Below are 113356 nucleotides of genomic sequence, written 5' to 3'. Positions count from 1 at the left end.
GCCGGCGACCGACAGCTCGGAAACCTCTGTCACGTAGTCCGCCAGCTTCTGCTCCGACGGCGAGAAGTCACCTTCGATGGACGCGAGTACCTCACTGTTCCCCGGTACGCCACGGTCAGAGCGCAGGATCGCACCCGCCTCCTCGCTGTTCACGATGAAGTCGATCAGCATCGCGGACTCGACCGGATGCTCCGACTTCGCCGAGACCGAGTAGTAGACGCCGGGCTTGACGTAGGCACCAGGGCGGTCGCCGTCGGACTCGCCCGGGAAGAGGAGCAGCTCGAGTTCGCGTCCGGAGGCTGTCTGCAGCGCTTCGACCTGGTTGGCGGAGAGGATGGACATCGCGGCGGTGTGGGTCGCGATCGGAGACTGCTCCAGTCCGAGCGATGCCTGCTCCACCGCGAGCGAGGCCGACGGCGTCGCGCCACTGTCGCGCAGCTCGAGGATGTACTCCCACCATGCGGCGGCAGTCTTCTCGGTGAAGCCGACGGTGGCGTCGTCGGGGCTCCAGAGATCTTCGCCACGCTGACGGATGAACATATTGAAGCCTTGTTCGTCGAGCGGGAGCGTGGCGCCGTAGACGTCGGGCCCTGCCTTCTCACTGATCTCCGCGGCGATGTCGAGGTAGTCGCCCCACGTCCAGGTCTCGTCGTCGGGCACCTCGATCCCCGCCTCCGAGAAGATCTGCGGATCGATGACGACGCCGAACGTGCCCACTCCTCCCGGCACCCCGTATACCCCGTCATCGATCGTCGACCCTTCGAGCGCGCCCTCATCGAACTGGTCGAGCGGGAGCACATCCGCGTGGTCCGACAGGTTCACGAGCAGACCGCTGTCGACGTACTCGTAGATGAAGGGGTCGACCTGCTGCATGACGTCGGGGGCGTCTCCTGCGGCCACGGTCGTGGAGAGTTTGTCCCAATAGTCCGTATAAGGAGCGAACTCGGGCACCACGGTGATGTTCGGGTGCTCCTTCTCGAACAGGTCGATCACCTGCTGCGTCATGGTGTGTCTGGTGTCGGATCCCCACCAGTTGAAGCGGATGGTGACCGGCTCATCGGAGGCTGTCGCCGGTGCGGATTCCGATGGCGCCGCGCATCCGGCGAGCACCATCGTCACGGCGGCACCGAGAGCTGCGAGGCGTACGAGTCGAGCCGTATGGCTCGTGCGGGGGTGTGTCATGTCATTGCTCCATTGCAGTTGTGATCGATCAGGGAAGAGGTCATTTGAGTCCGGTGGTCGCGATGCCTTTGATCAGGTAGCGCTGCCCCACGAGGAAGACGAGGAAGACAGGGATGAGGGTCACGACCGACATCGCGAACAGCGAACCCCAGGAGGATCCCCCTGTCGAGTCGACGAAGTTGCGGAGCGCGACCGGGACCGTGAGAACGTCCGGACGCGTGAGGTAGATGAGCTGACTGTAGAAGTCGTTCCAGGTCCAGATGAAGGTGAAGATGGCGGTGGTGGCGAGCGCCGGCACGGAGAGCGGCAGCAGCACCTGGAAGTAGGTGCGCCAGTACCCCGCGCCGTCGATGCGAGCAGCCTCGTCGAGTTCCTTGGGGAGTCCGCGGAAGAACTGCACCATGAGGAAGATGAAGAATGCGTCGGTGGCAAGGAACTTCGGGACGATGAGCGGCAGGAACGTGTTGACCCAGCCGAGGTTCGAGAAGAGGACGTACTGCGGAACGATGAGCACGTGGATCGGCAGCATCAGAGTCATCAGCATGAGTGCGAAAAAGATCTTCTTGCCCCGGAACTCCAGCTTGGCGAACGCGTAGGCGGCCATCGAGCAGGTGATGAGGTTGCCCAGCAGACTGCCGAGGACGATCGCACCCGAGTTGAGCAGATAGAGACCGAAGGGACTCGACAGCGCGTTCCAGCCATCGGTGTAATTGCTGAAGTCGATCGTCTCGGGAAGCAGCGACGGATCGCGGAAGATCAGCTCCTCCGGCTTGAGGGAACTCGCGACCATCCACAGCAGCGGATAGATCAGCAGCACGCCCACGGCGATCAGGATGATGTGCCTCACGACCTTCGAGAGCGTGATGCGGCGGGCAGACGGCGCGCTCGAGCGGCGCTTCAGGAGATCAGTCGCGGTCACTGTAGAACACCCAATGCTTGGAGGCGATGAAGTTCACCGCGGTGAAGACGGCGATGATGAGCAGCAGGAACCAGGCCATCGCGGAGGCATAGCCCATGTCGCGCTTGCCGAAGCCCTCCTGATAGAGGTAGAGCGTGTAGAAGAGAGTCGAGTCGGCCGGACCCCCTGAACCACCTGAGACGATGAACGCCTGCGTGAACGTCTGGAACGAGCCGATGATCTGCAGGATCAGATTGAAGAAGATGATCGGCGAGAGTAGCGGCAATGTGATGCTTCGGAACTGTCGCCACCGACCCGCGCCGTCGATGGACGCCGCTTCGTAGTACATCTCCGGGATCTGTCGCAGCCCTGCGAGGAAGATGACCATCGCGGACCCGAAGGTCCACACGTGCAGCGCGACAAGGGTGCCGAGCGCCGTGTCGGGGTCCGAGATCCAGCCGGGGCCATCGATGCCGAACAGCGCGAGAAACTGGTTGACGAGCCCCTCCGTACCGAAGAGCTGACGCCACAGGATGCCCACCGCTACCGAACCGCCGAGAAGTGACGGCAGGTAGTAGACCGAGCGATAGATCGCCAGGCCGCGGATGCCGCGGTTCAGCATGATCGCCAGGCCGAGCGCGGCAGCCATGAGCAACGGCACCCCCAGGAACACGTACGTGAACGTGACGCCCAAGGACTTCGCGAGTCGGGGATCGTTCAGCATGTCCGCATAGTTCTCGAGACCGATGAACTCAGGCGGCTTGAGGAGGTTGTAGTCGGTGAAGGACAGATAGAGCGAGGCGACCATCGGGAAGGCCGTGATCGCCAGCATCCCGACGAACCACGGAGCAAGGAAGCTCCACGCTGCACGTTCCTGGTGGCGGGCGGCCAGGCTGAGCTTGCGCTTCTGCTGGGGTGGGGCGGCGGCCATCAATGCCCTCTTCATCGTCGTCATTGAGCGGGGAAGCGCTTCCTTGGGAAGCGCTTCCCCGAGTATAGGACGAGTCCTGAGACATGTAAAGTCACGCTCTCGGACGACGGACCACCCGACGCCGAAGCACGAACCGCGGTCGCGTCTACAGGCTGACGGTGTGAACGCTGCTGCCCGGGTCGAGCACTCGCTCAGTGCCACCCACGCGAAGAACCGCGGCAACCCCGTGCGGGATGTCAACCTCCACGACAACATCCTCTGCGTCGCGCTGCCACTCGACCCGTAGACGGCCGAATGGTGTGCCGACGTGACCGCTCGCGCGGTCGAGTCCCATGTCCGTCCCTGGTTCGATCGCTGCAGTCTGGTATCCCGGAGACAAGGGGCGGATGCCGACGATACGCCGATAGAGCCAGTCATCGACGGCACCGGAAGCATAGTGGTTGAGCGACGTAGCGCGGACCTCGCCGTCGGGCGCGATCGCATCCCAAGACTCCCAGATCGTCGTCGCACCGTGATCGACTTCATACAGCCACGAGGGCATCCCGGACTGCCAGAGCAGACGACGCGCGACTTCGCGGTGCCCGTTATCGCACAGCACATCGAGCAGATATGGCGTAGAGAGGAACCCCGTGTCGAGCCGGTACCCACGCTCTGTGATGAGTTGAACCAGTCGCGCCGCGGTCAGCGGACGAGCCACCTCCGGAACCATTTCGAACGCGAGCGCCAAGACGTAGAGCCCTTGAAGGCGGACCGGAAGGTCGCCGAGCGCATCGACGTACTCGGCGGCGAAGGCCGCTCTGACCGCGGATGCCCGCTCGGCGAAATCCTTCGCATCCGCATCCCTGCCCAGGACTCTCGCGGCTCGGGCTGCGATCGTGAGCGTGTTCGCCTGAAACATCGGAGCCACGAACTCGCTTGTCAGCGCTGGGGCCATGCCGACGGCCTCATGCATGGGGCGATTCTCCAGCGTGCTGGGAGTGAGCCAGTCACCGAAATGAAGCCCCGCGTTGTAGAGCAAGGCCTGTACATCTCGGCGATCCTCCGATAACGACTCTTTCTCAAGCGCATCAGGAAGCGAGCGCACCGCTTCCCGCCGCTGATACTCGACCCATCGCGTCAAGCTCTCATAATTCACCTCGAGCACATGCGGGTCACCGTATCGCTCGTATAGCGTCCATGGCACGATGGCGATCGCGTCGCTCCACCCTGCGGAGGCAACTATCGAGCCGACCCCTTGCGCGTTCGATGCAGCCTCGGCATCGAAGGGAGAACGCGGAGAGAAGATCGGGATGCGGCCGTCTGGGAGTTGGTCAGCGCAAAGATTTTCCAGCCACCGCGATAGAAAAGGCAGAACCAGTGCATTGTTCGATGCGGCGCCCACGAAGGCCTGGATGTCACCGGCCCACCCGGCCCTTTCCCGCTGCGGACAATCCATCGGCACCGACAGGAAATTACCGCGCTGGCTCCACGCCACATTCTCATGAAGCCGGTTCAGACGTGGGTCCGAAGTCTCGAAGAATCCGGTCTGTTCGAGATCGCTGGCGATGACGATTCCAGTGATGTCCCCAGGCACGAGGGGCAACGAGAGACCACGTACCCTCGCGAAGCGGAATCCGTGGAACGTGAACTCGGGCTCCCACTCGTCTGCCCCGCCAGCGGCGACGAAGATGTCGGTCTGATCTTTATTGATCCCCACGATGTTGTCGAACCATGAGCCGTCAGCGGCGAGAGTCTCGGTGTGCTCGATCACCACGCGCTGCCCGGGGGTCGTGTCGCGGAGCAGCAGCCGCACCCGGCCCGCGATCACTTGCCCGAAGTCGACGATCGAGCCGGCTGGAGTCTCGACGATCGACTGGGCACGAACTTCGAGCACTCGCCTGATCGGCTCGCCGGAGAACGGACGGAGAGCGTCGTAGTCTCGCCCGACCTCGATGACGGGCTCCCACCCCGAGTCATCGAAACCGCCGCGATCCCAACCGTGGGGAACGGCCCGTCTGTCAAAACACTCCCCGACGAAGAGATCCGAGTACACCCATGGCCCCACCGTGCTGCACGCCTCGCCGCCGGAGGCCGCGATGTCGGTGGTGCCGTCCTCGTAGGTCAGATGTAGCTGCCAGATCGCCGATGTTCGGGTTCCGAACTGCGCACTGGATCCGGTCAGCCCTAGCCGGCCCGCCCACCAACCATCGGCGAGCGCCATCCCGAAGATGTTCTCCCCCTCCTCGATCGCATCCGTCACGTCGTAGGTCTGCACGGAGATCCGCTGTTCGTACGCATCCGATCCCGGCGCGAGCGTCTGGTCTCCCGCCCGCACGCCGTTGATGAACGCCGAGTAGACGCCTCGCGCCGTCGCATGAAGACGAGCACGCTCAAGGCCTGCTCGTGCGACGAACGACTGTCGCAGAAGTTGAGGCGGCCGCAGTCGCTGCTCTGGTGGAGAATCCGGGCCTCCCCCGGATATCCAATCGCGAATGCTCCAGCGTTCGATCGAAGCATCCTGCTGCTGCGGCTCCACCCAGCTGGCGACCCAATCCCCCGAGTCGAGCAGCCCGGTTTCGAAACTCGCCTCCGCCCATGGGGTCCAGCCCCCCGCGTGCATCCGGCTTCGGACTCGCCAGCGGTAGATGGTGGATGAGGCGATCGTCTGCCCGGCGTACTCGACGAGCGTCGCGGATTCCTCTACAACGCCACTCGCCCACACGCGGCGATCACCCGCGTGAACCTCCACCTGATAGGCGCTCTGTCGATGAGCGACCTTCCACATGAAGCGAGGTCGACGCGCGCCGATCCCGACGGGCTGCCGCAGATACTCCACGCGCAGATCCTTGAGCACGCCTGGAGTCACCAACGACCTCGCCTCCTCAGCTGTTGTCGAAGTGCGTTGTCAGCGTTCCGATGCCTTCGATCCTGCTGACCAGGACGTCGTCCGCACGGATGAAGCGCTGCGGACTACGGCGGTTGCCGATCCCCGATGGCGTCCCGGAGAAGATCATGTCTCCCGGCAACAGGGGGCAGACAGCGGACAGCCTGACGAGAAGCTCAGGCACGTCGTAAAGCATCATCGAGGTGCGCGAGGACTGCATGCCCTCGCCCGACAGGCTGCACTCGATCGCGAGGTCATCGCGATCGGCGAACTCGTCGGGAGTCACGAGCCAGGGGCCCGTCGGCCCGAACCCGGGGAATGACTTGCCGAGGCTGAACTGCGGCAGCGTGCCCTGAAGCTGAGTCACCCGTTCCGACAGGTCCTGCCCGATCGTGAGGCCGGCGACGTGTTCCCACGCATTCTCGCGATCGACTCGGAAGGTCTTCTTGGCGATGACGACGACAAGCTCCACTTCCCAATCGACGTGGCCTTCCGGCAGCTCGACAACCGCATTCGGCCCGACGATCGACGAAGGGAACTTCGTGAAGGTCACCGGCATCTCATCTGGCGGGTACCCGGCCTCGGCAGCATGCTCGGCATAATTCAGCCCGATCGCGAACACCTGACGCGGGCTCGGCACCGGAGCCCCGAGCCCGCCGGCATCGATCTCGATCGATTCAGCGCTCGGAATCGCGGCCCCCCAGGCGACGAAGTCCGACCACTCCTCGAACAGACTCTGCAGATCAGGTCCGAATCGACCGTCCGAAGCCTTCTCGACATCGATGGCACGTTCGGTGTTGCCGTCCTGTTCGATGATGACGGCTCGACCGTCGAGATTAGCGAGCTTCACGCCGCGCCCTCACCAGTCCACGCGCTGCGGAGCAGGCACACCGTAGCGGTCCTCCCACGAGACGACCGTGTTGCGAAGCGTGCCGATGCCCGTGATCTCGGCCTCGATCTTGTCTCCGGGCTTGAGGTAGAAGTCGAACGGGTTCGGCTGCACCGCTGCCACACCCGAGATCGTGCCCGTGGAGATGATGTCGCCGGCGCTGTAGATCTGCGGCGAGTGGTACGCGACCAGGTGCGGGAACTTGATTCGCGTCTGGTTCGTGTTGCCCTGCTGGCGAACCTCGCCGTTCACTCGCAGCTGCATCGGCAGCTCGTGCATGTCGGGGACCTCATCGCGCGTGACGATCCACGGCCCGATGGGGTTGAACGTGTCGATGCCCTTCGAGAACGAGAAGACGCCCGATTCCATCTCCTTGCGCTGGATATCGCGCGCCGAGATGTCGTTGAACACCGTGAAGCCTGCGATGTAGTCGTCTGCTTCATCGGGGCCGAAGAACTTGCCGGACTTGCCGATGATGATTCCCAGCTCGAGCTCGTAGTCGAGTTCCTTCGTCAGCCCCTCCGGGTACACGATCTCGGCGTCGGGCCCGATGATCGCGTCGACGTTCTGGAAGAACACGATGCCCTTGTGTACGGGGTGCGACCAGTCGACGGCGGTGAGCTCGTCGTGGTGGTCTGCGAAGTTGCCCGCCGTGTGGAAGAACTTCTTGGGGCGGATGGGCGCTTCCAGCTTCACATCGGCGTATGCAATGCGCTCGCCGGTCTCGCGGACGTCGCCGCCGCGCTCGAAGTATTCGCGGGTCGACGGAACATCGAGTTCGAGGACGACGCCCTCTTCCAGTTCCAGACGACCCACGCGGCCGCCGTCGAAGGTGATGAGCTTCATTGGTCTGCTTCTCCTCTGTCGTGTCTGAAGTCGACGCTTATGCGCCGACCATGTTGAATCCACCGTCGGCGAGCATGTAGCCGCCGGTGAGGTGGGCCGCTTCGTCAGTGGCGAGCCAGAGGCACGCCCCTGCGACGAACTCGGGCGGCGGGATGACTCCCATGGGCGTCTGCGAGAGCAGCACCTCGCGGCGTCCGTTCTTCCAGTCCTCACGTTCGAGAAGCCGTTCGGTCTCCATGAACCCGGGTGCGAAGGTGTTCACTCGCACCGACGGCGCGAAGGCCTTCGCGTAGGACTTGGTGATGCCGAGGATCGCGTACTTGGCCGCCGCGTACTGCGGGGCGCGCGCCGAACCGCGGACGACGACTGTCGATCCGACCTGCACGATGTTCCCGTGCCCCTGAGCCAGCATGCGCTCGCCGAACTCGTGCGTCATGAGCAACGTGCCCTTGACGTCGATGTCGATGACAGCGTCGAGTGCTTCCTGCGTGAGCTGGTCCCAGTTCATCTGATCGCTCGAGACGTCACCGACGTTGTTGACCAGCACGTCAAGAGTGCCGAAGGCGGCGAACACCTCGTCGGCCATGCGCCTGATCTGCTCCCAGGACCCGATGTCCGCCTGCACCAGGATGCCGTCGCTGCCGGCCTCGCGGATGCGGGCCAGAGTCGCTTCAGCTCCGGCTTTCGACGATCGATAGTGCACGGCGACCTTGGCGCCCTCCTGGGCGGCACGCACGGCGATCTCGGCGCCGAAACCGGTGCCGGCTCCCGTGACGAGTACGGTCTTGCCCGCGAAGCGGGGGAAGATCTGCGACATGTTGTTCTCCTTCGTGGATTCAGACAAGAGTGCGACCACCGTCGATGTACATCACGTGGCCGGTGATGAACCCGGCGTGGCGGGATGACAGGAACAGCGCGGGGCCGGTGAGCTCATCGGGTGTGCCGAGGCGGCCTGCGGGGACGAGGCTCTCGAGATCCTCACGCTTGCCCGGTTTGGCGAGTTCTCCTGCGGTCAGCGGCGTCTCGATATAGCCGGGTGCGAGTGCGTTGACGGTCACCCCGGAAACAGCCCACTCGCGCGCCATCACACGCAGCAGCTGATTGATGCCGCCTTTCGAGGCCGCGTAGGGCCCGTGTGAATGATGAGCGAGCAGTCCGGAGACGCTGGAGAGCGCGAGGATGCGCCCGAACCTCTGGGCGACCATGTGACGACCCGCCGCCTGCGCGAGCCCGAAGACCGACGACAGGTTGACCTGCAGGATGCGGTCCCATTCATCCTCGGTGAACTCGAGAATGGGGCGACGATCGTTGATTCCCACCGCGTGCAACAGCACGTCGAGGCCGCCGAGAACGGCGATCGCTTCCGTCACGACGCGCGCACCCTCGCCGTGCACGGTGAGGTCTGCCTGCAGCAGCTGGTGCCTCACGCCCAGAGCGGTGAGTTCGACGCCGATCATGTCGAGCGCGCGCTGGTCGCGGTCGACGATGGCGATGGACGCCCCGGCTTCGGCATATGCGACAGCGCAGGCGCCGCCGATTCCGCCCGCACCGGCGATCAGCACTCGGGCTCCGTTCAACCCCAGCCAATCCGTCTGCACGGATGCATCATTCGTCGTCTCGATCGGCATCAGAGCCTCCTTGCGATTCGTGAGCAAAGTTCATTGGGCGAAAGCTGCTTTCGTTCTGTGAACGTAACGCATTCGTGCATGCGAGTCAATCGGCCATCGTCCGGATCATGAGGCCGATGGTGTGAGCCGCGGTGGGGTCCGCGATCTCGTTCAGGTAGCCGTGCTGTGCCGCGGGCTCCTTCAGGAGCGTCACATCCACGCCACCGAGAGCGAGGTCGGCAGCGAAGGCCTCACCCGACGGGCGCAGACTGTCATGCTCGGCGGTCACGATCAACGTTCGGGGCATCCCACGCATGTCGTGCCCACCAGGGTGTGCGTACACCTCCGTGGGTGATACAGCACCGAAGTAGATCTCATTGATCGCCCGACCCGCCTCCGCCGGGAGCCCACCCCCGCCGGGAAGCGACTCCAAGAAGCCAGCAAGCTCAGCATCCATCGGCGGCACCGTCTCATGCAGCACCGGGTAGATCAGCAGGAGCGAATCCGGCAGCCCATCACCGGCATCACGAAGTCGCACGGCGGCTCCGGCCGACAGGTTGGCGCCGGCGCTCGCCCCACCGAGCGAGACCCGCTTCGGGTCGCCTCCCCAGCGGGAGGCGTTCTCGCGCGCCCAACGATGCGCCTCGACCGTCTGCAGCGATGCCGTCGGATAGGGCGAACGCGGCCCTGCCGCGGCGATCTCCGCGGCGACCTGCTCGGGGTCCGGCCCCGTCTCGCCGTCTTCTCGCGGGGGGAGCGGCGGCAGCCCCTCGACCGGGCCGAGGGTGTAGTCGACTGCGACCACAGTGGTCCCGGCCGCTCTCACCTGCTTCGCCACCTCATCAGACTCCGGCATGTCGATCGTCCCCCACAGGAAAGCACCACCGTGCAGCCAGACGAGAACCGAGCCATCGGGATCGTTGGCGGGGTACACCCGAACTCCGAAATCGAAGCCGTGGGCGTGGAGGGTGTGATTCGTTACTTCAGGCATGGGCTCTTCCTTGAGTTAACACTTTTACTTGTCGAAAGCATATTTCGCTGATTGAATACTGATGTCGAACTTAGCACTCCGCAACCCCTCAGAAGGGGCATCTCATGACGCATCGCATCCCTCCGCTTCTCCCCGAGCACCTCACCCCGGAGCAGCGCACGCTGTACGACGAGATCACGGGCGGCGCGCGTGCTCGAGGACCTCAGCACTTCGCGCTCACCGCCGGGGACGGATCCCTGCGCGGCCCGTTCGATCTGATGCTGCGTTCTCCCGCCATCGGAACCGCGCAGCAAGCGCTCGGTGCTGCGATCCGCTATCGCTCGGCGTTCTCCGATCGCGCTCGCGAACTGGCGATCCTCCTCGTGGCGGCACGACGGGACAGCGCATTCGAGCGAGAATCCCACGAAGCCGTCGCCCGGGCGATCGGCTTCAGCGAGAGCGAGCTCGCCTCGCTCCGGATGGCGGACATCTCTTCCTTCACGCAGGAGGAGGCAATCGTGGCTCGCGTCGTCATCGCCCTCCTTGATGGAGACCTCTCCGACGAGCAGTGGACCGAAGCATCCCGCGTGCTCGGCACTGACGGAATCTTCGAAGCGATCGCCCTTGTCGGCTATTACTCCACCCTGGCCTTGCAACTGCGAGTGTTCCGCGTCGGATGAGTGGTACGGTTTCACACGATGAAAGCTGAAATCACTCCGGCGACAGACGTCGCGCCCAAGACTGGCAGTCGCTATCGCATCGAGGCCCTCGCGAAAGGACTCGACGTCCTCCGCCTCTTCGATGAGTCGACGACTTCTCTGAAACTTCGCGAGATCTGCGACCGCACCGGGATCCCTATGCCGACGGCGTTTCGGGTCGTCGCGACCCTCGAGGAGGGCGGCTACCTCGAGCGCTCCTCGGACGGAAGCATCCGCCCCGGTATCGCAGTGCTCCAGCTCGGGTCCGCTGCATTGCGCGGCTCGAGCATCGTGCAACTCAGCGAGCAGCCGCTGCGTCATCTGGCCGAAGAATCCGGCGAGACCGTGAATCTGGGCGTCCTCGTCGGGGATCGAGTGCTCTACCTTGCTCGGTTGAGGAACTCGGACCTCGTGACCGCGAACATCCAGGTGGGGTCTACATTGCCGGCCGCGTATACCTCGATGGGCAAGCTCCTGCTCGCGTATCTGAGTGAAGCGGAGCTGACGTCGGCTCTCCAGGGTCACGACTTCGCTTCGCACGCGGGCCCCAACGCCGCCACGTCGCTCGATGACCTTCGCGAGAGACTCTCGACGATCCGCGACCAGGGGTACTCGCTGCAGGATCAAGAAGTCGCTGCCGGTTTGCGTTCGGTGTCGGTCCCCGTTTTCGGACCGGACGCGGCGCGACCGGCCGCCGCGATCAACATCGCCGTCGCGTCGACGCGTCATGACCTGGACTCGCTTCGGGGTCCGCTCCTCGAGAAGATTCGGAAGACTGCGGATCTCATCTCCCGCCTCCTTCGTTCGACCTGAGCACGTCGGCTCGCCGCGTGTGGGTGCCGGCTCCAACCGATTCATCCTCAAGCCCAGGAATCCGCAGAACGGCATCGGTTCCATCGGGCACTGAGATCTCGACCCGCAACTCGGAACCTTCGATGTCCCAGCGCACCGAGGCCCTGCCGTGTCGAGTGTCGAGGCTCGCTTCGGCCCAGGTAAGTCCGCCACCGGGCTGCGGCGCGAACAGTATCCGCCGATAGCCCGGTTCGAGGGGTGCGATCCCGGCGACCGACCGATGCATCCAGTCGGCGACCGCTCCGAACGCGTAGTGATTGAAGCTCGTCATATCACCCGGATTGATCGAACCGTCGGGCAGCATCGAATCCCAGCGTTCCCAAATCGTGGTCGCGCCCATCGTGACCGCGTAGAGCCATGACGGCGCCTTGCGCTGCAGCAGAAGAGCGTACGCGTCCTCCAGGTGTCCCGTGGCTGCGAGCGCGTCACACACGAACGGCGTCCCCGCGAAGCCCGTGCTGATGCGGTGGCCCGCGTCGCGCACGAGTTCCGCGAGCCGGTCTCCGGCGCGCCTCCGATCGGCCCCATCGAGGATGCCGAATCCCAGCGCAAGGGCGTAGGCGGTCACGCTGTCACTGCGCACCCGCCCATCCTCGACGTAGTGTGCACGGAACGCCTCGCCGATTCGATCGCTGAGAGCGGCGAACTCCTCGGCATCCTGCTGCTCACCCAAGAGTGCGGACGCTTCGGCCATGAGCGTGGCCGTGCGATAGGCGCTCGCGGTCGCGACGACGCCGGACGGCGCCTTCGCGAGTCCGGGGTTGTCCGCCGGAGCGTCCGGATCCAGCCAGTCGCCGAACTGGAAGCCCGAGTCCCAGAGCCCTGCAGGCGAGAGCGATGCCGCAACAGAACGTGTGTGCGCGGACATGAGCGGGTAGGCGTCTCGAAGCGTCTGCTCATTGCCGTACGCGGTCCACAGCGCCCACGGCACCCAGACAGCAGCGTCTCCCCACACAGCCGTCGCTCCCGGAGGCGGGAATCCCGTATCGAGGTACTTCAGCGCGTCGGGGACAACGACCGGCACAGTACCCAAGGGGGCAGCGCGGCGCTCGAGTTCGGTGTCGACGAGCCAGTCGGCCAGAAACCCCTCGACGTCGCCGAGGAACGCTGCGGTGGGTGCGAAGACTGCAAGATCGCCGGTCCATCCGAGTCGCTCATCACGTTGCGGGCAGTCGGTGGGCACGCTGAGGAAGTTGCCGCGCATGCCCCACCGCACGTTGCTGTGCAGCTGGCTCAGATCCGGATCAGAGCACGCGAACGTACCGATCTGGCGGATCTCGGTCGACACGACCACTGCAGTGAGTGCCGTGGGATCGAGTTCGCCCGGCCATCCCGTCACCTCGGCATAGCGGAACCCGTGAAAAGTGAGCGTCGGCTCGAAGACATCGTCGCCGCCGCTCAGGATGAAACGATCCGTCGCCTCTGCTCGGCGCAGCGGACGCGTGCCGAGCTCGTCGTGCTCGATGACCTCGGCATGCCGGATCGTCACAGCGGTTCCGGCGGGCCCAGATACTCGCACCCGGAGAAATCCGACCAGGTTCTGACCGAAATCGACCAGCGTCTTACCTGTCGGTGACTTCCATACACGGTCTACTGCACACTCGCCCTGGCGCACCACCGGTGGCGATTTGCGTTCGACAAGAAGGTCTTCGTCGACGTCGACGATCCGCACAGCGCCCCAATCGCTGTCGTCGAACCCGGGGTGCAACCACGAATCATTCGACAGCCGAGCATCGATCGTCTCTCCGTTGTATAGATCGTCCGCCAGGACCTCGCCCGTCGACGATCGCCAGGATTCGTCTGTGACCACGGCCTGCACGTGCCCGTCCTCGAACAGGATCGTCAGCTCTGCATACCCGGCACGCTCCTCTCCGTAAAGCGCGCGATCACCGGTGAAGCCCAGATACCCGCGGTACCAGCCGTTGCCGAGGCGCAGGCCGAGTACGGTGCGCGCCGACACAGCCGTCGTCACATCGTGCTCGACCACCCGCACACGCCATTCGTAGCTGGTCCACCCCGGCACCAGTAGTTCATCAGACGACGGCCTGCCCCCCACCCAGGCTTCGATCACGCCGAGTGCGCTCACACGAAGGGTCGCGCGGACGACCGCGCCGTGGCCCACGTCGAGCGAGAACTCGTGACGCAAGAGCGGCGCTGGCTCGACGGAGTACAGCGGGGCGATCATGTGCGCAGAGATCATGAGAGATCCTTTCGAACGGTTCAGCGCATGACGCGGTGCACGAACTGCAGAGCCGCGTCGAAGAGGGGACGAGTGTCGGACACGTTGCGCCAGAAGTGGCCGCCGCCCTCGACCGGCACGAGTTCGACGTCAACGTCGGCGGCGCGGAGAGCTTCGGCGAACACCTCGCTCTGCGCAAAGGGCACCAGCGCGTCGGCGGTTCCGTGCGAGATGTGGAACGGAGGGGCTTTCCTGTGCACCTGCGACAGTGGGCTGGCCGCGCGAGCTGCCTCGGGTCGCTCAGCGGCGCGGCCACCGATCCACTGTGCTTCGCGCGTATGGTCCGGGACCTCACGCGTCTCGTGATCCGCCATGGCCGCGATATCCGCCGGGCCGAACCAGTCGACGACACCCCGGACATCGGATCGTCGAAGACCGACGAGGGAGGCGAGCGTCGCGCCGGCGGAGACGCCCCACAGGACGACTCTTGTCGGGTCAACGCCGTACTCTGCGCCATGGGTGTGGAGCCAGTCGATTGCCGCGTCGACGTCATCGAGTTGGGCGGGAAAGCGCGCCTCACCGCTCAGCCGATACTCGCAGGACGCCACAGCGTAGCCCGCCGCCACGATGAGTTCGAACGACTCGGCATCCGACATGCCCGGCGTGAACACCTTGCGACTCCCGCGGCACCATCCGCCACCGTGAAGAAACACGATGACGGGCGCGCCACCGACGTCCGGCGTTCTCAGGTCGATCGACAGAGGACGAAATCCGTCCGGCTGCGCGACATCGACCTCGGCGAAGGAGAGCACCGCTCAGTCGCGGAACTCGAACTCGGGCATGAACTGCGTCGAGTACTTCTCGCCCGCCGCGCGCATCACCGAGAAGTCGGGCACGTAGACGCCGTTCGGTTCTGTGGCATCAGTCTGCTGCCCCATGGCGTGGAAGAAGCGCTCGAAGCCGGCGGTTCCGACGCCGAACACCTTCGTAGTGTTGTGGATCTGAAAGGCATGCACGATCCCGGCGGGCACGTATGCGAAGTCACCCGTCACCAGCGTGGTCTTCGAGTGATAGTCAGCTTCGTCGTCCATCCACACGGTGATCTCGCCATCGACCACATAGAAGATCTCATGGGTCTTGAAGTGACGGTGCGCCGGAATCCGCCGTCCTGCGTTGCCGACCATCGTGAACGCGCCGTACTGATCCTCTGTCTCATCAGCCGAGAGCAGGATCGTGAAGAGCTGGTCGAAGACGAGCGACTTCTCTCCCTCGCCGTTGCCGAGCACGAACGGCGTGGGTCCTGCCGGCAGAATTCCGGCGTAGGCGACCTTGTCGGGATCGTCGTTCGGGAAAGTGGTCATGCTTACCTCCTTGTGAGCAATTGGTCTCGCGGCGGTGCGTGCCGTTAGGCAGAGGGAACCCTCGAACAGTTTCGAGTCCTGGTTCCAGACCACTCCAGTCTCAAGAGATTGCGGAGAAGAAGGAAGTTCGAGCTTCCTACTCGGCGTTAGCCTGTGGCTAAGATGGCGACATGGACGTATCCATCCAGGTGATCCGGTATTTCTGCACGCTCGCTGAAGAGCTGCACTTCGGTCGCGCGGCTGATCGACTCAACATCACGCCTCCGTCCTTGAGCCAGCAGATCAGCCGACTCGAGCAGCAGTTGGGCATCAAGCTCTTCGATCGCACTCCTCGCCGGGTCGAGCTCACGGTTCACGGAGATGCCCTGTTGCCCTTCGCTCGGAGGGTTCAGGACGATCATGATCAACTGCTCAGCTGGGGCCGCTCGGTCCAGCGTCAAGCGGTGTCGCCCGTGCTCCGGGTGGGCGTCGTCGCCGCTGGCGCAGGCACGTTGACTGCTGCCGTGATCTCGGAGACACTGCAGCGCCTGCCGAGCGCCCGAATCGAGATGCGCCGGATGGGGTTCTTCGAGGTGTTCGATGAGCTGGATGCCGGCCGCGTCGACGTCGCCTTCGCGCCCCCCGTTCCCGCTCCGCCGCGCGTGCGCTCAGAGCCGATGTGGGAAGAACCTCGAGTACTCGTGGTCCGTACGGATCACCCTCTCGCGCATCGAGGATCGATCTCGATCGAGGAAACGAACGATGAGCTTTTCGTCACCGTGGGCTCAGGCCCGACCGATGTCGTGAACTGGTGGGTCGTGGACCCTCGAGCGGACGGCTCCCATCCCCGACGAGGTCCTACGGCGGACAGTATCGAGGGGCTTCTCGAACTCGTGGCGGCGGGCGCTGGAGTCAACATCGCGGGCGAATCAGCCTCGCATCACTACCGACGCGAGGAGCTGTCGTTCGTCCGAATCCACGACATCCCCTCGGCACGCGTGCACCTCCTGAGCCTCAAAGACTCAAGAGACCCCGCCGTCGAGACCTTCCGCACCGTTGCGCGAGAGCTGTCACCGCTCAGGGTGAACTGATCACACTCCGTTCGTGACACGCGGAACAGCCGCGGCCGCAGCGGCCTTCATCTCGGCGCGCAACCGCTGCCATGCCTCCCGCCGCCGAGCCTGCTCATCCGGATCGGGTACAGGGGAGGCGGCGATGAGAACCCGCGTATAGCTGTCCTGCGGGTTGCCCAGGACTTCGGCTGTCGTCCCCTGCTCCACCACGCGCCCTCTGTTGAGCACCAGGATGCGCTGGGCGAGGAACTCGACGACAGCCATATCGTGCGCGATGAACAGGTACCCGAGGTCTGCGCCCCTGCGCAGTTCAGCGAGCAGGTTGAGGATCTGCGCTTGCGTCGAGAGGTCAAGGGCGCTGACGGCTTCGTCACAGACCACGAGTCGCGGATCGGTGACGAGCGCACGAGCGATGGCGACACGTTGCCGCTGCCCACCCGAGAACTGACGCGGGTAACGTTCGGCCGAACCGTCTGGTAGCCCGACGGAGGCAAGCGCCTCGTCGACACGCACACTTCGCTCCGGACCCGGCACGCCCGATACTTTCAGGGGCTCGGCCAGCGAGTCGCCGATATGGCGGCGCGGGTTGAGCGAGGAGAACGGATCCTGGAACACCGCGCGCAGGTCACCTTGCAAAGCACGGCGCTCCGCGACACTCGCCCGCGTGATGTCCTTTCCGTCGAACCAGATCTCGCCGCTCGTCACAGGCTGAAGGCCGAGAATGGCCCGCCCGATCGTCGTCTTCCCCGAGCCTGACTCCCCGACGAGCCCGAGAGTCTCGCCGCGCGCGATAGTGAACGACACGTCATCTACCGCCGCGGGTCCGGTCCTTCCATACCTCACGACGAGATTGCGCACCTCCAGCAGCGGGGGGACTCCCGTCGTGGCGCGATCGGATGATGATTCTGAGGTGGTCATCGCTGTTCTCCCATCGTGATCGGCAGTCGCCACTCGTCTTGCCGACCACGTACTTCGTCACGGCGCGCACAGCGCACTCCGCCGTCGCCAGCCGCGCGCGGATCCAGTTGTACGGTCGTGAGACAGATGTCCGTCGCGAATCGGCAGCGCGGAGCGAAACGGCAACCAGTCGTCCATGATCCGGGCAGGGGAACCTGTCCTGGAATCGAGGCCAGACTCGTCATGTTGTCGAGGTCGGCGGCTGTGTGCGGGTCAGCCGCGAGCAGAGCCATCGTGTACGGATGCTCGGGGCGCATGAGAACGTCGCGCACCGAACCGGTCTCGACGATCTCCCCCGCATACATCACCGAGACGTCATCGCAGATATCAGCGACCACGCCGAGGTCATGCGTCACGAGGATGATCGACATCCCCCGCTCGGCGACGAGCCCGCGCAACAGGTCTAGGATCTCTGCCTGGATCGTCACATCGAGGGCGGTGGTGGGCTCGTCCGCGATGAGAAGGCTCGGTGTGCCCGACAACGCGAGCGCAATGGCTACGCGCTGCGCCATACCGCCTGAGAGCTGATGCGGATAGCTCTTGAGCACTCGCGGAACGTCGATGATCCCCACATCCTCGAGGAGTCCAGCAGCAATGCGCTGTGCCTCGGCTCCACCCACCCGACGCAATCGTTTGATCGCGGTAGTCAGTTGCGACCGAACAGTGAACATCGGATCGAGTGCCCGAGTGGGCTCCTGCGAGATGAATGCGATCTCGTGACCGCGCACGCGCTGCAGCGTCTTCTCGGTGGCCTGTGTGAGATCAGCGCCGTTCCAGCCGATGCTCCCCGAGCGAACAGAAAGACCGGGAGAAAGGAGGCCCAGAAGGGCATAGGAGGTGACGCTCTTGCCACAGCCCGACTCACCGACAAGGCCCATGACCGAACCTTTGCGAACATGCAAGGAGACACCTGTGACGAGCGCGGGTCCATCCTTATCAACTCCGATGACAAGGTCCTGAACGACCAGGCCACCCTGCTCCGCCTCAGCCGTATGACTCCTGGGAGCGTTCTCGACCGACGTGGCAGTCGTCTTGCTCTTCTTGCGACGCAGGGCGACCAACGGCGGCGGTACAGCGGTACCGCCAGCGAGCACATCAGCAAGGGAGTTCGCGGCGATGATCGTCAGCGACAGCATCACCCCGGTGGGCACCATCATCCACGGCTGCTGGAAGATGAAGCGCGAAGCGGTCTGGATCATCCCACCCCAGGTCGGCTCGGGCGGCTGAGGGCCGAATCCGATGAAAGCCAGGCCCGCCTGCACCCCGATACCGACACCGAACAGCAGAACGAACTGCACGATGACCGTCGTGGACATGTTGGGCAGGACGTGTCGAAGGCTCGCGATCATCGGACGCACGCCGTCGACGGCCGCGGCCTCGACGAAGAGCTGCCTGTGGAGCGACTTGGACTGCCCGAAAAGCACCTTGTAGATCGCGCCGGTGATGAGCAGACCGAAAATCACCATGAGAATCGGCATGTTCGCGCCGAACGCCGCGATGAACGCGAGGATGATCACGGTACCCGGCAGGGAGAGGACGATCTCGGTGATCCTGTCCATCGCTGCTTCCGCCCGTCTGCTCCGCGACGCCCACAGCGTGAGGGGAACGGTCACGCCGATGGCGACGATGGGCACGATCAGAGCGATGAAGATCGTCGGGGCCGCCGCGCTGATGAGACGAGCCAGAAGATCACGGCCGAGTTCGTCGGTTCCGAGCAGGTGCGAAGAGGATGGCCCCTGCAGGACGACGGACAGATCCTGTTCGAGCGGGCCATACCTCAACCAGAGTGGCGCGGTCACTGACGCGATCACGAGACCGACCAACCAGATGAGCGAGATCACCGCGGTGGGCGAGCGGAAGATCCGATTGCCCAGTCGGCGTTCCGTGCGACGCGGGCGCACGATGGAAGTAGTGGAGACGGTCATGATGCACGCAGCTTCGGGTCGAGGGTCCGGTTGAGAATCTCCAGGCCCAGATTGACGATGACGACGACGAGAGTCGCTACCAGGACGAGCGCCTGCACGAAGGGCAGATCGGCTGATCCTGTCGCTGACTGCAGCGCCTGACCGATACCAGGCAGCGCGAAGAGCACCTCGATGATGACCGACCCTCCGAAAAGCACGATGAACTGGATGGCTACGCTCGCGATGATGGGGAGACTCGCTCCTCGTAGAGCATGGACGTAGATGATCCGCGTCGTCGGGGTTCCGATGGCACGAAGCGTGCGCATGTGCTCCTGCGTGAGTGTCTCCGACATCGACGCTCGCGTCTGCCGCGCGATGCCCGCTGCGGAGGTGATCGCGATCGTCAGCACCGGAAGTATGAGCGATCTGACCCAGGCCTCAGGGTTCGTCTCAAGTGGAACGAACCCGGTGGCGGGGAGCAGCCGCAGCTGGGCTGCGAAGACATAGACCAGGAGAACACCGATCCAGAACGCGGGAACAGAGAGGAGCACGCCTGAGAGTGCCGTGATTCCGCGATCGACCGCACCCCCGCGTACGGCTGCGGTGACGCCGAGGACGATACCGATACCAGAGCTCAAGAGGGTGCCGAAGAAAGCGAGAGCCGCGGTGACGGGCAGCCGCTTCGCGATGTCATCGCCGATGGAACGGCCGTCGATCAACGATACGCCGAGGTCGCCACGGAGTACCTGGCCGACCCAGGCACCGAACTGCTGGACCCACGGATCGTTCCATCCGATCCGCTCGTTGTAGGCCGCGACCTGTTCTGGCGTACCCCCCTGCCCCAGTGCCACACCACCGGGCGTGGACCCGGAGAGATGAACAAGCAGGAACGCGATCCACGAGGCGATCAGCAGCGTCAGGATCGCCCAGGCGACGCGCTTCAGTATGAAGACGAGCATCATCACTCCTTGCGATACCGATGCCGACGGTTCCCCGTCGGCATCGGTATCTGGGGGTTGGTCAGGAAGCAGGCTGGAGGGAGGCGAGGATCGGATAGACCTCGGCGCCCGGGAACGTCGGCGCATCGACCTTCGACGTCTTGTATCCCCACGGCGCGATCTGCTCATACAGCGGGATGAGCCATCCTGTGTCGACGATCGCTCGGTTGAGATCCTGGAGGGCGGTCTTCTGAGCCGCTCCGTCATCTCCAGCGGCGCCGTAGGCGCCGGCTGCCGCCTGAATGTCAGCGTTCTCGGCACCGTGGAAGTTCGCGAATCCGAAGAGCGCGCCGAAGACCGGGCCCACAGGGTTCGTCCACTGGAAGGGGATGGGACCACCGATGCCCTCGGTCTGCACGGCGCCGAAGATCTCTTCGGTCGAGGAAGCATTCTTGAGGTTGACAGTCACGCCGATCTCCGCCCAGTACACCTGGATCGCTTCCATGTCGCGCTGGCTCTCCGGGCCGATCGTGAAGTCGAACGTGAACCCATCCGGGTACCCGGCCTCCTCCAGCAGCTCCTTCGCTGCCTCCGGGTCGTAGGCGTATTCCTCATTGAGCTCGGGGAGGAACCCCGGGCTTTCCTCAGGCAACGCGTTAGCGGTCGCTACTTCGCCGGGGTGCACCGAGGCGACGAACTGCTCGCGATCAATCGCCATCGACAGCGCCTGGAACACCCTCGGATCGCTCCACTGGGGTGCGGTGGCGCCGACCTTGTCCCAGGGGATGAGGTTCTGAATGGTGCCGCCGTTCGTCGAGAGTCCGACCCCGGCGGACTCGACCTGGGCCTGAGTGTCCGCGGCAATCAATGCGAGGTCGACCTCACCCGAGATCACCGCATTGGCGCGGGCCTGGGGATCGACGATCGGTCGGAACTCGTAGGAGTCGAACGCGTAGTCGTCCAGCTGAGGATTCTCGTCCTTCTTGACGAGCAGGTAGCTGTTGCCCTTGATCGTCGCAGAGCCGTCGATCGTGAGCGGGCCAGAGCCGTCGGGCGTGGAATCCAAGCTGCTCCGGTCTGCGACTCCCGCAGGTCCGACGATCATTCCCGCCGGCGAGCTGAGGTTGGCCTCGAACCCGGGCTTGGGCGCGGGAAAGGTGAGCGTGACGGTATCTTCGTCCACAACTGTGACATCGGTGATCTCGTTCTGCCCGCCTACGGCGAACGCGGAGTAGCCAGACAGGTCGGAGTTTCCGCGGGCATCGAGATTCTGCTTTACCAGCTCGGCGCTCAGAGCGATGCCATCACTGAAGGTCGCGCTCGTGTCGAGATCCAGTGTCAACTGGGTGCTGTCCTCGTTGTACTCGAACGAGGTGACGAGCTGCGGCACGACCTTGCCCTCCTGATCGAGAACGAACAGGGAGTCGTAGATGCCCTCGAAGAACATGCGCTGGCCCGTACCGTAGCGAATGGGGTCGTAGCCGAATGCCGCGAGGTCGGAGTTGGTCGAGATCGTGAGCTTCGCGGTGTCGGGCGCGCCGTCGGCGTTTCCCCCGCCGCCGGCGCCTGTGCAGGCTGTCAGCGCGAGAGCTGACACAGCGATAGCTGCGATCGCGGCGCTCCCGCGAGCTGTGGTGAATCGAGACATCTGGATCTCCTGTGATCGATGCGTGCGTGGACTTCGGTGTCGTCGGATCGCCGCAAGGTGCGATCTCTAACACCCAGAGTGGGTGTACGAGACCCTCTTGGCAATTCGGATTCGCACCCGCTTCTGTTAGGGAGAGCCTAATGATGAGCTTGCTACCCAGCTTTCCTAGGTGAAACCTGCTTTTATTAAGTGAGATTCGATGAAGAGGTGGGAACATATGAATGACCACGACCGCTCGAGCGGGCCGACGGACGAGGAACAGACACGCGTCGGGCCGCCGGCCTTCCTCGCGCCGGGCACGGCGGAACGCCAGCATCCGCATGGCGCCCGCTTCCATCCATCACTCACGTACTCGATTCCCGACGGCTATCGCCCGCTCCACCTCGATGTCTACGTTCCCGAGCGCGGGCTGGCCCCGAGTCCGTGCGTGATCTGGATCCATGGTGGAGCGTGGCTGTTCGGCAGCCGACAGACTCCGCCTGATCACTGGCCCGAAGGCCTCGTCTTCCAGAGCGCCATCGATGCAGGGCTGGCCGTCGTCTCGATCGATTACCGGCACTCCCGCGAAGCCCCTTTCCCCGCACAACTGCACGATGCCAAGGCAGCAGTGCGGTACGTGCGTCGGTTCGCCGAGGACCTCGGCATCGACCCCGACCGCATCGGTGCCTGGGGCGAGTCCGCTGGCGGCCATCTCGCCGCGCTTCTCGGGTTGGTCGACGATCCGGCTCTCGAGGGAACTGAGGGGGTCACCGGAACGAGCAGCGCAGTGACCGCTGTGGTCGACTTCTATGGAGTGTCCGACGTCGACACCATGCCGTCCATCCTCGATTCGCTCCCCGCGGAGGTGCTAGAGGTCCTGGTCGGCGCCGGCGGGATCGAACACGCCGATCCGACCACGGTGATCCTGGCGAACTCACCCTTGCCCTCAGCAGATGCGAGGCGCCTGCTCTCGCCCGTCAACCACGCCCACCCCACGCCTCCCCCGTTCCTGCTGGTGCACGGCGATGAGGACACGCTCGTGCCACTCTCTCAAAGCGAGCAGCTGCTCACCGCGCTGCTCTCCGCAGGCGGTGAGGCCGATCTGATTCCCGTGGCCGGCGCAGCTCATGTCTTCGAGGGCACGGACCCCGCTCCGTCGATCCGGCACGCCGTCGACTTTCTCCGAAGTCGCCTGACCTCCGGCACGACGCCTACCGCCTCCTAGCGAGCACCTCGTGGAGTGCCCGACTCGATGTCGTCGAGACGGGCACTCCCGCTCACTCCGAGCGAGACGAGTGGATGATGGGGTCCAGCACCTCTGGCCGCAGGGCCTCGCCGGCTATCCGTGCGAATCTCACCAACGGGAAGTCGCCCATGATCGACGCGATCTTATCTGCGTCCCCCATCGCGAGGAATCCAGATGGGGTTTCCTCGTCCAGAATCGCCCGAAGTGCCGGCCCGACTGTGGGATGCACGATCGCTTCGGCGAGTGTCGACTGGTGCGAGATCGTCGGCACGTAGGCGTCACCCTCGACATGCAGTGACACAGTCGAGCGGATGTCGCGGCTGGATGCCGCCACATCGAAGATGTACTCGCCGGCCTCGACGACCCATCGCTGCGCAGCCGAGTTCCAGTACGCGAGGTCATCGCGGCGGACGCTCAGCACCACCTCTCGGCTCTCACCCGCAGAGATCTCCGCGATCGCGAATGCCTTCAGTTCGCGCGGCGGTCGCTGCACCGACGAGCCCGGAAGCGATGTGTACACCTGAACGATCTCCCTCCCATCGCGGTCTCCGGCATTGGTGATCGTCACGCGGACCTTGATATCGCGCGATGCGCTCGCGGACGCCACCGTCGCCTGGCCGTAGTCGAACGACGTGTAGGAGAGGCCATGCCCAAACGGGTACGCGACCTCCAGTCCGCGGGCGTCGTACCACCGATACCCCACGAAGAGCCCCTCGCTGTAGCGGACGACTCCGTCGTCGACGTCGAAGTCGAGATAGGCAGGAGAATCCTGCAGACGGATCGGAATCGTCTCCGCGAGCTTGGCCGAGGGATTCACCGCGCCATAGAGGACGTCGGCGATCGCAGAGCCACCAGCCTGACCCAGTAGCCACGCCTCGACGATGGCCGGAACGCGTTCCTTGAACGGCAAGGCCACGACACTGCCATTGGACAGCACCACCACCGTGCGCGGATTGACCTCCAGAACGGCGTCGAGGAGCTCGAGTTGCTTGCTCGCCAGATCGAGGTGCACGCGGTCATAGCCTTCGGATTCCGCCTCATCGGTAAGACCGATGAAGACCACTGCAACGTGCGCCGAGGCGGCCGCGGCGACGGCCTCATGACGGAGGTCGGCATCCTTCTCTGGATCGTTGCCTTCGACCAGGAATCCTGCAGAGAAAGTCACCCCCGCCCCGCCTGCGTGGCCCCGGATGGCATCGATCGCGTTATCCATGCGTGTGGGGTTCGTCTTGGACGAGCCACCCCCTTGAAAGCGCGGAGTCTCTGCGAACGCCCCGATTACGGCGACCGAGACATCCGGGGAGAGAGGCAGCAGGCGGTCGTCATTCTTCAGGAGCACGATGGACCTCGAGGCGGCGTCGCGCGCGACATCGTGGTGCGCCTCCACATCCAGCGGGCCCTCCACGGCTCCCGTTCCGTCCTGCACTTTGCGGACAAGACCCAGAAGACGATCCGTCGCCTGATCCAGTGATGCTTCGTCGAGCGAACCGTCCTGCACGGCGGCAAGGATCTGAGCGTCGGTGACACCTCCTGTCTCGGGCATCTCGAGGTCCATACCGGCAACCAGCCCGGCCACGCGGTCGTTGACGGCGCCCCAGTCCGAGACCACCAGCCCCTCGAAGCCCCATTCATCGCGCAGCACCTTCGTGAGCAGCCACGGATTCTCGGAGGAATACACCCCGTTGATGCGGTTGTAGGAGCACATGACTGTCCATGGTGCGGCGTCGGTGACCACGCGGTGGAACGGTCGAAGGTAGATCTCGCGCAGCGGACGCTCGGCGACCTCGCTCGAGGAACGCAGCCGATCATCCTCCTTGTTGTTCGCGGCGAAGTGCTTCAGCGATGCGCCCACTCCGCGGGATTGAATGCCGCGGACGGACGCGGTACCGAGGATCCCCGACACGATCGGGTCTTCGGAGAAGTACTCGAAGTTGCGACCGCACAGAGCGGAGCGCTTGATGTTGATTCCCGGCCCGAGCACCACACCGACACCGGCGATGGATGCTTCCGCGCCGAGTGCAGCACCGATAGCCTCGACGAGGCCTGCGTCCCACGACGAACCCAGCCCCGCAGCAGGCGGATAGCACGTCGCAGGGATGCTCTCCGCAAGACCGAGGTTGTCTTCAGCTCCCGCCTGCAGCCGCAGGCCGTGGGGGCCGTCAGCCATCAGCACCTCGGGGATGTGCGCTCGCTCGACCGACTTCGTCGCCCAGAAAGACCCTCCGCTCGTCAGGGAGGCTTTCTCTTCGAGCGTGAGGTCATCGACACTGAATGCCGAGGTAGCGCCGGTCGAATCGTGCGTCATTGCGGCTTCCGATCTCTTGAACCGGACCAAACGCCCGGCTATGGTTGACTCACTGATTGAAACATACTTTCATTCAATGAATTCCGAAGGCAAGACGAACGGTTGGAAGGATCAACGATGACCACCACAGATTTCCCGAAGGACTTCCTCTGGGGCGTCGCGACCGCCGGCCACCAGAACGAGGGCGACAACGTCCATAGTGACACCTGGTTCCTTGAGAACGTGACGCCGACGATCTTCCAGGACCGCTCCGGCAAGGCCGCCAACGGCTGGGAACGCTGGGAGTCGGATCTCGACATCGTCGCGGCGATGAACCTGAACGCCTACCGCTTCTCCGTGGAGTGGGCCCGCATCGAACCCACGGAGGGCGAGTTCTCCGAAGAGGCGCTCGCGCATTACGAGGCGGTCGTCGACGGATGCATCGCGCGCGGCCTGGCGCCGATCGTGACGTTCAACCACTTCACCTCACCGCACTGGTTCGCCGCCCGCGGCGCCTGGCTCGACGAAGGCGCCTCCGAGCTCTTCGCGCGGTACTGCGGCGTCGTGATGGAGCGTTTCGGCGACAGGATCGCCCTGGCCGTTACCTTCAACGAACCCGACCTGCCGGAGATGCTCACGTGGGCGGGACTTCCGGACTTCATTGTGGATCTTGAACGAAAGACCCTGGAAGCCGCGGCAATCTCAGCGGGTGTCGAGCGTTATCGCGCAGGCAACGTCATGCTGCACGAGGACTTCCCCGGGATGCGCGCAGGAATGACCGCAGCTCATGTCGCGGGAAAGGCAGCTATCAAGGCACACCGCCCCGATCTCCGCGTCGGACTCTCGCTGGCGATGTGCGATGACGTGGCGGCACCGGGCGGGGAAGCGATGCGCGACCGCAAGCGTGCCGAAGTCTACGACTACTGGCTCGAGCTGGCACGAGGTGATGACTTCATCGGCGTGCAGAACTACGAGCGCCTTCATTACGGTCCCGACGGAGTGCTTCCTCCCGACGAGGGTGCGGTGGTGAACGGGATGGGCACCGCCGTCGACGCGGATTCTCTGCGAGGCGCCGTCGAGTACGCCTACGAGGTGAGCGGCGTGCCCGTGCTCGTGAGCGAGCACGGCGTCAGCACGCCCGATGACAGCATCCGTGCCGACTTCATCGCGCCGTCGCTCGAGGGGCTTGCGAAGGCGATCTCGAACGGCGTGCCGGTACTCGGGTATTGCCACTGGACCCTCATGGACAACTTCGAGTGGATCTTCGGATACGGCCCGAAGCTCGGACTGCATGAAGTCGATCCCGACACCTTCGAGCGCACGGCCAAGCCCAGTGCAGACGTGTACGCCGCGCTCGTGGCCGCGGCGCGCGGCGTGTGAGACGGCGCACAATCGACTGATCCCCGTCAAGACGGCGGATGCCTCGGCGCGGCAGTGCCGAGGCATCCGTCTGTCGACCAGAAGCGGTCGCCGCGAGACTATCGGCATCGGCCCTCTGAAGCTGCTGGCTTGTGACCGCCGCCTACCGCTCCAGGACGAGCGCGAGGCCCTGTCCCACTCCGATGCAGAGCGCGACGACCGCCACTCCGCCACCTCGCCGGCGCAGTTCGTGAGCGGCTCTGGCAATGACCCGTCCACCTGATGCGCCGAGCGGATGCCCGATGGCGATCGCCCCGCCGTGCGCATTCAGGCGTTCAGGATCGAGGTCGGGCCACCCAGCGAGACACGCCAGAGACTGAGATGCGAACGCTTCGTTCAGCTCGACGAAGTCGACGTCAGCCCAGGAACGACCGGCGCGGGCAAGAGCGCGGTTCGCTGCCTGCACAGGGGCGACGCCGAACACATCCGGATCGTTGCCGAAGACCCCTCGTCCGGCGATGCGCGCGAGTGGCTCAGCGTCGATCGCACCCTCCGCTCCGAGCAACACGGCTGATGCGCCGTCGCTGATCGGCGACGAGTTGCCCGCGGTGACTGTTCCGTCCGCGGCGAACAGTGTGCGCAGTCCACCGAGCTTCTCGAGAGTCGTGTCGTCGCGGATCCCCTCATCCCGGGCGAGATCGACGCCGGCAACGGAGACGATCTCTTCGCCGAACACACCCGCGGCCCATGCCTGCGATGCCAGCCGATGGCTGCGCAGTGCGAAGGCATCCTGTTGCTGCCTCGTGATCCCGTAGATCGTCGCCAGCTTCTCGGCCGACTCGCCGTTGGAGATCGTCCATTTCTTCGGCAGCGCCGGATTCGTCATCCGCCACCCGATCGCGGTGTTCCACATCGTCTGGTTGCCGACGGCGGGCCACGGCTTGGCAGACTTCTCGACGACGAAAGGCGCCCTGCTCATCGACTCGACGCCGCCCGCGAGGATGATCTCGGCATCACCCACCTCGATCGCCCGAGAGCCCTGGATCACGGCCTCGAGACTCGACCCGCAGAGGCGGTTCACCGTGGCTCCGGGCACGGAGGTCGGGAAACCGGCGAGCAACGCCGCGAACCGTGCGACGTCACGGTTGTCCTCGCCCGCCTGGTTCGCATCGCCCAACAGCACATCATCGATGCTCCCCGGGTCGACTCCCGTGCGCTCGACGACAGCCCTGAGCGTTATAGCCGCGAGATCGTCGGGTCGGGTGCCCGCCAGCGCACCGCCCGCACGCCCGAACGGAGTGCGCACCGCGTCATAGATGAACGAGGCGGTCATGAGAGCTCCAGTCCGGTCAGCGAGCGAAGTGAACCGAGGGTGTTGTCGCCGAAGGCCTCCTGCACGACGAAGCGACCGTCGACGACGTCGAAGACCGCGTGGTCGGTGTAGACACGGGTCACGCATCCCACACCCGTGAGCGGGTATGAACAGTCGGCGACGAGCTTCGATGAGCCGTCCTTCGCGAACAGGTCGGTCATGACGAACACCTGCTTCGCCCCGATCGCGAGGTCCATGGCACCTCCGACCGCCGGGATCGCGCCTGGCGCCCCGGTCGACCAGTTCGCGAGGTCGCCGTTCTGAGCGACCTGGAAGGCGCCGAGCACGCAGACGTCGAGGTGGCCGCCGCGCATCATCGCGAACGAATCGGCGTGATGGAAGTACGCGGCCCCGGGCAGCGCCGTGACCGGCTGCTTGCCCGCGTTGATGAGATCGGGGTCGATCCGGTCCGGCTCGGGCGCGGGCCCCATCCCGAGCAGACCGTTCTCGGTGTGCAGGATGATCTCGAGTTCGACGGGCAGGAAGTTCGCGACGAGGGTCGGTGCGCCGATGCCGAGGTTGACCACGGCGCCCTCGGGGATGTCGGACGCGATGCGTGCGGCGAGCGCGTCGCGAGTGATGCGAGTGGTCATCGCGCGACCTCCTCGACAGCATCCAGCAGCCGTCCCTCGATGTCGACTCCGCCGATGAACCCGTCATCGTCGAGCCAGGCACGCCGGCCGACCGCGACCACGCGGTCGACGAACAGCCCAGGAGTGACGACGGTCTCCGGATCGATCGATCCGAGGGGCACGATCTCGTCGACCTGCACGATGGTGGTCGACGCCGCCGTGGCCATGATCGGGCCGAAGTTGCGGGCGGTCTCACGGTAGACGAGGTTGCCCCAGCGGTCGGCCGTGCGAGCGCTGATCAGCGCCACATCCGCCGCGACCGGGTACTCGAGCACGTATCGCCGCCCGTCGATCGTGCGCTCCTCCTTGCCCGCGGCGAGCTCGGTGCCGACCCCGGTAGGTGAGAAGAATGCGCCGATGCCGGCACCCGCAGCCCTGATCCGCTCGGCGAGATTGCCCTGCGGCACGATCTCAAGCTCGATCTGTCCGGACCGGTAGAGACCATCGAACACCCAGGAGTCGTGCTGACGGGGAAATGAGCACATGATCTTGCGCACTCGCCGCTTCGCGAGCAGAGCCGCGAGCCCTGTGTCACCATTTCCCGCGTTGTTGGCGACGATCGTGAGGTCGCCCGCCCCCTGGGCGATGAGAGCGTCGATCAACTCGACCGGCTGCCCCGCACGACCGAAGCCCCCGATCATGACGGTCGCACCGTCGGCGATGCCGGCAACGGCCGCTTCGGCATCCTGCACCGTCTTGTCGATCACGATGCCTCCTCCGTCACGAAGACCTCGCCGGCGATGCGGAACGCCGTGTTGGCCGCGGGCACCCCCGAGTAGACGGCCGACTGCAGGATCACCTCGCGGATCTCGTCGCTGGTCAGCCCATTGCGAAGGGCAGCCCGAAGGTGCATCGCGAGTTCCTCCTGGTGACCGTGGGCGATCAGTGATGAGAGCACCGCGATCGATCGTGAACGCCGGTCGAGTCCGGGGCGCGACCAGACGTCACCCCAGGCGACGCGGGTGATGAAGTCCTGGAAGTCGGCGTTGAAGTCTGTGGTCGCGGCGATCGCGCGGTCGACGTGCTCGTCGGACAGCACCTCCCGACGCACCTCGAATCCCTGCGCTCGACGCTCGCCATCGGTGAGACCGGTCATCACGGACTCCTCTCGTTCAGAAATCGACTCAACACCTCGGCGACTGCTGCGGGGGCATCGACGGGTGCGAGGTGCGAAGCATCGAGGACCGCTGTCGCTCGTCCATCACGCACGCCCGCTGCGATCTCGCGTGCGGAGCTCTCCGGGGTCACCTGATCGTGCTCGCCCCACACTGCGAGCACAGGAGCGTCGATCTCTCCGAGCCGGTGGCGCACGTCGTACGCGGCGAGCGCCTCGCAGCACAGCGCATAGCTCTCATCGTCGGTGTTCTGCAGCTCGTGCAGCAGACGCCCGGTGAGGTCGGGATGCTCTGCGATGGAGCCGGGTGCGAACCAGCGCCCGGCCGAGCCGATGATCAGCGCGGACGTCGACTCAGCGCGTACCTTCGCGGCCCGCTCTTGCCAGGCCTCGGGTTCGCCGATCACTGCTCCCGAGCAGAGGATGGCCGCTCGCTCGACGAGAGACGGATGCCGCAGCAGGAGTTCGAGACCGACGGCGCCTCCGAGCGAGACTCCGGCATAGCTGATGCGGTCGACACCGAGATCCGCGATGCGCTCAGCGAGGGCGTCGGCGAGATCAGCCACCGAGAACGACTCGTTATCCGGGGTGGAGGCTCCGTGCCCCGGAAGGTCCCATGCGACGACGCGGTGTGTCAGTGCGAGTTCGGGCGCAACGGATTCCCAGAGGATCGTCGAAGTACCGAGAGATGGACCGAGGATGACGAGCGGGGCTCCACCCGGGCCGATGGGCTCGGTGAACGCGAGAGAGATCATCGTTCGCCCACTCCGGATTCGACGCCCGTATAGCCCGCCGGGTCGAGAAGGGCGTCGACAACGAGATCGGTGACCTCAGGAAGCTCGCGCACGAGTGCGTCGAGTTCGGCTCCGCCCGCGGCAGCAGCGATGAGGGCGTCGAAACGCTCGTGACCGATCAGCGGAACGAGCGTGATCGCGAGCCGTTCACTGACGATCAGGCCGCCGGTGATCGCGAGGTTGCGGATTGCCGCGGCCGGATGGACGCGCAGGTTCGCGGTGAGGGATGCGGCGTGCGCAGAGGCGCCGAGGGCGAGGCGGAGCAGCTCGCGCAGGGTCGGCCACTCGGCGTGCCATGCTCCGTCCGGACGCTCGTCGACCGCCAGAGCTGCCGCAAGGTGCAGGGTCGCGCCGAGCTGCGGCGCACGAAGAGCGGCCGATCGGATGAGCGTCGACTCCACGGGGTTCTGTTTCTGCGGCATCGCCGATGACGCTCCGCCTGTCCCCTCGCTGAGTTCGCCGATCTCCGTGCGAGTGAGCGTCGTGACGTCGGTTGCGAGCTTGCCGAGCGCGTCGATCGTCTGCACGAGCGCGTCGCCGAGCTCGGTGATCGGCCAGCGGGTGACTTGCCACGAACCGTCCGGGCCGTCCAGCCCCGCCTGGCCAGAGAACCCCTGCACCAACGCGCGCGCACGGTCGGCAGATCCGGTGATCGTGGCGAAAGATGCGCTCGTTCCCACGGCCCCGGCGAGTTGCGCCGGGAACTCGAGCGTCGCCAGTCGTGTGACCGCGCGATCCACGCCACGACGCCATGCTTCGATCCGTGTCCTCAGCGTCATGGGCAGCGCGTGCTGGGTCAACGTTCGCGCCACGACAAGGTCGCTCCCGTGCTGCGTAGCGAGAATGGCGAGCCCAGCGAGCACACCGGCGAGCGAGTCGCGAACGCGCCGGACTGCGGAGAGCGCGACGATCATCAGCGCAGTGTCGACGATGTCCTGGCTGGTTGCCCCGCGGTGAACCCACGAACGAAGAGGCTCGGGCACACGGGCTTTGAGCTCGGCGACGAGTGGAATCACCGGGTTGCCACCCGCGACCGCTGCCGCGGCAAGGGCAGTGAGGTCGATCATCGACAATGTTTCTACGTTCGCGACAGCATCGCCCCGGGCACCGCCAGCGAAAGCGAGCATGATCTCCGCATGATCCGCTTTGGAGAGGATGCCGATCTCGAAGTAGGCGGTGACGAGCGCCTGCTCGGCGTGAACGAGCGCATCGGCGACCGCGGCGTCGCTCACGACATCGTCATGCCCCGCCGTGACCGGCGAGAGCAGCCCCTCATCGAATGCCGTCATGGGCGAGCCTCCTCGAGTCCGGAGCCGTCGAACACGTCAGTAGACAAGGAACACCGTCTCACCCTCGCCCTGCAGGCGGATGTCATGCTGAAGCCATCCGTCTGCGGTGCGCGTCGCGAGAAGGGTCGCACGCTCCTCCGTCGAGAGCGAGGCGAGAAGCGGATCACTCTCGAGAGCAGTCGAATTCTCCGGAAGATAGATGCGCGTGTGCAGCTTGTCGGGCAACCCGCGCGCATAGACGATCGTGGCGAAGAACGGGGCACGCCCGTTGGCCGAGCCCGGGTTGCGGGTCCAGAACTCGTAGTGGCCTTCGTCGTCGGTGAAGGCTCGACCGAACCCGGTGAATGTGTGATCGTCCCTGCGAAACGCACCGCGGGCCCGGGGCGTCGTGCCATCGGCATCCGCTCCGAAGATCTCGAGGAACGCATCGGGGATCGGATCGCCCGCACCGTCGCGCACGGTGCCGGCGAGGAGGATCGCGCCGGGCGAATGGGGGAAGGCGACCTCGTGCATCTTCGGATACTCAACGCCGTAGGCGAAGAACGGCCCGACCGTCTGGCCGGGAGTGGCGCGGTGGGTCTTGGCGGGCGCCGCCATGTCAGTCCTCCTCCTGCTCGAACCAAGTCGCGTCGGGGCCGTCGACGACGATGTCGAAGCGGTACCCCGTAGACCACTCGGGCGAAGTCAGATCATGGTCGTACACGCCCACGAGGGCGTCGCGATCCTTCTGCCGCCAGATCGTGTTGTAGATCGGGTCGAGGGCGAAGAGCGGATCGCCGGGGAAGTACATCTGCGTGACGAGGCGCTGGGTGAACGAGGAACCGAAGACCGAGAAGTGGATGTGCGCGGGTCGCCAGGCGTTCACATGGTTCTTCCACGGGTACGGACCCGGCTTGATGGTCGTGAAAAGATACTCGCCGTCATCGTTCGTGATCGCTCTGCCCGCACCGGTGAAGTTCGGGTCGAGCGGCGCCGGATGCTGATCGCGCTGGTGGATGTACCGCCCCGACGAGTTCGCCTGCCACAGCTCGATGAGCTGATTCGCGACCGGTCGCCCCCACGAGTCGAGCAGACGCCCCCGCACGGTCATCCGCTCGCCCAGTGGCTCCCCCGCGTGCTGGATGGTCAGGTCGGACTCGATCGCCGCGACGTCGCGCTGGCCGAATGCGGGCGACAGCAGCTCGATCGTCTCGGGGTCGACGAGGCGCGGATTCTTCGTCGGATGCCGCAGCAGGCTCGAGCGGTAGGGAGCGAAGTCGTGCATCGTCACGGGCAGCGCCTCGCCTGCGGCCTCACGGCGCTCGAGTGACGCGTGCAGATCGACGATCTCCCGGGTGATCTCGGCCTGGGTGACCTGATCGGGCGAGGCGAGCAGCGACTCGGGCGCGGCGGCGAGCGTTGCGGATGAGGCGGTCATGGGTGTCTCCTTCGACACGGCGGGCTGCGTTCACAGCATCCTCACCGTGTTCGGTGAGGAATGGCAGGCGATTCCCACCCAATGAGACACCGCGCGCAGCACATGCGATCATCGACGCATGGCCAACTCCTCCTCGGGCGACTCGGTCACCGAACGACTGATCCGGGTGCTCGAGACGTTCACGCCGTCGCGCACCGTGCAGAGCGCTGCCGAGATCGGCCGCAGGGCCGGGCTGCCCGCATCGTCGGGGCATCGCATCGTGGGCGAGCTCGTCGATGCCGGAATGCTCGAGCGCGACGACGACCGGCGGATCCGGATCGGGATGCGCCTGTGGGAGCTCGCGACCCGCTCCTCACATGCCCTGCGGCTCCGCCAGGCGGCGCTGCCGTTCATGGAGCGGGTGCAGGCGAGGGTGCGTGAGCACACGCAGCTGGCGATCCTCGAGCAGGACGAGGCGCTGTTCCTGGAACGCCTCAGCAGCCCGGAATCCGGCTCCAACGTCACTCGCGTGGCGGGGCGCCTGCCCCTGCACGCGTCATCATCCGGGCTGATCCTGCTGGCATACGCCGACCGGGCGGTGCAGGAGCGCGTCCTCTCCGGGCCGCTGCCCGCGGTCTCCGCTGAGACCATCACCGACCCGGCGGCGCTGCGTCGCAAGCTCGCGGAGGTCAGGGCCGTCGGGCATGCCGCGGCGCCCGGATACATCGAGGCCGTGTCCACGGGTGTCGCCGTGCCCGTGCACGATGAGACCGGGAGCGTCGCGGCGGCGCTCTCGGTCGTGCTGCGCCGGGAGGCGACGATCGAGCCTGCACTGCGCGAACTGCTCGCAGCGGCGCGGGACATCGAGCGCGCCCTGGGCGGGCGCCGCTGACGCGGAATCCCATTCAACGGTAGAGCTCGCTGGGCACTGTGCCGAGGCGCCCACAATGGCTGGCGAGACATCCGTCGAAGGAGACGCCATGACCACCACCGTCCGCACCCGCGTCGCCATCGTCGGCGCCGGCCCCGCCGGGCTCCTGCTCTCGCACCTGCTGGCCGATGCCGGCATCGACTCGATCATCCTCGACAGACGCGGCCGCGACGAGATCGAGTCGACGATCCGCGCCGGCATCCTCGAGCAGGAGACCGTCCGTGTGCTCAGCGAGACCGGCGCGAGTGACCGGGTGCTCACTGTCGGCAACCGCCACGACGGCATCGAGCTGCATTTCGAGGGCGAGGGCCACCGCATCGACTTCCCCTCGCTCACGGGCCGGAGCGTCTGGCTGTACCCCCAGCACGAGGCGCTGAAAGACCTGATCGCCGCACGCCTCGCCGCAGGGCAAGACCTCCGGTTCGAGACAGAGGTCACCGGCGTCGGCGACGTCGAGAGCGACCGCCCCTGGGTGTCGGCGACCTCGGCCGACGGCACCGAGGTGCGCATCGAGGCGGAGTTCGTGGTCGGAGCCGACGGCTCGCGCAGCGTCGTGCGACCGGCGGTCACCGGCTCCTCGTCCGGCGGGTACTTCCGGGAGTACCCGTTCGCATGGTTCGGCATCCTGTGCGAGGCGCCGCCGAGCTCTCACGAGCTGATCTACAGCAACTCCCCCGACGGATTCGCGCTGATCAGCCAGCGCAGCGCGACCGTGCAGCGCATGTACTTCCAGTGCGATCCCGAGGCGGATCCGGATGCCGTCTCCGAAGCCGAGATCTGGGCGACGCTGCAGGCGCGCGTTCCCGGGACCGCCCTGACCGAGGGTCCTATCTTCCAGAGGGAGGTTCTGCGCTTCCGCAGCTTCGTCGCGCACGAGCTGCGCCACGGACGCGCCGTGCTCGTCGGCGACGCCGCGCACACCGTGCCCCCGACCGGCGCCAAGGGCATGAACCTCGCCGTCGCCGATGTCGTGCTGCTCGACCAGGCCCTGCGGGCCCTGCTGCTCGAGAACGACACGCGTCTCATCGATGCATTCGCCGACACCGCACTGCGCCGCATCTGGAAGGCCCAGCACTTCTCGTGGTGGATGACGAGCATGCTGCACACCGCGTCCGATGCATCGGCGTTCGATCAGCGTCGACAGGTCGGGGAGCTGCGCTCGGTCGTCGAGTCGGAGGCCGGGCGGACGTTCCTGGCCGAGGCGTACACGGGGTGGCCGCACCAGAGTAGCGACCGATGATGGATCGTGGCGCTGCGACGAATCCGATGGCCAAGGGAGGCGGAATCCCATTGCCTTCCATCCACGAATGGCTTGCGGCCAGCCTCCCGCTGCGACTCCAGGCGAGCATGTACAGCGCCTGCTGCACTTTCACATCCTGAGGCGCCAGCAAGAGGCCAGTGGCCAGTAGTGCGACATCTGAGTCGCGTCTACACCGCAGGCGGCCGTCAGCTCCGCCACAAGCAGTTACCGCTGCGTTACCGCAACGCCCACTCCAGACATGACGAAGGCCCCGCATCCCAGTGTTTCCAAGGGATTCGGGGCCTTCGTGGTGGCGGTGACGGTGGGATTTGAACCCACGGTAGGGGGTTACCCTACACAACTTTTCGAGAGTTGCACCTTCGGCCGCTCGGACACGTCACCGCGGACTAGCTTACGACAACCCGCGCCACGGCGCGAATCGAGAGCGGCAGCGCCCGATCACCAGGCTGCGGCGACCTCGGCGTGCGTGCGCAGGATGCCCTCGGTCGCCCCCTCGGGAGCACGCCCGATGCCGCACTCGGTCGCGACGCCGAACTCCGGCGCGAAGCGCTGGGCCACGGCGATTCGACGCTCCGCACCCTCCACCCCGTCTTCGCGGTGCACGAGCCCGAGGTACAGCTCGCCATCGTGCTCGAGCCCGGCGAGCGGTGCGTAGTACGCCTCGTCGTCGCGCGAGATCGGCACCGGCAGGTGCAGCCAGGTCAACTCGCGAGCGGATGCCGCGGTCACGGCGTTCGCGTAGCGGACGAGGTTCGCGGCATCCGTCGGCTCGAAGAAGTGCTTCTCGGCGACGTCGCCGTAGCAGAGGTGCACCCCGACCTCGACGTCCGTCGGCACGGCATCGATGAGGGCCGCCAGACGCTCGACGAGCCCGGGGAACGGGTCGCCCTCCCACCAGACATCCATGACGCGGCCGAATGCCGGCGCCGCCTCGATGACACCCATCTCGCTCGCGACGTCCCACTGGATCGCGAGGTCGTCGTGCGGGATCGCCGCGAGGATGCGGTCGACCTCGGCGAGAAGCGCGGCGGTGTAGACGGGGTCGATCGCGGCGCGGTCATCGCCGAAGAAGAACGACGAGACGACGGCGACCGTGGTCGGCAGCGAGACCTGGAAGCGGGTTGCCGCAGGCACGACGCCCTCATCGCGCAGGCGGCGGAAGATCGCGTACGACTCGATCGCGGCATCCGCGTATCCCAGCGGCGGGAGCTGGATGCTCGCCGCATCCACCCCGTCCGCGATGCGCAGCGGGCGGGCATCGAGTCCTGCCTTGAACGGGATCGGCTCGTCGCCGATGCGCTCGATGCCCTCGGCCTCACCGAGCACGTCAGGCTGGAACATGATCCAGTGGAATCGCTTGCCCACCTCACCGTCGGGGGTTCGGCGCAGCCGCGGGCCGAGCAGTTCAGCGGCGGTGCGGATGGTCGTCTCGGCGTCGTCGAAGTTCACGCTGCCCACGAGGAGGGCTCCCTGCGGCTGAGTCATGCGTCCAGAGTATCGGCGGGTGCTTTTCTCCGGTGGTGCCCCCGTCGAGCATCGGCGCCCCTGGTTAGGATGGCCTAAGGCATCCGTCGCGGAGGGGCCGCGGAGTCGAGGCACGGAGGGGACGCAATGGGCTTCATCACATCAGAGGCGCTGGCAGAGACCGGCTATGTCGTACTCGACGACCACGACCAGGCATCCGACCCCGCCGAGTGGCTCGATCTCACCTACATCGGCTGGCGCTCGTCGGGCGTCACCCGCTTCGCCCCGCTCGCGAGCTACGCCGGCGAGATCGAATGCAACGGATTCTGGAACCAGACCCCGCCCCGCACCGACAAAGACGGAGTGTGGGTCGCCTCTCAGGTCGCGATCGCGCCGACCCTGCAGCGCCGCGCCCTCGAGCCCGGGGCGGGAGTCGGCCGCTGCCGAGTCATCGAGCTGCAGCCCAACGAGTACGCGGATGCCGTGTACAACCTGCACCAGGACGACAACAACCGCCTCAACGACGACGGCACCGGCTGGGTCGTTCGCGGTTATTACAACCTCTCGGACGACACCGACTCGCTGCTGCTCCTGCGCTCCGACCGGTTCGATCCGGCGACCGAGATCCGGCTGCCGCTGCGCGAGGGATCTCGCATCATCGTCGACACCCAGCGCTTCTGGCATGCGGTGTGGCACCGGGGCACGACCCCGCGTTACGCCCTCATCACGTCGTGGACCTCGGGCCCCGAGCTCGATGCCTACATCGAGGCCAATCACGGCGACCCGCGCCCGGCCACCGTCGCGCTCGATCCGCAGCTCGTCGACGACGCACAGATCGAGCTGCACCGCCGCATCGAAGAGCGCCGCCGCGTCTTCGAGGCGCAGGGCATCGTCATGGAGCCTCGCGCCGACCTCAACGTCTGACTCGGCGCTCCCCCTCCCCTGCTGCGGGCACAACTTCGGACCCTAGACCCGACACACCGGACTGACGAACGGATGCCACGGTGCGCCGCCCCCGGCATCCGAAACTGTGCCCGGGGAAGGGGGGGAGGGAACGGGAAGGGGGAAGACGCCCTGAACCCACCGATCGCCCGTCTACTCCGAGGCCGTGCGCCCGTCTTCCAACCGGACAACCCGGTCGACGGTCCCGACCGGCGGGGCGACGTGCGAGATCAGCAGCACGGACTGCTCCCCCGCCGCCTGCAGCAGGTCGCGCAGCAGCACATCGGATGCATCCGGGTCGACCCCGGCCGTCGGCTCGTCGAGGACGAGCACGGGGAAGCCCCGCAACAGCGCCCGCGCCAGCGCGATCCGCTGCGCCTGCCCGCCCGAGACGAGCCCGCCACGATCACCGACCCGCGCATCGAGTCCGCCGCGCTCGCGCACCCACGACCCCAAGCCGACCCGGTCGAGCACGGCGAGCAGCTCGTCGTCGGTCGCCGAATCCCTGGCGAACAACAGGTTCTGGCGGATGTCCTCATCGAACAGCTGCGGGCTCTGCTCGCACAGTCCGATCGTGCGGCGGAGCGCGGGACCCGACAGGCGCGCAGCATCCATACCGCCGACGGAATACTCACCCTCGACACGCAGGAATCCGACGAGCGCCGCAGCCAGCGAGCTCTTGCCCGCACCGCTCGGACCCGCCACCAGCACGCGCTCACCCGGATGCAGGTCGAGGTCGAAACCCCGCAGAGCAGGCGATCCGCCCGGCCACCAGGCGCGCACACCACGCAGCCGCAGCGTCGGAACACCGGCGATCTCGGCATCCTCACCGTCATCCGACCGCAGCTCGGCCGGCATCTCGGAGGGCAGCACGTCGACGATGCGCTCGGCGCTCGACCGCACGCTCCGCCACGATGCCGCCGCGATCGGCACGGCACCGAAGACCTCGAACACGACCATCGGCACGAGCACGGCGACCGCGAGCCAGGGGCCGTCGATCGCGCCAGTCGCGAGCCCGGGAGCCGCGACCGCGAGCGCCCACACCGACGCGGCACCCGCGACGGCCGAGACCACGCCGGCGGCGATCGCCTGCGCGAGCGACGCCCTGCTGACAGCGCGGCGAAGGTCGGCATCCGCCTGTCGCACGCGCTCGCGCGCCTGAGGTTCCGCCCCGAAGGCGAGCAGCACGTCGAGCGTGCCGAAGTAGTCGGTGAGAGCAGCCGAGAGATCGCCGCGTCGACGCGAGACCGCGGCCTCGGCGCGAGATCCGAACACCCACCCCAGTCCGATCGCCGCTGCGGCGGCGATCACCAGGCACGCAGCGAGGGTCAGCGCGGCCGGCACCGACACGAACAGCAGGAACCCGACCGCACCGACCGCGACGAGCCCCGAGACGGCGAGCGGCTGGACCACCCGCAGCGGCAGATTCTGCAGGTTCTCGACATCGTCGACGAGGGCGGACTGCACCCGGCCGTGGTCGGTGCGCCCGAGCCCCGCGGGTGACAGAGGAGTCAGCCGCCTCACCATGTCGGCCCGCGTCGAGGCGAGCTGTCGCAGCGCCGCGTCGTGGCCGCTCAGCCGTTCGAGGTATCTCGTCACCGCACGTGACACGGCGAAGAACCGCACGCCCACCACCGCGATCGACAGGGGCACGAGCGAGTCGACGATCGAGGCGCTGACGATCAGCCAGCCGCTCACGGCGAGCAGGCTCACGGCGGCACCGGCCGAGAGGAAGCCCCAGATCGCGCCGGGCAGGAAGCGACGCAGCGGCGGCTGCGCGAGACGGAGGATGCCGCGCACCCGCGCCGCGGTACCGGGGGCACTCATACGCTCACCCCCAGCTCGACGACGTGGTCGGCGATCGCCCTGGCCGATCGACGGTGCGAGACGAGAAGGATCGTGGCCCCGGCATCCGCCCGCGCGCGCAGCGACGCCCAGAGCCGCTCTTCGGTGTCAGGGTCGAGCGCGCTGGAGGGCTCATCGAGCGCCAGTACCGCGTCGGGCCGCGCGGCATGCCGATACAGCGCTCGCGCGACCGCGACCCGCTGCGCCTGCCCACCCGAGAGCCCGCTGCCCTGCACACCGAGTTCGAGCGCCGGGTCGAGGTCGTTCGCGCAGGCGTCATCGAGGGCGTGGCGGATGCCGTCGGCATCCGGCATCTCATCGCCCAGCGCCACATTGGCCGCGATCGTGCCGCGGCTCAGCTGCGGCCGCTGTCCGCTCCAGGCCAGCCACTCCGACGGTGCGAGCTCGCGCACATCGACACCGGCGACCGTGGCAGACCCCTCGAACTCGACCGCACCCCGCAGAGCCGCGAGCAGACTCGACTTGCCCGCGCCGCTCGGACCCTCGATCAGCGTGATGGTTCCGGGCGTTGCGGTGAACAAGACCGGCGGCAGATCGCGCACGCGCAGGTCGGCGACGACCAGGTCTCGCGCGTTCGCGGTTCGCAATTCAGCATGAACGCCACCGCGACCGGCGGTCAGCCCATCAGACGACCCGGTGTCGGCATCGCGTGCTGAATCGTGAACACCGCCAGCCCGAGCCTCGGCCGCATCCAGCACCTCGAACACATCTTCCGTCGCCGCAACGCCCTCGGACGCAGCGTGGAACTGCACCCCGACCTGGCGGATCGGCAGGAACGTCTCGGGCGCGAGCAGCAGCACGAACAGACCGACCTCGAGCGACAGGTCGCCCGACAGCAGCCGGAATCCCACCGCGACCGCGATCAACGCCACGGCGAGCGAGGCCAGCAGCTCCATCGCGAAACCCGAGAGGAACGAGAACCGCAGCACCTTCATGGTCTCGCGACGGTACTCGTCGGCCGTGGCCTCGATCTGGGCGGCTGCCCGGCGCTCGCGCCCGAACAGACGCAGCGTCGAGAGGCCCTGCACGGTGTCGGCGAACCGCGCCGCGAGGCGCTGCAGCGTTTGCCATTGCTTACGCTGCACCGTGCGGGTCGCGATGCCGATCAGGATCAGAAACAGCGGGATCAGCGGCAGCGTGATGAGCGCCGTCAACCCGCTCGGCCAGTCCTGCCACCACATCACCGCGAGCAGTACCGGCGTCGCGATGACCGTGAGCACGAGCTGCGGGATGTAGCGGGCAAAGTACGCGTCGAGCGCTTCGAGCCCATGCCCTGCCGTCACGGCGAGCCCTGCCTGATTGCGCTGAGCGAGCCACCCGGGTCCGAGGCGGCCGACGGCGGCAATCAGCGCGGCACGCAGCTGCATCCCGGTCTTCGCCGCAGCGCGGGTTCCGGCGGCATCCGAGGCGGCGATCAGCACTCCACGCAGCGCCGCGAGCCCGAGCAGCCACAGCAGTGTCGTCGTGACGTCGCGTCCGGCGAGTGCGCCGGTCACGGCATCCGTCAGCATCCAGGCGAACGCGACCGTCACCGCTGTCTGCGCGACGCCGATCGCACCCGACAGCAGCAGGAATCCGCGGGCGGCGCTCGCATACCGGAGCAACCGGATGTCGACCGGCTTCACCGCTCCACCCCCTCAGCCGTGGTCAGCGGCGTCGCTCCGGTCGCAGTTCGTGCCGCTCCCCGAACAGGAAGGCGGCCCGAACTGCGACCGGAGCAGAAGCTGTGCCTCACGCGTGCGCCGGAGCCCCCTCGATCGAGCTGCGGGTGACCCTCTTGCGGAAGATCCAGTAGGTCCACGTCTGGTACGCCAGCACGAGGGGCAGGGCGATCAGCGCGGTCCAACTCATGATCGTCAGCGTATACGGCGTGCTCGATGCGTTCTCGATCGTGAGGCTGAAGGCCGGGTCGATCGTCGACGGCATGACGTACGGGAAGAGCGCCGCGAACAGCATCACCACAGCGGATGCCACGGTCACTGCTCCCGCGGTGAACGCGCGTCCGTCGCGGCCGCGCAGCGAGAACAGCACCGATGCGATGAGCGCGAGGGCGGCGACAAGACCGCATCCGACGACCATCCACAGCAGCGGCGCCTCGCGCCCCGCGGCCATGACGACCGTCCAGATCACGGTGCCGGCCGCGGCGAGCACCGTGGGCCCTGCGGCGAGCTTCACGAGGCGACGGGCATCCGCGTGCACCTGTCCGTCGGTCTTGAGCGAGACGAACAGCACGCCGTGCAGGAAGAAGAGCAGCAGCGTCGTGACGCCGACGAGCAGCGCATACGGGTTCAGCAGCGCGAAGAAGCCACCGACGTAGATGTGGTTCTCATCGATCGCCACCCCCTGCACGATGTTGCCGAACGCGACGCCCCAGAGCAGCGCCGGCACGGCCGAGCCGATCACGATCATCCGGTCGAAGCCGCGCTTCCACTTCGCCGACTCGCGCTGGTGCCGGTACTCGAACGACACCCCTCGCAGAATGAGCGCGAGCAGGATGAGCAGCAGCGGCAGGTAGAACCCGCTGAACAGCGTCGCGTACCACTCGGGGAACGACGCGAACAGGCAGGCGCCGGCGACGATGACCCAGGTCTCATTGAGATCCCAGATCGGGCCGATCGTGTTGATCACCTGGCGACGCGAGACATCGTTCTTGCCGAGGAACGGCAGCGACATGCCCACGCCGAAGTCGAATCCGTCGAGCACGAAGTAGCCGACGAAGAGGAAGGCGACGATCCAGAACCACATGTATTCCATGACTGATCCCTTTCTCAGTACACGACGGACGGCAGCTGGGCCGTCTCCTCGTGGGGTTGTTCGTCGGTGTCAGGGCCCTTCTGCGCGGCCTTGATGATGAGGCGGATCTCGACCACGGCCAGCGCCGCGTAGATCGCGGTGAAGGCGATCAGCGAGATGAGCACCTCGAGCCCGCTGACGCCCGGCGAGACGCCGTCCTGCGTGGTCATGAGCCCGAAGACGATCCAGGGCTGCCTGCCCATCTCGGTGAAGACCCAGCCCATGATGTTGGCTGCGAGCGCGAGGGGGAACGACCAGATCGCGAGCTTCCACATCCACTGTGCCGGAGGCTTCTTGGCGCCCTTGCGGGTCAGCCACAGGCCGACGACGGCGACGAGGGCTGCGGCGATGCCGAGGCCGATCATCCAGCGGAACGCCCAGTACGTGACCCAGAGGATCGGGGCGAACTCGGTGAGCCCGGTGTCGGCGAACGTGGTGCTGTACTCGGCGTTGAGGTCGTTGATGCCGTGCACGCAGGCGTCGAACGAGTGGGTCGATAGCAGCGAGAGCAGATACGGCACCCGGATCGAGAACAGCTCGGAGCTGCCGTCAGGGGTGCCCAGCGTGAAGATGCTGAACGAGGCGTCGTAGCCGCAGACGGTGTTGAACGTGGCTTCCGCCGCCGCCATCTTCATCGGCTGCGCCGCGTACATCGCGAGTCCCAGCTGGTCACCGGTGAGAACGACGCCGGCGGTCGAGACGATCATCGCCCAGAGCCCGAACTTCAGCGAGATGCGCATCGTGTCGAAGTGCTGGCCGCGAGCGAGGTGCCAGGCCGACACCGAGATCACCACACCGGCGGCGAACATCAGCGCACCGAAGATCGTGTGCGGGAAGGCGGCGAGCGCGACGGGGTTCGTCAGCAGTGCCCAGAAGTCGGTGAGCTCCGCACGGTTCGTCTCGGGGTTGTAGACGTAGCCGACCGGGTTCTGCATGAACGCGTTGGCGGCGATGATGAAGTACGCCGACAGGATGCTGCCGATCGAGACGCACCAGATCGTGGCAAGGTGCAGCTTCTGCGGGAGCTTGTCCCAGCCGAAGATCCACAGACCGATGAACGTCGCCTCGAAGAAGAAGGCGAGCAGACCCTCGAAGGCGAGCGGGGCACCGAAGACGTCGCCGACGAAGCGGGAGTAGTCCGACCAGTTCATGCCGAACTGGAACTCCTGCACGATGCCGGTCACGACGCCCATGGCGAAGTTGATCAGGAAGATCTTGCCGAAGAACCGGGTCAGGTGCAGGTACTGCACCTTGCCGGTGCGCACCCACGCGGTCTGGAAGATCGCCGCGACCAGGGCCATGCCGATCGTCAGCGGCACGAACAGGTAGTGGTAGACGGTCGTCAGACCGAACTGCCATCGAGACAGGACCAGCGGGTCTAGCCATTCCATGTGCCACTCCTTCTTCGTGCCCTGGTTCTTCTGTGCGCCGGGTGCCACGCTAACGACGAGCCCGCCGCCCCCGCGGGGCTGCCGGCCGTGAATAAGACAGACGCTCGCCTAGGCGGCGGTCATCTCCGTCAGGCGCAGCTGTACGGTGCATTCCGCCGGGAGGGCGGTGGCGCGCACGGCCTCGGCGGCGAGCGGCCCACCGGCTTCGGTGAGCACCCCCTGCATGAGGCCGAGGTGCACGGTGCACAGCATCGGACGGTCTTCGGCGCGACCCGCGGCGTGCGGGCACGGGCTGAGATCGACGGTGAGCTGCTCGTCATCGACGACGGGCTCGAAGCCGCTCTCCTCCAAGTGTTCGATCAGAGCGTCCAGCTGGTAGATCGCGTCACGACCCAGAGCGGATGCGGATGCCGGAAGCACACGGCGCAGAAGATCGCCGCGCTCGGCGGCCGCCTTGGCCTTGTTGCGGGCGATGGGGCTGGAGGCATCCGCAGCTCCCGTGGCGGCACTGTAGAGCGTGCGCGGGCGGCCGCGGGTGGTGCGGCGCTCGCTGGCCTGGATGACGTAGCCGCCCTCGATCAGGCGCTGCAGGTGCTCGCGCACCGTGTTGGGATGCAGCCCCGTGGCGTCGCACAGCTCGCCGATGGTGCGATCCGCACGCGTCTGCACGAGGTGCAGGAGCTGCACCCGTGAGAACGTCGAGATCGGCCCGCAGACGGGCCCGCCATTGGCCATGACTCCAGTATTCCGTGGCCGCTGCTTCCCGTGGGGTGGTTCGGCCGTGAATAATGCCCGAGGCGATAGGGATGTCTGATCCCGGCGATAGCCTGGCTGCATGGCCACCCGAAAACCTGCCCCACCCGCGTACGTCTGCACCGAGTGCGGGTGGACGACGGCGAAGTGGGTGGGCCGCTGCGCCGAATGCCAGCAGTGGGGCACGGTGCAGGAGCAGGGCGCGCAGACCGGCATCCTCAGCCGCATCACCCCGCTCGCGCCGACCGCGGCGAAGGCCGCACGACCGATCACTCAGATCACCACCGAAGACGCTCCCCGCCGCACCAGCGGTGTCGGCGAGTTCGATCGGGTGCTCGGCGGGGGCATCGTGCCGGGGGCTGCGATCCTGCTGAGCGGCGAGCCCGGCGTCGGCAAGTCGACTCTGCTGCTCGAGGTCGCTGCTCAAGCCGCGCGCTCCGGCCGCCGCGTGCTCTATGCCAGCGCCGAGGAGTCCCCCGCGCAGGTGCGTCTGCGTGCGGAGCGCACCGGGGCACTGCACGACGAGCTCTACCTCGCGAGCGAGACCGATCTCGCGACGATCCTCGGACACATCGACGAGGTGGTCCCGCAGCTCGTGATCGTCGACTCGGTGCAGACCGTGTCGTCGTCGCTGATCGACGGCGCAGCGGGCCAGCCGAGCCAGGTGCGCGAGGTCGCGGCGACGCTGATCCGGGTCGCGAAAGACCGCGGGCTGCCCGTCATCCTCGTCGGCCACGTGACGAAAGACGGCACCGTGGCCGGGCCCCGCGTGCTCGAGCACCTGGTCGACGTGGTGTGCCACTTCGAGGGCGACCGGCAGACGTCACTGCGATTCATCCGGGCGTTGAAGAACCGGTTCGGCCCCACCGATGAGGTCGGATGCTTCGAGATGACGGGTGCGGGCATCTCCGAGGTTCCCGACCCCTCTGGCCTCTTCCTGTCTCAGGGCGAGACGGAGCCGGGCACGTGCGTCGCCATCTCGCTCGAGGGCCGCAGGGCGCTCCCGGTCGAGGTGCAGGCGCTGACGATCACCACCACCGCGCCGAATCCCCGTCGTGTGGTTCACGGACTCGATTCCTCCCGTGTGGCGATGGTGCTGGCGATCCTCGAACGACGAGCGCACATCAAGACCAGCAACCTCGACGTCTACGTCTCGACCGTCGGCGGCGTGCGTTTCACCGAGCCGGCCGCCGACCTCGCGATCGCGATCGCCGTGGCGGGGTCGATCCAGCAGATCTCCGTGCCGCGCACGGTCGCCGCGGTCGGCGAGCTCAGCCTCGCCGGCGAGATCCGGCCGGTCACCCAGTCGGCGCAGCGCCGCTCGGAGGCGTCGCGACTCGGCTACGAGCAGGTGGTCGACGACCGTTCGAAGACGCTGCGCGCGGCACTCAACGACGTCCGTTCCCGCAACACGAACAGGCGCAGCGAAGCCGACATCCCGCCGTTCTGAGTCCCGAGGCGCGGGGCACCGGAAGTGGCCCCGCATCGCCCCTGAAGCCCAGCCGGGGTCGAAACACGCCCTGGACGCTCGCGTCCAATGCGCCTTGGACCCCGCGCGGGCCTAATCTCACCAAGCGGGGCGCTCCAGGCCGCGCCGCCCCACCCCGCGCGCCGAGCGGGGCCAGTTCAGCACCGCACCGCCGAGCGGGGCCAGTTCCACACCGCACCGTCGAGCGGGGCCAGTTCCACACCGCACCGTCGAGCGGGGCCAGTTTCGCATCCGAAATGTCCGATCGGGATGCGCAAGTGACCCCGCACAGACCCGCGATGCGCAACTGACCCCACACAGCCCCGCAGCACTTCCGCAACCGAGCCGGGCCGACACCGCATCCGAAATGCCCGCACCCGAAATGCCCGCATCCGATGCGCTTTTGACCACGCACCGGCCGCACACCGCACCGATGGCCCGAAGCGGCCGGGACGCGCCTGCGCTCAGGCGTCGAGCGCCTTGAGCAGCTCGTCGGGCGAGGCCTGCATCGGATGCGGCCCTGCGATGTCGAGGAACACGGTGGTGATCGGATGCGCGCCGAGGAACTTGCGCAGCCAGTCGGCGGTGTAGATGCCCACCCCCGGCGGAAGATTGTCGGGCTTGTTCTTCGCATCACTGAACAGCAGGAGCGCCAGATCTCCCGACCTCGGATCACGGTAGGTCCACACCTCACCGCTGTCGAGCGGGTTGTCGCGCGCTCCGGGCTTCACGAGCGGCACGACGGTGGTGCCATGACGCAGAGCCAGAGCTACCGCGGCGATGTCCTGCTTCTCCAGGGCCTGTGCGAGAGCATCCGACCGGAAGTCCTCGGGCGCGGGCTTGTTCTTCGCGGACTTCGCCTTCTTCGATGCCATGCATCCAGCATATTCAGCCCGCGCCGATGTCTCGCCCGAAACCGGAGACGAGAAGAAAAGGGCCCTCTCGAGTCATCCATTGGGGACTGGGGTACTCGAGAGGGCCCGCGGACCCTCGGGCGGCATGTCGAAGCGCTGGGGACGCTGTGTTCGACGCCACTGGGGATGGCATGCGCCGCAATTCTGCGAGGGTCACCTCAATGGTATCCCAAAGAACGGATGGTGTCAGCACCGAAACTGAGTGCAAGTCTGTATTCAAGACCTTTGGCCAGTGCGAATACGACGCGCGACACACGACCGACGCACCGGGCACGCACCAGGCGCCCACCAGACCCTCAGTAGAGCAGGATCTGCTTGGTGGCCGCGCCCTTGAAACCGCCGATCTCGACGGCCACGTGATACGACGCTCCCCCACCCGGCGCACGCGCGCGGTTCTCCTGAGCGCAGGTCTCGACGCTCGAACGCGTACGATCCCAGGTCACCGGAACCTTGCTCGTGACGGTCGCTCCGGCCGCCAGCGTGGCGATCATGCTGCTCGGGTTCTCCTGGCAGTCGGTCGAACGCCACCACACGTCGGACCCGCTCGACACCGTGAGCACCTGGGTCGTCGACCCGACATCGATCGCGCAGTCCGAGGCTCCGCGATTCGTCAGCGAGATCGACAGCTGCGGCAGGACTCCGGCCTGGTACGTGTCGGCATCCGTGACGGCCGTGACCTCGACGTCCTGCGCTTCGCACGCGACGATGCCCGGCGTCTCCTCGCTGGACGGCTCGGGCGCGGGCGCGGGCGACTCCGCAGCGGTCGGATCGGGCGTGGTCGACGCTGTGGGGGCCACGGGAGTAGACGACGCCGAGGGCGTCGGCGACGGGGTCGCATCTGTGGCGCTAGCCCACGGCCGAGCCACAAGAAGCCACACCGCGGTCACGATGAACGCGACGAAGACGATCAGTGCGACAAGGGTCACCAGTCGCCGACGACGATAGACGGCGGCGGAGTGACGGGGCATGAGTCCAGGTTAGTTGAGCCTTTTCAGCATCCTGGTGTTGCCGAGCGTGTTCGGCTTGACGTGCGCCAGGTCGAGGAACTCCTCTACACCGGCGTCACCACTGCGCAGCAGCTGCGAATACACATCGGGGTCGACGACCTGCTCGCCGATGATCGAGTACCCGCGTCGACCGAAGAAATCGACCTCGAACGTGAGACAGAACAGTCGGCTGAGACCCAGTTGCCTCGCCTGCTCTTCGAGGGCGCCCACGATCGCGCCGCCGACGCCGTGATGCAGCCAGTCGGCACGGACCATCAGTGTGCGCACCTCGCCGAGATCCTCCCAGAAGACGTGCAGTGCACCGCATCCGACCAGTTCGCCGTCAGCCTCGGCGACCACGAACTCCTGCACGGCGCCGTAGAGCACGGCCAGATCCTTGCCGAGGAGGATGCGCTGCTCGACCATCGGCTGCAGAAGATTCCGGATGCCGATGATGTCGGCGCTGCGCGCCGGCCGGACGATGTACTCGCTCACATCGTCAAGCCTAGAACTCCTCACCTCCCGAGACCCTGAGCGGCTCCGGAATGCCGGAGTCCTGGAGCGTCCCGGACACAGAGAAGGGGCGGATGTCTCAGCATCCGCCCCTTCTCTGATCAGGTCACTCCCCGCTGGCGATGGCCAGGTCGGGGGTGCCGGGGATCGCGCCGCCGGTGTTGACGCCGACTGCGACCTGCTCACCGCGCGGGCCGTGCTCGAAGAGGAACTCGCCGTCCTTCGAGTCGACCTTGACGTGGTCGCCGGGGTTCAGCTCACCGTGCAGAATCTTCTCGGACAGACGGTCCTCGACCTCGTGCTGCATCGCGCGACGCAGCGGTCGGGCACCGAGTGCCGGGTCGAACCCGATCTCGATGAGGCGCTCCTTGGCGGACTGCGAGAGCTCGATCGTCATGTCGCGGTCGAGCAGACGCTCGCCGAGGCGCTTCGTGAACAGATCGACGATCTGCACGAGCTCGTCCTTCGACAGCTGCGGGAACACGATGATGTCGTCGACACGGTTGAGGAACTCGGGCTTGAAGTTGCGCTTGAGCTCTTCGTTGACCTTGCCCTTCATCCGCTCGTAGTTCGTCGAGTTGACGCCCTCGATCTGGAATCCGACAGGACCACCGGCGATGTCACGAGCACCGAGGTTGGTGGTCATGATGATGACGGTGTTCTTGAAGTCGATCACGCGGCCCTGACCATCGGTCAGGCGACCCTCTTCGAGGATCTGCAGCAGCGAGTTGAAGATGTCCGGGTGGGCCTTCTCGATCTCGTCGAACAGCACCACACTGAACGGCTTGCGACGCACCTTCTCGGTGAGCTGGCCGCCCTCTTCGAATCCGACGAATCCGGGAGGGGCACCGAAGAGACGCGAGACGGTGTGCTTCTCACCGAACTCGCTCATGTCGAGCGAGATGAGAGCCGCTTCGTCGTCGAACAGGAACTCGGCGAGCGCCTTGGCGAGCTCGGTCTTTCCGACGCCCGTGGGGCCGGCGAAGATGAACGAGCCCGAGGGACGCTTCGGGTCCTTGAGGCCGGCGCGCTGACGACGGATCGTCTTGGAGAGCGCCGCGATGGCCTCTTCCTGACCGATGACGCGCTGGTGCAGCGCCTTCTCCATGAAGACGAGTCGCGAGGACTCCTCCTCCGTCAGCTTGAAGACCGGGATGCCGGTGGCCTGTGCGAGCACCTCGGCGATCAGGCCCTCGTCGACGACCGCCTGGGTCGCGACGTCACCCGAACGCCACTGCTTCTCGAGGCGCAGGCGCTCGGCGAGGAGGCTCTTCTCCTCGTCGCGCAGCGATGCGGCCTTCTCGAAGTCCTGGTCCTCCGACGCCACTTCCTTCTGCTCGCGGACCTTGGCGATCTTCTCGTCGAATTCGCGCAGCTCGGGCGGGCTCGACAGGATGCTGAGGCGCAGGCGTGCGCCGGCCTCGTCGATCAGGTCGATCGCCTTGTCAGGCAGGAACCGGTCGGAGACGTAGCGGTCGGCGAGGTTCGACGCCGCGACGATCGCGCCGTCGGTGATCTGCACCTTGTGGTGCGCCTCGTACCGGTCGCGGAGCCCCTTGAGGATGTTGATCGTGTGAGGGAGGCTCGGCTCGTTCACCTGGATCGACTGGAAACGACGCTCGAGAGCGGCATCCTTCTCGAAGTGCTTGCGGTACTCGTCGAGCGTGGTCGCACCGATGGTCTGGAGCTCACCGCGGGCGAGGAGGGGCTTCAGGATGCTGGCCGCATCGATCGCGCCCTCGGCGGCGCCCGCACCCACAAGGGTGTGGATCTCGTCGATGAAGACGATGATGTCGCCGCGCGTGCGGATCTCCTTCGTGACCTTCTTCAGGCGCTCTTCGAAGTCACCGCGGTAGCGGGAACCGGCGATGAGCGAGCCGAGGTCGAGCGAGTAGAGCTGCTTGTCCTTCAGCGTCTCGGGCACATCGCCCTTGACGATCGCCTGGGCGAGGCCCTCGACGACGGCGGTCTTGCCGACGCCGGGCTCACCGATCAGCACGGGGTTGTTCTTGGAGCGACGAGACAGGATCTGCATGACCCGCTCGATCTCCTTCTCGCGACCGATGACCGGGTCGAGCTTGTTGTCGCGCGCGGCCTGCGTCAGGTTGCGACCGAACTGGTCGAGAACCTGCGAGCCGCCCTGGGCGCTCGGGGTGTCGTTCGACTGCGCGCCGACGGCCGCCGGCTCGCGTCCGGGTGCACCGGACAGGAGCTGGATGACCTGCTGGCGGACCTTGTTGAGGTCGGCGCCGAGCTTGACGAGCACCTGAGCGGCGACGCCTTCACCCTCGCGGATGAGGCCGAGCAGGATGTGCTCGGTGCCGATGTAGTTGTGGCCGAGCTGGAGGGCCTCGCGGAGGCTCAGCTCGAGGACCTTTTTGGCGCGCGGCGTGAACGGGATGTGCCCGGTCGGCTGCTGCTGGCCCTGGCCGATGATGTCCTGCACCTGCTCGCGCACGGCGTCGAGCGAGATGCCGAGGCTCTCGAGCGCCTTGGCTGCGACGCCCTCACCCTCGTGGATGAGGCCGAGCAGGATGTGCTCGGTGCCGATGTAGTTGTGGTTGAGCATCTTCGCCTCTTCTTGGGCGAGGACGACCACTCGACGGGCTCGGTCCGTGAATCTCTCGAACATGCTGTGACTCCTTATTCGCACGTGTTGTTCGACACTGGCGAAGACGCGTGAAGCGCTTGTACATCGAGAGTAACCACCGTGCGGATCACGTATGCCCGTGTTCGCCGTCGGCATAGTGCCGTGACGGCCGGTGACGGCGCTCCCGCGGGGCAAGGGTTGACGAACATATCGACAGTCGTTATGTTAACGATTATCGGTAATAACGACTCTCGATAAGGAGCGGATCATGACCTCGACGAAGAACCGCACGCTCTCCCGCGGAGACACCGGAGCCATGATCGGCTTCTGCATCGCCGGGGCGCTGATCGCCGCCTACATCACGGTGTATTCGATCATGCGGATCATCGAACTCGCCCGTGGCACCGACGTGCCGGTGCTGGTCGAGTTCGCCGGCCCCGCGACCTCCGTGGACGTGGCGCTCAGCACAGGAGGTGGCATCGCCGTAGACCTCGACAGCGCGACCATCACCGCCGCGCAGCTTCCGGCGATCGCATCCGTGCCCGGCATCATCGGTCAGGTGCTGCAGATCGTCACGATCATCGTCGTGATCGGATGCCTGATCCTGCTCGCCCGCCGCACCCTCGACGGTCGCGTCTTCAGCCGCCGCAGCACGGCCCTCGTCGCCACCGCCGGGATGACAGGACTGCTGGGCTTCGCCGCCGTACGCTTCTTCGACAACATGCTCGCGAACGCGACCGTCGCCGCCGTCACCGACAACGGCCTCGACAACGCGGTCATCAGCGTCGAGCCGTTCACGTTCATCCTCGCCGCCTTCGTGATCGCACTGATCACCACCGTCTTCTCGATCGGCGACCGCCTGCAGCGCGACACGGACGGACTCGTGTGAGCCCGGCGGAGAACGACGACGAGCTCACCGGCATCCACTGCCGTCTCGACGAGCTGCTCGCAGAGCGCGGCATGACCCTGACCGAGCTGAGCGCCCGCGTCGGCGTCAGCATCGTGAACCTGTCGGTGCTGAAGAACGACAGGGCCAGGGCCATCCGGTACTCGACCCTGCGGGCGATCTGCGACGCCCTCGAGTGCGAAGTCGGCGACCTGCTCGTCCTCGCCTGAGCAACTCTCGAGAATGCTGGTGCGGACTAGCGCGGGGCAGGTAGCGGACATACGGTGTGATGCACGCGATCGGAGGTGGGCCGAATGAGCATTGACGACGATGGGCGGGCGACGATCCCCGCCGAGCTGCGCCACCGTCTTGATTTCGAGGTGAGAGATCGAGGGGATCTGATCGACAACAGTCGCAATCTCCACATCGTCCGATCTCAGAGCGGCGAACAGGCGGTTGATCGCGTTCGAGGCGTCCTCCCAGCTGGTCGGACGACCGCCCAGGTGATGGAGATCACGCGTGGCGAGTGAGATCGCGACCGTCGCAGAGGTGGGCCGAAGTCGACGCGTCTGACGTGCGAGACCTCAGGCGACCGGAGGCTGCGGGGGCTGGGGCGGCTGAGGCTGCGCGACCGGCGTCAGAGGCTCGACCACCACGGCCGTGCCGTAGGCGCAGATCTCGGTGAAGTTCGCGATCGACCCTGCGTCGAAGCGCATCGCGACGATCGCGTTGCCGCCGCGCTGCTGAGCCTCGGTCCACATGCGCTGCATCACGACCTGCCGCGCCTCGTACATGACCTGTGTGAACTCGGGGATCTCACCGCCGCCGAGCGAGCGGAACCCGGCGGTGAACCCCTGCCCGAAGTCGGTCGAGCGCACCGTCAGGCCCATGACCTCCCCCAGCACCTGAGTGATGCGGTAGCCGGGGATGTCGTTCGTCGTCACCATGAACATGAGGACATCGTGCCATGCCCGGGCGTCGACACGGATTACCAGCGCGAGACGAATCGGCACAACCCCTTCTATGCATTCGCTGTGAGCCGATAGCGTTGAGCGCATGAAGCTCAACGACCGGAACCTGCGCACCTCTTCCCGCCTCCTCATGGCGCTGCCCATCGCGGCACTCGCCTTCTCGCTCGCCGCCTGCGGCGGATCCACTCGCCCCAGCGCCGACGACGTCGCCGCCGGCCTCGACGAGTTCTTCACCTCGCAGGGCCAGGAGCTGCCCGACGGCGCCTCCGAGTGCTTCGCCGGCTACCTGGTGGACTCCGAGCTCAGCAACGAGACCCTCACGTTCCTCGCCAACGGCGAGGACAAGCAGTCCAGCGAGGCGGACAAGGCCCTGACGACGAAGATCCTGCAGGACAACATCGAGGAGTGCGCGGGCTGACCCGCACCATTCCGATCGACAGAGGATGACGGATGCTTCGGCATCCGTCATCCTTCGTCATCTCGGCCTCGGGATTCCGGCCCGACTCCTAGCGTGGACGGAAGCGCGCACACGGCGCGCACCGATTCTGGAGTCCCCGATCCAATGAGCACCACCGTCCGCGCCACGAAGGCGCCTGACACCCGCGGTCCCGTCCGGAAGCTGCTGACCTCGTTCGGCTTCCAGATCCTCGCGGCCCTCGTCCTCGGCATCGCCGCCGGTCTGATCGCCCGCCAGCTTGGCGCCACGGCAGACAGCCCCAACGGCCTCTCGGCCACGCTCGACACGATCGGCAGCTCGTACGTCACGCTGCTGCGCACCGCCGTCGTGCCGCTGATCTTCACCGCGATCGTCGCCAGCATCTCGAACCTGCGCCGCGTGCAGAACGCCGCACGGCTCGCCGGGCAGACCCTGCTGTGGTTCGCGATCACCGCGTTCATCGCCGTGACCATCGGCATCACGCTGGGCCTCGTCATCCAGCCCGGCAACCGGGCCGGCGACGGCCTCGAGCCGAGCGACCCCTACACGGTGGGCACGTGGTGGAACTTCCTCCTCGGCCTGATCCCGCAGAACTTCCTCGGCCTCAGCGTCAGCACCAACCCCGGCGCCGCCGAGGGCACGTTCTCGTCGAGCGTGAACTTCAACATCCTGCAGATCATCGTGATCGCGGTCGCCGTGGGCATCGCGGCGCTCAAGGCCGGCAAGAAGGCCGAGCCGTTCCTCGCGTTCACCGAGTCGCTGCTCAAGGTGATCCAGCGCGTGCTGTGGTGGATCATCCGCATCGCCCCGCTCGGCACCTTCGGTCTGATCGGCGCGGCGGTCGTCAAGTACGGCTGGGAGAAGCTCGCCTCGCTCGGCTGGTTCGCGATCGCGGTCTACATCGGCCTCGCGCTGGTGCTGTTCGTCGTCTACCCGATCCTCGTCAAGACCAACGGCCTGTCGATCAAGCAGTACTTCTCGGGCGTGTGGCCGGCCGTGCAGCTCGCGTTCGTCAGCCGCTCGTCGATCGGCACCCTGCCCCTGACCGAGCGCGTCACCGAGCGCAACCTCGGTGTGCCCCGCTCGTACGCCTCGTTCGCCGTGCCGTTCGGCGCGACGACCAAGATGGACGGCTGTGCCGCGATCTACCCGGCCATCGCCGCGATCTTCGTCGCGCAGTTCTTCGGCATCGAGCTGAACCTCGTGCAGTATCTGCTGATCGTGCTCGTCTCGGTCGTCGGCTCCGCCGCCACCGCCGGCACCACGGGCGCGACGGTCATGCTCACGCTGACGCTGTCGACCCTGGGCCTGCCGCTCGAGGGCGTCGGCCTGCTGCTCGCGATCGACCCGATCCTCGACATGGGCCGCACCGCGGTCAACGTCGCGGGCCAGGCGCTCGTGCCGACCATCGTCGCCAAGCGCGAGGGCATCCTCGACGAGGAGCTCTACAACGCCCCGCGCGAAGGCCTGCCCTTCGCCGACGACTCCGACGACGACGCGCCCGAGGCGGATGCATCCGGCACCGCGGACGCCGAGAAGGAACCGGCCGGCCGCCGCTGACCCCGCATCACCCGAGCGCCTCGCCCCTCACCGGGCGAGGCGCTCGTGCGTGCGGCAGGTGACTCCGCAACCGCCGCGTGTGTTCGGGACCTGAGCGGGCGCTACGCGCGGCCCTGCTGGCGCGTGGCGCCACGCGTGTCGAGCGCCAGCTCCTCGGCATCCATCGCGGTCATCAGCTCGCGCATGACCTCCTCGTCGAGGTTGCCGGCGTCACGCTCGGCCAGCAGGATGTCGCGACGCACCTGCAGCCACCCGCGCGAGAGGGCGACGAGATCGTCGTACGACGGCCGCGCTGCGGCATCCTCGACCTGCTGCGCCTCATCGGTGTCCTTCTCGACCCGGGTCATGCGCTTGGTGAACGCGTCGAAGACGCTGAGGTCGACCTCGCCGTACTTCTGCTCCCACTCGACGCGCTTCTCGGCGAGGAACGCCTTGCCCGCCTCGCGGCTCTTCTCCTTGACCTCGGCGATCGCTCTCTCGTCGTCTGCGTCGTCGACATCACTGGCGATGCCCAGCCCGCGGATAAGCAGTGGCAGCGTGAGGCCCTGCAGCAGCAGTGTGCCGACCGTGACGATGAAAGCCACCACCACGATCGCATGCGACGGTTCGGTGTCGAGAGCCGCGAGGTCGGCCGCGGCGAGCGCTGTCGCGAGCGTGACGACGCCGCGCATTCCCGCCCACGAGATGACGGCGTTGTCCTTCCAGGTCAGCTGCAGCCCGGCCATGCGGTCGCGCACGATCTTGGAGCGCAGCTCCTCGGCGCTGTAGTCCTTCCAGCGTTTCGACTCACGTCGTCGCTCGTCGAAGGCGCCGGACTCGACCGTGCGATCCCAGCGCTCGAGTCGCTTGCGGTCTTGGAAGTTGGCCCACCCGTTCGCCGGGTACACGTAGAGCGGCCGCATGACGAGGACGACCAGCATCACGGCACCCGAGAGCAGCAGGATGCGCCCCACCTCCTCGCCGCCGAGGTCGCTGAGCACCCGGGGGAACTGCAGGCCGATGTAAGCGAACACGAAGCTCTCGAGGAGCAGGTCGGCCGACAGCCACAGCGGCGTCTCCTGCTGGCGGGTCGTGTAGTCGGTGCGCGGGGAGTTGTAGCCGACGTAGAGCCCCATCGCCACGACGGCGAGCACACCGGATCCGAGCAGGTGCTCGGCGATCGCGTACGCGCCGAAGGGGGCGAGCAGGCCGAAGGTGCCGATGACGACGGCGTCGTTGATGCGCATGCGCAGCTGGTGCAGCACGATGCCGAAGACGAGTCCGATCGCGACGCCGACCCCGACGGCGAGCAGGAACTGCCCGATGCCGTCGACGATGCCGACCGTGGCACCGGCGATGATCGCCGCGAACACCCGGTACAGGGTCAGCGAGGTCGCGTCGTTGATCAGGCTCTCCCCCGAGAGCACCGTCATGATGCGCCGAGGCAGACCGAGCTTGCGACCGATCGCGGCCGCCGAGACCGCGTCCGGCGGCGCGACGATGGCTCCCAGCAGCAGTGCGCCCGGCAGAGTCAGCGACGGCAGGATCCACCACGCCACGAGCCCCACCGCGAGCGATGTGAGCAGCACGAGAGTGATGCCGAGCCGGCGGATCTGCGGCAGGCTGCGCTTGAAGCCCACGAACGACACGTCGAGGGCGGCCGAGTACAGCAGCGGCGGAAGCACGAGGTTCAGCAGCAGGTGGCCGTCGATCTCGACGTCGGGCACGAAGGGCAGGAAGGATGCCGCGAGCGCCACCACCGTCACGAGCAGCGGTGCCGGCCAGCCGCGCCATCGGGCGATCGCCGCCACGACGACAGCACCGACGAGCACGTAGAAGATCTCGGCATCCATGCCTTTAAAGTACTGCCCTCCCTCGACGTCGCACGATGTGCACCCCGAGTCGAAGCACGAGGTCAGCCGCGGTCGTCGGCGAGCTCGTCGCGCAGCCCGGCGTTCTCATCTTCCAGATCGAGGACCCGTCGGATGCCGACGATGTTGATGCCCTCGACGCGCAGCCCCGTCACCCGACGAATGCGCTCGAGATCGTCGTCGCTGTAGCGGCGCGTGCCTCCGTCGCTGCGCGCGGGAGCGACGAGACCCTTGGCTTCGAATAGCCGCAGACTGGCCTCCGGGACGCCGCTGAGCTGCGCTGCGACGGCGATGCCGTACAGCGGTGTGCTCGAATCGCGTTCACCCATCGGCATCTCCCTCTCTCAGCACTTGCATTCTATCTCGCCCTGTTCTATAAAAAATCTATAGCCATCGGTGCAGATAATCTGCATCCACATCGCCCACTCGGGCCACTCGAAAGGAGATACTCATGGCCATGTCCTTCGATCCGTTCAGTCAGCTCGACCGCTTCGCTGCGAGCGTGCTGGACTCCGTCCGCGCACCCCGTCTCATGCCGGTGGACCTCTACCGCGACGGTGACAGGTACATCCTGCACGCGGACCTTCCCGGCATCGACCCTGGGTCCATCGACGTCGACCTCGACGGCGGACAACTCACGATCCGTGCGCAGCGCACGGCCGACGGTCGCGAAGGTGTCCGCTGGCTCGCCCGCGAACGCGGGGCCGGTTCGTTCCTCCGCCAGTTCTCGCTCGGCGACGGCGTGGACCTCGACGCGATCAGCGCCTCGTACGAGAGCGGGGTGCTCTCGGTGATCATCCCTGTCAGCGAGCGCGCCAAGCCCCGCAAGATCGAGGTCGAATCGAGCGACAACCGGCAGTCGATCACCGCCTGACGATCGGCCCCTGACGATCACCGTCCGATTCCGGTGGGCCGGGTGCAGCCCGGCCCACCTCTCCCGTCATCCGGAAAGGACTCCCTCATGCACACCTCCCCTGCACTCGACCGGTTCCTCCGCGGAATGGAGTACCCGGCGACGCGTGACGACCTGCTCCGCGAAGCAGCCCGCGACGGACTCGGCCCCGACGACCGCGCCGCACTCGCGCAGCTTCCCGAGCAGAGCTTCAGCGCGGCCTGGCACATCCGCTACCACCTCACGCGCCATGCGCTCGCCGAGGAGCTCGTCCCCTCGGCATCCGCTGCGCCCGTCGCGGCCTGACACGCACCGGCCACGAGGCGGGCGGGAATGCCGCGCCCGCCCCAGCCGTTGCATCCGGGGATGACTTCCACCGCGCTCTCCGTTCTCGACCTCGTCCCGGTTCGCACCGGGCAGACCAGTGCCGAGGCGATCTCCGCCTCCCTCTCCCTCGCGGCCACCGCCGACCGGCTCGGCTATCGCCGCTACTGGTTCGCCGAGCACCACAACATGCCCGCTGTGGCATCCACCACTCCTCCGGTGCTGATCGCCGCAGCCGCGATGCGCACGACGCAGATCCGTCTGGGCTCGGGCGGTGTCATGCTGCCCAACCACGCTCCGCTGATCGTCGCCGAGCAGTTCGCCGCCCTCGAGGCCATCGCCCCCGGCCGCATCGACCTGGGCCTCGGCCGGGCCCCCGGCAGCGACCCCGTGATCACGCAGCTGTTGCGCGGATCGGGCACGACGAGCGACGTCGAGCAGTTCCCCCGCAACGTTCAGGACATCGCCGCTCTCATCTCGGGCGCGGGCGCGACCGTGCGCTTCACGTCCGGCGGCGAGTACACGGTGCACGCGACGCCGTCGGCCACCGGCAGCCCCGAGGTGTGGCTGCTCGGATCCAGCGACTACTCCGCCCAGCTCGCCGCATCGCACGGCCTGCCGTACGTCTTCGCGAACCACTTCTCAGGGCAGGGCCTCGAGCGCGCACTCGATCTCTACCGCACGGGATACCAGCCGAGCGAAGAGCACCCCGAGCCCCGCACCTTCCTGACGGTAAACGTCGTGGCATCCCCCACTCAGGAGGAGGCCGAGGCGCGGGCGCTCCCCCAGCTGCGCATGATGTCGCGCCTGCGCCTGAACAAGCCGCTGATCGCACTCGAGACGGTCGAAGAGGCACTGGCCGCCGAGTCGGATGCCGCGACCGACCAGGTCGTCGAGGCCGCCCGCTCCCGCTGGTTCGTCGGCACGGGCGAATCCGTCGCCGAAGAGGTGCGTGCCTTCGCGTCGAAGTGGGGCGTCGACGAGGTCATGCTGTCGCCCGTCGCGGGAGCGTACGAATCCGAGCCGCGCGACTCCGCCGCCGGCCGCGCCCAGACGCTGGAGCTCGTCGCCGCGCTCTGACCTCCGCGCCGCCCCGCTCCGCAGCGCACCGCCCCGCGCCGCCCTGCCCCGCGCCGCCCTGCCCCGTCCTGCACCGCACCGCCCTGCCCCGTCCTGCCCCGTCCTGCCCCGTCCTGCCCCGTCCCCCAGTCGGGGCCACTTCCGCATCCGTTCTCCAGGCGGGGCCACTTCCGCATCCGTTCTCCAGGCGGGGCCACTTCCGCAGGCTGAAAAGGGCTCCGCGGTGCAGAAGTGGCCCCGTCCGCGGCGCCGGATGCAGAAGTCGCCCCGCTCGCGATGGCGTCCTGCACCGCGCATGCCGACCACCGGCGCGACTTGTCCACATCTCTCGGGATCCCGGCGACCATCAGGCTCGAATGGCACATCCGATCGACGAGCCTGAGCGCATGCGCCATCGGATACTCCTCCCCGACCAACTCGGCCGCCACTTCACGGTGCGGCAGGCCGCGTCGGCGGGAATCGGCCGGGGTCGCGTCTCCGCACGCGATCTCGACCGACCTTTCCGCGGGGTGCGCTCGGTTGAGGCTGCGGAAACACCGCTCGAGCGGATCTCCGCGTTCGCGCCCCGTCTGCACCGTGGTCAGTTGATCGGCGGAGAGACGGCGATGCGGGTATGGGGGGTATCCGCATCCCGGCATCTGGAACGTCGAGGCACCGATCGTCGTGGTGGTGGCGACGGGTTCGGCGCGCGTCCGCAGCCGCGGCGTCACCGGCCGACGCCTGGCGGAGGGACGAGTCCATCCCTGGCGAATCGGCGAGCTCCCGCTCATCGATCCGGTGGCGGCTCTGTTCATGTGCGCCGCGACGTTGACCGACGGTCAGGTCGTCGTCGCTCTCGATGCACTGATCACTGCGGCTGACAACTATCCCGGTCTACGTGCGGCACGTCCGCCGTTCACCGTGATCGACATCGAGCAGCGCCTGCGGGATTGGGGCCGCTTCCCCGGTTCCCGACGAGTCCGCGATGCGCTTTCCCGCGCGCGCGAAGGAGTGGAGTCTCCGAAGGAGACCGAGACGAGGCTGCTCATCGTGGCCGACGGTCTTCCTGAACCCGTCGTGCAGCACGAGATCCACGAGAACGGCCTCTTCATCGCGCGGAGCGACATGGCCTATCCCGAACTCAAGATCGCGATCGAGTACGAGGGCGACGGCCACCGCACGAGCCGCGACCAGTGGCGACGTGACATCCAGCGACAGCGCGAACTCGAGGACCACGGATGGATCGTCATCCGCGTGACCCAGCTCGACCTGGATGACGCACGACCGCTACTGGACCGCATCCGTCGCGCGATGGCATCCCGCCGCTGACCCTCACCATCTCCTTTTCCTCGCCGAACTCGAGCCGGGGCCGCGGGCCGGCAGGCGCCCAGGCGGGGCCACTTTCGCACCTCCGCCCAGGCGGGGCCACTTTCGCACCGGAATCGCTTACCAGCAATGCGAACGTGACCCCGCACACGTGTGCCATGCGAAAGTGACCCGGCACAGGTAGTGGGCGCACTCACGGATGACAAGGGCACTCACGAAGGTGCCCCGAACTCGCCCATCCCGATCCTCAAGGGCCTGCGGTTGGGGCCAGTTCCGCATCTCGACTCGTGCGCGGGGTCACTTCCGCACCCTCGTCACCACTTCACGATGCGCTTTTGACCCCGCACAGGCGCCCGGTGCGAAAGTGACCCCGGGCCCCCGCGTCAAGGGCTGGTATTCCGGTGCGCCTGGGCGTAGCGTCACGAGCAACGGAAGGGGTTCGATGATGAGCACGACCAAGACCCTGGCACTCTGGGTGGCTTATGGCACGAACGGTGTCGCAGGCAGCATCCGACACGATGATGAGGGGTACACCGTCGTCATGGCGGGTTCCGATGCGGCGACGGGTACCTACCCGAATCTCGCGTCGGCGAAGGGCGCGCTGCACTCGCACATGTCGCCGGGCAGTGCCTGGCCCATGTTCCGCGAGCACTGACCCAGAAGGGGAGTGCGGGGCGCAACGGTCGCGGGGTCACGCCCGCGACCGTCGTACGCTGACTTCATGCGTATCGCCCCTCTTGCCGTGACTGCCGCCATGCGGACGGTCGACGAGCATCTCGCGATGGTTCTCGCCGCGACGGTGGCCCGGTCGGACGAGTCCGTGCGGGTCGACGACGCCCTGGGCCGCACCCTCGCCGAGCCGGTGCGCGCCCGAGTGGATGCGCCGCTGTTCGACAACTCCGCGATGGACGGATACGCCGTGCGATACCCGGACGTGGCCGCGGCGACAGCTGCGCATCCCGTCGCACTGCGGGTGATCGCCGATCTGCCTGCCGGGTCGACCGCCGAGCCCGAGCTCGGCGCGGGCGACGCGGTCCGGATCATGACCGGTGCCCCTGTTCCCCGTACGGCGACCGCGGTGGTCCCGTTCGAGCACACCAGAGACGGCCTGCAGGGCATCGACGCGCCCGCGGTGGTCACCACCGCACCCGTCCGCGAGGGAGCCCACATCCGCCGCCGGGGCGAGGAGCTGCGAACGGATGCCGAGGTCTCCCCCGCCGGCACCGTCGTCGGCCCGCTGCAGATGACGGCCTTCGCGGTGGTCGGGGTCGACTCCATCGTCGTGAGGCGTCGCCCCCGCGTCGCCGTCATCTCGACGGGCAGCGAGCTCGCGCCCGCCGGCGGGACGTTCGCGCACGGCCAGATCCCCGAGTCCAACTCGGTGCTCCTGTCATCGCTGTGCACGCAGGCGGGTGCCGAGGTCGTCTCGGTCGAGACGGTGACGGACGAGGATGCCGCGTTCGAGGCGCTGCTCGAACGCGCGGTCACCCGATCCCGCGCTGACGTCGTGGTCACCTCGGGCGGGGTCAGCGCCGGCGCCCATGAGGTCGTCAAGAATGTGCTGCGCGATCGCATCGAGTTCGTCGCCGTGGGCATGCAGCCGGGCAGGCCGCAGGCGTTCGGCCGCCTCGACGACACCCTGGTCTTCGGCCTCCCCGGCAATCCGGCCAGCGTCGCCGTCTCGTTCGAGGCCTTCGTGCGTCCGGCTCTGCTCGCTCTTCAGGGTCGCGAGGGGCTGCACCGCCCAGTGCTCCGCCTCGCTACCACGACCGGCTGGCGCAGCCCGGCCGGGCGACGGCAGTACGTGCCCGTGACGCTCGACCGCTCGGATCCTGCCGCCTGGTCTGTGCGGCCGGCGTCCGCGGACGGGTCGTCCGGGTCGCACCTGGCTGCCGGGCTGGCGCGAGCGGACGCCTACGCCGTCGTTCCCGAAGGCGTATCGGCGGTCGCCGCGGGCGACCTCGTCGACGTGATGCTGCTCTCGTGAGTCCGACATCGGATGCCGCGCCCGCACGGCCCGCAACCCCACGGATCGCAGCGATCATCCTCGCGGGCGGTCGGGCCTCGCGCCTCGGCGGCGCGGCCAAGCCGCTGCTCGACATCGACGGACGCACCCTGCTCGACCGGGCCGTGGCCGCCGTCGCCGACTGCGAGCCGATCGTCGTGGTCGGCCCGCCTTCGCCCCTGCAGGCCGACGTCGTGTGGGCACGGGAGACGCCCTCATTCGGAGGCCCCGTGGCGGGCATCGCCGCCGGCCTCGCCCTGATCGACAGCGCCGAGGTCTACGTCCTCGCCGCCGACCTGCCGAACGCCGAGGCGGCAGTCGCGGTGCTGCGGCAGCATCCGCCGCTCTCCACTGACGACAAAGACGACACCGGCGACGGCGCCGGCAACGGCAACGACACCGACACCGACACCGAGAACGCGAATCACGACGGCCTCTGCCTGACCGACGCCGCGGGAGGGATGCAGTGGCTGCTCGGCCGCTATCGCACCGCTTCGCTGCGCAGGGCCGTCGCCGCGCTGCCCGATTCGGGGCGCGGCGCCTCGATGCGCGCGCTGCTCGCAGACCTCGCCCTCACGACGCGTGCGGCCGGTGACCTGGCGATGGACGTCGACACGTGGGACGAACTGGAACGTGCCCGCGCGATGATGTCGACGCACCGCCGCGACGACGCGATCGCGAGTGCATCCGACGAGGAGACGACATGACAGACAACACGCAGCATCTTCCGGTCGAGGCCCTCGAGGACTGGACCACCGCCGCCTGCGCAGCCCTCGACATCGATCGCGAGTCGGTCGACATCGCACTGCTCCTCGACCTCGCCCGCGATGTCGCGCACGGCGTCGCACGCCCCGCCGCACCGCTCAGCGCCTATCTCGCGGGACTCGCCGCCGGCCGCGCCGGCGGCAGCCGCGAGGACACCGCTGCGGCAGCCGCGACGATCACCGCACTCGCCGCGACCTGGCGCGCCGACGACCAGGATTCCTGAAGTTCTCTCATCGACGACCTCCCCGATGTGATCGAGAAGTAATCGTCCGGTAATCGCACTCGTGCGGCCCCGCAACATCGGCCGCCTACGTTCAGAGCATTCACCTCTCGAACGCAGGAGCCGCGATGTCCCAGATCACCGGAAGAAGCAGCGTCGACACCCACGCCGTGACCCTCACGCGCCGCCCCGGCCGGTGGATCGACGGGTGGAATCCCGAGGATGCGACCTTCTGGGCATCCGAGGGCAAGGCCATCGCCCGACGGAACCTCGGCTGGTCGATCTTCGCCGAGTTCCTCGGCTTCATCATCTGGCAGCTGTGGAGCATCGTCGTCGTGCTGCTCCCCGCCGCAGGGTTCACGCTGAGCACCACGGAGTCGTTCTGGCTGATCTCGCTGCCGAGCCTCGTCGGTGCGACGCTGCGGTTCCCGTACACGTTCCTCGTCGCTCGCTTCGGCGGCCGCAACTGGACCATCGTCTCGGCGCTGCTGCTGCTCATCCCGGCGATCCTGCTCGGCATCGTCGTGCAGGACCCGGAGACCCCGTTCGGCGTGCTGCTCGCGGTCGCGGCCCTCGCCGGCTTCGGCGGCGGCAACTTCGCGAGCTCGATGGCGAACATCACCTACTTCTTCCCGCAGAAGGAGAAGGGATGGGCGCTCGGACTCAACGCCGCAGGCGGAAACCTCGGCACCTCGGTCGCCCAGCTCTCGGTGCCGATCGTCGTCTCGGTCACCGCCGCGTTCACCTTCAACCTCTCGCTCGCGGGGTGGATGTGGGTGCCGCTGATCCTCGTGGCCGTCTGGGGCGCGTGGCGCCACATGGACAATCTGTCGTCCGCCAAGGCCGACTTCGCCGGCGCGGCAGCCGCACTGCGTGAACCGCACCTCTGGGTGCTGTCGCTGCTCTACATCGGCACCTTCGGGTCGTTCATCGGGTTCTCCAGCGTCTTCCCGAAGCTCATCGCCGACACGTTCCCCGAGTTCTCCACCTTCCAGATCGGCAGCGCGTCGCTGTCGCTCGCGTTCCTCGGAGCTCTCGTCGGCTCGCTCGCCCGCCCCTACGGCGGAAAGCTCGCCGATCGGTTCGGCGGAGCACGCATGACGATCGCCGCGTTCTCGCTCATGATCGTGGGGGCGCTCTCGCTGCTCGTCACCCTGGAGGCGAACAGCTTCGCCCTCTTCCTCGGATGCTTCCTGCTGCTGTTCATCGCGGCAGGCGTCGGCAACGGCGCGACCTACCGGATGATCCCCAACGTCTTCGCCGCCCGAGGCGCCGCGACCGCGGGTGATGCGCTCGCCGTCAGCACCCAGCGCAAGGGCGCCGCCGCCCTCGGTCTGATCTCGGCGATCGGGGCCTACGGCGGATTCGTGATCCCGCAGGTTCTCGCCGCCGCGAAGAGCGGCACGGGCTCGTACGCACCGGCGTTCGGCGGATTCGTCGCCGCCTACGTCGTGCTGCTCCTGATCACGATCTTCGTCTACGCGATACCGCGCCCCTCCCTCGCCGGACACCGGATCTGATCATGCCCGAGCGCATCGTCGTCATCGGAGCAGGGCCCGTCGGCATCCGGTTCGCCGAGGAGCTCCTGCCCCTGGTGGCCGAGGGCAGGGCGACGGTGACCGTGCTGGGCGCCGAGACGGCAGACCCGTACAACCGGGTGCTGATCGCCGAACTGGCGGTCGGCGAAGCGACCGCCGCCGAGTTGACCCTGGCGACCGCATCCGCCCTGCCCGGGGTGGACCTGCGCCTGGGAGCCCGCGTGGTGCGGATAGACCGGGATGCGCAGACGGTCGAACTCGCCGACGGATCGGCGATCGGCTACGACCGGCTCGTCTTCGCGACGGGCGCGCGCTCGATCATCCCCTCCCTCGACGGGCTCGAGACGCTCGGCCCAGACAGCACCGGGCTCGACACCCGGCTCACCGCGGGTGTCTGCGTGCTGCGCGACCTGTCGGATGCCGAGCAGGTGCGCGCGGTGGTCGACAGCGGCGGCCGTGTCGTGGTGCTGGGCGCCGGCGTGCTCGGGATCGAGCTCGCGATGCTGCTCGCAGACGCCGGTGCGATCCCCTCGGTCGCGCACTTCGGTCCGATGCCGATGCCCCGCCAGCTCGATCGCGGCTCGGCCTCGATCCTGTCGACCGCACTGGCCTCGGCCGGCGTCACCCTCGTGCCGCACACCCGCGCCGAGGGCGTGATCGGCGTCGAGGGCGACGACGGCATCCGCCGGTTCCGAGCCCTCGCCAGCTCCGACGGCAAACGCATCGAGGGAGACCTGCTCGTGCTCTCGTGCGGAGTGCGGGCGCGCACCGAGCTCGCCGAGGCGGCGGGGCTGCGCGTCGGCAACGGGGTGCTCGTCGACGCCTCGCTGCGGTCGTGGTCGGATCCGCGCATCCACGCGATCGGCGACTGCGCGCACGTCGCCGACCCCGCCGAGTTCCTGCACGAGCGCCAGGTGCCGGGCGGGCCCGCAGGCCTCGTGGGCCCCGGATGGCGGCAGGCGAGCTGGCTGGCCGCGTCGATCACGGCCGAGCTCGACAGCGCCGAGCACGACGGTGTCGACGAGCACCCGGGCGAGTACACCGACGAGCATCCCGGCGTCGTCGTGCTCAAGGGCGAGCTGGTCGACATCGCCTCGGCCGGAGACGTCTCGGCCGATCCCTTCGCGCCCGTCCCCGCCGGGGAGGACGCCCCCGGCGTCGCGGTCTGGGCCGATCCCGAGCACGGCACGTACGTCAAGATGGCGACGCGCGACGGCATCCTCACCGGCTTCGTGGCGGTCGGGATGCCGCGGGCCGCCGCCGAGCTGAGCGTGCTGTATCTGCGGGGCGGCGAGCTGCCCGCCGACCGGTCGCTGCTGCTGCGACTCGACGACCCCGACGCTGACGCGGTGGCACCCGCCGGCCGCGACGCGACGCTGTGCATCTGCAACGCGGTCACCGTGGGGCAGATCGAGGATGCGATCGACGACGGCTGCTCGTCGGTCGCGGCGGTCGGCGACTGCACCCGCGCCGGCACGGGATGCGGTGGATGCCGCGCCAGGATCACCGAGCTGCTGCACGCCCGCGCGGAGGCCGTCGCATGACCGACACCCACTGCCCCTACTGCGCGCTGCAGTGCGCGATGACGCTGACCCCGACCGCCACGACCACGACCGCTGCGACGCCCACCGCTGACCGCACGGCCCTGCCGGTGACCGTCGCCGGGCGTGACTTCCCCACCAACCGCGGGGGCCTGTGCAAGAAGGGCTGGACCTCGGCCGAGCTGCTCGCCGACACCGGGCGCCTCACCACTCCCCTGGTGCGCGGGGACGACGTCGAGCTGCATCCGGCAGAGTGGGATGCCACGCTCGACCTGATCGCCGCGAAGCTGCGACGGATCGCCGCCGAAGACGGCCCCGACGCGGTCGGCGTCTTCGGGGGTGGCGGCCTCACGAACGAGAAGGCCTACCAGCTCGGCAAGTTCGCCCGCATCGCGCTGCGCACCTCGCGCATCGACTACAACGGCCGCTTCTGCATGTCGTCGGCCGCGGCCGCCGCGAACCGCTCGTTCGGCATCGACCGCGGCCTGCCGTTCCCGCTGACCGATCTCGACACCGCCGAGACGGTGCTGCTGCTGGGTTCGAACGTCGGAGACACGATGCCGCCGTTCGTGTCCCACCTGCAGGGCGCCAGGGCTCGGGGCGGTCTCATCGTCGTCGACCCGCGGCGGAGCTCCACCGCCCGGCTCTGCGCAGACGGCGCGGGCATCCACGTGCAGCCGGTGCCCGGCAGCGACCTCGCCCTGCTGCTGGCGCTGACGCACGTCGTGATCGCCGAAGAGCTGTTCGACGACGGGTATGTGCGGCAGCGCACCTCGGGCATCGAGGCGCTGCGCCAGTCGGTGTCGGCGTGGTGGCCCGAGCGCGCCGAGACCGTCACAGGGGTTCCGGCTCGGAGCATCCGCGAGCTCGCGCGCACGCTGGCCCGCTCCGACTCGACGTACATCCTCACCGGTCGCGGCGTCGAGCAGCATGTCGACGGCACCGACACCGCGACCGCCGCCATCAACCTCGCTCTGCTGCTCGGGCTGCCCGGCACGCCCGGCTGCGGCTACGGCACGCTCACGGGGCAGGGCAACGGACAGGGCGGACGCGAGCACGGGCAGAAGGCCGACCAGCTGCCCGGCTATCAGTCGATCAGCGACCCGACGGCGCGTGCGTCCGTCGCGGCTGTCTGGGGTGTCGACCCTGACGACCTGCCCGGGCCCGGAGTGCCGGCCGTCGAGCTGCTGCAGAGCGCCGGCCTGCCCGGTGGCGTGCGGGCGCTGCTCGTGCACGGCTCGAACGTCTTCGTCTCGGCGCCGAACGTCTCCACAGTGCGTGAGGCGCTCGGTCGACTCGATCTGCTCGTCGTGTCGGACTTCTTCCTCTCCGAGACCGCGAAGGCCGCCGACATCGTGCTCCCCGTGCTGCAGTGGGCCGAGGAGGAGGGCACGATGACCAACCTCGAAGGCCGGGTGCTGCGCCGCCGTCGGGCCGTCGACGCCCCCGCCGGAGCCCGCAGCGAGCTGTGGATCATGGCCGAGCTCGCCCGACGTCTCGACGCCCCGGGCACCTGGAGCCTCGACCCGTCAGAGGTGTTCGACGAGCTCGCCCGGGCGTCTGCCGGGGGCCGCGCCGACTACTCGGGCCTCAGCCATGCGCTGCTCGACCTCGGCATCGAGGCGCACTGGCCCTTCCCCGTGGGCAGCCTCGGGACCCCGCGCCTGTTCGCCGACCGCTTCGCGCACGCGGACGGGCGGGCGAAGCTCGTCGCCGTGCGGGCGCGTTCGCATCCCACGGCGAGCGCGGATCGGCTGAACCTCGTCACCGGACGCCTGCTCGAGCAGTATCAGAGCGGTGCGCAGACCCGCCGCATCCCCGAGCTCACCGAGAAGCGCCCGGCCCTCGTGGCACAGCTGCACCCCGCCACGGCCCGCCGGCACGGGATCGGCGAGGGCGACGGCATCCGCATCTCGAACTCCCGCGGCGCACTGCAGGCGCGGGCCGAGCTGACGCACGACATCAGGCCGGACACGGTGTTCCTGCCGTTCCACTACCCCGATGCCGAGAGCGCCAACCTGCTCACCAGCGACCAGGTCGATCCGCACTCGGCGATGCCGGAGTTCAAGCGGGCGCTGGTGCAGGTCAGAGCTGTCTGAACCGGCCGGCGACCCGGCTTGCCCGTGTCAGGTGGCCGCGTGTCAGGTGGCGCGTGTCAGGCTTCGGGTTCGCCAGACAGGATGCCGCGCAGCCAGTCGCGCGCCTCGACGAAGATGTCGTCGGCGTAGCGCTCGGGATACTGCACTATCTGCCGGTCGGCGCGCGGGTACGAACCGAGGAACACCACGCGGGGGCTGAACCGGCGGATGCCGAGCAGGGCGTCGGCCATGCGCTCGTGCTCGATGTGCCCGTCTGCGTCGAGCACGAACCGGTACCGGCCGAGTTCGTCGCCGATCGGACGCGACTGGATGAGCGAGAGGTTGATGCCGCGGGTCGAGAACTGCTCGAGCATCTCGAGGAGCGAGCCGGGGTGATCGTTGGGCAGCTCGACGATCAGCGAGGTCTTGTCGGCGCCCGTGGGGGCCGGTGCCGTGGTGGTGCGGGTGACGAGCACGAAGCGCGTGACGGCCTGAGCGTTGTCGCCGATGTCCTCGGCCAGCACATCGACATCGAGGTGCTTCACAACACCGGGAGCGGCGATCGCCGCCTGCGCGGGAAGAGCGCCGTCGAGCATCCCGACCGCCGAGGCGACGTTGCTCGCCGCGGGTACGTGCGAGTGCGTCGGCAGATGCTCTCCGAGCCAGCTGTGGCACTGCGCGTAGGCCACGGGGTGGGCCGCGATGATCTGCACGTCGGCCAGCGTGGTACCGCGGGGAGCCACGAGCACGAAGTTGACCGGCACCAGGTACTCGCCGACGATCCGCAGGCCGGGCAGCGTGGCCAGTGCATCCTGCGTAGTCGAGACGCCGCCCTCGACCGAGTTCTCGATCGCGATCATGGCGGCATCGCTGCGGCCCTCGAGCACGTCGGCGAGCGCCTCGCCGACGTTGTGCACGGCGCGCCAGTCCTGTCCGCGCGCCTCGGCGACCTGTTCGAGCGCCGCTTCGGTGAACGTTCCGGCAGGGCCGAGATAGCTGTAGGTGCGGCGTTCAGTCACGCGTTTCACCTTAGGGCAACTCCGAGCGCGCAGAAGATGCGCGGATGCCGAGATGGGGGCAGACTGTCTGCATGACGAGCCGTGCCGGTCTACCAGCCGAAGAATCCGATCTGATCGATGTCGATGAACTGATCGCCGCCTATTACGACCGCGTCCCGAATCCGGAGGTCGCCGCCGAACGCGTCGCCTTCGGCACCAGCGGGCACCGCGGCTCCTCCCTCTCGAACAGCTTCAACGAGAACCACATCCTGGCGACCACCCAGGCGATCGTCGATTACCGGGCGGGCCAGGGCATCACCGGCCCACTGTTCCTCGGTCGCGACACCCATGCCCTGTCGCTGCCGGCCGAGCGCAGCGCCATCGAGGTGCTGGTCGCGAACGGCGTCGACGTGCGGGTGGACTCGCGCGACTCGTGGGTTCCGACGCCCGCACTCAGCCACGCCATCCTCACCTTCAACCGCGACCTCGCCCCGGATGCTCCCGGCCGCGCCGACGGCATCGTCGTCACCCCGTCGCACAACCCGCCCCGCGACGGCGGCTTCAAGTACAACCCGCCGCACGGTGGACCGGCCGACACGGATGCGACGGGCTGGATCGCCGACCGCGCCAACGAGCTGATCGCCGGTGGACTTGTCGACGTGAAGCGCGAGCGCTTCGCCGACGTCGACTGGGATGCGGTTCCCGGCTACGACTTCCGTGACGCCTACGTGCGGGACCTCGCGACGATCATCGACATCGACGCGATCCGCAACGCCGGCGTGCGCATCGGCGCCGACCCGCTGGGTGGAGCCTCGGTCGAGTACTGGGCGCTCATCAAGGAGGTCTACGACCTCGACCTCACGGTCGTGAACCCCGAGGTGGACCCGACCTGGCGCTTCATGACCCTCGACTGGGACGAGAAGATCCGCATGGATCCGTCATCCCCCTCGGCGATGGCCTCGCTGGTCGCCAAGAAGGGCGACTACGACGTCCTGACCGGAAACGACGCGGATGCCGACCGCCACGGCGTCGTCACCCCCGACGCCGGGCTGATGAATCCGAACCACTACCTCGCGGTTGCGATCGACTACCTGTTCTCGCACCGGGCCGAGTGGCCGCGCGACGCCGCGATCGGCAAGACCCTCGTGTCGTCGATGATCATCGACCGCGTCGCCGAGTCGCTCGGACGCCGCCTGCTCGAAGTGCCGGTCGGCTTCAAGTGGTTCGTCCCGGGACTGCTCGACGGATCGGTGGCGTTCGGCGGCGAGGAGTCGGCCGGAGCGTCGTTCCTGCGTAAGGACGGCACCGTCTGGTCGACCGACAAGGACGGCATCCTGCTGTGCCTGCTCGCGGCCGAGATCATCGCCGTGACGGGCAAGACCCCGTCGGAGCGGTACGCCGAGCTGGAGCAGGCGTTCGGCGCCTCCGCGTACCAGCGCGTCGACGCCCCGGCCACGCCCGCGCAGAAGGCGACGCTGGGCAAGCTGGCGCCGGATGCCGTCTCGGCGACGGCCCTCGCGGGCGAGGAGATCACCGCCAAGCTGTCGCATGCTCCCGGAAACGGCGCGGCGATCGGCGGACTCAAGGTGCAGACCGAGCACGCGTGGTTCGCCGCCCGCCCGTCCGGCACGGAAGACGTCTACAAGCTGTACGCCGAGAGCCTGCGCGGCCCCGAGCACCTCGCCGAGGTGCAGGCCGAAGCCCGCGCCGTGGTGTCGGCTGCCCTCGGCGGCTGAGTCGGTTTCCGCGGCTCGGCTTCGGTTCGGGGCGCGTAGCGCCGGGCCCTGCAGCGCCGTCAGTGGGCGTGGTGAAATGCGCCGAAAGCCAGGAGTCCCCGTGCAGCGTCGCGGCAGATGAGCGTTGGAAGAGCGCTCCTCATCTCCGCAGCGATCTGATTTCGGACGGTCTACTGACCGGTGAGTGAGTTCACGAGCAGGCTCGTCTCTGTGTCCCGTACTCCAGCGACGGCTCGGATCCGCTCAAGAGCTGAGTCGAACTCAGCCATGGTTGATGTGCTGAGCTGAACGACGAGGTCCCAGGTGCCGAGTGTCGAATGCAGCCGCTCGACCTCAGGGAAGCCTCTTATCGTCCGAACCACGGCCTGTCCATGTTCGGGGTCGCTTCGAACGAGAGTGACGGCGCGGATAGCATCCCTGTCGATTTCATCACTCAATCGAATCGTGAATGCTTCGATCACACCGGATTTCGTGAGGCCGTCGATCCTCGCGGTCACCGTCGACCGGTTCACCTCGAGCTCCCTTGCGAGAACTGCGATCGGGAGCCGCGACTGCCCGCGGAGTAAGGCGATCAAGCGACGGTCGAGGTCATCAATCATGCAAAGAGCATAAACGCGCCCCGCATAATGCTGCCCAGTGCAACGCGAACGAGCGTTCAGTCGATTGTGTGACCACATCGCTGGTTCCTAGCGTGGAGACAACCCCTCCCGAAGATCACGAAGGACGTCATGACCATCGCACTGACCCGCTTCGCCGCACGCGCCGGCGACCACAACGACCGCGCGATGCAGGCGACTCCCCTCCTCACCGCTGTCCTCAGCGAGAAGCTCCCCGCGAAGCCCATCGTGATCGGTGAGCCGCAACCCGCATCCCCGACGAGCTGGGATCAGGAACTCAGAATCGCGCGTCCGTCGTTTCGGCAGATGGCAGCTCACTACGATCGGATCTTGACGGGCGGGCTCCGTCCGGTCACCGTTCTGAGCCGATGCGCCGTGTCGCTGGCTACGCTGCCGATGATCGCGAAGCACAGACCAGATGCAGTCGTGCTGTGGTTCGACGCTCACGCCGACCTCAATACGCCTGAGAACACCACGACCGGTTATCTCGGTGGGCTGGCCCTGTCCGGACCGCTCGGCCTGTGGAACTCAGGGCTCGGAAATGGACTCGCCGAATGCAACACCATCCTCGTCGGAACTCGAGACATGGACGACCCCGAGCAGGAACTCATCGATGCCGGCCGTGTAGGCCTCGTGCCGGTCGGGCAAGACATGGCCGACAGGCTTCTCCGCATCGTCGCGGGTCGCCCGGTCTACATCCACGTCGACTGCGACGTCCTCGACCCCGGGACCGTACCCACCGACTACACCGTTGCCGCAGGGATGACGCTCAGCCAGCTCAAACACTGCGCACAGGCTCTGACAGGGAGTGAGATCCTCGGGATCGAGGTCGGGGAGCTCGAAACGGATGACGCCGGGTCGCCCGGCGCGGACCGACCAGCGCGCCTCATCGTCGATGCTCTTGAACCACTACTGCAACGTCTCAATCAATGATTCGACGCGGCGAAGCAGTACACGTTCGTAGGGGACAGACCGGATGCGCAGGGTCAGACCGACCGGGCGAGCAGCGCTCCGGCGTCGCGCAGCCAACGGGCGGGTTCAGCGAGTGCGGCCTCGGACGAACCTGCCAGCGCGGTCAGCGAGGCGGATGCCGCGAACAGCGCCGTGTCGGAGTCGGGCGTGATGCGTCCGGCGGCGAGCAGGACGGTCGCCCCTGCCGACGCCGCGATGCCCGCGATGAACGAAGGCACCTTGCCATCGCCGGACTGCCCGTCGTACGAGCCCTCGCCGGTGATGACGATGTCGGCGTCGGCGATCGCGTCCGCGAGTCCGATGAGCTCTGCCACCTCGGCTGCTCCCGGGGCGAGCGTCGCTCCCCACACGACCAGCGCCCCGCCCGTGCCACCGGCAGCCCCGGTGCCGGCAACCGCGGGGTCGAGGGCGAGCAGGTCGGCGAGGCGGGCGAGCGCGGCATCCACCCGCGTGATGTCGTCGCCCTCGAGACCCTTCTGCGGCCCGAACACCGCCGCAGCTCCACGCGGCCCGATGAGCGGATTCGTCACGTCGGTGAGCACCCGCACCTCGGGGGCCGCGCGCAGGCCGGTCAGGTCGACCGAGGCGATGTCGGCGAGACCGCGAGCGCCGCGCGCGACCGGGTCGCCCGCGACGTCGAGAAAGCGGGCGCCGAGCGCCGACAGCATCCCGGTGCCGCCGTCGGTCGAGGCGCTCGATCCGATGCCGACCACGAGTCGCGAGACGCCGTGGTCGAGCGCGGCGGCGATGGCCTGGCCGAAGCCGGTGGTGTCGGCGTCCCACGGGCGCAGCTCGTCGAGCAGTTCGATGCCCGAGGTCGAGGCCAGATCGACGACCGCGGTACCGCCGGGGGCATCAGCAACAGGCGGAAGCAGCAGCCAGCTCGTCTCGATGCGGGCGCCGGCGGGGCCGTCGACGACCACCGGAACACGGCGAGCGCCGGGCACCGCGGCCTCGAACGCCGCGACGGTGCCCTCCCCTCCGTCGGCCATCGGACGGTGCACGAACGTGGCGGTCGGGTCGACCGACGCCCAGCCCTCTGCGAGGGATGCCGCCGCATCCGCCGCAGTGATCGTGCCCTTGAAGCTGTCGGGAGCGAGGACGACGCGGGTCATGCGAGGCCCGGGGTGCTCGACCGCACAGCCACCTCGAGCGGCAGTGCCGCCTGCTCCCAGTCGGCGTCGACCGTCGCACGGAAGGCCTGGTAGCCGACCTCGCTCAGCGGCACCCTCACCGTCGTGAGCGCCGGTGTCACGTCGCTGCTCGAGGGGACATCATCGAAGCCGCACACCGCGATGTCGGTGCCGATCTCGCGTCCTGCGTCGCGGATCGCCGACATTGCGCCGATCGCGACGACGTCACTCATGCCGAACACGAGAGTCCCCGGCTCGACGCCGTCGGCGAGAGCTGCGGTCATCGCCTGCACACCCGACTCGCGGCGGAAGTCGCCGCGGATCACCCGGTCGATCGCGCCGCCGCCGGACTCGAAGCCGGCACGGAACCCGGCGAGACGCTCATCGGAGGTCAGCACGCCCTCGGCCGCCGCGATCGCGATGGCCGAGCGGTAGCCGAGAGCCGCCATCCGCCGACCGAGCTCCTCGGCCCCGGCGCGGTTGTCGATCTCGACATGCCGGTTCTCGGCGCTGCCCGCACCGAACGTCACGACGCGTCCTCCGAAGCGGGCGTATTCGGCCAGCTCGCGCGCGGTGTCGGAGTCGGTCGGCTCGTTCGTGCGGGAGGCGGCGAGGATGAGTCCCTGCGGCCGCTGCCCTCTGAGAGCCCGCACGATGCGCGCCTCGCGGGCCGGATCGCGCTCGGTGATCGCGATCGTGACGACGAGCCCCTGCTCGTCGGCTCCGCGGGCGACGCCGGCGGCGATCAGACCGAAGTACGGGTCGGCGATGTCGGCGACCAGCAGCGCGATCACGGGAGAGGATCCGCGGGCCGTCGCCTGCGCCGACGCGTTGGCCGTGTAGCCGAGCTCTGCCGCCGCCTGCTCGACCTTCTCGCGGAAGGATTCGGCGACCTTGCGCTCGGATCCGTTGAGAACGCGGGATGCCGTCGCGAGCGAGACACCGGCCTCACGGGCGACGTCGTGCAGGGTCGGGGCGGCGCCTCGCGCGTGACGCGGCTGACGCACGCGGGAAGGGCTTTCCGGCTGGTTCATGCCCCGAGCATACTGCGGGAGGACCGCGAGAACGGGGAGCGGAGAGGCATCGCGCAGCGGCGCGTCAGGGCGGGCACCGGGCCTCAGATCGACAGGTAAGAGCGGAGAGCCGCGGCCTCGCCCCGCAGCAGCGCCGGGTCGTCACCGGGAACGAACTCGAGCAGTGCATCCCGGGGCGGCCGAGAGGATGCCAGCGCCTCGGCGAAGAAGCGCGTCCACAGCGCATCCCTCGCCCGAAGCGGCAGGCGCTCCTGCGTGGGCCACCAGGAGAAGACGTGCGCCGCGGTGGTGTGCGCGGCGAGGTCGCGATACTCGCCGAGCACGGTGTCGACGGTCGCGGCGACCGTCGGCTGCCAATAGGTGCTGAGTGCCGGGCTGTCCACATCGGCGAGCAGTCGCAGTGTGGTCGGAGCCGTGTCGGCGAGCGTGCCCGAGTGGAACTCGAGGGCGAGGCCGATGCTCCGCGCCTCCGCCTCCGCTGCCGCATCGCGCAACCGCGAGACGATGTCGGCCCAGTGCTCTTCCGACGCCTCCGACGACCCGCGATGCCCGGCCCAGACGCGCACCCGGTCGACTCCGAGCGCCTCGGCGCTGTCGAGGATCGGCGTGAGCTCCTCATCGGCCCCTGCCCGGAAGTACGACCCGTACGAGCACGACGTCAGCCCGGCATCCTCCGTCTGGGTGGCCACCTGCGCTGCCCGCTCGATGTCGCCGACCGGCACGTGCACGTCGGCACCCCACTCGATGACCTCGAGCCCGGCTTCGGCTGCGAGTCCCACGACCTCTTCGGCCTCGAGCGCACGGAAGGTCACCGAGCAGAGCCCGGGTCGGATCTTCGTCATGGGTTCATCCTCTCAAGGGGGCGGCGCGGCGTCTCGGGGGTTGCCTTGCGGCCGATCTCCGCCTAGTGGCGCCGGAGGCACGACGGATACCGGAGACACACGGATGACCGGGGTCGGACCGGGCGCAGTCCGCGACCGCCGCCCGGTCAGCCCGGCACGTCCCGTCAGCGCAGGTGCGGCGAGACCGCAGCTCCGAAGGTCTCGGCCGTGCGTCGCACGACGTTCTCGGGAGCATCCGCCCAGATGTCGGCGTTGAAGATCTCGACCTCGATGTCACGGTCGTATCCGGTCTCGATCACCGCACGGGTGAGCGAGCCGAAGTCGATCACGCCGTCGCCCGTGTAGTGCCGCGACAGCAGCACGTCGGCGGCGAGCGGGGTCTTCCAGTCGCATACCTGATAGGTCGCGATGCGGCCCTCGCGGCCGGCGCGGGCGATCTGCTCGAGCACCTGCGGGTCCCACCAGATGTGGAACGTGTCGACCGCCGCGCCGACCACATCGGCGTCGAAGTCGGCGGCGATGTCGAGCGCCTGGCCGAGGGTCGAGACGACGGCGCGGTCGGACGCGTACATCGGATGCAGCGGCTCGATCGCGAGCGTCACGCCCGCCGCCTTCGCATCGGTCGCGAGCACGCCGATCGCGTCGCGCACCCGCTCACGCGCGCCGATCAGGTCGCGCGAGCCGGCAGGCAGTCCCCCGGCGACGAGCACCAGCACGGCCGTGGATCCGTCGGCACCCGCGGCGGCGAGCGTCGCGGTCTCCTCGATCGCACGGCGATTGTCGTCGAGTGCGGCGACGCGCTCCGGCCCCTCGGGGAGGGTGAAGAAGCCACCACGGCAGTGCGTCGTGAACCGCAGACCCGAGTCTGCGAGCATGCGCGCGGCGACGTCGAGTCCGACCTCGTTCACGGGCTCGCGCCATAGCCCGATCGCCTGGATGCCGGCATCCGCCGTCACCCGCAGCGCGGTCGCGAGATCGGCGTGCTTGATCGTGGCCTGGTTGATCGACAGGCGAGGATCGACGGTCACAGGCCCACTCCGTTCAGGCGCAGCATCCCGTGCCAGCGCTCGCGCGCGAGCTCGGGGTTCTCGAGTGCGAGCGAGGCGTTGGCCAGCTCGACGATGCGGCTGAGGTGCACGAGGCTCCGCGCCGAGTGCAGCCCGCCGACCATCTGGAACGCGGGCTGGTGCCCGTTGAGCCACGCGAGGAAGGCGACGCCCGTCTTGTAGTAGAACGTCGGAGCCGCGAACACCTGACGGCTGAGCTCTTCGGTCGGTCCGAGGATCTCGAGATAGCGCGCGGGGTCACCGGCATCCAGCGCCTGGATCGCCGCGGACGCCACCGGGGTGATCGCCGCGAACGCGCCGAGCAGCGCGTCGGAGTGTCCGTCGCCCTGGCCCACGGTGTCGCCGCCGATCAGGCCGACGTAGTTGAAGTCGTCTCCGGTGAACATGCGCACGCCCTGCGGAAGGCGCTCGCGCACCGAGATCTCGGACTCGGCGTTCAGCAGGCTCATCTTCACGCCCGCGACGACGTCGGGGTTCTCGGCGATCACGTCGAGCAGCACAGCGGATGCCGTCTGCCAGTCATCCGCTCCGAAGTAGCCGGCGAGCTCCGGGTCGAACGCCGTTCCGAGCCAGTGCAGCACGACCGGCACCGTGGCGGAGCCGAGCACCTCGCGGTACACGCGACGGTAGTCGTCGGCGTTCTCGGCGACGCGGGCCAGGTGACGCGAGGCCATGAGCACGGGCCCCGCCCCCTGCTCCTCGGTGAAGTGCAGCTGCTCCTTGTAGGCGTCGATCACCTGGTCGAGCGAGATGTGCGACTCGGCGACGTGATCGGTGTTGACGCCGACCACGACCGAGCCACCCTCTTCACGGGCGACCTCGGCGCTGCGCGAGATGAGCTCGCGCGTCGCGGCGGCGTCGAGGCCCATGTTGCGCTGCGCGGTGTCCATGGCATCGGCGACGCCGAGACCCCACGAGTAGACATTGCGGCGGAACGCGAGCGTCGAGTCCCAGTCGATGTCGGCGGGCTGCCCCGGGGTGTTGTCGGCGTGCACCTTCGGCACCACGTGGGCGGCGGCGTAGGCGACACGGCTCACGAGCGGCGAGGCCGGACGGGAGTATCCGCCGCCCTCGCGCAGCTCGGCATCAGTCACCGCACCCGCGGCGTCGAGAAGTCGGAGAGTGGTCATGCTCAGCCCAGCGTCAGCGGAGAGAGAGCGACCTTGCGGCCTTCGGCGCTGGAGGTCAGACCCGCCTCGGCGAACTGCACGCCACGAGCACCCGAGAGCAGATCGAAGGGGTACTTCGTGCCCTCGACGAACGAGATCAGGTACTCCTCCCACTGCTGACGGAAGCCGTTGATGAAGACGTCGTTCGTGGGCACCTTCTGCCAGTCGGTGTCGTAGTCGTGGCTGTCTTCGAGGTCCGGGTTCCACACGGGCTTCGGCGTCGCGTTGCGCGGCTGGATCTTGGCGCCGAAGAGTCCGACCACGGCCGACCCGTGAGTGCCGTCGACCTGGAACTCGACGAGCTCGTCGCGGTTGACGCGCACGGTCCAGCTGGAGTTGATCTCGGCGACGATGCCACCCTCGATCTCGAAGATGCCGTACGCGGCGTCCTCAGCGGTGGCGGTGTAGTGCTCGCCGTTCTCGTCCCAGCGGTCGGCGATGTGCACGGCGGCCTGCGCGTAGACGCTCTTGACCTCGCCGAACAGGTTCTCGAGCACGTAGTTCCAGTGCGGGAACATGTCGACGATGATGCCGCCGCCATCTTCGGTGCGATAGTTCCAGCTCGGGCGCTGCGCGGGCTGCCAGTCACCCTCGAAGACCCAGTATCCGAACTCGCCGCGCACCGACAGGATGCGGCCGAAGAAGCCCGAGTCGATCAGGCGCTTGAGCTTCTGCAGGCCCGGCAGGTAGAGCTTGTCGTGCACGACGCCGGTCTTGACACCGGCCTCGTCGGCGAGGCGTGCGAGCTCGAGGGCCTCTTCCAGCGACTCGGCGGTGGGCTTCTCGGTGTAGATCGCCTTGCCTGCCGCGATCGCCTTGCGGAGGGCCGAGGCACGGGCCTTGGTCACGAGGAAGTCGGCGTAGATCTCCCACTTCGGGTCGGCCAGCGCCGCGTCGAGATCGGTCGTGTAGTCCTCGATGCCGTGCTTCGCGGCGAGCTCGGCGAGCTTGGCCTCGTTGCGGCCGACCAGCAGCGGCTTCACGGTGATGCGGGATCCGTCGGGCAGCTCGATGCCGCCCTCTTCGCGGATCGCGAGGATCGACCGCACCAGGTGCTGGCGGTAGCCCATGCGCCCGGAGACGCCGTTCATGATGATCCCGATCTCGCGGGTTGTCGTCTGCGACATTGCTGGTCCGTTCTCTTCTCTCAGATCCCGCACGCTCTGCGGGGAAACTCGTGTGTGCGATTCAAGATGGGTAAGCGCTTTCCGACAGCATGCCATGCCGTGAGCCGGTGCGCAAGCGGGAGTGGAAAACGCTCTCCGGATCTACCAGGTCCGACTCACCGCGACACCCGCCCTCATGCGCTCAGCTCCATGTCGAGACGCGTGATCACCTGCGACGGCACACCGCCGTGCAGCAGCGCCTCGACGTCGTCGAGGGCCGAGTCGGCCAGGCGCCGCGCCTCGTTGCCCATGGAGCCGGCGATGTGCGGGGTGAGGGCGACGTTCGGCAGCGTTCGCAGCGGCGAATCGGTCGGCAGCGGGTCGGGCTCGGTGACGTCGAGCACAGCATCCAGTCGTCCTGACTCGCACTCGGCGAGAAGCGCGTCGTGGTCGAGGATCCATCCGCGCGCCGTGTTGATCACAGTGGCGCCGTCGTGGAGCGCCGCGAGTTCAGCGGCTCCGATCATGTGCCTCGTCTCGGGCAGCGCCGGCGCGTGCAGCGACAGCACGTCGATCTGGCCGAGCATGTCGTCGAGGGGAAGCAGCTCTGCCCCGGCGTCGGCCACCGCCTGCGCGGAGACGAACGGGTCGGCGACGATGATCCGGATGTCGTCGAGCTGCCCCAGCATCCGCACCACCCTGCGTCCGATCCGCGAGAATCCGACGATTCCGACCGTGCGACCGACGCTGCCGTAGCGAGTGGAGCCGACCAGGTCGCGCCATTCGACCACCGTCGACGGCGAGCGCATGTGCACGAAGGCACGCTTGAACGCGAGGATGATCGTCGCGAACGTGTACTCGGCCACCGGTACGGCGTTGGCGTCAGCGGCCGAGGTGACGGTGATCCCCCGCTCCCACAGCTCGTCGGACACCAGCTGCTGCACACTGCCCGCCGCATGCACCACGGCGCGCAGCCGCGGCATCCGGTCGAGGAGCTCGGCGTCGAGACGCGGGGCACCCCACGAGGTGAGCAGGATCTCGGTGTCGGCGAGGTCTCCCCCGTCGATCGCCAGCTGCGGCGACGGAGCCAGCGTGCGCAGGCGCTGCAGACGCGCCTCATCGAAGAGCAGAGCGAACACCTCGGGACTCATCGCGGTACGGACGGTCACGCGCGCACTCCTTCGATCTCGCGCGCCTCGTCGACATCGAGCACGGGCCGCAGTGTGTAGCGGCTGTTCGCCCACGCCACGTAGAGGGCGGGCGCACAGGTCAGGCCGATCGCGATCGCGGGCATCGTGGTGAACAGTCCGATCTGCACTCCGAACACGGTGAGCGACAGCGCCGTGAGGTACCAGCGCCGCACGCACAGGTAGAGCGCGGCTTTGACGATGTCGCGCATCCGCGCACCCGGCTCTTCGGCCAGCGCGACGAGAGCCACCAGGGCGGTCGCCACGGCGACCACGGTGAGCAGGGCGAGCACCGGGACGATCATGACCGAGGCGGGTGACGCGCTGACCGCCCGCACGTCGACGAGCAGCACCACGACGGATGCCGTCGCCACCGCGCCGATCAGCAGGCCCTTGCGTGCCGTGGCCTTCCAGCCCCGCAGGAACGAGCGCACCACCTGGGGCTCGCCGCGTCCGAACTCGCGGAACGCCGTGAACGCGCCGGTCAGCGCCGGAGCGACCAGCGGAGCCGCGAGCGCCAGCAGCGGCCACGACAGGGCGGGATCGGTCGTGATCAGCAGCACCACGAGAGGGGATGCCGCGACGAGCACGAGGAAGTTCACCATCAGGCCCAGGTAGACGAACCCGAGGATCGTGGCCCAGGCATCATGCGATATGCGCTTCATCGGTCAGCCCTTCAGCCCGCTGGTGGCGATGCCCTCGACGAAGTACTTCTGCCCGAGCAGGAAGATGATCGCGATGGGCACGACCGAGATCGTGAGTCCGGCGAACAGCAGCGCGTAGTTCGTGTCGAAGAGGTTCGAGACGAAGCTCTTGAGTCCGAGCTGGATCGTCCACAGGTCGGGGTTCCGCAGATAGATCAGCGGCCCGAGGTAGTCGTTCCAGGTGTTCACGAACGTGAGCAGAGTGAGGCTCGCGATGGCCGGCACCGACAGCGGCAGCATGATGCGTCGCCAGATGCCGTACTCGCTGAGCCCGTCGAGACGCGCGGCCTCGCTGAGCTCTTCGGGGATCGTCTCGTAGTACTGCTTCATGAGGAACACCCCGAACGCACCGAACGCCTGGAGCAGGATGATCGCCCACAGCGTGTTCGACACCTTCAGATTCGACAGCAGGATGAACTGCGGGATCATGTACGACTGCCACGGCACAGCGATCGTGCCGATGTAGACGAGGAACAGGATGTCGCGGCCGGCGAACTTCATGCGCGCGAAGCCGTAGGCGGCGAACGAACCGGTCAGCACCTGCAGGAACGTCACGCTGACGGCCAGGAACAGGGTGTTGCGGATCCAGACGAGCATGTTCGACTTCGTCCAGATGTCGATGTAGTTCTGCCATACGAACGTCTCGGGGACCCAGACGACGGGCACCGAGAACACCTCGTTGGCGTTCTTCAGCGAGCTCATGACCATCCAGAAGAACGGTGCGAGCAGGCCGACCGCCGCGATGATCAGGGCGATGTAGCCGAGGGTGCGACCGACCGTGAGCCTGGTGCGCACGCGGCCGGCGGGGGCGGGGGTGTTGAGCTTGCGCAGCGTTCCCCCGGTGACGAGGACCTGGGTCTCGGTCATCATGCGCTCCGCTTCTTGTTCCAGAGGAACTGGCCGATGGTCACGAGGATGCAGAGGAAGAAGAGCGCCACCGCGGCGGCGGACGCGTAGCCGAACTGCGACTCCTCGAAGCCCTTCTTGTAGATGAACTGCGACAGCACCAGGGTCGACTGGCCGGGGCCGCCGTCGGTCATGACGAGGATGAGGTCGAAGATCTTGAAGGAGTTGATGGTGAGCATCACGGTGACGAAGAACATGGTGGGCCGCAGCGAGGGGATCGTGACGTTCGTGAAGCGCTGCCACACGTTCGCGCCGTCGACGCGCGCGGCTTCGTGCAGCTCACGCGGCACGGTCTGCAGGCCCGCCAGGAACAGGATCATGTAGTAACCCATGTCGCGCCAGGTGCTGACGATCACGACGGCGGGCATCGCCCACTCCGATGACGTGAGCCAGCCGGGAGGCTCGGAGATGCCGATCGCCCGGAGCACCTCGTTGATGGGTCCGTAGTCGGGGCTGAAGAGCAGGTTCCACACCACGGCGATCGCGACGATCGAGGTGATGTACGGGAAGAACGCGGCGGTGCGGAAGAACGCGACGCCGCGGAGTTTGTTGTTGAGCAGCAGTGCGAGCCCGAGCGAGACGACGATCGTCAGCGGGATGTGCATCACCGAGTAGTAGATGGTGTTCCAGAACGCGATGTGGAAGCTGCCGTCGCCCATCAGGCGCTGGAAGTTCGCGAACCCCACCCAGTCGGCCTTGCCGAACACGTTCCAGTTCGTGAACGCCATGTAGAAGAGGATCAGCACCGGGAGCAGGGTCAGGAACCCGAATCCGATGAAGTTCGGCAGGATGAAGCTCCAGCCGATCAGGGCATTGCGGCGACGCAGTGCCGAACGTCTGCGGGGCAGCTTCGTCTGCGGCGGGGCCGCGTCGCGGCTCGGGGCCTCGGTGGTCGTCATGTCTCTCGTCTCCTGGATGCTGCGCGAGGGCGATGTCGGGGGCCGACCGGCGGCCGGCCCCCGAGTGGATCAGCCGACCTCGTTCTTCACGCGGTCCTCGGCGGTCTTGATGGCGTCGTCCACAGACACAGATCCCGACATGACGGCGGTGTGCAGATCGGCGAGGATCCCCTGGATCGTCGCCGTCTTGCTCGACGTGGGGTTCTCGGGAAGAACCTCGTGCGTCGACCAGGCGAACTTCGACAGATCATCCGTCGGCGCACCCTCGACCGCGAAGTAGGACTCGACGACGGCGTCGTTCGTGAGCGCCGGAGTGATCCCGATCTCGGCGAGCGCCTGCGCGCCCTCCTCGGATGCGGCGAACTCGAGGAACTCCTTGGCGGCGTCGGCCTTCGCGGAGTCGATGTTCGCGTTGATGCCGAAGCCGGTCGGGTCGCCGAACGTCACCGGGGTGTTGTCGGTGCCGGTCGTCTTCTCGTCGAGCTGCGGTGCGGGAGCGATGCCCCACTCGAAGTCGTTCGCCTCGCCCGACGCCTGCTGCGCGATGAGGGTCGCGGTGTACCACGTGCCCATCAGCATCATCGCGGCCTTCTGCGTGCCGAACTCGCCCTGGTAGGTGAGCTGGTTGGCGGTCGACGTGTTGAAGTCGACCTGGTCGCCGGCATCCTGCAGCGCGAGCGTGTTGTCGTAGTAGTCCTTCATGTTGCTGAAGTCGCCGTCGAGCACGCTGGTGTCGGTCTGCGCGTTCGCGAAGCCCTGCACGGTCGACTGCCAGCGGTGCAGGTACGTGCCCTTGGAGGCGTCAGTGGTGAGCGCCTCCGCGGCATCCGCGTAGTCCTCCCACGTCCACGATCCGTCGGGCTCGGCGACGCCGGCCGCCGCGAACAGGGCCTTGTTGTAGAAGAGCACCCAGGAGTCCTGGCGGTACGGCACAGCGTAGGCGGCGCCGTCGACCTCGTAGGAGTCCGCGCCGCTGATGCCGTCGGGCAGAGCCACGTCCGAGACGTCGAGCAACTGGCCGCCCTCCTGGAAGGTCGTGACGTACTTGACCTCCTTCTGCGTGATGATGTCGGGACCCGACCCTGCGGCGAGGTCGGCGGTGACGAGGGTGTTGTACTCGGCCGCGTCGTATTCCTTGAGCTCGATCTTCACGTTCGGGTGGTCCTTGGTGAACGCGTCGGCGAGCGTCTGGAACTCGGGGGTGGTGTCGATGCTCCATCCCGAGAGCGTGAGCGTGACGGGGGCGTCGGGGTCGGTGCTCTCTCCGGCGTCGCTGCTGCCGGAGCAGCCTGCGAGGGCGAGGGCCGCGACGGCGGCGATGCTGCCGGCGGCGAGGATCTTGCGGTTCATGGGGATACTGCTCCTTTGCAATGGCGGGTGCCCCAAACGGGGCGGGAGGACGGGTCGGGATGACGGGTCGGGTTACGGCTCAGGCGAGCCGGTGTTCGGTGGTGGTGGAATCGGGCCACACCACGGCGACGTCGTCGCCGTCGATGCGGACGGTGGGAACGGATGCCGCCGCGCGGTCGCACAGGTGCACCGCGGTCGCGATCCACTCACCCGTCGACACCGGGTACGTGACGACGGGCACGGAGGCGGCTGCGCCGAGCGGGCTCGCATCGCGCCGGTTCTCGATCGAGGGCACTCCCCCGGGCGTGAGTGCGGCGATGGTGCTGTGGCGGCCGCGGGCGCTGGCTGCGGCCACGGTCTCGGAGACGGTGTCGTCGACGGCATCGGCGGCGAGCGCCCAGCCTCCGATGCGCAGGGCGGTGGGTGCGGCATCCGCCTCGATCCGGTCGATGCGCACGACTCGCACCTCCCATGCACCGCGCACGATCGACCAGGTGGTGACGGTGCCCGCGATCTCGACCTCGCCCGTGATGCCGGAGCCGTGTCGGGTCTGGGTCGCGGCCGGCGCGATCCAGTGCGCGGTCGCCTCGGATCCGGCGATCGCCGCATCCCCGTCGCGCCGGATGCCCTGCACGCGCATGCCGGCACGATGCGTCGCCCGGCCGTCGGCGTGCAGCAGTGCGATCGACTGCTCGAGGGGCTCTGCCCAGGCGTCGCCGTTCAGCAGCGGGCTCGCAGCCGTCGAGTAGCCGAGGCGCGCGTAGAGCGGCGAGTCCCCGACGAGGTCACCGGGTCGGGCGTGGTCGGCTCCGTGGTTGATCACCCGGACGATGCCGTCGTCGCTCGTCGCGGAGATGATCCACGCCGGGGCTTCGACGACCCGGAGGACGTCTGCGGTTTCGGTCGGCAGCAGCTCGACCGGCGCCGACCACACCGGGTGGTCAGCGGGGAGAGCGATGCCGAGCAGGCCCTTCGATGCCCAGTACGCGGATCCGGTGCCGGAGTAGTTCTGCGCGAGCCGGCGCCACTCGTCGTGCCACCCGAGGTCGAGGAGCCCGTGATCGTTGGGGGCGCCGTTCTCGGCGAAGTGGCGGACGATGGAGGATGCCGCGCGGCGCAGCTGCGCGGCCGGGACCGACGGGACCTCGGCGATCACACCGGCCCAATAGGGGGCTGCCGCGGCGAAGCGGTAGACCAGGCTGCGCCCCTGGATCAGTGGAGCACCGTCGGCACCGACGAGCGCGATCGCGTCCTGCAGGAAGGTGTCGAGGCGGGCGAGGTCGCCCGCGGTCCGACCGCCCGCTAGCTCGGCGGCGCCCTGCATCCGCGACCACAGCACCGGGTAGAGGTGAAGGGCCCAGCCGACGTAGTGGTCGTACGAGCGGTCGTCACCGTCGGAGATCCACCCGCCCTCGCGGAGGAACGAGTCGTGCTGAGCCAGGTCCTGCTCGATATCGGCCTGCGACCACGGGCCGCCCACCGAGCGCAGGAAGGTCTGCACGACGACGCGGAACCACAGCCAGTTGTTCTTCGGGTAGCTGTCGTCGCCCACGACGGGCGCGAGGTAGTCGATCATGCGGTGCTGAGTGGTCTCGTCGAGGCGATCCCAGATCCAGGGGCGCGTCATGTCGAGGATCAGGGCGATCGACGCCGCCTCGACCTTGGCCTGTGCATGCTCGTCGAGCCGCACCCACCGGTCGGGGCTCGCAGGATCGACCCCGGCCACGATGCCGCGCGAGTAGAAGTCGATGAGGTCGTCGACCCCTTCGCCGCGTGCCCCCGCGATACGGAAGCCCGCCAACAGGAAGGTGCGCACGAATCCCTCGAGGCCATCGACGTCGATCCCGTATCCGCCCGAGGCGCCGGGCAGCGTGATGCGGGCGTTGTTCTCGGAGGCCCACGGACGCACGGCCGCGAGCAGTCGGTCGGCGTACGCGATCAGATCGTCGCGAGACCATTCCGTCTCGCGGGGGCTCTGAGCGGAACGGCGGCTCATCGCCGTCGCCGTTCCGGTGCGCTCGTATGCCACAGGGTTCTCCTTTGAAGACTGCTTCGAGATGGACCGCGACGGATGCCGTCTCTTTGCGATCGTTGGGAGATTATCACCGCATTTCGATCAAGACAAGACTCAAATATAGCTAGATCGATCATTTTCGATCAGTTATGCTGAGTGCGTGAACACGCTCCCCGCGCCGACCGCCGATGATCGCGCCGCCTGGTCGCACATCGATGCGGCCGATCTGCGCGCCCGCGCCGAGGCCGATCTCGGCACACCCTGGCCGCAGCCCCTCGCCAGTCAGGCGGCCCGCGTGCACCGCGACGGCGATCGCGTCGCCTGGGAGAATCCGGCCTTCGCCCGCCAGCACCGCCTCAGTCGCGCCGTCGTCGCCGCGGCCGCGACTCTCGATGAGCAGTGGATCGACGAGGTCATCGACGGGGTGCAGCTGCTGTGCGAGCAGAGCTCGTGGTGCTGGCCCGCCCACGACGACACGTTCGACAGGCGCGGCAGCGTGCTCGCGACCGTCACCGATCCCTTCCTCGACCTCGGCGCCGGTGAGGTCGTCGCCCAGCTCGCGTGGATCGACCACGTGCTCGGCACGCAGCTCGATGCCCGCGCCCCCGGTATCCGCTCCCGCATCCGGCACGAGGCGCAGAGGCGTGTCTTCGACCCCTTCGTCGAGCGCCGCGACTGGCACTGGCTGGGCCTCGACGGCGATGTGCACAACTGGAACCCGTGGATCCACTCGGCAGTCCTCACCGCGGCCGTGCAACTGCACGAGCACCCCGACCACATCATCGACCTGGTCGTCGAGGGGCTCGACCGCTACCTCGTCTCGCTGCCCGACGACGGCGCGATCGACGAGGGCTATTCGTACTGGTGGAACGGAGCCTGCCGCGCGCTCGAGGCTCTCGACCTGCTCGAGTACGCGACGGACCGCTCACGCCGCGACCTCGTCGGCCTGCGCGAGACCGTCGCGTTTCCGCATCGCTGCCACCTCGGCGGCGACTGGTACGCCAACCTCGCGGACGGGCAGGCTCGCCCGCCTGCGGATCTCCCCTGGCATGCCCTGCACCGCGCCGCCCGGCGGATCGGCGATGCGGATGCCGCGGCCCACGCCGCCTCGCACCGCGCCGCACCTCCGTCGGAGTTCGCCGGTCTCGGGCGCCTCGTGCAGGAGCTGACCGATGCCGGCTGGCTCGCAGCCGCCGCCACTGCGTCTCCCCTCCCGCGCGACGTGTGGCTGCCCTCGACGCAGGTGCTGCTCGCCCGCGAACGAGCGGGATCTGCCGCCGGTCTCGGCCTCGTGGTCAAGGGCGGGCACAACGCCGAGCACCACAACCACAACGACGTCGGCTCGTTCATCGTGACGTCAGACGGGGTTCCCGTGATCGTCGACGCGGGGCGTCCGACGTACACGAAGGCCACGTTCGGGCCCGACCGGTACTCGATCTGGACCATGCAGAGCTCGTGGCACAACACCCCCACGGTCGCCGGCGTCGACCAGTCGCCGGGGCGGGAGTTCGCGGCGTCCGAGGTCGAGGCCTCGGTGACGGATGCCGTGTCGTCACTGTCGCTCGACCTCGGCGCCGCGTACGCGCTCGACGGGCTCACCTGGCGGCGCACCGCCGCCCTCGACCGTGCGGAGAGGGTCGTGCGGGTGTCGGACGCGTGGGACGGGCCCCTCTCAGACAGCCCGACCACCCTCAACCTCGTCGTCGCCGGCACCGTATCCGCCCGCGATGACGGCATTCGTGTCGCGCCGCTCGACGGGGCGACGCCCGTCGTGATCCGGTGGGCTGCCGGCATCCGCTCCGCCCACACGGTGCGCCTGCTCGACGACCCGATGCTGAGCGATGTGTGGGGCGAGCGACTCACCCGCATCGAACTGGACGTGAGCGCGCACGATCGCGCGTGGATCACGGTAGAAAGAGACGACGCCACCCCGGGGACGGGTGACAGCGAGGACGACCGATGACCGATCAGCAGCACGCTCCGCTGGCGCCCGCGCGTCACGCGCACATCCTCGCCGCACTCGAACGCGACGGGATCGTGCGGGTCTCGCGTCTCACCGAAGAACTCGGGGTCGCGCCCGTGACGCTGCGTCGAGACCTTCAGCAACTCGAAGAGGAAGGGCGTCTCGAGCGCGTGCACGGCGGCGCCGTGCCAGCCGAGGCTGCGCGCGTCGACGAGCCGGTGCCCGCGCAGACCGGCGGCGCGATCGGCGTGCTGGTGCCGTCGCTCGCGTACTACTGGCCAGGCGTCGTGCGGGGCATGGAGGCCGAGGCACGCAAGCGCGGGCTCCGCCTGGTGCTGCGCGGAGCCTCGTACGAACTGCAGGACGAGCGCCCGGTGCTCGAGCGCCTCATCGCCTCCGACGACATCCGCGGCCTCATCGTCGCCCCCAACCCCGACGTCACCCACGCGCAGGACGTGGTGCAGTGGCTCGACGCCTCCGGGGTTCCGACGGTGTTCGTCGAGCGCGACGCCGTGGTGCTCCCCGACCGCGCGCCCGTCGAGAACGTCACGACCGACCACGCCCTGGGCGCGGTGCTCGCCGCACGTCACCTCGCCAGCCTCGGCCACCGCCGCATCGGCCTCATCCTGTCGCGGGAGTCTCCCACCGGCCGCAAGATCGTCACCGGATGGGCGACGGCCTGCGAGGAACTCGGACTCGCGCCGGCCGACCACTTCGAGAGCCTCTTCCCCGACCGAAACGGGCCGGGCTTCGCGACCGCCGTCAATGCCGCCATCGACACGGCGCTCGACGCCGGAGTGACCGGGCTGCTCATCCACTCCGACCCCGAGGCCATGGCGTTCATCGACATCGCACTGAACCGCGGGCTGTCGGTGCCCGAAGACCTCTCGGTGGTCGCCTATGACGACGAGGTCGCTCAGCTGTTCACCCCCGCACTCAGCGCGGTCAGCCCGCCGCGTGCCGCCGTCGGCGCCGCCGCGATCGACCTTCTCGCCAAGCGCATCGCCGACCCCACGCGTCCGGTGCATCGGGTGTCGCTGAGCCCGACGATGCACGCCAGGGAGTCGTCGGCACCTCCCGCCTGACGTCAGCGGGTGCTGGAGCGTTCGACCAGGACGGTCGGCACCACAGCGGATGCTTCGACGCCCGATGTGCCCTCGATCTCGGCGACGAGCAGGTCGACCGCGCGGTGCGCGAGCGCCGTGAAATCCTGGCGGATCGTGGTGAGCGGCGGGCGGTAGTTGGCGGCATCCGGCACGTCGTCGAATCCGATCACACTGACATCCTCGGGAACCAGACGCCCCGCCTGGGCGAGCGCGCGCAGCAGCCCCAGCGCCATCTGGTCGTTGGCGCAGAACACGGCGGATGCTGCGCCCAATGCGTCGCCCGCAGCGAACCCGGCCTCGGCCGACCAGTCACCACGGACGACCATCGGCGGCTCGACGCCTGCGGCGAGAAGGGTCTCACGCCAGCCACGCTCGCGCTCAGTCGCCGCGAACGAATCGGCGGGACCGGCGAGATGGTGCACGGTCTCGTGTCCGAGGCTCAGCAGATGCGCGGTCGCGGCAGCGGCGCCGCCGACATGATCGCTGTGCACGACGGCGAGGTCGGCCGCGCCCGGGGCATCGACGACCACGAGTCGCAGTCCGGCCGGTCGATCGGCCGCCGGCACCAATGCTGAGGCCTCGTTCAGCACGATCGCGCCGTCGACCTCCTGTTCGGCGAGGCGCTCGAACGCTGCGGCGACGCTCGCGCCCGCGGTCACGAGGGTGAGAGCGTAGCCGCGCTCGGCGGCCGCCTCGGCCGTGGCCTGCAGCATGCGCGAGTTGCCGACCGTCGCGAGCGTGGTGACGACGAGTCCGATGGTCTGGGATCGACCGGTGCGCAGCGCTCGCGCGGCGCGATGCGGCCGGTACCCGAGCTCGACCATGGCCTTCTCGACGCGCTCGCGGGTGACGGGGTCGACGCGGGGGCTGTCATTCACGACACGGGAGACGGTCTGGCCGGAGACCCCGGCACGGGAGGCGACCATCGCCATCGACACGCGGCCGGACGAGGGGCGTCGGCGGCGGGGGCTGCTCGGCTCGCGCACAAGGTCATCATCCACCGCAGGCACACCCCATCTCGCGTTCGCAACTCAGCAATGTTGACGTTACCACGGCGATGTGCGTACCATGTTTACGTGAACACGACCGAATCTGCTGGGATGCGCACCGAGACCCTCTCCGCCGGAATCATCAAGCGCGCGACCACGCTCGCCGACGGCCGCGAGCTGATCTACTTCGACGACCCCGACACGACGCTCGGCGAAGAGCGCGCTGTCGACTCCCGCACCCTCGACCCTCGCGGCGAGACCGCCACGATGCGCCTCGACGTGCTCACGGGAGACTGGATCACGGTCGCCGCGAACCGTCAGAACCGCGTCATGATGCCCAGCGCCGACGCCGACCCGCTGGCCCCGCAGTCGCCGACCAACCCGTCGGAGGTCCCCTCGCTCTACGACGTCGCGGTGTTCGAGAACCGCTCCCCCGCCTTCGGCCCGGCACTGGCCGAGGCGACCGGCATCGCCCCCGAGGCGAGCAATCCTCCCCGCGGGCTCGACGACCTCTCAGCCCTCGGCCTCGGCCGCACCCGCACCTCGGTCGGCCGCTGCGAGGTCGTGTGCTTCAGCCCTGAGCACACCGGATCCTTCGGCACCCAGTCCGTCACCCGCGCCCGCACGGTCATCGAAGCCTGGGCCGACCGCACCGCCGCCCTCTCGAAGCTCCCGGGCATCGAGCAGATCTTCCCGTTCGAGAACCGCGGTGAGGCCATCGGGGTCACGCTCCCGCACCCGCACGGTCAGATCTACGCCTACCCCTACGTGACGCCGCGCACCACCCGCGTGCTCGAGTCGATCGACCGCACCGCTCCCGAACTCTTCCAGCACATCCTCGAGTCCGAGCAGGCATCCGAGCGCGTCGTGTTCCGTGGCGAGCACTGGACCGCATTCGTGCCCTTCGCCGCCCGCTGGCCGCTGGAGGTGCACCTCATGCCGCACCGCCACGTTCCTGACTTCGCCGAGACGACGGATGCCGAGCGCGACGAGCTCGCCCCTCTCTACCTGCGACTGCTCCGAGGCGTCGACGCGCTCTACGACACCCCGACCCCGTACATCGCCGCCTGGCACCAGGCTCCGGTCAACGTCGGCCGCGACAGCGTGCGCCTGCACCTGCAGCTGACGAGTCCCCGCCGTGCCGCCGACAAGCTCAAGTTCCTGGCCGGCTCCGAGGCCGCCATGTGGGCCTGGGCCGCCGAGGTCACCCCCGAACAGGGCGCCGCCCGCATCCGCGACGCCATCGCGAAGGCGGACGCCGCGCACGCACAGAGCACCAGCACCAGCACCCACACCGCAGACACCGCAGACGAGGCATCCGCATGACCACCACTCTCGAGGCCGCGACCGCCCTCTTCGCCGACCTCACCGGCCGCGCACCCGACGGCGTCTGGTCGGCGCCGGGCCGGGTGAACCTGATCGGCGAGCACACCGACTACAACGACGGCTTCGTGCTGCCGTTCGCGATCCCGCACCGCACCTACGCGGCCGTGGGGGTCCGTGACGACGGCCTCGGCCGAGTGCGCGTCGCATCGACCTTCGCCGACGAGCCGGTCGAGATCTCCCTCGACGGGCTCGACGAGATGTTCCCCACCCCGTCAGGCAGCACCCCCGGGGTGCCCGAGTGGGCGGCATACCCGCTCGGCGTCGCGTGGGCGCTGCGTCAGGCCGGTGCTCAGGGCGCCGGCCTCGACATCGCGATCACCTCCGACGTGCCCGTCGGCGCAGGGCTCTCCTCCTCGGCTGCGATCGAGGGAGCCACGGCATCCGCTCTCAACGAACTGTGGCAGGCCGGACTCGACCGCACGGCGCTCGCCCGCGTCGGTCGCCGTGCCGAGAACGAGGCTGTCGGCGCCCCGACCGGCATCATGGACCAGATGGCCTCGATGCTCGGCGAGCCCGACGCGGCGATCTTCCTCGACTGCCGCTCGCTCGAAGCCGTGCTCGTGCCCGTCGGCATCGCCGAGGCCGGCCTCGCGATCCTCGTGATGGACACGCGCGTCAAGCACGCCCACTCCACCGGCGGATACGGCGAGCGCCGAGCCGCCTGCGAGCGCGGCGCCGCGATCATGGGCGTGCCGAGCCTGCGCGACGTGTCGGTCACCGACCTGCCGCGTGCCGAGGAGCTCATGGATGACGTGACCTTCCGTCGCGTGCGCCACGTGGTCACCGAGAACCAGCGTGTGCTCGACACCGTGCGCGTGCTGCGCGAAGAGGGAGCCCGCGCGATCGGCGACCTCCTCGTCGCCTCGCACGCCTCGATGCGCGACGACTTCGAGATCTCGGTGCCCGAGCTCGACACCGCGGTCGAGGCCGCGCTTGCGGCCGGCGCCATCGGAGCACGCATGACCGGCGGCGGCTTCGGCGGAGCGGCCATCGCGCTGATCGAGCAGGATGCGGTGCAGGAGGTGACGGATGCCGTGAACGCGGCGTTCGCAGCATCCGCCTTCACCGCTCCGGTGATCTTCACCGTCACCCCGTCGGCGGGCGCGCACCGCGACGCCTGACGCCGGCAGGTCCCGTCCGGGTCCGCGGAACCGGACCTGAGATACTGAACTCTCAACCACCTGAGGAGCACCATGTCCTGGATCGTGACCGGCGGCGCCGGCTACATCGGCTCGCACGTCGTACGCGCACTGGCGGATGCGGGGCTCTCGCCCGTCATCCTCGACGACCTCTCGAGCGGCGTCGCGTCGTTCGCCCCCGAAGGAGTGCCGTTCGTGCGGGGCTCGATCCTCGACCGCGAGCTCGTCGAGAAGACGCTCCGCGACCACGACGCCGACGGCGTCATCCACGTCGCCGGGTTCAAGTACGCCGGTGTCTCCGTACAGCGCCCGCTGCACACCTTCGCGCAGAACGTCGAGGGCACCCGCGTGATCCTCGAGGCGATGGAGGCCGCGGGCGTCGGCAACATCGTGTTCTCCTCCTCCGCCGCCGTGTTCGGCACCCCCGATGTCGCGCTGGTCGTCGAGGACACCGCCAAGAAGCCGGCGAGCCCGTACGGCGAATCGAAGCTCATCGGCGAGTGGCTGCTGCGCGACCAGGCGATCGCGACCGCCGATTCGGCGACCCCGCTGCGCCACACGTCGCTGCGCTACTTCAACGTGGTCGGGTCCGCTGATCCGACCGTCTACGACGTCAGCCCGCACAACCTGTTCCCGATCGTCTTCGAGGCGCTGATCGCGGGCAAGACGCCCAAGATCTTCGGCGACGACTACGACACCGAAGACGGCACGAACGTGCGCGACTACGTGCACGTCGGCGACATCGCCGCCGCCCACGTCGCTGCGGCGAAGCGCCTCGCCGCAGGCGAATCGATCGAGGCGGCCTACAACCTCGGCTCCGGCGACGGCCTGAGCGTGAAGCAGATCATGGATGCCGTGGCCCGCGTCACCGGCATCGACTTCACGCCCGAGGTCGGTCCCCGCCGCGCCGGCGACCCCGACCGCATCGTCGCCACCGGAGAGCTCGCCGCCCGCGACCTCGATTGGAAGATGCGGTACACGGTCGACGAGATGGTGCGGACCGGCTGGGAGGCGCGCCAGTCCGCCTCCTGACGTCAGAGGTCTCTGGCGCGAATCGGATAGAGCCAGAAGCAGAGCCAGGCGAGGGCGGCGAAGACCATCGGCACGACAGCGACCATCACACGGATGCCGCCGTCGACCGCCTCGGGCTGCGCATCGCCCAGCGATGCATCGAAGCCGGATGCCGTGAGCACCACCGCCGCGACGACGGCCTGCAGCACGACCGAGCCGCGCACCACGAAGCCGTTGACCCCGAAGTAGGCGCCCTCTCGTCGGTGGCCCGTGCGCGTGGCATCCTCATCGATGATCTGGGCGAGCACCACCTCGAGCAGCTGCAGCAGACCGCCGACGCCTACTCCCACCGCGACGCCGACGAGTGCCGCAGCGATCACGCTCGACGGCAGCAGGAAGCCGAGCATGGCGACGCCGAAGACCGCGACGCTCCACAGCAGTGCCGTGCGTGGTGAGGTGCGTCGCACGACGGCGCTCCACAGCACGATCGACGGGATCGCGGTGACGAAGATCGCGCCCAGCAGCAGACTGCCCTCTCCCTCGGGTGCACCCAGCGAGTACCGCACATAGAACGGGATCGCCGCGAGGATCACGGCGATCGCCGTCTGGATGAACAGGGAGCCGAGCACGTAGGGCACGAACGCCCGGTTCGCGAACGTGTATTTCAGTTGGTCGCCCCAGCGCATCGCCTCGGATGCCGCCTCGGGCACCTGGCGCTCGATCATGCCGCCGAAGAACGACCACACGAGCAGCACCAGGCAGACGGCCGAGAGCACGATCGCCATGCCGGGCCAGCCGATCGACCCGTACAGCGCAGGCGCACCCGCGGTGCCCAGCACCATTCCGAGGATCGCGAAGATCTGGCGCGGGACGTTGCCCCGGGCGCGCTCTTCGGTGGTGCGGAAGATCTCGGGGAACAGCGCCGAGATGTTCAGCACCACGACCACGAATGCGATGTCGTAGACCGCGACGACGACCAGGAACCAGACGATCAGACCTGCGGCGGGCAGCTCCGGCGGCATCCACACCAGCGCGAACGCCACGACGAGCGGCACGATGCCGAGACCGATCCAGGGGATGCGGCGGCCCCACGGCGTGCGGATGCGGTCGGACACCGCGCCGACCACGGGGTTCAGCACCGCGTTCAGTACGCCGTGCGCGATCATCGCGGCGGCGACCCATGTCGGCTCGACGCCGAGGCGCGTGACGTAGAAGTAGACGACGAACGCCGAAAACGTCTGCGCCATGAGCTGGGTCGGGAATCCGGATGCTCCGAACGCGATGGCCTGCGCCCTCGTGGGCGCGGCGTCCAGCCGTCGGTCGCGCAGATGTGTGGTCAGCGAACTCATACGCTCGCTCTCCGCTGCAGGTCGCGCAGGTCGCGCCACCCCAGCCTGACGAGCCCTTCGTCGGCGATCGCCTGCAGCACCGCAGGGTCCGAGAGCAGGCGCAGCTCGTGCCCTCGCTTGACGGCGGCGTAGTCGACGGCCGCGCGCAGCTCGTCGTCATCGACCATCGGATGCAGATAGATCTCGGTCACCCCGGCGGGCACCGCGCGCAGCAGCGCGATGAAACCGTCACGCACCTGCTCGTACGACTCGCCGGGCACCTCCTCGAACGGATGGCTCCACAGCCGGTCGATGATCTCGACGCCGAAGGCATCCGCGACTGCCGAGGCTGTCGTGAGCTTCTCTTGCAGGGCGGCGTCGTTGCCGGTGCCCTCGATGCTCCGCGGCAGCCGGAACGGCAGTCCGTGACGTGCGGCGAGCTCGAACACGGGCTTCAGGAAGTCACGCCCCGTCAGCAGCCCGTAGACCGACCCCATGTGGTTGTCGAGGTGCGTGACGTCGACCCCGGCATCCAGCGCCGCCTGCAGCTGGGCAGCGATCTCGGCGGTGACATCGTCGGTCGACGCATGCTCTTCGACCTCCAGGACTCCGGCCGGAAAGTACCCGGCCGCATCCACCAGGCTCGTTCCCGTGCCGGTGAGCGGGCGCCACCGGTAGTCGCTCCACTCGCTCGTGAGCACCAGGTGCACGCCGACGTCGAGGTCGGGGCGCGCAGCGGCGAACGCCAGCGCCTCCGGCGCCCACGCGCACGGCACCATGACCGTCGCCGAGTCGATGCGCCCGGCATCCAGCAGCTGCACGATCGCGGTGTTGGCCGCGTGGCACATGCCGAAGTCGTCGGCGTTGATGATCACGGCTCGTGCTCCGGGCGGAAGTCCGAGCCGGTCGGCGAGGTCGGAGATCATCTGCCGCTCCTGTCCGATTTCGGGAGAAGACGAGAGAAGACGGTCGCGCGAAGGGCGGAGGCCGCCTCGCCCGCGGCCCCCACCAGCGGCGCCTCGGGCCCGAACGACGATACGACGAATCGCAGCGGCAGCTGGGGGGCGAGCTGCTCGGCGTAGTCGGCGACCGCGTCGAGCATCGCGGGGTGCGCGGCGGATCCGCTGAGGATGAACGCCTCGGGGTCGAGCACGAGGGCGATACTGCCGGCGACGAGGGTGAGCCGGCGTCCCATCTCGGTCGCCATCGCGATCGCGGCAGGGTCGCCGGCGGCCGCGGCGTCGAGGTGCTGATCGATCGTGAGCTCGGGGTCGCGGCCGTTGCCGAGTGCGAGGTCGCGCACCACGTCGTCGCCGAGCACGGGCGCGCCGACGGGCAGAGGGGTCTGCGGGAGGTACATGACCTCGCCCGCGACGCCCGAGAACCCGCGGTGCAGGATGCCGTCGATCACGATGCCCGCTCCGAGTCCGTCATCGAGCAGCAGCAGCGCGAAGCTCGCGAGATCTGCGCCGGTGCCCGCGGTCAGCTCGGCGAGAGCCGCCAGATTGACGTCGTTCTCGACGCGCACCGGGCAGGCGAGACGCTCCGAGAGCGTGTTCTTGAACGCACCCCCGTCTGGGCCCTGGTCGTCGCGGATGCCGCCGTCTGCCGAGACGATGCCCGGGATGCCGACCACCGCGAGCTCGAGGGGCCCGGCGACCACTCGCCGGCAGGCGGTGACGAGATCGACGATGTGCTCCACCCGATCTCCCCGCACCGGGAACGCCGCGTGATGCTCCGCGCGCACCGCACCGGTCGGGTCGACGAGAACGACGTGGGCGGCATGCCCGTCGACGTGCACGGCGGCAGCGAGTCCGAGCTGCGGATGCAGGGCCACGCGTCCGGCGGCGGGTCCCCGCGTCTCGCGATCGACGCCGGCCGGGGCCACGGCCGACGCGCTCTCGAGCATGCGCAGCACCTGAGTCACTGCGGTGCGGGAGAGCCCGGTCTCGGTGACGAGCTCGTTCCGCGTGAGCGGCCCTCGACGAGCGAGCGTCTCGAGGATCGCCCGGCCGTTGAGGGTGCGTAAGAGGGTCTGCGGGCCCGCCAGTGGTCTTGCCATGATGATCCCCCCGGATTCGACGTGCGCCCAGCATGACACATCGTGTCTCACCGGTCGAGTGGTTCTGACATGCATTCGAACGCGCTCGTAGAGTGGTCGGATGACGACGCTGCTGATCCGTGACGGAGTGATCGACGACGCCGATCAGATCGCCGGCGTGCACGTGCGCTCCTGGCAGGCGGCGTATCGCGGGCTCATCGATCAGGAGACTCTCGACCGGCTCTCGATCTCCGAACGCGCCGAAGGCTGGCGTCGTATCTTCGTGAATCCGCTGCCCACCAGCCTCGGGATCCTGGTCGCCGAACGCGAGGGCGAGATCGTCGGCTGGACGTCCTTCGGCTCGGGGCGCGAGGAGGAGGGAGCGGGCGACGGCGAGGTCTACGGGATCTACGCCGACCCCGCCGAGTGGTCGACGGGCGTCGGACGCACGCTGCTCGACGCCGCCGAGCAGCGGATCCTGAGCGCAGGCCACGCGCGCGCCTACCTGTGGGTGCTCGACGGCAACGAGCGCGCCGACGCGTTCTACGCGCGCCGCGGCTGGGAGGCCGACGGCGCGAGCAAGGTCGAAGAGCGGCCGGGCCTGAGCCTGCGGGAGCACCGCAGGGTCAAGCGTCTCGCCGACTCCTGACCCGGCCGCGCTCGCTCTCAGTCGAGAGCCGACATCACGTGCTTGATGCGCGTGTAGTCGTCGAAGCCGTACTGCGAGAGGTCCTTGCCGTAGCCCGAGTGCTTGAATCCCCCGTGCGGCATGTCGGACACGAACGGGATGTGGGTGTTGATCCACACGCACCCGAAGTCGAGATCGCGCGAGAAGCGCATCGCGCGGGCGTGATCTGTCGTCCACACCGACGAGGCGAGCGCGTAGGGCACATCGTTCGCCATCTCGAACGCCTGCTCGTCGGTGTCGAACGATTGCACGGTCAGCACCGGGCCGAAGATCTCGCCCTGCACCGCCTCGTCGTCCTGATGCAGACCCGACACGATGGTCGCCTCGAAGAAGTAGCCCGTGTCTCCCTGACGCGAGCCGCCGGTCTCGACGGTGGCGTGCGCGGGCAGACGGTCGACGAAGCCCTGCACCTGGGCGAGCTGGGCCGCACTGCTGAGCGGGCCGTAGAGCACTCCCTCTTCGTGCGGGGCGCCCGTGCGGGCATCCGTCTTCGCCTTCTCGACCAGCGCCGCGACGAACTCGTCGTGCACCGACGAGTGCACCAGCACTCGCGTGGCTGCCGTGCAGTCCTGCCCCGCGTTGAAGAACGCTCCGGTGACGATGCCGGATGCCGCCTTGTCGAGGTTCGCGTCGGGGTAGACGATCGCCGGCGCCTTGCCGCCGAGCTCGAGGTGCACGCGCTTGACGTCGTTCGCCGCCGACCGGGCGACGGCCATGCCGGCGCGGACGGATCCGGTGATCGCGACCATCTGCGGGGTCGGGTGCTCGACGAGAGCGACCCCCGTGTCGCGATCGCCGAGCACGACGTTGAGCGTGCCGGCGGGCGTGTGCAGCGCGACGATCTCGGCGAGCAGGAGCGTCGTCAGCGGCGTCGATTCGGCGGGCTTCAGCACGACCGTGTTGCCTGCGGCGAGCGCCGGGGCGATCTTCCACACGGCCATGTTCAGCGGATAGTTCCAGGGGGTGACCTGTCCGATCACGCCGATCGGCTCGCGGCGCACGAACGAGGTGTGGCCGGCGAGGTACTCCCCCGCCGCGCGTCCTTCGAGACTGCGGGCGGCTCCGGCGAAGAAGCGCAGCTGGTCGATCGACTGCAGGATCTCGTCGGCCACGAGGCTGGCTCGCGGCTTGCCGGTGTCCTTCGACTCGAGGTCGGCGAACTGCTCGGCGCGCTCCTGCATCTCGTCGGCGATGCGGAAGAGCGCCAGCTGCCGGTCGGCCGGCGTCGTGTCACGCCAGATCGGGAACGCGGCGGATGCGGCGGCGTACGCGGCATCGACATCAGAGGTGTCGGAGACGGGCAGCTCTCCGTAGGTCTCCTCGGTCACGGGGTTGATCAGCGGCATCCGCCCCTGCCCGCTCACGGGAACGTACTGCCCGCCGATGAAGTTCTGAAGGAGTTCTGTGGCCATGACGGCCATGTTAGCGACCGGATTGCGAATACAGAAGAGTCTTCTGATTCAAACGATGGAATCAGTTGCTTCAAGCGCACGATCCTGTCAATATCGACACATGAGCGCCACAGCGAAGCAGCCTGTACTCGACGACATCTCGAAGCGGATCGTCGAGCTGCTGCAGGAGGACGGACGTCGGCCCTACGCCGAGATCGGCCGGGAGGTGGGGCTGAGCGAGGCGGCGGCGCGTCAGCGCGTGCAGCGGATGACCGAGGCCGGCATCATCCAGATCGTCGCGGTGACCGACCCGATGCAGCTCGGCTTCAACCGCATGTCGATGATCGGCATCCGTGTCACCGGCGACCCGCGGCTCATCGCCGAAGAGCTGACGAAGATCACCGAGCTCGCCTACGTCGTGGTCACGCTCGGCACCTTCGACATCCTCGTCGAGGCCGTGTGCGAGAGCGACACCCACCTGCTCGACCTGATCGCGACCCGCATTCGCACGATTCCGGGCATCACGCACACCGAGAGCCTGCTCTACGCCGGCCTCTACAAAGACCTCTACAACTGGGGCACGCGCTGAGGCGCGGGCCCGGAAACAAGGAGTGATCATGGGAACCACGGTCTTCGAACGTCGCCGCCCCGCGGATGCCGTGATCGACGCCTCGCTGCGCGACACGGCTCTCAGCGTGTTCTGGCTCGATGACGTCGAGCGGGTCACGCACCCCACGCTCTCCGGGAGCATCACCGCCGACCTCGCCATCGTCGGCGGTGGATACGCGGGCCTCTGGACCGCCGTGCGGGCCAAGGAGCGCGATCCGCAGCGTCGGGTCGTGCTGCTCGAGGCGTCGCGCATCGCGTGGGCGGCTTCCGGCCGCAACGGCGGGTTCTGCGAGGCGAGCCTCACGCACGGACACGAGAACGGCCTCACCCGCTGGCCCGACGAGATCGATCGCCTCGAGGAGCTCGGCCTCGAGAACCTCGACGGCATCGAAGAGACCGTGAAGCGATACGCGATGGACGTCGACTTCGAGCGCACCGGACAGCTGGCTGTGGCCGTCGAGCCGCACCAGGTGGAGTGGCTGCGCGAGGAGGAAGGCTTCCTCGACCGTGAGGCCGTGCAGGCCGAGGTGCACTCCGACACGTTCCTCGCCGGAGCGTGGGAACGCGAAGGGTGCGCCCTCGTGCATCCCGCGAAGCTCGGTCTCGAGCTGGCGCGCGTCGCCGTGGAACTGGGCGTCGAGATCTACGAGCAGTCGCTCGTGCGCGAGATCGTCGGCGACGGATCGAGTGCGATCACGCTCGTCACCCGCGATGGCGGGCAGGTGCGAGCGGATGCCGTGGCTCTCGCCACCAACGTCTTCCCGTCGCTCCTCAAGCGCAACCGACTCATGACCGTTCCGGTGTACGACTACGTCCTGATGACGGAGCCCCTGACCGACGAGCAGCTCGACTCGATCGGCTGGTCGAACCGCCAGGGGCTGGCCGACAGCGCCAACCAGTTCCACTACTACCGACTCACGGCCGACAACCGCATCCTGTTCGGCGGATACGACGCGGTGTACCACTTCGGCGGCAAGGTGCGCCCCGAATACGAAGACCGCGCCGAGAGTCACCGCAAGCTCGCATCGCACTTCTTCACGACGTTCCCCCAGCTCGAGGGCCTGCGGTTCACGCACCGCTGGGCTGGGGCGATCGACTCGTCGAGCCGCTTCTGCGCGTTCTTCGGCACCGCCCGCAAGGGACGCATCGCCTACGCGACGGGGTTCACCGGCCTCGGCGTCGGCGCCGCCCGGTTCGCCGCCGACGTCATGCTCGACAAGCTGTCGGGCGAGCCGACCGAACGCACCGAGCTCGCGATGGTGCGCGAGAAGCCGATCCCCTTCCCGCCCGAGCCCGTCGCCTCGATCGGCGTCAACCTCGTGCGCGCCGCGATGAACCGGGCCGACCACAACGAGGGCAAGCGCAACCTGTTCCTGAAGACCCTGGATGCCGTCGGCATGGGATTCGACTCGTGAGCGAGCTCGCACCGGGCGCACTCGCTCCAGGAACTGGAGTGGATGCCGCGGCGCTGCCTCTGGTGCACGAACCGCTGCCTGCGGATGACGTGCTCATCGGTCGCCCGACGACGGCGGTGCATGCGTTGGCGACGCTCGGCGAGGTCGAGGTCGGCATCTGGGAGATGACCCCCGGCACGGCATCCGATGTCGAGGTCGACGAGGTCTTCGTCGCGCTCTCAGGTCACGCCCGCATCGAGTTCGTCGAACCGGCGCTGCCCGCGATCGAGGTCGACCCCGGTTCGGTCGTGCGCCTGGCCGCGGGCCAGCGCACGGTGTGGACCGTCACCGAGACGCTGCGCAAGGTCTACATCGCCTGACTCGCTGGGGTGTGACCAGGCGATCCCCCAAAGAAAATCAGCCCGCGCCTCTCGGCAACGGGCTGATCGTGATGCATCCACTATTACGCAGGAACGCACGCCGCACCAGTATTCAACGGCTCCGCCAGACCCTCTCGACGAACCTCCGCGCCGCTTCCCCTCAGGCGCGCGCGGGTGCTCCCGCCGCGACGGCCGGCTTCTCATCCGTGCCCTTGATCACCCAGTAGACGACGGCGACAGCGAGGATGCCGATCACCGGGCTCAGGAACGCGGCCCAGGCCGTGCCGAGCGGGGCGAACCCGACCGCGAACACCGAGACGTCCCAGAGGCCGTGCAAGGCCATCGCCCAGATGAGCGACCCGGTCACGCGACGCACGATGTAGAAGCAGGTGCCCGACATCGCGGCGAGCACGACCTGGCCGAGCGTGGGGCCCACGGGGGCGCCGAGCGCGGCGTTGATGATGTGCATCCCGCCGAAGAGCAGGGAGGTGAGCAGCCACACCCATACCTCGGAGAGGCGTGAGCGGAGGGCCGTCAGCAGGAGCCCTCGTGACATCAGTTCTTCACAGAATCCGACGGCGAGCCCGAGGGCGAGCAGCGACAGCAGGAACGACGCGTCGAACTTCGACCAGTCGGTGTTGAAGAGGTTCGCGACAGCGACGACGAGCATGATCGCCGGGACGAAGATCGGCCACTTGTGGTGCGAGCGCGTGCGCTCGAACAGCGCGGGCTTCCACCACCCCAGCAGCCACGTGGTGATGGCGAGCAGCACGGCGCCGACTGCGAGGTCGAGCACCGCTCCTCGCCAGGTGAACTCGGCCGAGGTGCCGATCTCGGTGTACGCCACCCCACTCAGCTTCGACACGACGAAGATGACTGCGACGTAGCCGACGTAGATCGCGAGGCCGATCCAGACCCGAGGGGTGACGCGCATGAGGTTCTACCTTCCGTCGGCGAGGGGATTCCGATCACCCAACATATCGGTGGTGCGGCGGCGCATTGACGCGATGCCGTGACGGCACGACTGAGCAGAGTCCCGTCAGGCGCGATTCCAGGGCGGGAGCGGATACTCGCTGGCGGGTTCCGGCCAGCCGATGGAGACGACGCACGCCACGAGCACGACGGCGATGCTGAGTGCGACGAGAACGGACGAGGTGACTCTGGCGGTCTTCGACGGAGCCTGGTCTCCACCGCGAATCGTGAGTGCCGACAAGCCCAGCAGAACGAGCCAGACCACGAGACCGAAGATCGACAGCCCGATACCGATCTCGCTCTCGCCATCTTCCCAGAAGCTCCGCTTGATGAACCCGTCCGCCCATCCCAGTCCTGCACCGCTGAATCCCGCTGCGGCGATGAGGCCCAGAAGGGTAGCGACGACCCATACAAGGAGTCCGCCCAGCATTCGCATGCTGTGAACCCTATCCGCACGCCCCGCAGTCGCGTGCGCCATACCCGGGTGATGCCCGCAGGAGAGCTGGCGAAGTCAGTCTTCGGGTGCCGAGTCCCTGCCGCGGTCCGCATCGAGGACGATCCCGAGCCTGCTGGCGACCTCACGAGACCGCCCCTCAGCGTCATCTGCTGTGCGCTCGATGCGGGGCAGATCCTCCGGGCCGAAGTACCAGGTCGACCGGTCTCCCGGTGAGACATATCGTTCTTCGTCAGTGAGCTGCGCGTCGGCGCGGGCCTTTCGGAGGTCGGCCTCGGCACGGTCCCGCTCGTCGAAGACCCGTGAAGCCAGCGCGATGTCACGGGCCGGTAGATCCGCCGGGGCACCAGCAGCGACAAGGGGATGGATCAGCACGGATGGCAAGGGCCTCAGGATGGGAGTAGCCGGTACCGCGCGCGAGGCGATGACCGCGGTCACGGTCGCACCCAGGACGAACAACAGCGCCACGGCGATGGCCGCATCTCGAAACGGTAGTCGGAGCGACGCGACCACCGCGCCGGCCGCGGCCGCGAGCAGGAGACCCCCGGCGATCGGGACGAGACACCCCATCGCATCCCTCTTGCCACGGGCGGCGCGCGCTCGCCGATGGCTCTCGATGATCGCCGTCGCGTCGGTTCCGCTGTCCGGCGGCACGAGGTGCAGCTGATCTGGATGCGTTCGGATCGCCGCAGCATCGACGGCCGGGCAGGCGGAAGCAATCCGGGCGGTCGGAGGAGATCGGCATCGAACCATCCTCTCGCGCGAGGCCCCGCCTGGCTGACGTCGAGAAGCGGGAATCGGTCTGCCAGTATGTCGTCATGTCCGGCACATGCAAGCTCGCCTCTGTACTCGCCGCACTCGCCGTGGCGGCTGCCGTGCTGGCCGGGTGCACCGCCACCGCACCGGCGGCGGTTCCGACGACCGAGGCATCCGCTTCGACGGATGCCAGCGAGCCGGTCACCGAGGCTACACCTGCGCCGGAATCTACCGAGCCGGAAACCTGCTCCCAGCTGTCGGAGGTCTACGGCACCACCGGCAGTCTGTATTTGGAGCGGCAGGGGACTCTCCGGGATCTAGGCGCGCGTGAGTTCGCGCGGGGCGAGGTGACAGTCGATGAGGACGGCACACCCGTGACTTATACCGTTGAGCCCGGCGACGTTCAGGCCGTGATCGCCGAACGGCTCTGCGCGTACCCGACCCTCGACTCGATGAACCACGTGCGCGTGATCCAACCAGGGCAGGTGCTCTGGCTCACACCCAACCCCGACACTCCCTGGGTGCCTTACTACAGCCCTGATGACGCGCCTGAGGGGTTCCTACAGATCCCGTATCAGCAGGCGATCGAGTCCGCGGGCAGGGCGGTTGACGCCGGTGATGTGGACACTGTGCGGTCGATCTGGAACGGCACGCTCAAGGGCATGTTCGTGAACCAGGACACCATCGACGCGGTGCAGAAGGTCGTCGACTCCGGCGACCTCGACGCGCTTCGCCAGCTTTTCTCCTGATGAAAGCGGTCGCTGCGATGACTCCGAGTGCGCACGCGCTTTCCGGCCACGGGGTCTATGGACTGCGTACAGCCCGCGATTGACGAGACTGAAGCCTGCCGACGACGACCATCCCGGCGCCAATGATGGCGATACCGAGCGCGGTCACCATCACTGCCGCGTCGCGAGGCAGCATGGCGCACCCGACGGACGTGTCCTCGTAGGGGCAGCTTCTCCAGGGCTGGAAGAAGAACAGCACTGCTGTCGCGGCACCCAGCAGCGCCGCTGAAGCGCCGATGAACGCCATCAATCTCGATGCGCGTTGAGTCACGGTTTCAAAGTAACTCAGCAATCACACTGGGCTCCTGAACATCTTCGGCGGAGCGGCGCATCTCCCTCCAGTGGCGGGAGCGGCGGCCTGCCGCAAACGATCGTTTGCGGCAGACGTAGTTGTTCGGCGCTCGAAGGCCCGCCGCTATGGTCTGTCGAAACCTCCTAACGGCGGGCACTTTCGGCGGACCTGGGGTGGTGAGCGCCGTTCTCTTGGAGAAATCTCCGTCGCGTCTAGTTGTCTATCGCGGTCAACCCACTGTCGTCGAAGACCAGTATTGCGCCGTCGTTTGTAGTCGCGAGCGCTTGTGCGGAGCCGTGGGTGACGCCGGCGGGAACCCACTCGGCATTGGATCCTGTGCTGGCCCAGATCTGTCCGCCGCGGCCGACACCGACCAGCTGTTTGCCGTCAGGTGACACGGCGAGGAGGTAGAGCGCAGGTGCGTCGTTCAGGGGTGCGAAGGAGGCGCCCTCATCAGTGCTGATTTGCAGCCCGTCAGGGGTGGCAGCGATCAGTTCTCCCGCGTTGTCGAGGACGAGGCTGAACGCCAGAATTTCTCCGACCGGCGACCAGGTCTCACCGAGATCGTCGGAGCGGAGGAGCTCCGCGGAGTCCGAGGCGATCCCGTAGAGGGTGTCGTTCTTCCCGGCGGCAAGGACGTGGAAGTCTTTCTCGCCGGTGAATGAGACGGGCGTCCAAGTTCTGGCGCTGTCGTCGCTCCGGATGATTCCGAGGTTGGGGGAGCCGAGTTCTGGGGCCGTGGTTGGTCCGGGGTGCCCGGACGCGAGGAGAGCGTCACCGACGGTGATGAGGCCCATTGCGTCGAAGTCGGTCGTCTCGATACGGGAGCCGACTTCGCCATCCGGCGTGGCCGTGTAGATCCCGTCGTGGGCGCCGAGGAGGTATCCGTCCTCGGAGGGGTTTGGCACGATTGCGTGGACGTGGCTGATGGACGTGGCGTGGTCGTGTCCGGTGGTGGGCTCGGCGGGTGCGGTGCAGCCGGCCAGCACGATGCTGGCTGCGATCGTCGTAGCGATCGTGAGTGCTCCGCGACGTCGCAGGCGGGGAGGGGGCAGGGTGGATTTCTTGAGGGTTCGCATGATGGTGTGCGCAACAGATCTCTAGGTGGGGTGCGGGAATCCCGCACCCCACCCATGGGTCACAGAGTTGCGAGGATCTCCTTCATGGTGGCGATCTCTTCGGTCTGCGCGTCGATGATCGTCTCAGCGAGTGCGACGGCGTCGCTGTTCTGACCGTTGTCGACTTCGTTCTGCGCCATGTCGACAGCGCCCTCGTGGTGCTGGATCATCTGCTCAAGGAACAGACGCCCCGCATCGGGACCGGTGGCATCTTCGAGGGCCTGCATGTCTTCCTCAGACATCATGCCGCTGCCGTGATCCATGCCCTCCATGCTGTCCATCTCCGCGCCCCAGTCTTCGAGCCACTGGTCCATCTTCTGGATCTCCGGCTCCTGAGCGGCCTTGATCTCTTCGGCGAGAGCGACCACGCGCTCATCGACGCCGTCTTTGCTGAGAAGGACGTCGGACATCTCGATGGCTTGTGCGTGGTGCTCCTTCATCATGCTGGCGAACATGATGTCGGCGTCATTCGCGTCCGCTGTGTCGGTGGGCGCGGACGAGCTGCCGCCGTGGTCCATGCCTTCCATGCCGTCGCCGGAACCGGTGTTTCCGGCGCAGCCCGTGAGGGCGAGAAGGGCAGTGAGGGTGAGTGCGGCGATCGCCGCGGGTCGAATCTTCATGAGTGTTCTCCAAGGGTCGGTGATGAGGCCCGGCTATTGCCGGTGCCAGGGGTGCGTGCCCGCAAAGGGGGCTAGCGCGTCATCACGTGCGACTGATGCAGAGAACCGTGAGAGAGGGCGGTGGCGGAAGCGCGTGGGCACGGGCGGGCCAACGGGTCGTCGCGGCCACGAGTGCCGTGATCAGGGTGGCATGCCGCCAGCCGAGCCCGATCCACCCGAGCAGGATCGTGGCGACCAGGAGTGCGAGGACGCACGCCATCCACGTCATCGGATCCCCGCCCCCACACGTCGCGCATCCCGCTGCCGCTGTCGGTGAGTCCTGCAGGGTGGCGGCTTCGGATGCGCCGTGGTGCTGGTCGGCCGCTCCGGATTGAGTGCTGACTGCGACGGTGTCGTGGTGGCCGGCAGCTGTAGCGTGCGAGTTGAAGGAGTGCATCGCCAGCAGACCGGCGATGACGCCCACGGCGACCGCGAGGACGGCCACGACGGTATGGGTGAGCGTGCGCGGTCCACGCACCTGTTGTGCGACGTTGATCAGCGACATACTCACCTCCCGTTCTCCTCAGCCTACGTCCGTCACCCTGACTGTTTCTTGCTACTTGCCCGCTACTGCGTCCGGGCGGAGATCCAGCCGGCGCAGCAGCTGCGCGTTGAGCGCGACGACGATGGTCGACAGGGACATCAGCACTGCCCCCACGGACATCGGGAGAACGAATCCGATGGGGGCGAGCACGCCGGCCGCGAGCGGGACGGAGAGCAGGTTGTAGCCGGCGGCCCACCAGAGGTTCTGCTTCATCTTCCGGTAGCTGGCCCGTGACAGTTCGATCACCGACAGCACCGACCGGGGGTCGTCGCTGGCGAGGATGACCCCCGCGGAGGCGATCGCGACATCCGTGCCCGCGCCGATGGCGATACCGACATCCGCTTGCGCGAGCGCGGGGGCGTCGTTCACACCGTCTCCGACCATTGCGACCTTGCGGCCCTCGCCCTGCAGTTCTTTCACCTTCGAGGCTTTGTCCTCCGGTCGCACCCCGGCGAAGTACCGGTCGATGCCGAGCTCGCCCGCCACGGAGGCGGCCACCGCGTCGGCGTCACCGGTGATCATGACCACCTGTACACCCCGCTCGTGGAGGGCCTCGACGGCGTGACGCGACTCCGAGCGGATCTCATCTGCCAAGCGCAGCGCGCCCGCGACCTGACCGTCGACGAGTACGTGGAGGATGATCGCACCCTCATTGCGCCACTCATCGGCAACCGCCAGCTCCTGGGCGTTCTCCTGCTCGAGCATGTACGGCCCACCGACCTGCACGATGTGCCCATCGACACGCGCACGGACCCCGACCGCCGGCGAGGACTCGAAGTCGGACGAGGCAGGGACCGTGAGGTTCTTCTCTTTCGCCGCGTTGACGATCGCGCGAGCGAGCGGGTGCTCGGAGTCGGCTTCCGCGGCAGCGGCCCAGGCCAACAACTGGTCAGAATCGGTGCCGGACACGGGGTCGATCGCGGTGACGGCGGGGGTGCCCTTGGTGAGAGTGCCGGTCTTGTCGAACAAGACGGTGTCGACGGTGCGCATGCTCTCCAACGCGAGACGATCCTTGATCAGCACACCCCCACGAGCCGCCCGCTCCGTCGCGATCGACACAACGAGCGGGATCGCCAGGCCCAGAGCGTGCGGGCACGCGATCACCAGCACGGTGATCGTGCGGATCACCGCGGCGTCGGGCATGCCGACAACCGTCCAGACGATCGCGGTGATCGCGGCAGCGCCGAGCGCGAACCAGAACAGCCATCCCGCCGCCTTATCCGCGAGCCGTTGCGCCCGCGACGACGAGCTCTGCGCTTCGGTCACCAGCTTCTGGATACCTGCGAGAGCAGTGTCCTCGCCGATCGCGGTGATCTCCACCCGCACACCGGAGTCGGTCGCGACGGTGCCGGCGATGACCTGGTCGCCGTCGCTGCGGCGGACGGGCCGGGATTCTCCGGTGATCATCGACTCGTCCATGCTGGCCGAGCCCTGCACGATCCGCCCGTCTGCGGGGACCCGCCCGCCCGGGCGCACCACCACCACGTCACCCACCAGCAGATCAGACGGGGCAACCGTGACGGTTGTATCGCCCTCGATCTTTTCCGCCTCGTCAGGCAGCAACGCAGCCAAGGAATCCAACGCTGAGGTCGTCTGCGCGAGGGAACGCATCTCGATCCAGTGACCGAGCAGCATGATCACGATCAGCAGGGCCAGCTCCCACCAGAAGTCCAGTTCGTGGTGCAGCAGGCCCAGGCTCGCGCCCCATGATGCGAGGAACGCGACCGTGATCGCGAGAGCGATCAGCAGCATCATGCCGGGCTTGCGGGCCCGGAGTTCGCTCACCGCACCGGTGAGGAACGGCGCCCCGCCCCACACATACATGACCGTTCCGAGAACCGGGGACACCCAACCGACCCACGCAGCGTCCGGCAGCGGGTATCCGAGCAGCATCGAGAACATCATCGAAAACCCGACGACCGGAACCGCAAGGACCAGCATGATCCAGAACAACCGCCGGAACTGGCCCACATGATCACCGTGCCCACCATGCCCGCCGTGCCCACCATGGCCGCCATGTTCTGGCGAAGCGTCGTGATCGTGGCTCATCGCCGCGTGGTCATGCTCCGTTGTCGGCGCCGCGCCGTGGTTCTCGTGTGCGGCGCGATGGCTGTGTTCGTCGTGCTGGCTCATCGGAATTCCTTGCTCAGATGCGCCCGGTTGAGCCCGGGTGCAGACGGTTAGCGACTCAGGCCTGGCTGGTCGCGAGGGTATACCCGGCCTCTTCGACCGCAGCTCTCACAGCGGCAGGATCGACCGGTGCTGCGCTGTGGATAGTCACGCGGGAGGTGCCGCCGGCGTTCAGGTCGACGTCGACGGACTCGACACCGTCCACAGCCGCCAGTTCCTTACTGACGCTCGATACGCAATGCGAGCACGTCATCCCCGCAACCAAAACCTCTTCGGAGGATGAGGATGAGGCCGCAGCAGGTGCGGACGCCTCGGTGTTCGATGGGACGGCGCAGCACGCGCAGCCTGCGTTCGCGTCCTTTAGGCCGAGTTCAATGCGATCAGTCATCGTGTGCTCCTTCAGTAGACAGATGTGGCGGTCATGAACGGACCAGGCGGGCAATGGCTTCGTTAGCCTCGCGGACCTTCTCTGCGGCGACCTCGCCGCCCTCTGCGCTGGCCTCGGCAACGCAATGACTTAGATGATCGCTCAGCAGCGACAACGCCACCGTTTCGAGCGCTCTCGTCGCTGCAGATACCTGCGTGAGGATGTCGATGCAGTACTTGTCTTCCTCGACCATCCGTGCGATTCCTCGCACCTGACCTTCGACGCGACTCAACCGCTTAGCGAGATCTGCCTTGCCGTCGCTGTACCCGTTCATGGTTAGAAGATACCCCCTGGGGGTATCTAACTCAAGGTTGGTTGCGCGCATTCCCGCGTGACTCGGTCCTTCTAGCGGCGCGAGCCTGACGAGAACTTAGTGCGCCCACCGAAAACGATCGTTTTCGGCGTGAGACCGTTCTGTGGCCGTGAGCAGCTGCCGATAACGCTCTCCAGAAGTCCCTTACGGCAGGGGTTTTCGGCGGTGCCTCAATCGGTTGCGAGACGACGGTCACCCACGAGCCGGGGGATCAGGCGGACAAAGATCACCATGGCGACGAGCTCGACGAGTGTTTGCGTCACGACGGCGAGAGGGGCAAGGGCGAACGATGTGGGGAGCGCGAGGGCGAGCGGGAGAACCACTAGGGAGTTGCGGGTCGCGCCGGAGAATACGACGGCGCGAGTGCTGGAGACATCGAGTCGTGCCGCACGCCCCGCGAATATCCCTACCGGGATCATGACCGCCGCGAAGGCGGCATAGATCGGAACTGTGGCGAGCAGTGCAGGAAGTTGCCGGCTGACGCCGTAGACCTGGGAAGCGACGACGACGGCGAGCGTGAGCATCATCAGCGGCACCATGGCGGCTAGAGCGGTGTCTCGGAGAGTGCGGCCCCAGCGCGTGCGGGAGGCGACGTACTGGGTGAGGCCGGCCGCCATGAGCGGGAGCACGATGAGCAGGAGGAAAGCGTCGACGAAGGGCGCGAGGTCGACCGCGGCGACGAGTTCAGGGCCGACGAACAGCCAGAGGTATGCCGGCAGGAGCAGCATCTGTCCCAGCATGAGGATCGGCGCGGCCGCAAGTAGCCGTTCCTTCGCCCCTCCGGCGAGCCCCGTGAAGACGATCACATAGTCGATGCAGGGCGTCAGCAAGACGAACAGCACACCCACCAGCAGCGCCTGGTCGTGAGCGACGAACCGAGACAGGCAGAACACGATGACGGGGGCGATCACGAAGTTCACGACCAGCACCACGGACAGGAACCGCATATCGCGGAAGGCGCGTCCGATCATCGAGAAAGGGACACCGAGGAATGTCGCGTACAGCAACAGCCCGAGAACGGGGTTGATCGCGAGCTCGAGAGGGTGCGCGGCTCCTGGTGTCAACAAGCCCAGCACGACGCCCGCAGCGATCGCTGCGAGATAGAGGGCGATCTGATGACGTTCCCACCAGGCGACGAGGTTGCTCACGTTCCCAGCATGTCGACTCACCCGGTCCCGCACGAATCACCCACGCCAGGGCCGGGTTCGTGACAAGGGAAACTCAGGTGAGAATCGTCGTACGAATCTTCTCGGCCACCGCTTCCCGTAGCGGGCGCACTGCTTCGGCGTCCCAGGACTCGGGGTTGGGGAACGACCACTCCAGAACCTTTCCGCGAGGGGTGGAAGGCAGGGTGAGTCCGGGCTTCATAAGGACGATGAGGTCGGCGGCGTCCAGGTCTTCGACTGTGACGGCGCGCGGTACGCGATCGGTGATGTTCATTCCGAGTTCTGCGACAGTGTCGGCCACGGCCGGGTTCACTTCGTCGGCGGGGGAGAGGCCCGCAGACGTGGCCCGAAACCGGTCCCCGGCCAGGTGCTCTAGGAGAGCCGCGCCGAGCTGCGACCGGCCGGCGTTGTGCTGGCAGATGAAAAGGACGGTCGGAGTGGTGTCAGTCACGGGGGCTCTTTCAGGTTGGGTTTCAGCTGGCGGCGAGCCGGGGTGCGAGTTCCGCGATGCGGCGCTCCAGCTCGTCGTAGGCGGTGTCGAAGGCGTCATCGGTGCCGATCCGAACGGGGTCGGGGATCGACCAGTGCAGGTGTCCGATGGCGCCGAGTTCTTCGTGGGCGCTGTCGCACACCGTCACCACGAAATCTGAATCGGTCAGGACCGAAGTCAGAGCGCGGGGTGCCTCATCGTGCAGCGCGAGAGTGTGGCGATCGGCAGCGGCGACTGCGCCCGGATCTATCCGCCCCGTCGGGTGCGTTCCTCCCGACGTCGCGGGGATACTGCTGCGGGTCGACCACAACGCCGCGGCGAGCTGCGACCGGGCGGAGTTCGCCGTACAAACGAACACGACGCGATCTGCGCGCTCGACCCGGCCGGGTGTGAGCCCGCGGAGTGCGTTATCTGAGAGGTGAACGTAGCTGCGCCGTCTATCGGCCTCCGAGCGGGACCGCGAGACCATCCCCACCGACTCCAGCACGTTCAGATGATGGGTGACGAGGTTGGAGGGAAGGCCCAACGCCATTCCGATTTCGGTGGGCGAGAGGTCGCCCAGCGTGAGACGATCGACGATCCGCAGGCGAGATGGGTCGCTCAGCGCAGCGTGCTTCGCGGCGCGCACCTCCACCTGGTCAGTTCGTTCAGTGTTCATTGTCTCAATCTTGACTGAAGTACCCCGTTCGGGTCAAGATGAGCCGACATGAAAACACCTCACCCCGCCCTCGCACGGCCACACCTTCTGCGCCGAGCTACCGCCGAGTTCCTTGGAACTGGTCTGCTCGTCACTATCGTGGTGGGTTCCGGTATCGCCGCGCAGCGGTTGTCCCCGGATGATGTCGGCCTCCAGCTGCTGGAGAACAGCCTGACCACTGCCCTCGGTCTGACGGTGCTGATCCTGATGCTCGGGCCAGTGTCTGGCGCGCACTTCAACCCCGTGGTGACGGTCGCGGACTGGCTGCTTGGCCGCAGCGCCAGCACCGGGCTTCCGTTGCGCGACGTCGCTGCGTACGTGCTCGCGCAGATCTTCGGCGGCATCGCCGGCACCCTGCTAGCGGGGGTCATGTTCGACACCGGCCCCGGGTTCTCGTCCAACGACCGGGCCACAGGCGGGCACCTTGTCGGGGAAGTGGTCGCCACTGCAGGGCTCGTGCTGCTGATCTTCGCTCTCGCCCGCACCGGAAAGGGGTCGGTCACGGCCGCCGCGGTCGGTGCGTACATCGGCGCGGCCTACTGGTTCACCAGCTCCACATCGTTCGCGAATCCCGCCGTCACGATCGCTCGCATGTTCACCGATACGTTCGCCGGTATCGCACCGTCGTCTGTGGCGCCGTTCATCGCTGCACAGCTCGTCGGGGCTGCCATCGGCCTCGCAATGCTCCTCGCCCTCTATCCAATCGCCGCCCGCACGGCCGGCGACGTCGTGGTTCCTCAGAAACTCGAAACCCAGCCCTGAAAGGCGCCTTCATGCATCTTGTAGCGATCGGCGGAAGCGACGCCGGAATCTCCACCGCCCTCCGGG

The 113356-nt window shown here is 67.7% G+C and carries 109 protein-coding genes and 1 tRNA gene (2 of these 110 running past the window's edge); 39 read left to right on the top strand and 71 right to left on the bottom strand.

What is annotated here, in order from left to right; all coding sequences use genetic code 11:
• The 9 genes from RQG77_RS04355 to RQG77_RS04315 all read right to left on the bottom strand — a co-directional run.
• A protein-coding gene (locus tag RQG77_RS04355; RefSeq protein ID WP_311243602.1) for an ABC transporter substrate-binding protein crosses the window boundary here: on the bottom strand, nt 1-1182 show its 5' portion. It extends 138 nt beyond the left edge of the window; the window shows 1182 of its 1320 coding nt (coding positions 1-1182); it begins with the start codon at nt 1180-1182; its stop codon lies off the left edge, out of view.
• 40 nt (nt 1183-1222) lie between these two features.
• On the bottom strand, nt 1223-2083 hold the full coding sequence (locus RQG77_RS04350) for a carbohydrate ABC transporter permease (RefSeq protein WP_311243814.1): 861 nt from the start codon (nt 2081-2083) through the stop codon (nt 1223-1225).
• Between the two features lie 4 nt (nt 2084-2087).
• The gene (locus tag RQG77_RS04345; protein ID WP_311243601.1) at nt 2088-3011 is read right to left on the bottom strand and encodes a sugar ABC transporter permease; all 924 of its coding nucleotides are present in this window, start codon (nt 3009-3011) and stop codon (nt 2088-2090) included.
• 145 nt (nt 3012-3156) lie between these two features.
• Nucleotides 3157-5610: a family 78 glycoside hydrolase catalytic domain gene (locus RQG77_RS04340; protein ID WP_311243813.1), complete on the bottom strand. Its 2454-nt coding sequence runs from the start codon at nt 5608-5610 to the stop codon at nt 3157-3159.
• 262 nt (nt 5611-5872) lie between these two features.
• Nucleotides 5873-6724 carry a fumarylacetoacetate hydrolase family protein gene (locus RQG77_RS04335; protein ID WP_311243600.1) on the bottom strand — a complete coding sequence of 284 codons (852 nt, stop codon included), beginning with the start codon at nt 6722-6724 and terminating at the stop codon, nt 5873-5875.
• Between the two features lie 9 nt (nt 6725-6733).
• Nucleotides 6734-7609: a fumarylacetoacetate hydrolase family protein gene (locus tag RQG77_RS04330; RefSeq protein ID WP_311243599.1), complete on the bottom strand. Its 876-nt coding sequence runs from the start codon at nt 7607-7609 to the stop codon at nt 6734-6736.
• A gap of 37 nt (nt 7610-7646) precedes the next feature.
• The gene (locus RQG77_RS04325) at nt 7647-8426 is read right to left on the bottom strand and encodes an SDR family NAD(P)-dependent oxidoreductase (protein WP_194762689.1); all 780 of its coding nucleotides are present in this window, start codon (nt 8424-8426) and stop codon (nt 7647-7649) included.
• A gap of 19 nt (nt 8427-8445) precedes the next feature.
• Nucleotides 8446-9237: an SDR family oxidoreductase gene (locus RQG77_RS04320; protein WP_311243598.1), complete on the bottom strand. Its 792-nt coding sequence runs from the start codon at nt 9235-9237 to the stop codon at nt 8446-8448.
• 85 nt (nt 9238-9322) lie between these two features.
• Nucleotides 9323-10207 carry an alpha/beta hydrolase fold domain-containing protein gene (locus RQG77_RS04315; protein ID WP_311243597.1) on the bottom strand — a complete coding sequence of 295 codons (885 nt, stop codon included), beginning with the start codon at nt 10205-10207 and terminating at the stop codon, nt 9323-9325.
• A 104-nt stretch (nt 10208-10311) separates the two neighbouring features.
• Here RQG77_RS04315 and RQG77_RS04310 point away from each other — a divergent pair, with 104 nt between their 5' ends.
• The gene (locus tag RQG77_RS04310) at nt 10312-10866 is read left to right on the top strand and encodes a carboxymuconolactone decarboxylase family protein (protein WP_311243596.1); all 555 of its coding nucleotides are present in this window, start codon (nt 10312-10314) and stop codon (nt 10864-10866) included.
• A gap of 18 nt (nt 10867-10884) precedes the next feature.
• Nucleotides 10885-11697, top strand: a complete 813-nt coding sequence (locus RQG77_RS04305) for an IclR family transcriptional regulator (protein WP_311243595.1) — start codon at nt 10885-10887, stop codon at nt 11695-11697.
• On the opposite strand, the gene RQG77_RS04300 is transcribed toward RQG77_RS04305, so the two are convergent.
• From RQG77_RS04300 to RQG77_RS04290, 3 genes are read right to left on the bottom strand one after another with little or no spacing between them, the layout of a single operon-like run.
• On the bottom strand, nt 11669-13936 hold the full coding sequence (locus tag RQG77_RS04300; RefSeq protein WP_311243594.1) for a family 78 glycoside hydrolase catalytic domain: 2268 nt from the start codon (nt 13934-13936) through the stop codon (nt 11669-11671). The genes RQG77_RS04305 and RQG77_RS04300 overlap by 29 nt on opposite strands.
• Nucleotides 13937-13956: 20 nt before the next feature.
• On the bottom strand, nt 13957-14727 hold the full coding sequence (locus tag RQG77_RS04295; RefSeq protein WP_311243593.1) for an alpha/beta hydrolase: 771 nt from the start codon (nt 14725-14727) through the stop codon (nt 13957-13959).
• 3 nt (nt 14728-14730) lie between these two features.
• Nucleotides 14731-15276, bottom strand: a complete 546-nt coding sequence (locus RQG77_RS04290) for a quercetin 2,3-dioxygenase (protein ID WP_311243592.1) — start codon at nt 15274-15276, stop codon at nt 14731-14733.
• Nucleotides 15277-15446: 170 nt separating this feature from the next.
• Here RQG77_RS04290 and RQG77_RS04285 point away from each other — a divergent pair, with 170 nt between their 5' ends.
• A complete protein-coding gene (locus RQG77_RS04285) occupies nt 15447-16346 on the top strand; it encodes a LysR family transcriptional regulator (RefSeq protein ID WP_311243591.1) in 900 nt (299 codons plus the stop codon).
• Here RQG77_RS04285 and RQG77_RS04280 read toward each other — a convergent pair whose 3' ends face one another.
• From RQG77_RS04280 to RQG77_RS04265, 4 genes are all read right to left on the bottom strand, one after another.
• Complete coding sequence (locus RQG77_RS04280) at nt 16347-17186, bottom strand: ATP-binding cassette domain-containing protein (protein WP_311243590.1); 840 nt, start codon at nt 17184-17186, stop codon at nt 16347-16349.
• Nucleotides 17187-17242: 56 nt separating this feature from the next.
• Complete coding sequence (locus RQG77_RS04275) at nt 17243-19210, bottom strand: dipeptide/oligopeptide/nickel ABC transporter permease/ATP-binding protein (RefSeq protein WP_311243589.1); 1968 nt, start codon at nt 19208-19210, stop codon at nt 17243-17245.
• The gene (locus RQG77_RS04270; protein ID WP_311243588.1) at nt 19207-20148 is read right to left on the bottom strand and encodes an ABC transporter permease; all 942 of its coding nucleotides are present in this window, start codon (nt 20146-20148) and stop codon (nt 19207-19209) included. Before RQG77_RS04270 ends, RQG77_RS04275 begins: the two co-directional genes overlap by 4 nt.
• Nucleotides 20149-20209: 61 nt before the next feature.
• Nucleotides 20210-21775 carry an ABC transporter substrate-binding protein gene (locus RQG77_RS04265; RefSeq protein ID WP_311243587.1) on the bottom strand — a complete coding sequence of 522 codons (1566 nt, stop codon included), beginning with the start codon at nt 21773-21775 and terminating at the stop codon, nt 20210-20212.
• Between the two features lie 217 nt (nt 21776-21992).
• Here RQG77_RS04265 and RQG77_RS04260 point away from each other — a divergent pair, with 217 nt between their 5' ends.
• Nucleotides 21993-22979 carry an alpha/beta hydrolase gene (locus RQG77_RS04260; RefSeq protein WP_311243586.1) on the top strand — a complete coding sequence of 329 codons (987 nt, stop codon included), beginning with the start codon at nt 21993-21995 and terminating at the stop codon, nt 22977-22979.
• A 52-nt stretch (nt 22980-23031) separates the two neighbouring features.
• Here the strand turns inward: RQG77_RS04260 and RQG77_RS04255 are convergent, their stop codons facing one another.
• On the bottom strand, nt 23032-25305 hold the full coding sequence (locus RQG77_RS04255) for a glycoside hydrolase family 3 C-terminal domain-containing protein (RefSeq protein WP_311243585.1): 2274 nt from the start codon (nt 25303-25305) through the stop codon (nt 23032-23034).
• Nucleotides 25306-25422: 117 nt separating this feature from the next.
• On the opposite strand from RQG77_RS04255, the gene RQG77_RS04250 reads away from it, so the two are divergent.
• Nucleotides 25423-26664 carry a family 1 glycosylhydrolase gene (locus RQG77_RS04250; protein WP_311243584.1) on the top strand — a complete coding sequence of 414 codons (1242 nt, stop codon included), beginning with the start codon at nt 25423-25425 and terminating at the stop codon, nt 26662-26664.
• A gap of 142 nt (nt 26665-26806) precedes the next feature.
• On the opposite strand, the gene RQG77_RS04245 is transcribed toward RQG77_RS04250, so the two are convergent.
• The 8 genes from RQG77_RS04245 to pcaH are packed head-to-tail and all read right to left on the bottom strand — an operon-like array spanning nt 26807 to nt 33261.
• A complete protein-coding gene (locus tag RQG77_RS04245; RefSeq protein WP_311243583.1) occupies nt 26807-27976 on the bottom strand; it encodes a thiolase family protein in 1170 nt (389 codons plus the stop codon).
• Nucleotides 27973-28608: a 3-oxoacid CoA-transferase subunit B gene (locus RQG77_RS04240; protein WP_311243582.1), complete on the bottom strand. Its 636-nt coding sequence runs from the start codon at nt 28606-28608 to the stop codon at nt 27973-27975. The genes RQG77_RS04245 and RQG77_RS04240 overlap by 4 nt, the downstream gene beginning before the upstream one ends.
• Nucleotides 28605-29354 (bottom strand): 3-oxoacid CoA-transferase subunit A, encoded by a 750-nt coding sequence (locus RQG77_RS04235; RefSeq protein WP_311243581.1) that lies wholly within the window; start codon nt 29352-29354, stop codon nt 28605-28607. The genes RQG77_RS04240 and RQG77_RS04235 overlap by 4 nt, the downstream gene beginning before the upstream one ends.
• On the bottom strand, nt 29351-29743 hold the full coding sequence (gene pcaC, locus RQG77_RS04230) for a 4-carboxymuconolactone decarboxylase (RefSeq protein WP_311243580.1): 393 nt from the start codon (nt 29741-29743) through the stop codon (nt 29351-29353). The genes RQG77_RS04235 and pcaC overlap by 4 nt, the downstream gene beginning before the upstream one ends.
• Nucleotides 29743-30516: an alpha/beta fold hydrolase gene (locus tag RQG77_RS04225; protein WP_311243579.1), complete on the bottom strand. Its 774-nt coding sequence runs from the start codon at nt 30514-30516 to the stop codon at nt 29743-29745. Before RQG77_RS04225 ends, pcaC begins: the two co-directional genes overlap by 1 nt.
• Nucleotides 30513-31844, bottom strand: a complete 1332-nt coding sequence (locus RQG77_RS04220) for a lyase family protein (RefSeq protein ID WP_311243578.1) — start codon at nt 31842-31844, stop codon at nt 30513-30515. The genes RQG77_RS04225 and RQG77_RS04220 overlap by 4 nt, the downstream gene beginning before the upstream one ends.
• Before the next feature lie 36 nt (nt 31845-31880).
• The gene (gene pcaG, locus RQG77_RS04215; RefSeq protein WP_311243577.1) at nt 31881-32441 is read right to left on the bottom strand and encodes a protocatechuate 3,4-dioxygenase subunit alpha; all 561 of its coding nucleotides are present in this window, start codon (nt 32439-32441) and stop codon (nt 31881-31883) included.
• A gap of 1 nt (nt 32442) precedes the next feature.
• The gene (gene pcaH, locus RQG77_RS04210; protein WP_311243576.1) at nt 32443-33261 is read right to left on the bottom strand and encodes a protocatechuate 3,4-dioxygenase subunit beta; all 819 of its coding nucleotides are present in this window, start codon (nt 33259-33261) and stop codon (nt 32443-32445) included.
• Between the two features lie 118 nt (nt 33262-33379).
• Between pcaH and RQG77_RS04205 the strand changes: the two genes are divergently transcribed.
• Both RQG77_RS04205 and RQG77_RS04200 read left to right on the top strand, forming a co-directional pair.
• Nucleotides 33380-34132: an IclR family transcriptional regulator gene (locus tag RQG77_RS04205; protein ID WP_311243575.1), complete on the top strand. Its 753-nt coding sequence runs from the start codon at nt 33380-33382 to the stop codon at nt 34130-34132.
• A gap of 88 nt (nt 34133-34220) precedes the next feature.
• Nucleotides 34221-35411 (top strand): 4-hydroxybenzoate 3-monooxygenase, encoded by a 1191-nt coding sequence (locus RQG77_RS04200; RefSeq protein WP_311243574.1) that lies wholly within the window; start codon nt 34221-34223, stop codon nt 35409-35411.
• 311 nt (nt 35412-35722) lie between these two features.
• On the opposite strand, the gene RQG77_RS04195 is transcribed toward RQG77_RS04200, so the two are convergent.
• Together RQG77_RS04195 and RQG77_RS04190 are read right to left on the bottom strand one after the other, a co-directional pair.
• Nucleotides 35723-35813, bottom strand: a tRNA-Ser gene (locus RQG77_RS04195).
• A 57-nt stretch (nt 35814-35870) separates the two neighbouring features.
• On the bottom strand, nt 35871-36917 hold the full coding sequence (locus RQG77_RS04190) for a hypothetical protein (protein WP_311243573.1): 1047 nt from the start codon (nt 36915-36917) through the stop codon (nt 35871-35873).
• A 126-nt stretch (nt 36918-37043) separates the two neighbouring features.
• Between RQG77_RS04190 and RQG77_RS04185 the strand changes: the two genes are divergently transcribed.
• A complete protein-coding gene (locus tag RQG77_RS04185) occupies nt 37044-37820 on the top strand; it encodes a hypothetical protein (RefSeq protein ID WP_311243572.1) in 777 nt (258 codons plus the stop codon).
• Between the two features lie 171 nt (nt 37821-37991).
• Here the strand turns inward: RQG77_RS04185 and cydC are convergent, their stop codons facing one another.
• The 5 genes from cydC to RQG77_RS04160 form a co-directional block, all read right to left on the bottom strand.
• Nucleotides 37992-39665 (bottom strand): thiol reductant ABC exporter subunit CydC, encoded by a 1674-nt coding sequence (gene cydC, locus RQG77_RS04180; RefSeq protein ID WP_311243571.1) that lies wholly within the window; start codon nt 39663-39665, stop codon nt 37992-37994.
• Nucleotides 39662-41329 (bottom strand): thiol reductant ABC exporter subunit CydD, encoded by a 1668-nt coding sequence (gene cydD, locus RQG77_RS04175; protein WP_311243570.1) that lies wholly within the window; start codon nt 41327-41329, stop codon nt 39662-39664. Before cydD ends, cydC begins: the two co-directional genes overlap by 4 nt.
• A 106-nt stretch (nt 41330-41435) precedes the next feature.
• On the bottom strand, nt 41436-42458 hold the full coding sequence (gene cydB, locus RQG77_RS04170) for a cytochrome d ubiquinol oxidase subunit II (RefSeq protein WP_311243569.1): 1023 nt from the start codon (nt 42456-42458) through the stop codon (nt 41436-41438).
• A gap of 14 nt (nt 42459-42472) precedes the next feature.
• Complete coding sequence (locus tag RQG77_RS04165; RefSeq protein ID WP_056313331.1) at nt 42473-43888, bottom strand: cytochrome ubiquinol oxidase subunit I; 1416 nt, start codon at nt 43886-43888, stop codon at nt 42473-42475.
• Nucleotides 43889-43996: 108 nt separating this feature from the next.
• Entirely contained in the window at nt 43997-44623 is a 627-nt protein-coding gene (locus tag RQG77_RS04160) for an ArsR family transcriptional regulator (RefSeq protein WP_311243568.1), read from the bottom strand.
• 100 nt (nt 44624-44723) lie between these two features.
• Between RQG77_RS04160 and radA the strand changes: the two genes are divergently transcribed.
• On the top strand, nt 44724-46091 hold the full coding sequence (radA, locus tag RQG77_RS04155) for a DNA repair protein RadA (RefSeq protein WP_311243567.1): 1368 nt from the start codon (nt 44724-44726) through the stop codon (nt 46089-46091).
• A 482-nt stretch (nt 46092-46573) separates the two neighbouring features.
• Here radA and RQG77_RS04150 read toward each other — a convergent pair whose 3' ends face one another.
• The 4 genes from RQG77_RS04150 to RQG77_RS04135 form a co-directional block, all read right to left on the bottom strand.
• Nucleotides 46574-46984, bottom strand: a complete 411-nt coding sequence (locus RQG77_RS04150) for a dehydrogenase (RefSeq protein WP_311243566.1) — start codon at nt 46982-46984, stop codon at nt 46574-46576.
• Nucleotides 46985-47319: 335 nt separating this feature from the next.
• Nucleotides 47320-47991, bottom strand: coding sequence for a hypothetical protein (locus RQG77_RS04145; protein WP_311243565.1), 672 nt, complete (start codon nt 47989-47991; stop codon nt 47320-47322).
• Between the two features lie 9 nt (nt 47992-48000).
• A complete protein-coding gene (locus RQG77_RS04140; RefSeq protein WP_056313339.1) occupies nt 48001-48504 on the bottom strand; it encodes an amino-acid N-acetyltransferase in 504 nt (167 codons plus the stop codon).
• A 124-nt stretch (nt 48505-48628) separates the two neighbouring features.
• On the bottom strand, nt 48629-51154 hold the full coding sequence (locus tag RQG77_RS04135) for an ATP-dependent Clp protease ATP-binding subunit (RefSeq protein WP_056313341.1): 2526 nt from the start codon (nt 51152-51154) through the stop codon (nt 48629-48631).
• Between the two features lie 226 nt (nt 51155-51380).
• Here RQG77_RS04135 and RQG77_RS04130 point away from each other — a divergent pair, with 226 nt between their 5' ends.
• The 3 genes from RQG77_RS04130 (at nt 51381) to RQG77_RS04120 (ending at nt 52528) form a co-directional block, all read left to right on the top strand.
• Entirely contained in the window at nt 51381-52001 is a 621-nt protein-coding gene (locus tag RQG77_RS04130) for a DUF2975 domain-containing protein (protein ID WP_311243564.1), read from the top strand.
• Entirely contained in the window at nt 51998-52228 is a 231-nt protein-coding gene (locus RQG77_RS04125; RefSeq protein ID WP_311243563.1) for a helix-turn-helix transcriptional regulator, read from the top strand. The genes RQG77_RS04130 and RQG77_RS04125 overlap by 4 nt, the downstream gene beginning before the upstream one ends.
• Nucleotides 52229-52312: 84 nt before the next feature.
• On the top strand, nt 52313-52528 hold the full coding sequence (locus RQG77_RS04120; RefSeq protein WP_311243562.1) for a hypothetical protein: 216 nt from the start codon (nt 52313-52315) through the stop codon (nt 52526-52528).
• Between the two features lie 54 nt (nt 52529-52582).
• On the opposite strand, the gene RQG77_RS04115 is transcribed toward RQG77_RS04120, so the two are convergent.
• Nucleotides 52583-53011, bottom strand: coding sequence for a YbjQ family protein (locus tag RQG77_RS04115; RefSeq protein WP_311243561.1), 429 nt, complete (start codon nt 53009-53011; stop codon nt 52583-52585).
• A 43-nt stretch (nt 53012-53054) separates the two neighbouring features.
• Between RQG77_RS04115 and RQG77_RS04110 the strand changes: the two genes are divergently transcribed.
• Together RQG77_RS04110 and RQG77_RS04105 are read left to right on the top strand one after the other, a co-directional pair.
• Complete coding sequence (locus RQG77_RS04110) at nt 53055-53387, top strand: hypothetical protein (protein ID WP_056517511.1); 333 nt, start codon at nt 53055-53057, stop codon at nt 53385-53387.
• A 144-nt stretch (nt 53388-53531) separates the two neighbouring features.
• Complete coding sequence (locus RQG77_RS04105; protein ID WP_311243560.1) at nt 53532-54965, top strand: dicarboxylate/amino acid:cation symporter; 1434 nt, start codon at nt 53532-53534, stop codon at nt 54963-54965.
• 101 nt (nt 54966-55066) lie between these two features.
• Here the strand turns inward: RQG77_RS04105 and RQG77_RS04100 are convergent, their stop codons facing one another.
• Both RQG77_RS04100 and RQG77_RS04095 read right to left on the bottom strand, forming a co-directional pair.
• The gene (locus RQG77_RS04100; protein ID WP_311243559.1) at nt 55067-56797 is read right to left on the bottom strand and encodes a sodium:proton antiporter; all 1731 of its coding nucleotides are present in this window, start codon (nt 56795-56797) and stop codon (nt 55067-55069) included.
• Nucleotides 56798-56859: 62 nt separating this feature from the next.
• Nucleotides 56860-57144, bottom strand: a complete 285-nt coding sequence (locus tag RQG77_RS04095; RefSeq protein ID WP_311243558.1) for a MerR family transcriptional regulator — start codon at nt 57142-57144, stop codon at nt 56860-56862.
• Nucleotides 57145-57266: 122 nt separating this feature from the next.
• Between RQG77_RS04095 and RQG77_RS04090 the strand changes: the two genes are divergently transcribed.
• From RQG77_RS04090 to RQG77_RS04040, 11 genes are all read left to right on the top strand, one after another.
• Nucleotides 57267-57689: an Hsp20/alpha crystallin family protein gene (locus RQG77_RS04090; protein ID WP_053097741.1), complete on the top strand. Its 423-nt coding sequence runs from the start codon at nt 57267-57269 to the stop codon at nt 57687-57689.
• A gap of 87 nt (nt 57690-57776) precedes the next feature.
• Nucleotides 57777-58013 (top strand): DUF2795 domain-containing protein, encoded by a 237-nt coding sequence (locus tag RQG77_RS04085; protein WP_311243557.1) that lies wholly within the window; start codon nt 57777-57779, stop codon nt 58011-58013.
• Between the two features lie 60 nt (nt 58014-58073).
• On the top strand, nt 58074-59111 hold the full coding sequence (locus tag RQG77_RS04080; protein ID WP_311243556.1) for an LLM class flavin-dependent oxidoreductase: 1038 nt from the start codon (nt 58074-58076) through the stop codon (nt 59109-59111).
• Between the two features lie 669 nt (nt 59112-59780).
• Nucleotides 59781-60419, top strand: a complete 639-nt coding sequence (locus tag RQG77_RS04075; RefSeq protein ID WP_311243555.1) for a hypothetical protein — start codon at nt 59781-59783, stop codon at nt 60417-60419.
• A gap of 442 nt (nt 60420-60861) precedes the next feature.
• Entirely contained in the window at nt 60862-61071 is a 210-nt protein-coding gene (locus tag RQG77_RS04070; RefSeq protein WP_056313719.1) for a hypothetical protein, read from the top strand.
• A gap of 66 nt (nt 61072-61137) precedes the next feature.
• Nucleotides 61138-62403 carry a gephyrin-like molybdotransferase Glp gene (gene glp, locus RQG77_RS04065; protein WP_311243554.1) on the top strand — a complete coding sequence of 422 codons (1266 nt, stop codon included), beginning with the start codon at nt 61138-61140 and terminating at the stop codon, nt 62401-62403.
• Nucleotides 62400-63128, top strand: coding sequence for an NTP transferase domain-containing protein (locus RQG77_RS04060; RefSeq protein ID WP_311243553.1), 729 nt, complete (start codon nt 62400-62402; stop codon nt 63126-63128). The genes glp and RQG77_RS04060 overlap by 4 nt, the downstream gene beginning before the upstream one ends.
• Entirely contained in the window at nt 63125-63409 is a 285-nt protein-coding gene (locus tag RQG77_RS04055; RefSeq protein ID WP_311243552.1) for a DUF6457 domain-containing protein, read from the top strand. Before RQG77_RS04060 ends, RQG77_RS04055 begins: the two co-directional genes overlap by 4 nt.
• A 125-nt stretch (nt 63410-63534) precedes the next feature.
• Complete coding sequence (locus tag RQG77_RS04050; RefSeq protein WP_311243551.1) at nt 63535-64926, top strand: MFS transporter; 1392 nt, start codon at nt 63535-63537, stop codon at nt 64924-64926.
• Between the two features lie 2 nt (nt 64927-64928).
• On the top strand, nt 64929-66488 hold the full coding sequence (locus RQG77_RS04045; protein ID WP_311243550.1) for an FAD-dependent oxidoreductase: 1560 nt from the start codon (nt 64929-64931) through the stop codon (nt 66486-66488).
• A complete protein-coding gene (locus RQG77_RS04040; RefSeq protein WP_311243549.1) occupies nt 66485-68584 on the top strand; it encodes a molybdopterin oxidoreductase family protein in 2100 nt (699 codons plus the stop codon). The genes RQG77_RS04045 and RQG77_RS04040 overlap by 4 nt, the downstream gene beginning before the upstream one ends.
• Before the next feature lie 56 nt (nt 68585-68640).
• Here RQG77_RS04040 and pheA read toward each other — a convergent pair whose 3' ends face one another.
• On the bottom strand, nt 68641-69591 hold the full coding sequence (pheA, locus tag RQG77_RS04035) for a prephenate dehydratase (RefSeq protein ID WP_311243548.1): 951 nt from the start codon (nt 69589-69591) through the stop codon (nt 68641-68643).
• Nucleotides 69592-69653: 62 nt separating this feature from the next.
• Here pheA and pgm point away from each other — a divergent pair, with 62 nt between their 5' ends.
• Nucleotides 69654-71297 (top strand): phosphoglucomutase (alpha-D-glucose-1,6-bisphosphate-dependent), encoded by a 1644-nt coding sequence (pgm, locus tag RQG77_RS04030; RefSeq protein ID WP_311243547.1) that lies wholly within the window; start codon nt 69654-69656, stop codon nt 71295-71297.
• A 170-nt stretch (nt 71298-71467) separates the two neighbouring features.
• On the opposite strand, the gene RQG77_RS04025 is transcribed toward pgm, so the two are convergent.
• Entirely contained in the window at nt 71468-71896 is a 429-nt protein-coding gene (locus tag RQG77_RS04025) for an Lrp/AsnC family transcriptional regulator (RefSeq protein ID WP_311243546.1), read from the bottom strand.
• Between the two features lie 129 nt (nt 71897-72025).
• On the opposite strand from RQG77_RS04025, the gene RQG77_RS04020 reads away from it, so the two are divergent.
• Complete coding sequence (locus tag RQG77_RS04020) at nt 72026-72847, top strand: arginase family protein (RefSeq protein ID WP_311243545.1); 822 nt, start codon at nt 72026-72028, stop codon at nt 72845-72847.
• 53 nt (nt 72848-72900) lie between these two features.
• Here the strand turns inward: RQG77_RS04020 and RQG77_RS04015 are convergent, their stop codons facing one another.
• From RQG77_RS04015 to RQG77_RS03960, 12 genes are all read right to left on the bottom strand, one after another.
• A complete protein-coding gene (locus RQG77_RS04015) occupies nt 72901-74001 on the bottom strand; it encodes a glycerate kinase (protein ID WP_311243544.1) in 1101 nt (366 codons plus the stop codon).
• The gene (locus RQG77_RS04010) at nt 73998-75053 is read right to left on the bottom strand and encodes a LacI family DNA-binding transcriptional regulator (protein WP_311243543.1); all 1056 of its coding nucleotides are present in this window, start codon (nt 75051-75053) and stop codon (nt 73998-74000) included. The genes RQG77_RS04015 and RQG77_RS04010 overlap by 4 nt, the downstream gene beginning before the upstream one ends.
• A gap of 83 nt (nt 75054-75136) precedes the next feature.
• Nucleotides 75137-75895 (bottom strand): TIM barrel protein, encoded by a 759-nt coding sequence (locus tag RQG77_RS04005; protein WP_311243542.1) that lies wholly within the window; start codon nt 75893-75895, stop codon nt 75137-75139.
• Nucleotides 75896-76059: 164 nt separating this feature from the next.
• A complete protein-coding gene (locus RQG77_RS04000) occupies nt 76060-76923 on the bottom strand; it encodes a sugar phosphate isomerase/epimerase family protein (RefSeq protein ID WP_311243541.1) in 864 nt (287 codons plus the stop codon).
• Nucleotides 76920-78092 (bottom strand): dihydrodipicolinate synthase family protein, encoded by a 1173-nt coding sequence (locus tag RQG77_RS03995; protein WP_311243540.1) that lies wholly within the window; start codon nt 78090-78092, stop codon nt 76920-76922. Before RQG77_RS03995 ends, RQG77_RS04000 begins: the two co-directional genes overlap by 4 nt.
• Nucleotides 78093-78094: 2 nt before the next feature.
• Entirely contained in the window at nt 78095-79258 is a 1164-nt protein-coding gene (locus RQG77_RS03990) for a Gfo/Idh/MocA family oxidoreductase (RefSeq protein WP_311243539.1), read from the bottom strand.
• Nucleotides 79259-79431: 173 nt separating this feature from the next.
• Nucleotides 79432-80406, bottom strand: a complete 975-nt coding sequence (locus RQG77_RS03985) for a hydroxyacid dehydrogenase (protein ID WP_311243538.1) — start codon at nt 80404-80406, stop codon at nt 79432-79434.
• A complete protein-coding gene (locus RQG77_RS03980; protein WP_311243537.1) occupies nt 80403-81089 on the bottom strand; it encodes a DUF624 domain-containing protein in 687 nt (228 codons plus the stop codon). Before RQG77_RS03980 ends, RQG77_RS03985 begins: the two co-directional genes overlap by 4 nt.
• Before the next feature lie 3 nt (nt 81090-81092).
• On the bottom strand, nt 81093-81998 hold the full coding sequence (locus RQG77_RS03975; RefSeq protein ID WP_200934048.1) for a carbohydrate ABC transporter permease: 906 nt from the start codon (nt 81996-81998) through the stop codon (nt 81093-81095).
• The gene (locus RQG77_RS03970) at nt 81995-82933 is read right to left on the bottom strand and encodes a carbohydrate ABC transporter permease (protein ID WP_056313394.1); all 939 of its coding nucleotides are present in this window, start codon (nt 82931-82933) and stop codon (nt 81995-81997) included. Before RQG77_RS03970 ends, RQG77_RS03975 begins: the two co-directional genes overlap by 4 nt.
• Nucleotides 82934-83002: 69 nt before the next feature.
• Nucleotides 83003-84283: an extracellular solute-binding protein gene (locus RQG77_RS03965; RefSeq protein WP_311243536.1), complete on the bottom strand. Its 1281-nt coding sequence runs from the start codon at nt 84281-84283 to the stop codon at nt 83003-83005.
• 79 nt (nt 84284-84362) lie between these two features.
• Complete coding sequence (locus RQG77_RS03960; protein WP_311243535.1) at nt 84363-86312, bottom strand: DUF2264 domain-containing protein; 1950 nt, start codon at nt 86310-86312, stop codon at nt 84363-84365.
• 145 nt (nt 86313-86457) lie between these two features.
• On the opposite strand from RQG77_RS03960, the gene RQG77_RS03955 reads away from it, so the two are divergent.
• Nucleotides 86458-88260, top strand: coding sequence for a heparinase II/III family protein (locus RQG77_RS03955; protein WP_311243534.1), 1803 nt, complete (start codon nt 86458-86460; stop codon nt 88258-88260).
• On the top strand, nt 88257-89345 hold the full coding sequence (locus RQG77_RS03950) for a substrate-binding domain-containing protein (protein WP_311243533.1): 1089 nt from the start codon (nt 88257-88259) through the stop codon (nt 89343-89345). Before RQG77_RS03955 ends, RQG77_RS03950 begins: the two co-directional genes overlap by 4 nt.
• 2 nt (nt 89346-89347) lie before the next feature.
• Here RQG77_RS03950 and RQG77_RS03945 read toward each other — a convergent pair whose 3' ends face one another.
• A complete protein-coding gene (locus RQG77_RS03945) occupies nt 89348-90298 on the bottom strand; it encodes a LacI family DNA-binding transcriptional regulator (RefSeq protein WP_311243812.1) in 951 nt (316 codons plus the stop codon).
• Between the two features lie 168 nt (nt 90299-90466).
• Between RQG77_RS03945 and galT the strand changes: the two genes are divergently transcribed.
• The 3 genes from galT to galE all read left to right on the top strand — a co-directional run bounded on the left by galT (nt 90467) and on the right by galE (nt 93912).
• Entirely contained in the window at nt 90467-91681 is a 1215-nt protein-coding gene (galT, locus tag RQG77_RS03940) for a galactose-1-phosphate uridylyltransferase (RefSeq protein ID WP_311243811.1), read from the top strand.
• Nucleotides 91678-92862 (top strand): galactokinase, encoded by a 1185-nt coding sequence (gene galK, locus RQG77_RS03935; protein WP_311243532.1) that lies wholly within the window; start codon nt 91678-91680, stop codon nt 92860-92862. Before galT ends, galK begins: the two co-directional genes overlap by 4 nt.
• A gap of 72 nt (nt 92863-92934) precedes the next feature.
• The gene (gene galE / locus RQG77_RS03930) at nt 92935-93912 is read left to right on the top strand and encodes a UDP-glucose 4-epimerase GalE (RefSeq protein ID WP_311243531.1); all 978 of its coding nucleotides are present in this window, start codon (nt 92935-92937) and stop codon (nt 93910-93912) included.
• Nucleotides 93913-93914: 2 nt separating this feature from the next.
• Here the strand turns inward: galE and RQG77_RS03925 are convergent, their stop codons facing one another.
• The 3 genes from RQG77_RS03925 to RQG77_RS03915 are packed head-to-tail and all read right to left on the bottom strand — an operon-like array spanning nt 93915 to nt 97281.
• Complete coding sequence (locus tag RQG77_RS03925; RefSeq protein ID WP_311243530.1) at nt 93915-95240, bottom strand: MFS transporter; 1326 nt, start codon at nt 95238-95240, stop codon at nt 93915-93917.
• Nucleotides 95237-96145 carry a polysaccharide deacetylase family protein gene (locus tag RQG77_RS03920; protein ID WP_311243529.1) on the bottom strand — a complete coding sequence of 303 codons (909 nt, stop codon included), beginning with the start codon at nt 96143-96145 and terminating at the stop codon, nt 95237-95239. The genes RQG77_RS03925 and RQG77_RS03920 overlap by 4 nt, the downstream gene beginning before the upstream one ends.
• Nucleotides 96142-97281, bottom strand: a complete 1140-nt coding sequence (locus RQG77_RS03915) for an ROK family transcriptional regulator (protein WP_311243528.1) — start codon at nt 97279-97281, stop codon at nt 96142-96144. Before RQG77_RS03915 ends, RQG77_RS03920 begins: the two co-directional genes overlap by 4 nt.
• A 100-nt stretch (nt 97282-97381) precedes the next feature.
• On the opposite strand from RQG77_RS03915, the gene RQG77_RS03910 reads away from it, so the two are divergent.
• Nucleotides 97382-97909 (top strand): GNAT family N-acetyltransferase, encoded by a 528-nt coding sequence (locus RQG77_RS03910; protein WP_311243527.1) that lies wholly within the window; start codon nt 97382-97384, stop codon nt 97907-97909.
• A 17-nt stretch (nt 97910-97926) separates the two neighbouring features.
• On the opposite strand, the gene RQG77_RS03905 is transcribed toward RQG77_RS03910, so the two are convergent.
• Nucleotides 97927-99360: a gamma-aminobutyraldehyde dehydrogenase gene (locus RQG77_RS03905; protein ID WP_311243526.1), complete on the bottom strand. Its 1434-nt coding sequence runs from the start codon at nt 99358-99360 to the stop codon at nt 97927-97929.
• A 100-nt stretch (nt 99361-99460) separates the two neighbouring features.
• On the opposite strand from RQG77_RS03905, the gene RQG77_RS03900 reads away from it, so the two are divergent.
• The 3 genes from RQG77_RS03900 to RQG77_RS03890 are packed head-to-tail and all read left to right on the top strand — an operon-like array spanning nt 99461 to nt 101722.
• The gene (locus RQG77_RS03900; RefSeq protein ID WP_140038142.1) at nt 99461-99928 is read left to right on the top strand and encodes an Lrp/AsnC family transcriptional regulator; all 468 of its coding nucleotides are present in this window, start codon (nt 99461-99463) and stop codon (nt 99926-99928) included.
• A gap of 28 nt (nt 99929-99956) precedes the next feature.
• The gene (locus RQG77_RS03895) at nt 99957-101363 is read left to right on the top strand and encodes an FAD-dependent oxidoreductase (protein ID WP_311243525.1); all 1407 of its coding nucleotides are present in this window, start codon (nt 99957-99959) and stop codon (nt 101361-101363) included.
• Nucleotides 101360-101722 (top strand): cupin domain-containing protein, encoded by a 363-nt coding sequence (locus tag RQG77_RS03890; RefSeq protein ID WP_311243524.1) that lies wholly within the window; start codon nt 101360-101362, stop codon nt 101720-101722. The genes RQG77_RS03895 and RQG77_RS03890 overlap by 4 nt, the downstream gene beginning before the upstream one ends.
• Nucleotides 101723-101882: 160 nt before the next feature.
• On the opposite strand, the gene RQG77_RS03885 is transcribed toward RQG77_RS03890, so the two are convergent.
• The 3 genes from RQG77_RS03885 to RQG77_RS03875 form a co-directional block, all read right to left on the bottom strand.
• A complete protein-coding gene (locus tag RQG77_RS03885; protein WP_311243523.1) occupies nt 101883-102656 on the bottom strand; it encodes a CPBP family intramembrane glutamic endopeptidase in 774 nt (257 codons plus the stop codon).
• A 105-nt stretch (nt 102657-102761) separates the two neighbouring features.
• A complete protein-coding gene (locus tag RQG77_RS03880; protein WP_311243522.1) occupies nt 102762-103130 on the bottom strand; it encodes a hypothetical protein in 369 nt (122 codons plus the stop codon).
• Nucleotides 103131-103205: 75 nt separating this feature from the next.
• The gene (locus tag RQG77_RS03875; RefSeq protein ID WP_311243521.1) at nt 103206-103802 is read right to left on the bottom strand and encodes a hypothetical protein; all 597 of its coding nucleotides are present in this window, start codon (nt 103800-103802) and stop codon (nt 103206-103208) included.
• A gap of 164 nt (nt 103803-103966) precedes the next feature.
• Between RQG77_RS03875 and RQG77_RS03870 the strand changes: the two genes are divergently transcribed.
• Nucleotides 103967-104653: a hypothetical protein gene (locus tag RQG77_RS03870; RefSeq protein ID WP_311243520.1), complete on the top strand. Its 687-nt coding sequence runs from the start codon at nt 103967-103969 to the stop codon at nt 104651-104653.
• A 55-nt stretch (nt 104654-104708) separates the two neighbouring features.
• Here RQG77_RS03870 and RQG77_RS03865 read toward each other — a convergent pair whose 3' ends face one another.
• The 10 genes from RQG77_RS03865 to RQG77_RS03820 all read right to left on the bottom strand — a co-directional run bounded on the left by RQG77_RS03865 (nt 104709) and on the right by RQG77_RS03820 (nt 112489).
• Nucleotides 104709-104963 (bottom strand): hypothetical protein, encoded by a 255-nt coding sequence (locus tag RQG77_RS03865; protein ID WP_311243519.1) that lies wholly within the window; start codon nt 104961-104963, stop codon nt 104709-104711.
• Nucleotides 104964-105196: 233 nt separating this feature from the next.
• Nucleotides 105197-106063 carry a F510_1955 family glycosylhydrolase gene (locus tag RQG77_RS03860; protein ID WP_056313434.1) on the bottom strand — a complete coding sequence of 289 codons (867 nt, stop codon included), beginning with the start codon at nt 106061-106063 and terminating at the stop codon, nt 105197-105199.
• 59 nt (nt 106064-106122) lie between these two features.
• Nucleotides 106123-106722, bottom strand: coding sequence for a DUF305 domain-containing protein (locus RQG77_RS03855; protein ID WP_056313436.1), 600 nt, complete (start codon nt 106720-106722; stop codon nt 106123-106125).
• Between the two features lie 82 nt (nt 106723-106804).
• Nucleotides 106805-107266 (bottom strand): DUF6153 family protein, encoded by a 462-nt coding sequence (locus RQG77_RS03850; RefSeq protein WP_311243810.1) that lies wholly within the window; start codon nt 107264-107266, stop codon nt 106805-106807.
• A gap of 51 nt (nt 107267-107317) precedes the next feature.
• Nucleotides 107318-109438, bottom strand: coding sequence for a heavy metal translocating P-type ATPase (locus RQG77_RS03845; protein WP_396653386.1), 2121 nt, complete (start codon nt 109436-109438; stop codon nt 107318-107320).
• A 55-nt stretch (nt 109439-109493) separates the two neighbouring features.
• On the bottom strand, nt 109494-109823 hold the full coding sequence (locus RQG77_RS03840; protein ID WP_056313443.1) for a heavy-metal-associated domain-containing protein: 330 nt from the start codon (nt 109821-109823) through the stop codon (nt 109494-109496).
• A 31-nt stretch (nt 109824-109854) separates the two neighbouring features.
• Nucleotides 109855-110136: a metal-sensitive transcriptional regulator gene (locus RQG77_RS03835; protein ID WP_056313732.1), complete on the bottom strand. Its 282-nt coding sequence runs from the start codon at nt 110134-110136 to the stop codon at nt 109855-109857.
• A 209-nt stretch (nt 110137-110345) separates the two neighbouring features.
• Nucleotides 110346-111323 (bottom strand): arsenic resistance protein, encoded by a 978-nt coding sequence (locus RQG77_RS03830; RefSeq protein WP_120227545.1) that lies wholly within the window; start codon nt 111321-111323, stop codon nt 110346-110348.
• Nucleotides 111324-111396: 73 nt separating this feature from the next.
• The gene (locus tag RQG77_RS03825) at nt 111397-111792 is read right to left on the bottom strand and encodes a low molecular weight phosphatase family protein (protein ID WP_120227544.1); all 396 of its coding nucleotides are present in this window, start codon (nt 111790-111792) and stop codon (nt 111397-111399) included.
• A gap of 22 nt (nt 111793-111814) precedes the next feature.
• Nucleotides 111815-112489: a helix-turn-helix domain-containing protein gene (locus RQG77_RS03820; protein ID WP_120227543.1), complete on the bottom strand. Its 675-nt coding sequence runs from the start codon at nt 112487-112489 to the stop codon at nt 111815-111817.
• A 48-nt stretch (nt 112490-112537) separates the two neighbouring features.
• Here RQG77_RS03820 and RQG77_RS03815 point away from each other — a divergent pair, with 48 nt between their 5' ends.
• Nucleotides 112538-113290, top strand: a complete 753-nt coding sequence (locus RQG77_RS03815; RefSeq protein WP_311243518.1) for an MIP/aquaporin family protein — start codon at nt 112538-112540, stop codon at nt 113288-113290.
• An 11-nt stretch (nt 113291-113301) separates the two neighbouring features.
• Nucleotides 113302-113356, top strand: the beginning of a protein-coding gene (locus RQG77_RS03810) for an FAD-dependent oxidoreductase (protein WP_311243517.1). The gene runs 1328 nt beyond the window's last position; the window shows 55 of its 1383 coding nt (coding positions 1-55); it begins with the start codon at nt 113302-113304; its stop codon lies off the right edge, out of view.

The sequence above is a fragment of the Microbacterium sp. WCS2018Hpa-23 genome, assembly GCF_031843845.1.
Classification (GTDB): Bacteria; Actinomycetota; Actinomycetes; order Actinomycetales; family Microbacteriaceae; genus Microbacterium.
Note: the sequence above shows the minus strand (reverse complement) of the source record. Positions and strands in the feature narration are given on the sequence as shown.

Coding starts and splice junctions, on each gene's coding strand:
- RQG77_RS04345 (WP_311243601.1), bottom strand. CDS start 3,011: ATGGCCGCCGCCCCACCCCAGCAGAAGCGCAAGCTCAGCCTGGCCGCC.
- RQG77_RS04340 (WP_311243813.1), bottom strand. CDS start 5,610: ATGCACGCGGGGGGCTGGACCCCATGGGCGGAGGCGAGTTTCGAAACC.
- RQG77_RS04330 (WP_311243599.1), bottom strand. CDS start 7,609: ATGAAGCTCATCACCTTCGACGGCGGCCGCGTGGGTCGTCTGGAACTG.
- RQG77_RS04325 (WP_194762689.1), bottom strand. CDS start 8,426: ATGTCGCAGATCTTCCCCCGCTTCGCGGGCAAGACCGTACTCGTCACG.
- RQG77_RS04320 (WP_311243598.1), bottom strand. CDS start 9,237: ATGCCGATCGAGACGACGAATGATGCATCCGTGCAGACGGATTGGCTG.
- RQG77_RS04315 (WP_311243597.1), bottom strand. CDS start 10,207: ATGCCTGAAGTAACGAATCACACCCTCCACGCCCACGGCTTCGATTTC.
- RQG77_RS04310 (WP_311243596.1), top strand. CDS start 10,312: ATGACGCATCGCATCCCTCCGCTTCTCCCCGAGCACCTCACCCCGGAG.
- RQG77_RS04305 (WP_311243595.1), top strand. CDS start 10,885: ATGAAAGCTGAAATCACTCCGGCGACAGACGTCGCGCCCAAGACTGGC.
- RQG77_RS04300 (WP_311243594.1), bottom strand. CDS start 13,936: ATGATCTCTGCGCACATGATCGCCCCGCTGTACTCCGTCGAGCCAGCG.
- RQG77_RS04290 (WP_311243592.1), bottom strand. CDS start 15,276: ATGACCACTTTCCCGAACGACGATCCCGACAAGGTCGCCTACGCCGGA.
- RQG77_RS04285 (WP_311243591.1), top strand. CDS start 15,447: ATGGACGTATCCATCCAGGTGATCCGGTATTTCTGCACGCTCGCTGAA.
- RQG77_RS04275 (WP_311243589.1), bottom strand. CDS start 19,210: ATGACCGTCTCCACTACTTCCATCGTGCGCCCGCGTCGCACGGAACGC.
- RQG77_RS04270 (WP_311243588.1), bottom strand. CDS start 20,148: ATGCTCGTCTTCATACTGAAGCGCGTCGCCTGGGCGATCCTGACGCTG.
- RQG77_RS04265 (WP_311243587.1), bottom strand. CDS start 21,775: ATGTCTCGATTCACCACAGCTCGCGGGAGCGCCGCGATCGCAGCTATC.
- RQG77_RS04260 (WP_311243586.1), top strand. CDS start 21,993: ATGAATGACCACGACCGCTCGAGCGGGCCGACGGACGAGGAACAGACA.
- RQG77_RS04255 (WP_311243585.1), bottom strand. CDS start 25,305: ATGACGCACGATTCGACCGGCGCTACCTCGGCATTCAGTGTCGATGAC.
- RQG77_RS04250 (WP_311243584.1), top strand. CDS start 25,423: ATGACCACCACAGATTTCCCGAAGGACTTCCTCTGGGGCGTCGCGACC.
- RQG77_RS04245 (WP_311243583.1), bottom strand. CDS start 27,976: ATGACCGCCTCGTTCATCTATGACGCGGTGCGCACTCCGTTCGGGCGT.
- RQG77_RS04240 (WP_311243582.1), bottom strand. CDS start 28,608: ATGACCACTCGCATCACTCGCGACGCGCTCGCCGCACGCATCGCGTCC.
- pcaC (WP_311243580.1), bottom strand. CDS start 29,743: ATGACCGGTCTCACCGATGGCGAGCGTCGAGCGCAGGGATTCGAGGTG.
- RQG77_RS04225 (WP_311243579.1), bottom strand. CDS start 30,516: ATGATCTCTCTCGCGTTCACCGAGCCCATCGGCCCGGGTGGAGCCCCG.
- RQG77_RS04220 (WP_311243578.1), bottom strand. CDS start 31,844: ATGACGGCATTCGATGAGGGGCTGCTCTCGCCGGTCACGGCGGGGCAT.
- pcaG (WP_311243577.1), bottom strand. CDS start 32,441: ATGGCGGCGCCCGCCAAGACCCACCGCGCCACTCCCGGCCAGACGGTC.
- pcaH (WP_311243576.1), bottom strand. CDS start 33,261: ATGACCGCCTCATCCGCAACGCTCGCCGCCGCGCCCGAGTCGCTGCTC.
- RQG77_RS04205 (WP_311243575.1), top strand. CDS start 33,380: ATGGCCAACTCCTCCTCGGGCGACTCGGTCACCGAACGACTGATCCGG.
- RQG77_RS04200 (WP_311243574.1), top strand. CDS start 34,221: ATGACCACCACCGTCCGCACCCGCGTCGCCATCGTCGGCGCCGGCCCC.
- RQG77_RS04190 (WP_311243573.1), bottom strand. CDS start 36,917: ATGACTCAGCCGCAGGGAGCCCTCCTCGTGGGCAGCGTGAACTTCGAC.
- RQG77_RS04185 (WP_311243572.1), top strand. CDS start 37,044: ATGGGCTTCATCACATCAGAGGCGCTGGCAGAGACCGGCTATGTCGTA.
- cydC (WP_311243571.1), bottom strand. CDS start 39,665: ATGAGTGCCCCCGGTACCGCGGCGCGGGTGCGCGGCATCCTCCGTCTC.
- cydB (WP_311243569.1), bottom strand. CDS start 42,458: ATGGAATACATGTGGTTCTGGATCGTCGCCTTCCTCTTCGTCGGCTAC.
- RQG77_RS04165 (WP_056313331.1), bottom strand. CDS start 43,888: ATGGAATGGCTAGACCCGCTGGTCCTGTCTCGATGGCAGTTCGGTCTG.
- RQG77_RS04160 (WP_311243568.1), bottom strand. CDS start 44,623: ATGGCCAATGGCGGGCCCGTCTGCGGGCCGATCTCGACGTTCTCACGG.
- radA (WP_311243567.1), top strand. CDS start 44,724: ATGGCCACCCGAAAACCTGCCCCACCCGCGTACGTCTGCACCGAGTGC.
- RQG77_RS04150 (WP_311243566.1), bottom strand. CDS start 46,984: ATGGCATCGAAGAAGGCGAAGTCCGCGAAGAACAAGCCCGCGCCCGAG.
- RQG77_RS04145 (WP_311243565.1), bottom strand. CDS start 47,991: ATGCCCCGTCACTCCGCCGCCGTCTATCGTCGTCGGCGACTGGTGACC.
- RQG77_RS04135 (WP_056313341.1), bottom strand. CDS start 51,154: ATGTTCGAGAGATTCACGGACCGAGCCCGTCGAGTGGTCGTCCTCGCC.
- RQG77_RS04130 (WP_311243564.1), top strand. CDS start 51,381: ATGACCTCGACGAAGAACCGCACGCTCTCCCGCGGAGACACCGGAGCC.
- RQG77_RS04120 (WP_311243562.1), top strand. CDS start 52,313: ATGAGCATTGACGACGATGGGCGGGCGACGATCCCCGCCGAGCTGCGC.
- RQG77_RS04110 (WP_056517511.1), top strand. CDS start 53,055: ATGAAGCTCAACGACCGGAACCTGCGCACCTCTTCCCGCCTCCTCATG.
- RQG77_RS04105 (WP_311243560.1), top strand. CDS start 53,532: ATGAGCACCACCGTCCGCGCCACGAAGGCGCCTGACACCCGCGGTCCC.
- RQG77_RS04100 (WP_311243559.1), bottom strand. CDS start 56,797: ATGGATGCCGAGATCTTCTACGTGCTCGTCGGTGCTGTCGTCGTGGCG.
- RQG77_RS04095 (WP_311243558.1), bottom strand. CDS start 57,144: ATGGGTGAACGCGATTCGAGCACACCGCTGTACGGCATCGCCGTCGCA.
- RQG77_RS04090 (WP_053097741.1), top strand. CDS start 57,267: ATGGCCATGTCCTTCGATCCGTTCAGTCAGCTCGACCGCTTCGCTGCG.
- RQG77_RS04085 (WP_311243557.1), top strand. CDS start 57,777: ATGCACACCTCCCCTGCACTCGACCGGTTCCTCCGCGGAATGGAGTAC.
- RQG77_RS04080 (WP_311243556.1), top strand. CDS start 58,074: ATGACTTCCACCGCGCTCTCCGTTCTCGACCTCGTCCCGGTTCGCACC.
- RQG77_RS04070 (WP_056313719.1), top strand. CDS start 60,862: ATGAGCACGACCAAGACCCTGGCACTCTGGGTGGCTTATGGCACGAAC.
- glp (WP_311243554.1), top strand. CDS start 61,138: ATGCGTATCGCCCCTCTTGCCGTGACTGCCGCCATGCGGACGGTCGAC.
- RQG77_RS04055 (WP_311243552.1), top strand. CDS start 63,125: ATGACAGACAACACGCAGCATCTTCCGGTCGAGGCCCTCGAGGACTGG.
- RQG77_RS04050 (WP_311243551.1), top strand. CDS start 63,535: ATGTCCCAGATCACCGGAAGAAGCAGCGTCGACACCCACGCCGTGACC.
- RQG77_RS04045 (WP_311243550.1), top strand. CDS start 64,929: ATGCCCGAGCGCATCGTCGTCATCGGAGCAGGGCCCGTCGGCATCCGG.
- RQG77_RS04040 (WP_311243549.1), top strand. CDS start 66,485: ATGACCGACACCCACTGCCCCTACTGCGCGCTGCAGTGCGCGATGACG.
- pgm (WP_311243547.1), top strand. CDS start 69,654: ATGACGAGCCGTGCCGGTCTACCAGCCGAAGAATCCGATCTGATCGAT.
- RQG77_RS04025 (WP_311243546.1), bottom strand. CDS start 71,896: ATGATTGATGACCTCGACCGTCGCTTGATCGCCTTACTCCGCGGGCAG.
- RQG77_RS04020 (WP_311243545.1), top strand. CDS start 72,026: ATGACCATCGCACTGACCCGCTTCGCCGCACGCGCCGGCGACCACAAC.
- RQG77_RS04015 (WP_311243544.1), bottom strand. CDS start 74,001: ATGACCCGCGTCGTCCTCGCTCCCGACAGCTTCAAGGGCACGATCACT.
- RQG77_RS04010 (WP_311243543.1), bottom strand. CDS start 75,053: ATGAACCAGCCGGAAAGCCCTTCCCGCGTGCGTCAGCCGCGTCACGCG.
- RQG77_RS04005 (WP_311243542.1), bottom strand. CDS start 75,895: ATGACGAAGATCCGACCCGGGCTCTGCTCGGTGACCTTCCGTGCGCTC.
- RQG77_RS03995 (WP_311243540.1), bottom strand. CDS start 78,092: ATGACCACTCTCCGACTTCTCGACGCCGCGGGTGCGGTGACTGATGCC.
- RQG77_RS03990 (WP_311243539.1), bottom strand. CDS start 79,258: ATGTCGCAGACGACAACCCGCGAGATCGGGATCATCATGAACGGCGTC.
- RQG77_RS03980 (WP_311243537.1), bottom strand. CDS start 81,089: ATGAAGCGCATATCGCATGATGCCTGGGCCACGATCCTCGGGTTCGTC.
- RQG77_RS03975 (WP_200934048.1), bottom strand. CDS start 81,998: ATGATGACCGAGACCCAGGTCCTCGTCACCGGGGGAACGCTGCGCAAG.
- RQG77_RS03970 (WP_056313394.1), bottom strand. CDS start 82,933: ATGACGACCACCGAGGCCCCGAGCCGCGACGCGGCCCCGCCGCAGACG.
- RQG77_RS03965 (WP_311243536.1), bottom strand. CDS start 84,283: ATGAACCGCAAGATCCTCGCCGCCGGCAGCATCGCCGCCGTCGCGGCC.
- RQG77_RS03950 (WP_311243533.1), top strand. CDS start 88,257: ATGACCGATCAGCAGCACGCTCCGCTGGCGCCCGCGCGTCACGCGCAC.
- RQG77_RS03945 (WP_311243812.1), bottom strand. CDS start 90,298: ATGGCGATGGTCGCCTCCCGTGCCGGGGTCTCCGGCCAGACCGTCTCC.
- galT (WP_311243811.1), top strand. CDS start 90,467: ATGCGCACCGAGACCCTCTCCGCCGGAATCATCAAGCGCGCGACCACG.
- galK (WP_311243532.1), top strand. CDS start 91,678: ATGACCACCACTCTCGAGGCCGCGACCGCCCTCTTCGCCGACCTCACC.
- galE (WP_311243531.1), top strand. CDS start 92,935: ATGTCCTGGATCGTGACCGGCGGCGCCGGCTACATCGGCTCGCACGTC.
- RQG77_RS03925 (WP_311243530.1), bottom strand. CDS start 95,240: ATGAGTTCGCTGACCACACATCTGCGCGACCGACGGCTGGACGCCGCG.
- RQG77_RS03920 (WP_311243529.1), bottom strand. CDS start 96,145: ATGATCTCCGACCTCGCCGACCGGCTCGGACTTCCGCCCGGAGCACGA.
- RQG77_RS03915 (WP_311243528.1), bottom strand. CDS start 97,281: ATGGCAAGACCACTGGCGGGCCCGCAGACCCTCTTACGCACCCTCAAC.
- RQG77_RS03910 (WP_311243527.1), top strand. CDS start 97,382: ATGACGACGCTGCTGATCCGTGACGGAGTGATCGACGACGCCGATCAG.
- RQG77_RS03905 (WP_311243526.1), bottom strand. CDS start 99,360: ATGGCCACAGAACTCCTTCAGAACTTCATCGGCGGGCAGTACGTTCCC.
- RQG77_RS03900 (WP_140038142.1), top strand. CDS start 99,461: ATGAGCGCCACAGCGAAGCAGCCTGTACTCGACGACATCTCGAAGCGG.
- RQG77_RS03895 (WP_311243525.1), top strand. CDS start 99,957: ATGGGAACCACGGTCTTCGAACGTCGCCGCCCCGCGGATGCCGTGATC.
- RQG77_RS03885 (WP_311243523.1), bottom strand. CDS start 102,656: ATGCGCGTCACCCCTCGGGTCTGGATCGGCCTCGCGATCTACGTCGGC.
- RQG77_RS03880 (WP_311243522.1), bottom strand. CDS start 103,130: ATGCGAATGCTGGGCGGACTCCTTGTATGGGTCGTCGCTACCCTTCTG.
- RQG77_RS03870 (WP_311243520.1), top strand. CDS start 103,967: ATGTCCGGCACATGCAAGCTCGCCTCTGTACTCGCCGCACTCGCCGTG.
- RQG77_RS03860 (WP_056313434.1), bottom strand. CDS start 106,063: ATGCGAACCCTCAAGAAATCCACCCTGCCCCCTCCCCGCCTGCGACGT.
- RQG77_RS03855 (WP_056313436.1), bottom strand. CDS start 106,722: ATGAAGATTCGACCCGCGGCGATCGCCGCACTCACCCTCACTGCCCTT.
- RQG77_RS03850 (WP_311243810.1), bottom strand. CDS start 107,266: ATGTCGCTGATCAACGTCGCACAACAGGTGCGTGGACCGCGCACGCTC.
- RQG77_RS03845 (WP_396653386.1), bottom strand. CDS start 109,438: ATGAGCCAGCACGACGAACACAGCCATCGCGCCGCACACGAGAACCAC.
- RQG77_RS03840 (WP_056313443.1), bottom strand. CDS start 109,823: ATGACTGATCGCATTGAACTCGGCCTAAAGGACGCGAACGCAGGCTGC.
- RQG77_RS03835 (WP_056313732.1), bottom strand. CDS start 110,136: ATGAACGGGTACAGCGACGGCAAGGCAGATCTCGCTAAGCGGTTGAGT.
- RQG77_RS03820 (WP_120227543.1), bottom strand. CDS start 112,489: ATGAACACTGAACGAACTGACCAGGTGGAGGTGCGCGCCGCGAAGCAC.
- RQG77_RS03815 (WP_311243518.1), top strand. CDS start 112,538: ATGAAAACACCTCACCCCGCCCTCGCACGGCCACACCTTCTGCGCCGA.